The organism is Kitasatospora sp. NPDC059408, from assembly GCF_042751525.1.
GTDB lineage: Bacteria > Actinomycetota > Actinomycetes > Streptomycetales > Streptomycetaceae > Kitasatospora.
Genome location: NZ_JBHYWI010000010.1, coordinates 1 through 115,343, shown reverse-complemented (window position 1 = coordinate 115,343; position 115,343 = coordinate 1). Strand labels below are relative to the sequence as shown.

The 115,343-nt window shown below is 73.7% G+C and carries 82 protein-coding genes and 1 tRNA gene (1 of these 83 running past the window's edge); 45 read left to right on the top strand and 38 right to left on the bottom strand.

Annotation, left to right across the window (positions count from 1 at the left end):
* The 15 genes from ACFXDE_RS09730 to ACFXDE_RS09660 form a co-directional block, all read left to right on the top strand.
* Window positions 1-151, top strand: partial view of a pyridoxamine 5'-phosphate oxidase family protein gene (locus ACFXDE_RS09730; RefSeq protein WP_380492592.1) — the 3' portion only. Its footprint begins 476 nt before the window's first position; the window shows 151 of its 627 coding nt (coding positions 477-627); its start codon lies off the left edge, out of view; it ends in the stop codon at window positions 149-151.
* Window positions 148-822, top strand: a complete 675-nt coding sequence (locus ACFXDE_RS09725) for a cyclase family protein (protein ID WP_380492590.1) — start codon at window positions 148-150, stop codon at window positions 820-822. Before ACFXDE_RS09730 ends, ACFXDE_RS09725 begins: the two co-directional genes overlap by 4 nt.
* 139 nt (window positions 823-961) lie before the next feature.
* Window positions 962-1,297, top strand: coding sequence for a YciI family protein (locus ACFXDE_RS09720; RefSeq protein WP_329927846.1), 336 nt, complete (start codon window positions 962-964; stop codon window positions 1,295-1,297).
* A gap of 115 nt (window positions 1,298-1,412) precedes the next feature.
* Window positions 1,413-2,243, top strand: coding sequence for a phytanoyl-CoA dioxygenase family protein (locus ACFXDE_RS09715; protein WP_380446643.1), 831 nt, complete (start codon window positions 1,413-1,415; stop codon window positions 2,241-2,243).
* Between the two features lie 78 nt (window positions 2,244-2,321).
* The gene (locus ACFXDE_RS09710) at window positions 2,322-7,223 is read left to right on the top strand and encodes an amino acid adenylation domain-containing protein (RefSeq protein WP_380492588.1); all 4,902 of its coding nucleotides are present in this window, start codon (window positions 2,322-2,324) and stop codon (window positions 7,221-7,223) included.
* Window positions 7,220-11,416 (top strand): type I polyketide synthase, encoded by a 4,197-nt coding sequence (locus tag ACFXDE_RS09705; RefSeq protein WP_380492586.1) that lies wholly within the window; start codon window positions 7,220-7,222, stop codon window positions 11,414-11,416. The genes ACFXDE_RS09710 and ACFXDE_RS09705 overlap by 4 nt, the downstream gene beginning before the upstream one ends.
* Window positions 11,413-13,728, top strand: coding sequence for a lantibiotic dehydratase (locus tag ACFXDE_RS09700; protein WP_380492584.1), 2,316 nt, complete (start codon window positions 11,413-11,415; stop codon window positions 13,726-13,728). Before ACFXDE_RS09705 ends, ACFXDE_RS09700 begins: the two co-directional genes overlap by 4 nt.
* 97 nt (window positions 13,729-13,825) lie before the next feature.
* Window positions 13,826-14,227 (top strand): VOC family protein, encoded by a 402-nt coding sequence (locus tag ACFXDE_RS09695; protein WP_380492582.1) that lies wholly within the window; start codon window positions 13,826-13,828, stop codon window positions 14,225-14,227.
* 71 nt (window positions 14,228-14,298) lie between these two features.
* Window positions 14,299-15,657: a hypothetical protein gene (locus ACFXDE_RS09690; protein WP_380492580.1), complete on the top strand. Its 1,359-nt coding sequence runs from the start codon at window positions 14,299-14,301 to the stop codon at window positions 15,655-15,657.
* Window positions 15,658-15,697: 40 nt separating this feature from the next.
* Window positions 15,698-16,672, top strand: a complete 975-nt coding sequence (locus ACFXDE_RS09685) for a zinc-binding dehydrogenase (RefSeq protein ID WP_380492578.1) — start codon at window positions 15,698-15,700, stop codon at window positions 16,670-16,672.
* A gap of 163 nt (window positions 16,673-16,835) precedes the next feature.
* A complete protein-coding gene (locus ACFXDE_RS09680; protein ID WP_380492576.1) occupies window positions 16,836-18,800 on the top strand; it encodes an ABC transporter ATP-binding protein in 1,965 nt (654 codons plus the stop codon).
* Window positions 18,797-20,581, top strand: coding sequence for an ABC transporter ATP-binding protein (locus tag ACFXDE_RS09675; protein WP_380492574.1), 1,785 nt, complete (start codon window positions 18,797-18,799; stop codon window positions 20,579-20,581). The genes ACFXDE_RS09680 and ACFXDE_RS09675 overlap by 4 nt, the downstream gene beginning before the upstream one ends.
* A gap of 65 nt (window positions 20,582-20,646) precedes the next feature.
* On the top strand, window positions 20,647-22,119 hold the full coding sequence (locus ACFXDE_RS09670) for a M20/M25/M40 family metallo-hydrolase (protein ID WP_380492572.1): 1,473 nt from the start codon (window positions 20,647-20,649) through the stop codon (window positions 22,117-22,119).
* A gap of 174 nt (window positions 22,120-22,293) precedes the next feature.
* The gene (locus ACFXDE_RS09665; protein ID WP_359959702.1) at window positions 22,294-22,632 is read left to right on the top strand and encodes a YciI family protein; all 339 of its coding nucleotides are present in this window, start codon (window positions 22,294-22,296) and stop codon (window positions 22,630-22,632) included.
* A 2-nt stretch (window positions 22,633-22,634) separates the two neighbouring features.
* Window positions 22,635-23,879, top strand: coding sequence for an RNA polymerase sigma factor (locus tag ACFXDE_RS09660; RefSeq protein WP_380492569.1), 1,245 nt, complete (start codon window positions 22,635-22,637; stop codon window positions 23,877-23,879).
* An 84-nt stretch (window positions 23,880-23,963) separates the two neighbouring features.
* Here the strand turns inward: ACFXDE_RS09660 and ACFXDE_RS09655 are convergent, their stop codons facing one another.
* The gene (locus tag ACFXDE_RS09655) at window positions 23,964-26,747 is read right to left on the bottom strand and encodes an AAA family ATPase (protein ID WP_380492681.1); all 2,784 of its coding nucleotides are present in this window, start codon (window positions 26,745-26,747) and stop codon (window positions 23,964-23,966) included.
* A 141-nt stretch (window positions 26,748-26,888) separates the two neighbouring features.
* Here ACFXDE_RS09655 and ACFXDE_RS09650 point away from each other — a divergent pair, with 141 nt between their 5' ends.
* Complete coding sequence (locus ACFXDE_RS09650) at window positions 26,889-27,446, top strand: TetR family transcriptional regulator (RefSeq protein WP_380445430.1); 558 nt, start codon at window positions 26,889-26,891, stop codon at window positions 27,444-27,446.
* 77 nt (window positions 27,447-27,523) lie between these two features.
* Here the strand turns inward: ACFXDE_RS09650 and ACFXDE_RS09645 are convergent, their stop codons facing one another.
* The 3 genes from ACFXDE_RS09645 to ACFXDE_RS09635 all read right to left on the bottom strand — a co-directional run bounded on the left by ACFXDE_RS09645 (window position 27,524) and on the right by ACFXDE_RS09635 (window position 29,203).
* Entirely contained in the window at window positions 27,524-27,931 is a 408-nt protein-coding gene (locus tag ACFXDE_RS09645; protein WP_380445429.1) for an SgcJ/EcaC family oxidoreductase, read from the bottom strand.
* A 30-nt stretch (window positions 27,932-27,961) separates the two neighbouring features.
* Window positions 27,962-28,759, bottom strand: coding sequence for a TIGR03084 family metal-binding protein (locus tag ACFXDE_RS09640; RefSeq protein ID WP_380492567.1), 798 nt, complete (start codon window positions 28,757-28,759; stop codon window positions 27,962-27,964).
* Window positions 28,760-28,948: 189 nt separating this feature from the next.
* Window positions 28,949-29,203, bottom strand: a complete 255-nt coding sequence (locus tag ACFXDE_RS09635) for a hypothetical protein (RefSeq protein WP_380492565.1) — start codon at window positions 29,201-29,203, stop codon at window positions 28,949-28,951.
* Between the two features lie 288 nt (window positions 29,204-29,491).
* Between ACFXDE_RS09635 and ACFXDE_RS09630 the strand changes: the two genes are divergently transcribed.
* The 3 genes from ACFXDE_RS09630 to ACFXDE_RS09620 are packed head-to-tail and all read left to right on the top strand — an operon-like array spanning window position 29,492 to window position 31,370.
* The gene (locus ACFXDE_RS09630; RefSeq protein ID WP_380492563.1) at window positions 29,492-30,037 is read left to right on the top strand and encodes a hypothetical protein; all 546 of its coding nucleotides are present in this window, start codon (window positions 29,492-29,494) and stop codon (window positions 30,035-30,037) included.
* A complete protein-coding gene (locus tag ACFXDE_RS09625; protein ID WP_380492561.1) occupies window positions 30,034-30,642 on the top strand; it encodes a copper resistance protein CopC in 609 nt (202 codons plus the stop codon). Before ACFXDE_RS09630 ends, ACFXDE_RS09625 begins: the two co-directional genes overlap by 4 nt.
* A 26-nt stretch (window positions 30,643-30,668) precedes the next feature.
* Window positions 30,669-31,370 (top strand): TetR/AcrR family transcriptional regulator, encoded by a 702-nt coding sequence (locus tag ACFXDE_RS09620; RefSeq protein ID WP_380492560.1) that lies wholly within the window; start codon window positions 30,669-30,671, stop codon window positions 31,368-31,370.
* Window positions 31,371-31,424: 54 nt separating this feature from the next.
* On the opposite strand, the gene ACFXDE_RS09615 is transcribed toward ACFXDE_RS09620, so the two are convergent.
* The 3 genes from ACFXDE_RS09615 to helR all read right to left on the bottom strand — a co-directional run bounded on the left by ACFXDE_RS09615 (window position 31,425) and on the right by helR (window position 34,779).
* Entirely contained in the window at window positions 31,425-31,682 is a 258-nt protein-coding gene (locus ACFXDE_RS09615) for a hypothetical protein (RefSeq protein WP_380492679.1), read from the bottom strand.
* A gap of 49 nt (window positions 31,683-31,731) precedes the next feature.
* On the bottom strand, window positions 31,732-32,397 hold the full coding sequence (locus ACFXDE_RS09610) for a nitroreductase (protein WP_380492558.1): 666 nt from the start codon (window positions 32,395-32,397) through the stop codon (window positions 31,732-31,734).
* Between the two features lie 174 nt (window positions 32,398-32,571).
* Window positions 32,572-34,779 carry an RNA polymerase recycling motor ATPase HelR gene (gene helR / locus ACFXDE_RS09605; protein WP_380492556.1) on the bottom strand — a complete coding sequence of 736 codons (2,208 nt, stop codon included), beginning with the start codon at window positions 34,777-34,779 and terminating at the stop codon, window positions 32,572-32,574.
* A 154-nt stretch (window positions 34,780-34,933) separates the two neighbouring features.
* Between helR and ACFXDE_RS09600 the strand changes: the two genes are divergently transcribed.
* From ACFXDE_RS09600 to ACFXDE_RS09590, 3 genes are read left to right on the top strand one after another with little or no spacing between them, the layout of a single operon-like run.
* Window positions 34,934-35,968 carry an ABC transporter ATP-binding protein gene (locus ACFXDE_RS09600; RefSeq protein ID WP_380492554.1) on the top strand — a complete coding sequence of 345 codons (1,035 nt, stop codon included), beginning with the start codon at window positions 34,934-34,936 and terminating at the stop codon, window positions 35,966-35,968.
* The gene (locus ACFXDE_RS09595) at window positions 35,965-36,780 is read left to right on the top strand and encodes an ABC transporter permease (protein ID WP_380492552.1); all 816 of its coding nucleotides are present in this window, start codon (window positions 35,965-35,967) and stop codon (window positions 36,778-36,780) included. The genes ACFXDE_RS09600 and ACFXDE_RS09595 overlap by 4 nt, the downstream gene beginning before the upstream one ends.
* Window positions 36,781-36,792: 12 nt before the next feature.
* Window positions 36,793-36,969 (top strand): hypothetical protein, encoded by a 177-nt coding sequence (locus ACFXDE_RS09590; protein WP_380492550.1) that lies wholly within the window; start codon window positions 36,793-36,795, stop codon window positions 36,967-36,969.
* Between the two features lie 204 nt (window positions 36,970-37,173).
* Here the strand turns inward: ACFXDE_RS09590 and ACFXDE_RS09585 are convergent, their stop codons facing one another.
* Complete coding sequence (locus tag ACFXDE_RS09585) at window positions 37,174-37,707, bottom strand: RICIN domain-containing protein (protein ID WP_380445418.1); 534 nt, start codon at window positions 37,705-37,707, stop codon at window positions 37,174-37,176.
* A 444-nt stretch (window positions 37,708-38,151) separates the two neighbouring features.
* On the opposite strand from ACFXDE_RS09585, the gene ACFXDE_RS09580 reads away from it, so the two are divergent.
* The 5 genes from ACFXDE_RS09580 (at window position 38,152) to ACFXDE_RS09560 (ending at window position 46,059) form a co-directional block, all read left to right on the top strand.
* Window positions 38,152-40,785 (top strand): hypothetical protein, encoded by a 2,634-nt coding sequence (locus ACFXDE_RS09580; protein WP_380492548.1) that lies wholly within the window; start codon window positions 38,152-38,154, stop codon window positions 40,783-40,785.
* A 94-nt stretch (window positions 40,786-40,879) separates the two neighbouring features.
* The gene (locus ACFXDE_RS09575; RefSeq protein WP_380492546.1) at window positions 40,880-41,368 is read left to right on the top strand and encodes a hypothetical protein; all 489 of its coding nucleotides are present in this window, start codon (window positions 40,880-40,882) and stop codon (window positions 41,366-41,368) included.
* A gap of 356 nt (window positions 41,369-41,724) precedes the next feature.
* Window positions 41,725-44,451, top strand: coding sequence for a glycosyl hydrolase (locus tag ACFXDE_RS09570; RefSeq protein WP_380492544.1), 2,727 nt, complete (start codon window positions 41,725-41,727; stop codon window positions 44,449-44,451).
* A gap of 565 nt (window positions 44,452-45,016) precedes the next feature.
* Complete coding sequence (locus tag ACFXDE_RS09565; RefSeq protein ID WP_380492542.1) at window positions 45,017-45,379, top strand: ArsR/SmtB family transcription factor; 363 nt, start codon at window positions 45,017-45,019, stop codon at window positions 45,377-45,379.
* Complete coding sequence (locus ACFXDE_RS09560) at window positions 45,376-46,059, top strand: cation transporter (protein ID WP_380492540.1); 684 nt, start codon at window positions 45,376-45,378, stop codon at window positions 46,057-46,059. The genes ACFXDE_RS09565 and ACFXDE_RS09560 overlap by 4 nt, the downstream gene beginning before the upstream one ends.
* A gap of 36 nt (window positions 46,060-46,095) precedes the next feature.
* Here ACFXDE_RS09560 and ACFXDE_RS09555 read toward each other — a convergent pair whose 3' ends face one another.
* Both ACFXDE_RS09555 and ACFXDE_RS09550 read right to left on the bottom strand, forming a co-directional pair.
* Entirely contained in the window at window positions 46,096-47,688 is a 1,593-nt protein-coding gene (locus ACFXDE_RS09555; RefSeq protein WP_380492538.1) for an alpha/beta fold hydrolase, read from the bottom strand.
* 11 nt (window positions 47,689-47,699) lie between these two features.
* Window positions 47,700-49,055, bottom strand: a complete 1,356-nt coding sequence (locus ACFXDE_RS09550) for an alpha/beta fold hydrolase (RefSeq protein ID WP_380492536.1) — start codon at window positions 49,053-49,055, stop codon at window positions 47,700-47,702.
* 479 nt (window positions 49,056-49,534) lie between these two features.
* Here ACFXDE_RS09550 and ACFXDE_RS09545 point away from each other — a divergent pair, with 479 nt between their 5' ends.
* Both ACFXDE_RS09545 and ACFXDE_RS09540 read left to right on the top strand, forming a co-directional pair.
* Window positions 49,535-49,735 carry a hypothetical protein gene (locus ACFXDE_RS09545; RefSeq protein WP_380492534.1) on the top strand — a complete coding sequence of 67 codons (201 nt, stop codon included), beginning with the start codon at window positions 49,535-49,537 and terminating at the stop codon, window positions 49,733-49,735.
* Window positions 49,736-49,740: 5 nt separating this feature from the next.
* Entirely contained in the window at window positions 49,741-50,646 is a 906-nt protein-coding gene (locus ACFXDE_RS09540; RefSeq protein ID WP_380492532.1) for an alpha/beta fold hydrolase, read from the top strand.
* A gap of 69 nt (window positions 50,647-50,715) precedes the next feature.
* Here the strand turns inward: ACFXDE_RS09540 and ACFXDE_RS09535 are convergent, their stop codons facing one another.
* Entirely contained in the window at window positions 50,716-51,570 is an 855-nt protein-coding gene (locus tag ACFXDE_RS09535; RefSeq protein ID WP_380492530.1) for a helix-turn-helix transcriptional regulator, read from the bottom strand.
* A 230-nt stretch (window positions 51,571-51,800) separates the two neighbouring features.
* Here ACFXDE_RS09535 and ACFXDE_RS09530 point away from each other — a divergent pair, with 230 nt between their 5' ends.
* Window positions 51,801-52,658 carry an SDR family NAD(P)-dependent oxidoreductase gene (locus ACFXDE_RS09530; RefSeq protein ID WP_380492528.1) on the top strand — a complete coding sequence of 286 codons (858 nt, stop codon included), beginning with the start codon at window positions 51,801-51,803 and terminating at the stop codon, window positions 52,656-52,658.
* 101 nt (window positions 52,659-52,759) lie between these two features.
* Here the strand turns inward: ACFXDE_RS09530 and ACFXDE_RS09525 are convergent, their stop codons facing one another.
* The 3 genes from ACFXDE_RS09525 to ACFXDE_RS09515 form a co-directional block, all read right to left on the bottom strand.
* Window positions 52,760-53,395, bottom strand: coding sequence for an SDR family oxidoreductase (locus tag ACFXDE_RS09525; protein ID WP_380492526.1), 636 nt, complete (start codon window positions 53,393-53,395; stop codon window positions 52,760-52,762).
* 317 nt (window positions 53,396-53,712) lie between these two features.
* The gene (locus tag ACFXDE_RS09520) at window positions 53,713-54,717 is read right to left on the bottom strand and encodes an alpha/beta fold hydrolase (RefSeq protein ID WP_380492524.1); all 1,005 of its coding nucleotides are present in this window, start codon (window positions 54,715-54,717) and stop codon (window positions 53,713-53,715) included.
* 288 nt (window positions 54,718-55,005) lie between these two features.
* The gene (locus tag ACFXDE_RS09515) at window positions 55,006-55,806 is read right to left on the bottom strand and encodes an SDR family NAD(P)-dependent oxidoreductase (protein WP_380492522.1); all 801 of its coding nucleotides are present in this window, start codon (window positions 55,804-55,806) and stop codon (window positions 55,006-55,008) included.
* Between the two features lie 89 nt (window positions 55,807-55,895).
* Between ACFXDE_RS09515 and ACFXDE_RS09510 the strand changes: the two genes are divergently transcribed.
* The 4 genes from ACFXDE_RS09510 (at window position 55,896) to ACFXDE_RS09495 (ending at window position 60,131) form a co-directional block, all read left to right on the top strand.
* The gene (locus ACFXDE_RS09510) at window positions 55,896-56,480 is read left to right on the top strand and encodes a TetR/AcrR family transcriptional regulator (protein WP_380492520.1); all 585 of its coding nucleotides are present in this window, start codon (window positions 55,896-55,898) and stop codon (window positions 56,478-56,480) included.
* Window positions 56,481-56,666: 186 nt separating this feature from the next.
* On the top strand, window positions 56,667-57,083 hold the full coding sequence (locus ACFXDE_RS09505) for a hypothetical protein (RefSeq protein WP_380492518.1): 417 nt from the start codon (window positions 56,667-56,669) through the stop codon (window positions 57,081-57,083).
* Window positions 57,001-57,465: a three-helix bundle dimerization domain-containing protein gene (locus ACFXDE_RS09500; protein ID WP_380492516.1), complete on the top strand. Its 465-nt coding sequence runs from the start codon at window positions 57,001-57,003 to the stop codon at window positions 57,463-57,465. Before ACFXDE_RS09505 ends, ACFXDE_RS09500 begins: the two co-directional genes overlap by 83 nt.
* On the top strand, window positions 57,375-60,131 hold the full coding sequence (locus ACFXDE_RS09495) for a BTAD domain-containing putative transcriptional regulator (protein ID WP_380492514.1): 2,757 nt from the start codon (window positions 57,375-57,377) through the stop codon (window positions 60,129-60,131). Before ACFXDE_RS09500 ends, ACFXDE_RS09495 begins: the two co-directional genes overlap by 91 nt.
* 78 nt (window positions 60,132-60,209) lie before the next feature.
* Here ACFXDE_RS09495 and ACFXDE_RS09490 read toward each other — a convergent pair whose 3' ends face one another.
* Complete coding sequence (locus ACFXDE_RS09490; protein WP_380492512.1) at window positions 60,210-61,139, bottom strand: NADP-dependent oxidoreductase; 930 nt, start codon at window positions 61,137-61,139, stop codon at window positions 60,210-60,212.
* Window positions 61,140-61,213: 74 nt separating this feature from the next.
* Here ACFXDE_RS09490 and ACFXDE_RS09485 point away from each other — a divergent pair, with 74 nt between their 5' ends.
* Both ACFXDE_RS09485 and ACFXDE_RS09480 read left to right on the top strand, forming a co-directional pair.
* On the top strand, window positions 61,214-61,594 hold the full coding sequence (locus tag ACFXDE_RS09485) for a winged helix-turn-helix transcriptional regulator (protein WP_380492510.1): 381 nt from the start codon (window positions 61,214-61,216) through the stop codon (window positions 61,592-61,594).
* 371 nt (window positions 61,595-61,965) lie between these two features.
* Entirely contained in the window at window positions 61,966-63,072 is a 1,107-nt protein-coding gene (locus ACFXDE_RS09480; RefSeq protein WP_380492509.1) for a hypothetical protein, read from the top strand.
* A 126-nt stretch (window positions 63,073-63,198) separates the two neighbouring features.
* Here the strand turns inward: ACFXDE_RS09480 and ACFXDE_RS09475 are convergent, their stop codons facing one another.
* Window positions 63,199-63,996: a hypothetical protein gene (locus tag ACFXDE_RS09475; protein ID WP_380492507.1), complete on the bottom strand. Its 798-nt coding sequence runs from the start codon at window positions 63,994-63,996 to the stop codon at window positions 63,199-63,201.
* Between the two features lie 306 nt (window positions 63,997-64,302).
* Here ACFXDE_RS09475 and ACFXDE_RS09470 point away from each other — a divergent pair, with 306 nt between their 5' ends.
* Window positions 64,303-64,650, top strand: a complete 348-nt coding sequence (locus ACFXDE_RS09470; protein ID WP_380492505.1) for a hypothetical protein — start codon at window positions 64,303-64,305, stop codon at window positions 64,648-64,650.
* Between the two features lie 113 nt (window positions 64,651-64,763).
* Here the strand turns inward: ACFXDE_RS09470 and ACFXDE_RS09465 are convergent, their stop codons facing one another.
* Window positions 64,764-65,708 (bottom strand): cupin domain-containing protein, encoded by a 945-nt coding sequence (locus tag ACFXDE_RS09465; RefSeq protein ID WP_380492503.1) that lies wholly within the window; start codon window positions 65,706-65,708, stop codon window positions 64,764-64,766.
* Window positions 65,709-65,820: 112 nt separating this feature from the next.
* Between ACFXDE_RS09465 and ACFXDE_RS09460 the strand changes: the two genes are divergently transcribed.
* Window positions 65,821-66,675 (top strand): NmrA family NAD(P)-binding protein, encoded by an 855-nt coding sequence (locus ACFXDE_RS09460; RefSeq protein WP_380492501.1) that lies wholly within the window; start codon window positions 65,821-65,823, stop codon window positions 66,673-66,675.
* A 2-nt stretch (window positions 66,676-66,677) separates the two neighbouring features.
* Window positions 66,678-67,118: a nuclear transport factor 2 family protein gene (locus ACFXDE_RS09455; protein WP_380492678.1), complete on the top strand. Its 441-nt coding sequence runs from the start codon at window positions 66,678-66,680 to the stop codon at window positions 67,116-67,118.
* An 81-nt stretch (window positions 67,119-67,199) separates the two neighbouring features.
* Here ACFXDE_RS09455 and ACFXDE_RS09450 read toward each other — a convergent pair whose 3' ends face one another.
* Window positions 67,200-69,002: a hypothetical protein gene (locus tag ACFXDE_RS09450; protein ID WP_380492499.1), complete on the bottom strand. Its 1,803-nt coding sequence runs from the start codon at window positions 69,000-69,002 to the stop codon at window positions 67,200-67,202.
* Window positions 69,003-69,237: 235 nt separating this feature from the next.
* Window positions 69,238-69,531: a DUF1330 domain-containing protein gene (locus tag ACFXDE_RS09445; RefSeq protein WP_380492497.1), complete on the bottom strand. Its 294-nt coding sequence runs from the start codon at window positions 69,529-69,531 to the stop codon at window positions 69,238-69,240.
* 158 nt (window positions 69,532-69,689) lie between these two features.
* On the opposite strand from ACFXDE_RS09445, the gene ACFXDE_RS09440 reads away from it, so the two are divergent.
* Together ACFXDE_RS09440 and ACFXDE_RS09435 are read left to right on the top strand one after the other, a co-directional pair.
* Window positions 69,690-70,592 carry a LysR family transcriptional regulator gene (locus tag ACFXDE_RS09440; RefSeq protein WP_380492495.1) on the top strand — a complete coding sequence of 301 codons (903 nt, stop codon included), beginning with the start codon at window positions 69,690-69,692 and terminating at the stop codon, window positions 70,590-70,592.
* 198 nt (window positions 70,593-70,790) lie between these two features.
* Window positions 70,791-71,690, top strand: coding sequence for a phosphotransferase (locus tag ACFXDE_RS09435; RefSeq protein WP_380492493.1), 900 nt, complete (start codon window positions 70,791-70,793; stop codon window positions 71,688-71,690).
* A 180-nt stretch (window positions 71,691-71,870) separates the two neighbouring features.
* Here the strand turns inward: ACFXDE_RS09435 and ACFXDE_RS09430 are convergent.
* Together ACFXDE_RS09430 and ACFXDE_RS09425 are read right to left on the bottom strand one after the other, a co-directional pair.
* A tRNA-Met gene (locus tag ACFXDE_RS09430) sits at window positions 71,871-71,947 on the bottom strand.
* A gap of 113 nt (window positions 71,948-72,060) precedes the next feature.
* The gene (locus ACFXDE_RS09425; RefSeq protein ID WP_380492491.1) at window positions 72,061-74,268 is read right to left on the bottom strand and encodes a BTAD domain-containing putative transcriptional regulator; all 2,208 of its coding nucleotides are present in this window, start codon (window positions 74,266-74,268) and stop codon (window positions 72,061-72,063) included.
* Between the two features lie 321 nt (window positions 74,269-74,589).
* Between ACFXDE_RS09425 and ACFXDE_RS09420 the strand changes: the two genes are divergently transcribed.
* A complete protein-coding gene (locus ACFXDE_RS09420) occupies window positions 74,590-77,388 on the top strand; it encodes a BTAD domain-containing putative transcriptional regulator (protein WP_380492489.1) in 2,799 nt (932 codons plus the stop codon).
* A 37-nt stretch (window positions 77,389-77,425) separates the two neighbouring features.
* Here ACFXDE_RS09420 and ACFXDE_RS09415 read toward each other — a convergent pair whose 3' ends face one another.
* The 3 genes from ACFXDE_RS09415 to ACFXDE_RS09405 form a co-directional block, all read right to left on the bottom strand.
* Window positions 77,426-78,880 carry an FAD-dependent monooxygenase gene (locus ACFXDE_RS09415; RefSeq protein ID WP_380492487.1) on the bottom strand — a complete coding sequence of 485 codons (1,455 nt, stop codon included), beginning with the start codon at window positions 78,878-78,880 and terminating at the stop codon, window positions 77,426-77,428.
* Window positions 78,881-78,951: 71 nt separating this feature from the next.
* The gene (locus tag ACFXDE_RS09410) at window positions 78,952-79,557 is read right to left on the bottom strand and encodes a TetR family transcriptional regulator (RefSeq protein ID WP_380492485.1); all 606 of its coding nucleotides are present in this window, start codon (window positions 79,555-79,557) and stop codon (window positions 78,952-78,954) included.
* A gap of 121 nt (window positions 79,558-79,678) precedes the next feature.
* Window positions 79,679-80,650 carry a GlxA family transcriptional regulator gene (locus tag ACFXDE_RS09405; RefSeq protein ID WP_380492483.1) on the bottom strand — a complete coding sequence of 324 codons (972 nt, stop codon included), beginning with the start codon at window positions 80,648-80,650 and terminating at the stop codon, window positions 79,679-79,681.
* Between the two features lie 398 nt (window positions 80,651-81,048).
* Between ACFXDE_RS09405 and ACFXDE_RS09400 the strand changes: the two genes are divergently transcribed.
* On the top strand, window positions 81,049-82,095 hold the full coding sequence (locus tag ACFXDE_RS09400) for a nuclear transport factor 2 family protein (protein WP_380492482.1): 1,047 nt from the start codon (window positions 81,049-81,051) through the stop codon (window positions 82,093-82,095).
* Between the two features lie 51 nt (window positions 82,096-82,146).
* Here ACFXDE_RS09400 and ACFXDE_RS09395 read toward each other — a convergent pair whose 3' ends face one another.
* On the bottom strand, window positions 82,147-82,734 hold the full coding sequence (locus ACFXDE_RS09395; RefSeq protein WP_380492480.1) for a sigma-70 family RNA polymerase sigma factor: 588 nt from the start codon (window positions 82,732-82,734) through the stop codon (window positions 82,147-82,149).
* 207 nt (window positions 82,735-82,941) lie between these two features.
* The gene (locus ACFXDE_RS09390) at window positions 82,942-83,358 is read right to left on the bottom strand and encodes a hypothetical protein (RefSeq protein ID WP_380492478.1); all 417 of its coding nucleotides are present in this window, start codon (window positions 83,356-83,358) and stop codon (window positions 82,942-82,944) included.
* Window positions 83,359-83,640: 282 nt separating this feature from the next.
* On the opposite strand from ACFXDE_RS09390, the gene ACFXDE_RS09385 reads away from it, so the two are divergent.
* On the top strand, window positions 83,641-84,201 hold the full coding sequence (locus ACFXDE_RS09385) for a LysM peptidoglycan-binding domain-containing protein (protein ID WP_380492476.1): 561 nt from the start codon (window positions 83,641-83,643) through the stop codon (window positions 84,199-84,201).
* A gap of 34 nt (window positions 84,202-84,235) precedes the next feature.
* Here ACFXDE_RS09385 and ACFXDE_RS09380 read toward each other — a convergent pair whose 3' ends face one another.
* From ACFXDE_RS09380 to ACFXDE_RS09370, 3 genes are all read right to left on the bottom strand, one after another.
* Window positions 84,236-85,411 carry a S8 family serine peptidase gene (locus ACFXDE_RS09380; protein ID WP_380492474.1) on the bottom strand — a complete coding sequence of 392 codons (1,176 nt, stop codon included), beginning with the start codon at window positions 85,409-85,411 and terminating at the stop codon, window positions 84,236-84,238.
* Window positions 85,412-85,589: 178 nt separating this feature from the next.
* The gene (locus ACFXDE_RS09375; RefSeq protein WP_380492473.1) at window positions 85,590-88,946 is read right to left on the bottom strand and encodes a right-handed parallel beta-helix repeat-containing protein; all 3,357 of its coding nucleotides are present in this window, start codon (window positions 88,944-88,946) and stop codon (window positions 85,590-85,592) included.
* A gap of 55 nt (window positions 88,947-89,001) precedes the next feature.
* Window positions 89,002-90,459, bottom strand: coding sequence for a hypothetical protein (locus ACFXDE_RS09370; protein WP_380492471.1), 1,458 nt, complete (start codon window positions 90,457-90,459; stop codon window positions 89,002-89,004).
* Window positions 90,460-90,698: 239 nt separating this feature from the next.
* Between ACFXDE_RS09370 and ACFXDE_RS09365 the strand changes: the two genes are divergently transcribed.
* Window positions 90,699-92,969, top strand: coding sequence for a hypothetical protein (locus ACFXDE_RS09365; protein WP_380492469.1), 2,271 nt, complete (start codon window positions 90,699-90,701; stop codon window positions 92,967-92,969).
* A gap of 243 nt (window positions 92,970-93,212) precedes the next feature.
* Here ACFXDE_RS09365 and ACFXDE_RS09360 read toward each other — a convergent pair whose 3' ends face one another.
* From ACFXDE_RS09360 to eccD, 9 genes are all read right to left on the bottom strand, one after another.
* Window positions 93,213-108,695 (bottom strand): toxin glutamine deamidase domain-containing protein, encoded by a 15,483-nt coding sequence (locus tag ACFXDE_RS09360; RefSeq protein ID WP_380492465.1) that lies wholly within the window; start codon window positions 108,693-108,695, stop codon window positions 93,213-93,215.
* A gap of 11 nt (window positions 108,696-108,706) precedes the next feature.
* Window positions 108,707-109,024: a hypothetical protein gene (locus ACFXDE_RS09355; RefSeq protein WP_380492463.1), complete on the bottom strand. Its 318-nt coding sequence runs from the start codon at window positions 109,022-109,024 to the stop codon at window positions 108,707-108,709.
* Window positions 109,017-109,499 carry a YbaB/EbfC family nucleoid-associated protein gene (locus tag ACFXDE_RS09350; protein ID WP_380446680.1) on the bottom strand — a complete coding sequence of 161 codons (483 nt, stop codon included), beginning with the start codon at window positions 109,497-109,499 and terminating at the stop codon, window positions 109,017-109,019. The genes ACFXDE_RS09355 and ACFXDE_RS09350 overlap by 8 nt, the downstream gene beginning before the upstream one ends.
* A 37-nt stretch (window positions 109,500-109,536) precedes the next feature.
* Window positions 109,537-111,696, bottom strand: a complete 2,160-nt coding sequence (locus ACFXDE_RS09345; protein ID WP_380492461.1) for a hypothetical protein — start codon at window positions 111,694-111,696, stop codon at window positions 109,537-109,539.
* Window positions 111,697-111,824: 128 nt separating this feature from the next.
* Window positions 111,825-112,280, bottom strand: a complete 456-nt coding sequence (locus ACFXDE_RS09340) for a hypothetical protein (RefSeq protein WP_380492459.1) — start codon at window positions 112,278-112,280, stop codon at window positions 111,825-111,827.
* Between the two features lie 16 nt (window positions 112,281-112,296).
* Complete coding sequence (locus ACFXDE_RS09335; protein ID WP_380492457.1) at window positions 112,297-112,596, bottom strand: hypothetical protein; 300 nt, start codon at window positions 112,594-112,596, stop codon at window positions 112,297-112,299.
* An 81-nt stretch (window positions 112,597-112,677) separates the two neighbouring features.
* A complete protein-coding gene (locus tag ACFXDE_RS09330) occupies window positions 112,678-113,010 on the bottom strand; it encodes a WXG100 family type VII secretion target (RefSeq protein ID WP_380446691.1) in 333 nt (110 codons plus the stop codon).
* 105 nt (window positions 113,011-113,115) lie between these two features.
* A complete protein-coding gene (gene eccB / locus ACFXDE_RS09325) occupies window positions 113,116-114,567 on the bottom strand; it encodes a type VII secretion protein EccB (protein WP_380492455.1) in 1,452 nt (483 codons plus the stop codon).
* Between the two features lie 35 nt (window positions 114,568-114,602).
* Window positions 114,603-115,343 (bottom strand): type VII secretion integral membrane protein EccD (gene eccD, locus ACFXDE_RS09320; RefSeq protein WP_380492453.1); only part of this gene is annotated, 741 nt, incomplete at its 5' end.

Here is a 115,343-nt window from a genome sequence, read left to right as displayed (position 1 = left end):
CCCGGTGACCGGCGAGCACTCCAAGCACTGCCCGCGCCCCGGCCACCGCCCGCCCGACCCCGAATGGAAGCTCAAGCCCGAGTACGACGGGCTGCTGCCGGCGCCCCGCTCAGAACTGATCGAAGACCGGATCCAGGAGTCGAACCGATGAACCGACCGAGCCGACGGACCGTCGTCGACCTCTCCCACCCGATCGAAGCCGGCATGACCACCTACCCCGGCCTGCCCGGGCCGGTCATCTCCGACCACATGTCCCGCGCCGACTCCCGGCCCCGCTACACCCCGGGCACCGAGTTCCAGATCGGGCGGATCGAGATGGTCGCCAACACCGGCACCTACCTCGACACCCCGTTCCACCGCTACCCGGACGGCGCCGACCTCTCCGGCCTGGACCTCGCACTGCTCGCCGACGTCCCGGGCGTCCTGGTCGACGCGACCGGCGCCGGCCGGGCCGTCGGGCCCGAGCTGCTGGAGCAGCACGAGGTCGCCGGGCGGGCCGTGCTGGTGCGCACCGGCTGGGACCGGCACTGGGGGACGGAGAAGTACGGCGACCCCGAACACCCCTTCCTCACGGTCGACGCCGTGCACCGGCTGATCGCCGAGGGCGCCGCCCTGGTCGGCATCGACTCGGTCAACATCGACGACATGGCGGACCTCGACCGCCCCGCCCACACCGGCCTGCTCGGCGCCGGGATCCCGATCGTCGAGCACCTCGGCGGTCTGGACCGGCTCCCGGCGAGCGGCTTCCGCCTCCACGCCGCCCCGCCGCCGGTGGTCGGCATGGGCAGCTTCCCGATCCGCGCCTACGCCGTCCTGGACTGACCCTCGCGGGTTGTCCATCCGCCGCCGGCCCGTTCGTCGACTTCCCAGAAGGAGCCGCCGGAAGGAGCCGCCGGAGGGATCCCCGCAGTGGATCCCGGACACCGGCGGCGGCGGACGACCCCGAGCGAGGAGACGGACCATGAAGTACCTGCTGCTGATCTGCGCCGACCAGGACGCCGAGGTCACCCCCGAGGACGACGCGGGCATGGCGGTCGGCACCGCCGACTGGGTGACCGAGATGGACGGGCGCGGCGTGCGGCTGGACGGCAACCGGCTGCGCCCGGCCGGGGACGCCACCTCGGTGCGCGTGCGCGGCGGGGAGGTCGTCGTCGACGACGGCCCGTTCGCCGACGCCGAGGGCCGGATCGCCGGCTACGACGTCATCGAGTGCGCCGACCTGGACGAGGCGATCGAGGTGGCCGGCAAGCACCCGGTGGCCCGCTTCGGCACCATCGACGTCCGCCCGGTCTGGTAGCACGCCGCACCGTCCGGCCCGGCCCGGTAGCACGCCGCACCGTCCGGACCGATCCGGCCCGGCCCGGCGGCACGGCCGCGGCACGCATCCGAACCGAACGAGAAAGGCCTGAGCAATGACGCACGACACGGCCGGCACGGCCGCCGCACCGCTCGCCCCCGAACTCGTCGCGCGGTACCACCGGGACGGCTACGTGCTCCTGCCGCCCGGCTCGCTGGCCGGGGACCTCCTCGACGTGGCGCTCGACGAGCTCCCGTCGATCCTCGCCGCGGACGACCCCGGGCGGGTCCTGGAGCGCGACGGGCGGACCGTCCGCTCGGTCTACGGCCTGCACCGCACGAACCCCGCGATCGCCGCGCTCACCCGCCGGCCGGCGCTGCTCGGCGCCGTCCGCGGCCTGCTCGACGACGACGTGTACGTGCACCAGTCGAAGGTGAACATCAAGGCGCCGTTCGCCGGCGACCAGTGGGAGTGGCACCAGGACTACGTCTACTGGCTCACCGGCGACGGCATCCGCCGGCCCGACCTGGTCAACGTCGCCGTCTTCCTGGACGAGGTGACGGAGTTCAACGGGCCGCTCACCTTCGTGCCCGGCTCGCACACCGCCGGGCTGCTCGCCAGCAGCGACGCGGACGGCATGCCGCTCGGCTACGAGGACGCGCCGGCCTGGGTGGCCACGCTCACCGCCGACGAGAAGTTCCGGGTGCGCCACTCCGTCATCGAGGAACTCGCCCGCGCCAACGGGCTGGTGAGCCCCAAGGGGCCCGCCGGGTCGGTGCTGGTGTTCCACCCGAACATCCTGCACTGCTCGGCGGCGAACATCTCGCCGTTCCGCCGCTCGATGCTGATGTTCGTCTACAACAGCGTCGCCAACCGTCCCGAGGTCACCGGTCTGCGGCCGGACTTCCTCGCCGACCCGGAGCCGGTCGCGCTCCAGCCGATCTGACGATCCACCGGAAACAGGTCCTTCGAGTCACAGCGCAGTGGGGGGAACCATGCGGGACGCGCACGAGCAGGTGGCGGCATGACGGACGGGGCCCCGGTGCTCCGCGGACCACGGGTGGCCCACCGGGCGCCGTACGGGGTCCCGGGGCTGGTCCGCGACCAGCGGACGCGCACCCCGGACGCCGTCGCCTGCTCCGATCCCGGGCGGACCCTCACCTACGCCGAGCTGGACCTGCTCAGCGACGCGTGCGCGGCCGCCGTGCTGGGCGCCACCGGCGGGCGCCGGGGCCCGGTGGCCGTGCGGATGCCCCGGCAGGCCGACCTGCTGGTCGCGCTGCTCGGGGTGCTCAAGGCCGGCTGCCACTACGTACCGATCGCGGCCGACGAGCCCGCCGGGCGGGTCGCGGCCATGGTCGGCGTCGTCCGGCCGCTGTGCACGGTGGTGGCGACCGGGCACGAGGGCCTCGCCCCGGGCGGTATGCCGGCCGTCACCGTGCCGCGCACGGCGCCCGCCGGGTACGCGCCGCTGCGCGAGGCCGGGCCCGAGGACCCGGTCTACGCACTGTTCACCTCGGGCTCCACGGGCACCCCCAAGGCCGTCCTGGTCGGCGCCGCCGCCCTCGCCAACCGGATCCTGTGGATGGCCGGGCGGTTCGGCCTCGACGGGCGCGACCGCGTGCTCCAGAAGACGCCGAGCACCTTCGACGTCGCCGGGTGGGAGTTCTTCCTGCCCGTCGTCACGGGCGCCCGCTGCGTCTTCCCGCCCGCCGACGCCCACTACGACCCGCAGCTCCTCGCGCGCGCCCTGGCCGACGGGGGCATCACCGTCTGCCACTTCGTGCCGACGATGCTGGCGGCCCAGCTGCGCCTTGCGGCCGCCGAACTCCCGTCGCTGAGGCTGGTGTTCTGCAGCGGCGAGGCGCTCCCGCCGGCGCTCGCCGCACGGTTCGCGCAGTGGTCGGGCGCCGAACTGCACAACCTGTACGGGCCGACCGAGGCCGCGATCGACGTCACGCACTGGCCGGTGCCGCGCGGGCTCGCTCCGGACGGGGACGTGTTCATCGGGGCGCCGATCGACAACGTCGACCTGCGGATCGCCGGGACGGACGGCTCGCCCGCCCGCGACGGCGAGCCGGGCGAGCTGTGGATCGGCGGCGTCCAGGTGGCGCTCGGCTACGTGGGCCGGCCCGACCTCACGGAGGCGGCGTTCCCCGTCGTCGACGGCCGACGCTGGTACCGCACCGGTGACTTGGCATCCATGGACGACGGCCTGGTGCGCTACCTCGGCCGGATCGACGCGCAGCTCAAGATCCGCGGCGTCCGGATCGAGCCGGCCGAGGTCGAGGCCGCGCTCACCACGCACCCGGCGGTCGCCGCCACCGCCGTCGTCGCCCTCCGGCCCCCGGACGGCCTCGCCGCCGAACTCGTCGCCGTCGCCGTGCGGGCCGAGGGCCACGCGGACGCCGACCACGCGATCCTCGCCCACGTCGCCGAGCGGCTGCCCCGGGCCTTCGTGCCGCACGCCCTGCGCTGGGTCGACCGTCTGCCCCTCACCACCTCCGGCAAGGCCGACCGCCGGCGCATCACCGAGGAGACGGAACACTGGTGGGCCTCCAAGGCGCACGTCGAGGCCGCGGAGAGCGACGAACTCGCCTCCGCCTGGTGGGAGTCGCTCGCCGTCCCGGCCGACCAGCGGCGCGAGGACCTCGGCTTCCTGAGCCTCGGCGGGCACTCCCTCACCGCCCTCACGCTGATCGCCCGGCTCGCCGAACTGCGCAGCGTCGACCTGCCGTTGCCGCTGCTCCTGCGCGACGGCCTCACCCTGGCCGGCCTCCGCGACGCCGTGGCCACCCTGCCCCGCACCGAGCGCCCTCAGGCCGCCGAGGGCCCGGCCGACCACAGCCCGCTCACCCCGGTACAGGAACCGCTCTGGCTCCTCAACCGCGCCCTCGCCGACGACTCCGGCAACAACGTCGTCGGCACCCTGCGGATCCCCGCCAGCGTCGACGACGACGCCCTCCGCGCCGCCGCCCGGGACGTGCTCGGGCGCCACGACCTCCTGCGCGCGGCCGTCGACGTCATCGACGGCGTCCCGCGCTGGACGTACGCACCGCACGCCGAGCCGCGGTTCACCGTCCGGGAGACCGCGGGCCCGCTCGACGATCCGGTGGCGTGCGCGTTCGTCGCCGGGATCGCACGGACGGCGATCCCGCTGGACCGGCCGCCGCTGCTCACCGTCGGCCTGCTGCGCGGCACGGGCGAGGCGCTGCTCGTCCTCTCCCTGCACCACCTGGTGGCCGACCAGCACGCCCTCGAACTCGTCGCCAGGGACCTCGCCACCGCCTACACCGCCCGCGCCCGCGGCCTCGCGCCGCAGTGGCCGCCCGCACCCCGCTTCGCCGCCTTCGCCCACCGGCGGGCCGCCGCCGTCGGCTCGGACCGCTGGCACGAGGACCTCGCGTACTGGGCGGCGCTCCTGCCCGACGCCCCCGCGCGCACGCCACTCCCGTTCCGCCTCGCCGGCCCGGCCGGACCGACGCTCGACGGCCGCCGGACGGTGGCGGCGCTCGGCCCGGAGCTCACCGCCTCCGTCGACGCCCTCCTCACCCGCAGCGGGCACACCCGGGCCACGTACGTCGTGGCGTGCGTCGCGACCGTCCTCGCCGCGTGGGCGGGCGAGCGGTCCGTCGCCGTGGGCGTCCCGGTCAGCCGGCGGCTGGGCCCCGGGGAGCAGGAGCTCGTCGGGCCCGTGCTCAGCACCGTGCCGCTGTGGCTCGACGTCGAGGACCGGACCGGGCGCGACGACCTGCTCGCCCACGTGCGCGAGCGGTCGCTGGAGGCGCTCGACCACCTCGCGCCCACGTTCCAGGCCGTCGTGCACCGGCTGGGACTGCCGCCCTCGCCCCGGGACAACCCGCTGTTCCAGGTGTGGGTCAACGACCTCAGCCGGACCGGACCCGCACCCGCCTTCGCCGACGCGCCCGCGCGGTGGGTGGACGCGGCGCCGCCGTACGCGCTGTTCGACCTCAACTTCTACCTCCGGTACGACCCGGACGACGGGCTGCGGCTCGAACTCGTCGGGCGGGAGGGGCTGTTCGAGGACGCGGTGGTGGACGAGCTGCTGCGGCAGGTGGTCGGGGTCGCGGCGGCGTTCGCGGCGGACCGGGCGCCGTTCGACGGCCGTTCCGCACCGAAGGTGCACGCGCCCCAGCCGGACGCACCCGACGTCCTCACGCGGATCCGGGACGTCGCCCTGCGCCACCCCGACGCCGTCGCGCTCCACTCTCCCCAACTGGACCTGACGTACGCCGAGTTGCTGCGACGCTGCGAGGAGGTGACCGCCACCGTGACCGCCGCCGGCGTACTCCCCGGGGACGTCCTTGAGCTGCGCGCCGAGCGCACACCCGACCTCGCCGCCGCCTTCCTCGGCGCCCGGCTGGCGGGTGCGGCCGTCGCCGTCACGGACGCGCACCTGCCCACCGCCGCACTCGCCGAACGCCAGGACCTCCTGCGCCCCAAGGCTGTCCTGGCCACCGACGGCACCATCCGCCCCGGCGCCCGGGAACCGCGCCACCTGCCCGGCACCAGCCACGTCCTCTTCACCTCCGGCACGTCCGGCCGCCCGGCCGCCGTCGCCGTGCCCCCGGCCGCGCTCTCCGGCACGCTCGACTGGTACCGGCGCTCCTTCGGCCTAGGCCCGGCGGACCGGATCGCCCTGCTGGGCGCCGTCGGCCACGACCCGCTGCTGCGCGACCTCCTCGTCCCGCTGCTGGCGGGCGGCACCGTCGTCGTCCCGCCCGAGTCCGTGTTCACCGCCCCCGACCGGCTCTTCGCGCTGCTCGACGACGAGCGCGTCACCGTCCTGCACGCCACCCCGGCCCTCCTCGAACTGCTCCTCTCCGGACGCCCCCACGGCACCGCCCACCTGCCGCACCTGCGCCTGGTCGTCAGCGGCGGCGCGCCGCTCACCGCGGGCATGGTCCGCGCGCTGCGGGCCGTCACCGGCGCGCCCGTCGTGAACGCGTACGGCGCCACCGAGACGCCCCAACTCGCCTCCGTCTGGCGGCTCGACGCCGGGCAGGATCCGCTCACCGGGCTGCCGGACACGGCCGAACTGCCGGTCGGCACCGGTGCGGGGGCCGCCGAGCTCCTCGTGCTGCGCCCCGACGGCACGCCCGCCCCGGCCGGCCACGCGGGAGAGGTCGTCGTCCGCTCCCCGCACCTGGCCGCGGGCTACCTGGACGGCACCGGCCGGGGCGAGCGCTTCGACACCGCCGCCGGCACCTACCGCACGGGCGACCGCGGCCGCCGCCACCCCTCCGGCGCGGTCGTCCTGCACGGCCGGCTCGACCGCCAACTGTCCGTCGACGGCTACCGCCTGGACCCCGAACAGGTCGAGCGCGCGGCCCTCGACCACCCCGCCGTCCGGCACGCCGTCGCCGGCCTGACCACGACCGCCGCCGGGCCCGTGCTGTCGCTCACCGTCCGCACCGCGCCCGGCACCGCCGCCCCGGACCCGGCCGACCTCCGCTCGCACCTGCGCCGCCGCCTGCCGCGCTACGCCGTGCCCGCCGAGATCCTGTTCACCGACGGACCGCGCGAACGCGCCGCCAAGTCCGCCGGGGCGCCGGTCGCCGACGGCCCCGCCCGGGACGGCCGGGCCGCCGCCGAACTGGCCGCCCTCGTCCGGGAGGTCATCGGGATCGACCTCCCGCCCGCCGACAACTTCTTCGACGCCGGGCTCAACTCGATGGCCGTCGTGCGCCTCCACGCCCTGCTGGGCGAACGGCTGGCCACCGCCTTCCCGGTGACGGCGATGTTCGAGCACCCGAACCTCCTCGCGCTGGCCCGCTTCCTCTCCGGCCGCGCTCCGGCCGCGCCGCTCCGGGACGGTCCCCCCGCGCCCCGGTCGGCCCCACCGGCCGAGCAGCGGCGGCAGTTGCGCCGACGCATCCGACACGACCTCCAGGGGAACGCATGAACGACCAGAGCAGGTACGAACCCGTCGCCGTCGTCGGAATGGCCGGCCGCTTCCCCGGGGCCGTCGACCTCGGCGCGTTCTGGGCCAACCTCCGCGACGGCGTCGGCTCCATCCGCCACGCCTCCGACGAGGAACTCGCGGCGGCCGGCGTGCCGGACCGCGCGCTCGCCGACCCGCAGTACGTCAAGGCCGTCGCGACGGTGCCCGAGATCGACGGCTTCGACGCCGGGTTCTTCGGGCTCACCCCGCGCGAGGCCCGCATCTGCGACCCGCAGATCCGGCTCTTCCTGGAGTGCGCCCACGCGGCCCTGGAGGACGCCGGCTACGACCCCGAACGACTCGCCGACGTCGGCGTGTTCGGCTCCGCCGGGCGCGGCCGCTACCTCGACCAGGTGCGCCGCAGCGAGGGCCGCGCCGGCAACGGCGGCAGCGGGGGCGACGGCGTCGGCCTGTCGCTGAGCACCTGGAACTCGACGGACTCCCTCGCCCCGCTGGTCTCCTACAAGCTCGGCCTCAACGGCCCGAGCCTCGGCATCGCGACGGCCTGCGCGAGCCCGCTGGTGGCCCTGCACCTGGCCGCCGCGTCGCTGCGCGCGGGCGAGTGCGAGCTGGCCCTCGTCGGCGGGGCGGAGGTCGAACTGCCGCTGGAGCACGGCTACTGGTGGGAGCCCGGCGGCAAGATCAGCCGCGACGGGTACTGCCGGCCCTTCGACGCCCACGCGACCGGCACGGTGTTCGGCTCGGGCGCCGGCGTGGTCGCGCTCAAGCGGCTCTCCGACGCGATCGCCGACCGGGACCACATCCGCGCCGTGATCCGCGGCTCGGCCGTCAACAACGACGGCTCCGCCAAGGCCGGGTTCGCCGCACCGAGCGTCTCCGGCCAGTCGGCCGCGGTCGCCGAGGCGATGCTGACGGCCGAGGTCGGGCCCGGCGACGTCGGCCTGGTGGAGGCGCACGCCTCGGGCACCGTCCTCGGCGACCCGATCGAAGTGGCCGCGCTCACCTCGGCCTACCGGTACCTCGGCGCCACGGGCAGCGGCGCCACGGTCCTCACCTCCGTCAAGGGCAACATCGGGCACCTCGGCCACGCGTCGGGGATCGCCTCGCTGATCAAGGTCGTGCTGACGCTGGAGCACGGGAGCGTCCCGCGTACCCTCGGCTTCCGCACCGCGAACCCCGAACTCGGCATCGACGACTCGCCGTTCGAGCTGCCGACCGCCGCGGTGCCGTGGGAGCGCCGGGCCGGGCGGCCCCGGGTGGCGGCCGTCAACACGTACGGGGTGGGCGGCACCAACGCGCACGTCGTGCTGGAGGAGGCGCCGGTGCGTCCGGCACCCGCGGCCACGACGGAACGTCCGCGGATCGTCGTCTGGTCGGCGCGCACGCCCGAGGCGGCGGAGCGCTACCGGACCCGGCTCGCCGGTCATTTCACGTCCGCCGCACCGGACTTCGCCGCGAGCGTCGCGACCCTCCAGCAGGGCCGCACGACGCACCCGTACCGCGGCGCGGTGGTCGCCACGGGCGCCCGCGAGGCGGCCGACCTGCTGGCAGCGGCGAGCGGCCCCGCCACCGGCCCCTCGGGCAGCCGCATCGCGCTGCTCTTCCCCGGCATGGGCAGCCAGCACCCGGGCATGGCCCTCGACCTCCACGACCGCTCCCCCGCCTACGCCCGCGCCTTCGACGCCTGCCTCGACCTCTTCGAGGCCGAGGGCGTGCCGCTGCGCGGCCTGTGGCGGGAGGCCGACGCCGGGCGGATCGCCGACCCGGACGTCGCCCAGCCGCTGCTGTTCGCCGTCGAGCACGCGCTGGCGCAGGCCTGGCACGCGTGGGGCGTGCGGCCGGGCGCCGTCCTGGGGCACAGCCTCGGCGAACTCGCCGCGGCCGCAGCCGCGGGGGTGCTGACCGCCGAGGACGCCGTGCGGGCCGTCGTCGCCCGCTCGCGGGCGCTCGCCGCCACACCGCCCGGCGCCATGCTCGCCGTCGCGGCGGCGGAGGCGGACGTCGCTCCGCTGCTGCCGGACGACGTGCACGTGGCGGTCGTCAACGGCCCGCGCATGGTGGTGGTCGCCGGTCCGGTGGACGCCGTGGCGCGGGCGGGCGCCGAGCTGCGGGAGGCCGGGATGAACGTCCGCCCGGTCCCGTTCAGCCGCGCCTCCCACGTGCCCCTCGCGGCCCCGGCGGCGGAGGCCTTCGAGGAGTCCCTGCGGGGGCTGCGGTTCTCCGCGCCCGCCCTCGACCTGTACTCCTCGGCGACCGGCGGGCTCGTGAGCGACGCCGAGGCCACCGATCCGGCCTTCTGGGCCGGGCAGTTGGTGCGACCGGTGCGGTTCGCGGACGCGGTGGCGGCGCTCGCCGGCACCGACAGGCGGCAGTTGCTGATCGAGTGCGGCCCCGGCCGCACGCTCACCTCGGCCCTGCGCCAGCACCCCGCCGTGGACGCCGCACGCCACCGGGTGCTGCCGACCCTGGCCCAGCGCAGGACCGAGCCGCTCGCCGACGTGCAGTCGGCGCTCACCGCGGTCGCCGCCGTGTGGACGGAGGGGCACGCGATCGACTGGACGGCCGTCGAGGACCTGTCGGACGCGGGCCGCGTGCCCGTACCCGGCTACCCGTACGAACGGCAGCGGTACTGGGTCGACGTGGCGGCCGAGGAGGAAGCCCAGCAGACTCCGGCCGACTCCCCCTTCACGCTGCCCAGTTGGCGCGAACTCCCCCGCCCGGCACACCACCCCGAACCGGTCGCCCGCACCGCCGTCGCCGCCCTCCCCGCCGACGAGCCGGCCGCCCGCCGGGTCACCGCCGCGCTGCGCGAGGCCGGGCTACGGGTCGTCCCGCTCACGCCGGGTGCCGATTACGAGGACCGCGAGGTCGGCTTCGTCGTCCGCGAGGGCGAACCCCAGGACCTCGCCCGCGCGTTCCGCACCCTGCGCGAGCGCGGCGTGACGCCCGGCCTGCTGGTCCACGCCGGGAGCCTCGGCCGGCCCGAAGGCCGCGACCTGGCCGAGCAGTTGGCGGCCGGCCACACCGCCGCCACCGAACTGCTGCGCCAGGCCGCCGAGAGCGGGGCACCCGAACTCGTCGTCCTCACCGAACACGCCGTGGACGTCAGCGGCCACGACCGGCTGCGCCCGGGCCACGCCGCGCTCACCGCGCTCGCCGGGGAGGCCGGGGTCCGTCTGATCGACCTCGGCGGGTCCGTGCCCGACCGCGAGCTCGCCGCCGAACTCCGCGCGAGCGGCGAAGGCGTGGTAGCACTCCGCGGCACCCGCCGCTGGGTCCCCACCGAGCACCCGCTCGCCGTCACCCCGGCCGAGGGCCCCGCCCTCCGGCCCGCCGGCACCTACCTGATCACCGGCGGCACCGGCCGCCTCGGCGTCCGGGTGGCCCGCGGTCTGGCCGCGACCGGACTGCACCCGACGCTCGTCCTCGTCGGCCTGAAGGCGGCCGAACGGCCCGAACTGCTCGCCGAGTTGGCGTCCCTGGGCGCGACCGTCGAGTCGGCCGCGTGCGACGTCACCGACCACGCGGCGCTCACCGCCCTCCTCGACGACGTCACCGGCCGCCACGGCCCCGTCCACGGCGTCCTCCACCTGGCCGGCCCGGCCCCCGACGCGGCCGAGCCGGATGCCTTCGGGCCCCGGGCGTTCGGCCTCGCGGCCCTCGCCCGCGCCTTCGCCGGCCGCCCCGCGCTCGACCTGTTCGCGACCGTCACACGGAGCCGCCCCGACGCCGCCGACGCCGTCCTCACCGCCCTCGCGGCCACCAGCGCCCCGCCAGCGGCCCGCACGCTCGTCGTCTCCACGCCCCGACCCACCGACGCGGCGCTCCTCCTGGAGCTGTTGCAGGCACACACGCCGACTCATGTGACGATCCGTCACATTCCCGACCAGGCAAGCCAGGAAGGCCAAGAAGGCCGGAAAGCCGAGCCGGCCCCCGCTCCCCCCGTGGCCCTCCCGACCGAACGGGACGCCACCACCGCCCGCCTGCGCGAGCTGTGGACGGGCCTGCTGGGCTGGCCCGAGATCGCCGACGGCGCGGACTTCTTCGACATCGGCGGCAACTCCCTCACCGCGGTCGAGCTGGTCTCCCACATCCACGACGAGTTCGGCGTGGACCTCGGCATCGCCGCCCTCTTCGACTACCCCACCCTGGACGCCCTCGCGGCCCAGATCGAACGGAAGAAGTCAGTATGACCGGGTCCGACGGGCATCACCTCGTCCCGCTGAGAGCCACCGGCTGGTCCGTGTGGCGCGACGTCGTCCTGCGCAGCACCGGCTTCCCCGCCGACACCGTGCGGCCGCTCACGGACCCGGCGCTCGCGGCCGCGGCGGACGCCGACGACGCGGACGCCTACCGCGCCGAGTACGCGCGGGCCTCCGAGCGCCTGTCCGCCGCCGTGCGCGGGGCGTCGACGACGCCGCGCTTCCGGGAGGCCGTCGCCTGGCAGAACCCGAAGCTGCTGAAGCTGTGCCTGGACAAGCTCGCCGCCGGCGAGCCGCGCAACGTCCGGGGGCGCAACCACGAGCTGGCGGTGGCGGGTTACCTCCAGCGGTACGCGCTGAAGAACGACACCATCGGCTTCGTCGGCCCGGTCGGCTGGGCCCGGTGGACGGACGGCGGCGCGCCGCTCGCGTCGCGCGTCGGCCCGGACTTCCTGTCCCGGCGCACGGTCTACTTCGAGATCTGGGCGGTGGACGCCGTCGCCCGGGCCCTCTCGGACGACCCGCGCGTCCGCCCGTGGCTGGCGCCGCGCCGGTTCGCCGCGCACCACCTCGCGGGCGCCACGCTCCTCGCGCCCGGCCGTCCGCCCGTGCACCTCACGGAGGCCGAGGCGGAGTTGCTCGCACTCGTCGACGGGGTCCGCTCGCTCCCCGAGCTCGCGGACGAGCTGGCGTGGTCCGAGTTCCCCGAACTGGGCGATCCGGCCGCCCTCCTGGCCACCGTCGAGGACCTCGTCGCCCGCCAGCTGCTCCGGCACGACGTCGTCGGCGCGATCGAGGCCCACCCCGAGCGCTCGCTCGTCGCCCGTCTGGAGCGGATCGCCGACCCGGAGGCCAGGGCGTACGCGCTGGGCGTCGCGGCCCGGTTCACCGCCGCCCGGGACGCGGTCTCGGCCGCGGCGGGCGACGACGCCGCGCTGGAGGCCGCGATGGCCGCCCTCGGCGCGTGCTTCGAGGAGATCACGGGCGTCGCCGGCGAGCGCCGCGCGGGCCAGACGTACGCCGGGCGGACGCTCGTCTACGAGGACACCGTCCGCGACGTCCGGGTCGACCTCGGCCCCGTCCTGCGCGACGCCCTGGCCGGGCCGCTCGCGCTGCTGCTGGACAGCGGGCGGTGGCTGGTCGCGGAGGTGGGCCAGGAGTTCGACCGCTACCTGACCGACATCTACGAGCGCAGGGTCGCGCAGCACGGCGACCCTGAGGTGCCGCTGGCGGCGATCCTGAGCCTGGCGACGCCGCAGCTGTACTTCAACATCCGCGGCCTGTCGAAGCCGGCCCGCCGCGCGGTCGACGAGTTCCAGCGCCGCTGGGCGGACGTGCTGCGGCTGCCCCCGGACGCGAAGCGCGTCGAGCTGCGCAGCGAGGACATCGCCGGGCGGGTGGCCGAGCTGTTCCCCGCGCGCCCGCTGCCGTGGCCGACGGCGGTGCACCACTCGCCGGACTTCATGCTGGCCGCCGCGGACGAGGAGGCGGTCGGGCGCGGGGAGTTCCTGCTCGTGCTCGGCGAACTGCACCTGTCGTTCAACACGATGGAGAGCCGGGTCTTCGTCGAGCAGCACGACGACCCGCCGTCGATGCTGGCGGCGGCCGAGGCGGACATGCGCGGGAGCCGGATCTACGGGATCATGAACCGGGACGTGCCGGGCGTGAGTTCGCGGGTGTCGCCGCCGTCGGCGCTGCTGTCGCCCGAGTACACGTACTGGACGATGCACCCCGAGGCCGTGACCCCGCCGGGCCCGATCATGCCGGCCGCCGCGCTGTTCGTGCGCCGGGAGAGCGAGCGGCTCATCGTCCGCTCGCGCGCCGGGTCGTTCGCGGCGCCGCTGGCGCACGTGGTGGGCGAGCCGCTCGCGGCGGCGGCGATCAACGCGTTCAAGCCGGTCGCCAAGGCGCGCCACAACCCGCGCATCACCGTCGACCGCATGGTGGTGGCCCGGGAGTCGTGGAGCTTCCCGGCGGGCGAGCTCGCCTGGGCCGCGGTGAAGTCCGAGCCCGAGCGCTTCCGGGCCGCCCGCCGCTGGCGGCTCGAACAGGGCCTGCCCGAGCGGGCGTTCTACAAGGTCCCGGTGGAGGACAAGCCCGCGTTCGTCGACTTCACCAGCCTGGTGCTGGTGAACATCCTGGCCAAGGCGGTGCGCCGCTCGGTGGAGGAGGAGAACGGCTCCGTCACGCTCACCGAGATGCTGCCGGACGCGGACGGGCTGTGGCTCCGGGACGCGGAGGGGGCGCGGTACACCTCGGAGTTCCGCATCCTCGCCGTCGACGCAGCCGCGCGCGATCTGTAGCCGGCGGGGTGTCCATCCGGGCCGCCCCCGTTCGTCGAGGGGGTGGCCCGCCCGGACGGGCACCCGTACCACGCACAAGAGACCCGAGGAGCACCACATGATCAAGGCCCTGAACGAGATCGAGGTCATCACCCTCTTCGTGGAGGACCTCGCCGCCACGAAGAAGTTCTACCTCGACGTCTTCGGCCTGGAGGTGGTCTACGAGGACGGCGAGTCCGCCGCCCTGAAGATGCGCAACCTGATGATCAACCTGCTGGAGGTCGGCGAGGCGCACGGCCTGGTCGCGCCGGCCCCGGTCGGCGGCCCGGAGACCGGCGCCCGCGCGCTGCTCACGATCAACGTCACCGACGCCGAGGCCGTCTGCGCCGAGCTGGCCGAGCACGGCGTGGACCTCCTCAACGGGCCGGTGGACCAGCCGTGGGGCCGGCGGACGGCGACCTTCGCCGACCCGGCCGGGAACGTCTGGGAGATCGCCCAGGAGCTGTCCCCGGCGGCGTAGCGCCTCAACGCCGCGCCCCAACGCCGCAGTCCAGCAGCCGACTTCTCAGATCACCGGAGAGGACCCAGTAGATGTCGAAAGTCGTCGAGCTCATCGTCCCCAACAGTGCCGAGTACCACCTGCGCAACCCCGCCCTGAACCTCACCGGTGAGGAGCGCGAGCGGGTGGTGCGCTTCAGCGGCACGTACGAGTGCGAGCACTCGGTCTTCTGGAGCCCCAACCCCCGGGTCCTGGTGCTCCCGCTCGGCTGGAACCGGCAGTGGTTCGACGACATCCACCGGACGCTGGGCCTGGACCCGGCGCCGGTGGTGTCGCCGGCCAGGCGCACCGGGCTGCTGGTGGAGGACTTCCTCAAGGACGGCGACGCGCAGGCGCGGCTGCGCGGGCTGCTGGAGCCGTACGACGCGGTGAAGCTCCAGATCGTCGGTCCGACCGACGAGACGTACCTGCTGGCGGCGCTGGTGCGCGGCTGGGGCAAGTCCGTGGAGCTGGACCACGTCGGCGAGGACTCCTACTGGGCGAGCCTCTACCTGGACTCCAAGATCAGCCCACTGGACCTGGCCCGCGAGCTTCCGGGCATCAATGTCGCCCCGGGCATGGTCGCGGGCAACTGGGTCGAGCTGCGCGGCGGCCTCAAGGCGATGACGGCCCGGTACGGCAAGGTGATCGCCCGGACGCTCTTCGGCGTGGCCGGCGACGGCTCCGGCGTCGTCCGCGACGAGCCGGGCGCCGTCGAGGAGTTCCTGGACAACGCGGGCCGGGACTCGTTCTTCGCCTTCCCGATCCTGATCCAGCGCTTCCAGGAGCACGCCGAGGGCGTCGGCTGCCCGGCCGCGGACATCCTGATCGGCGAGGACGGCGTCGAGGACGTCGTGTGGTGCGCGCTGACGGTCGAGCACGGCTACTCCTTCCGCAGCGTGGACGTCGGCGTCGGCGCGCTGCCGCCGGAGTGGGGCGAGCGGCTCACCCAGGCCGCGCACGAGGTCGGCGCGGCCGCGCACAAGCTGGGCTACCGCGGCTGGATGTGCATCGACTGCGTGGCCGGGGACGACGACCGGCTGTACATCACCGAGATCAACGCCCGGCGCAGCGGCTCGCTGCACGCGGGCGGCCTGCTGCGGCTGTGGGGCGCGGAGAAGGAGCTGACGCTCTCCGCGCACTTCATGCTGCAGGTCGCCGAGGGCACGACGTACGAGGACCACATCCGGCCGGTGTTCGAGAAGCTCTGGGCGGACGGGGTGCGGGCGTACCCGACGAGCGTGCGGGCGCTGCCCTGGCCGGACCCGATCGTCGCGGTCATCGCGGCGGCGCCGACGGCGGCGGAGGCCCAGGCGATCGTCGCCGGGATCAAGGAGGGGATCGACGCGCGGACGGCCGCGGCCGGCCTGACCGCCGCCGCCGACTCCGCCTACGGGCCGGGCAGAGCGTGAGACCGCGGGCGGGTCGCCCGCCGTACAGGGGGAGATTCTCGTGAGGCTCGGTCGTGAGGTGCACCTGGGGTCCCGGCCCGCGGGTCGCTTCCCGCGGGCCGGGGACACCAGGGTGGTCGAGGTCCCGGTCCCGGAACCGGGCCCCGGCCAGGTCGTCGTCCGCAACCTGTTCATGTCGGTCGATCCCGGGCTGGTCCTGCGGATGAACGACCTGAGCACGCTCGACATCCCCGACTTCGCGGTCGGGGCGCCGATGTGGTGCGACGCGATCGGCGAGGTGGTCGACACCGCCGACGAACGGCTGAGCCCCGGGGACATCGTCTGGCACCGGTTCGGCTTCCGCGACTACGCGGTCGCGGAGGCCGGCGAGTTCCGCCGGGTCGACCCGGACGCCTACCCCTCGCTCACCCACCACCTGTGCTTCGGGCTGACGGCCTACGTCGGCACCGAGGTGGCGCAGATCCGGCCGGGCGACACGTTCTTCGTGTCCAGCGCGGCCGGTGGGGTGGGCAGCATGGCGGGCCAGCTGGCCCGGCTGCGAGGGGCGACCCGGGTGATCGGCTCGGCGGGCACGCCGGAGAAGGTCCGCTACCTCAGGGAGAGCCTCGGCTTCGACGACGCCTTCGACTACCACGAGGGCGTGCGGCCGCGGCTGCCGGAGCTGGACGTGTACTACGACAACGTCGGCGGCGCCCACCTGGAGGCGGCGATCGACGCGATGCGCCCGCGCGGGCGGATCGTCATGGGCGGGCGCAACGAGGAGATCCGCACCGGATCCGCGGAGGGCCCGCGCAACATGATGGCCGTGATCGGCAAGCGGCTCGAACTCCTCGGCTACTACACCTTCGACCACCCCGAGCTGTTCCCGGTCTTCGACGAGCGCTTCCCGAAGTGGGTGCGCTCGGGGGAGATCGTCGTCGCCGAGACGGTCGTCGACGGCCTGGAGAACGGCGTGAGCGCCGCCGTCAACCTGATGCACGGCGCGTACGTCGGGAAGGTCGTGCTCCGCATCTGACGGGACGGGCGGCCCGCCGGACGGACGCGGTCCGTCCATCCGGCGGGGCCCGGTTCGTCGCAGTGGCAGCAACGGCCAAGGGGGTGGCGGCCGAGACACCCCACCGGAGACACGGAGGAGCGATGGCGAAGGTTCTGGAACGCGGCGCCGGGGAGCGTACGCGGTGAGCGCCCCGCAGACCGGGGGCGCGGAGGGCACGGCGGCCCGCCTGGTGCGCGAGCGGCTGGAGATCTCGGCGCTGACCCGCCGTGCGGGCGCCGGGCTGATCGCCCTCGACGTGCTCGTCAACGTGCTGCTGGGCGCGCTGCCGGTGGTGTTCGTGGTCGCGACGGCGGTATTGCTCGGCAAGGTGCCGGCGGCGATGGCCGGCGGCCTGGACTCCCCCGCGTGGGACTCGCTGCTCGGCGCGTTCTTCGTGGCCGCGGCGGCCTTCATCGGGCAGCAGGTCGTCGCACCCGTCCGCGAGTCGGTCGGCGAGCTGGTGGCCCGGCGGATCGACGGCGAGGTGATCGACGACGTGATCGCCGCCGCCACCGGCACGACGAGCGTGGGCCCGCTGGAGGACCCGCAGGTCGTGGAGGACCTGCGCACCGCCGCCCGCGAGCTGGAGACCTGGGTGCAGAGCCCGGGCCAGGCCTGCGCCGGCCAGCTCGCGCTGATCGGCCGCTACACCCAACTCGCCGGCTACGCCGGGGTGGTGGGCGCCGTCTTCTCCTGGCTCGCCGCGGCCGGGCTGGTCGTCGCCGTGCTGCTGTTCCGCTACGGGCTGCGCGGCGGGCTGCGCAAGTACGCCGACGTCCGCTTCGAACTCGACGGCGCCGAGCTGAAGAACGACTACCTGCGCGAGCTCGCGATCGCCTCGGGCGCCGCCAAGGAGATCCGCGTCTTCGGCCTGAACGGCTGGCTGCGCGGCTTCTGGGGCTCCTCCTACCGGGAGTGGCTGGTGCCGCTGTGGGCCGCCCGGCGCCGCATCTACCTGTGGCCGTTCGTCTGGTTCACCGCCTGGGGCATGGCGGTGACCGCGACCGTGATGGCCCTCGTGGGGCGCGGCGCGGCCGGTCCCGGCGCCGACCTCACCCTCACCGACTTCGCCCTGGTCGTCACGGCGGCGCTCAGCGCGCTCACCCTCGGCGAGTTCTACCGCGAGTCCGACCTGCCGACGGCCGTCGGCATGCACGCCTACGGCGCCACCAAGAGCTTCCTGGGCCGCCTCGCGGCGGAGGAGCCCGCCCGGGCCGCGGCCGTCGAGGTGCCGGAGCCCGCGCACACCATCACCTTCGAGGACGTCTCCTTCCACTACCCCGGCGAGGACCGGGTGATCCTCGACGGCCTGGACCTCACGCTCACCGTCGGGCGGTGCACCGCGCTCGTCGGCCTCAACGGCGCCGGCAAGACGACGCTCGTCAAGCTCCTCGCCCGCCTCTACGAGCCCACGTCCGGGACCATCAAGCTGGACGGCGTCGACATCCGCAGCTACCCCGTCGAGGCCTGGCGGGCCAAACTCGGCGTCATCTTCCAGGACTTCGCCCGCTACGAGGTCTCCGCCGCCGACAACGTCGCCTTCGGGTCCGTCGCGCACCGCGACGACCGCGCCGGTGTGGAGGCCGTCATCGACGCCGTCGGCCTGCGCGAGGCCCTCGACGGGCTGCCGCGCGGCCTCGACACCCCGCTCGCCCGCCACCTCGACGGCGGCGGCGACCTCTCCGGCGGGCAGTGGCAGCGCGTCGCCCTCGCCCGCGCCCTGTTCGCGCTACGGCACGGCTCGCCGGTCCTGGTCCTCGACGAGCCCACCGCGAGCCTGGACGTCCGCGCCGAGGCCGGGTTCTTCCGGGAGTTCACCGAACTCTCCCGCGGGGCCACCACGCTGCTGATCTCGCACCGCTTCTCCACCGTCCGCCAGGCCGACCACATCGTCGTGCTGGAGGGCGGCCGGGTCGCCGAGCAGGGAAGCCACGACGAACTCCTCGCCGCCGAGGGCCGCTACGCCCGGCTCTTCCGCCTCCAGGCCGACCGCTTCACCGACGCGGACACCTCCGATGCGGACACCTCCGACGCGGACACCTCCGGGGAAGTCACCTCCGACGACGAGACCACCGAGAGCACCGAAGCAGCCGGGAGCGCACGATGAAGGAGACCCTGTCCGGCACCTGGCGGCTGCTCTCGATCGCCTGGAAGGTCGACTGGCGCAAGACCGTCACCGCGACCGTGCTGATGATGGCCGGCGCCGTCGCCGCCCCCCTGCTCGCCGCCTTCCTCGGCCTCATGACCGACGCCGTCGTCCAGGGCCACGGCGGCACCGCGGGCGGGTACGGGATCGTCGTCGCGATCCTCGCCGTTGTCACGCTGTCCTTCGGCAACTTCGCCCACGTCGCCTACTTCGAACTCGCCGAACTCGCCGAACAGCACTTCGTCGAGGACCTGATCACCCTCTCCAACGGCTCCGAGGGCATCGAGCACCACGAACGCTCCGACTACGCCGACCTCGTGACCGTCCTCCAGCCCGAGAGCCGGCGCTTCCCGAACGCCTTCCAGGCCCTGTTCAGCCTGTTCGGGCTGATCCTCGCCGTGGTCTTCACCGCCGTCCTGCTCGCCCGGCTCAACCCGCTGCTCCTGCTGCTGCCGCTGGCCGCCGTCCCGCCGCTGATCGCCGGCCGCAAGGCCGAGGCCGTCACCGACCGCGCCAGGACCGCCACCGCCGAGCCCACCCGCATCGCGCTCAACCTCTTCCGGCTCTCCGCCAACGCCCGCTTCGCCGGCGAGCTGCGGGTCTTCCGGATGAGCGACGAACTGCGCCGCCGCCACGCCGAACTGTGGGACACCACCAGCCGCGGCCTGTGGCGCGCCAACACCCGCGCCGCCGCCGTCCGCGCCGGCGGGCAGACCGTCTTCGGCCTCGCCTACATGGGCGCCATGATCCTGGTGATCCGCGAGGCGATCTCCGGGCGCCACGGCGTCGGCGACGTCGTCCTCGTCATCTCGCTCGCCACCCAGGTCAACCGGCAGGTCGCCTCGGCCGTCAACCTCCTCGGCGACCTCCAGCGGATGACCGGCACCCTGCGCCGCATGGACACGATGCGCGACGTCGTCACCCGGGCCGACGCCCCCGCCGCACGGCAGGCACCCCCGGAGCGCTTCACCCGCGGCATCCGGCTGGACGACGTCGACTTCGCCTACCCCGGCACCGACGCCCCGGCCCTGTCCGGCGTCTCGCTCGCCCTGCCGGCCGGCTCCACCGTCGCCGTCATCGGCGAGAACGGCGCCGGCAAGAGCACCCTCGTCAAACTCCTGTGCGGCCTCTACCGCCCCACCCGCGGCCGCATCCTGCTCGACGGCACCGACCTGCGCGACCTGCCCACCGAGCAGTGGCGCGAGCGGATCGCCGCCGGCTTCCAGGACTTCGTCCGCTTCGAGCTGCCCGCCCGCCACACCGTCGGCGTCGGCGACCTGCCCCGGCTCGACGACGACGCGGCCGTCCGCGAGGCCCTCGAAAAGGCCCACGCCACCGACGTCGTCGGCCAGCTGTCCGACGGCCTCGACACCCAGCTCGGCACCAGCTGGACCGAGGGCGCCGAACTCTCCGGCGGCCAGTGGCAGAAGCTCGCCCTCGGCCGGGCCCTGATGCGCGAGGCCCCGCTGCTCCTCGTCCTGGACGAACCCACCTCCGCGCTCGACCCCGAGGCCGAGCACCACCTCTTCGAGCGCTACGCGACCCAGGCCCGCACCCTCGGCGCGTCCACCGGCGCGATCACGCTGCTCGTCTCGCACCGGTTCTCCACCGTGCGCATGGCGGACCTGATCGTCGTCGTCCGCGACGGCCGCGTCGTCGAGACCGGCGACCACGCCACCCTCATGAAGGCCGACGGCCTGTACGCGGAACTCTTCGAACTCCAGGCGCTCGCCTACAAGTAGCCGATCGCGAACGAGCCGGCGCGCCTGGCGACCTCTCCCACACACCCGTTCCCAGGAGGAACCCCTTGCGAAGATGGACCGCCCTGTTCACCACCCTCTTGACGGCGATAGCCCTCGCGGGCGCGGCCACGCCCGCGAGCGCCGACGACGGCGACTCTCCCGACCTCGCCCTCACCAGGGGCGTCACGACCAACGGCATCATGACCCACGTCCGCGCCCTCCAGCGCATCGCCGACCACAACGACGGCCTGCGCGCCTCCGGCACCGACGGGTACGACGCCGCCGCCGACTACGTGGAGCGCACCCTGCGCCACTCCGGCTACGACGTCCAGGAGCAGCAGTTCACCATCCCGTACTACCGGGAACTGAGCCCCGCCGCACTCACCGAAGTCTCTCCCAACGCCGTCACCATCAAGGCCGACACGTTCGTCTACTCGGGCAGCGCGGACGTGACGGGCACCGTGGTACCGACGACCAACGTGGTCGTCCCGCCGACGCCCCAGCCGAGTTCGGCCTCCGGCTGCGCCCCCGGGGACTTCCCCCCGGTGCCGGCCGGGGCCGTCCGGATCGCACTGATCCAGCGCGGCGGCTGCGGCTTCGCGCCGAAGACGGCCAACGCGCAGGCGGCCGGCTACAAGGCCGTGATGATGTTCAACGAGGGCCAGCCGGGCCGTGACGGCGCGCTGACCGGAACGATCGGCGGGCCCACGGGCATCCCGGTGGTCGGCCTCGACTACGCCGGCGGCCTCGCCCTCTACCAGGCGGCCACGTCGAGCACCGGCGCGACCGTCCACCTCGTGACGAACACCGAGCAGAATCCCAACGCCGAGACCCGCAACATCATCGCGGAGACGCGCGGCGGCGACCCGAACCACGTCGTGCTCGTGCACGCCGAGCTCGACGCCCTGCCCAGCGGCCCCGGGATCAACGAGAACGGCACCGGCGTGGCGACGGCCCTGGAGATCGCGCGGCAGCTCGCGCGCCTGCACGTGCCGCCGCACTACAAGGTCCGGTTCGCGTTCTTCGGCGCCGAGGAGACCCGCGCCTTCCGCGACGCCACCGGCGCAGTCGGGCTCCAGGGCTCGCTCCACTACGTCGACACGATCGGCCCGGCCGAGGTGGCCAAGATCTTCGCCGCCGTTCACCTGGACTCGATCGGCTCGCCGAACTACACCCGCTACGTCTTCGACGGCAGCGGACCCGCCGGGTCGGACAAGATCACGAAGCTGTTCACCGACGCGTTCGCCGCGCGCGGCCTGGCCACCGATCCGCACCCGCCCACCACGTTCGACGGCGACTCCGACTACGGGCCGCTGATGAACGCGGGCGTCCCGACCAGCGGCCTGTTCGGCGGCGCGGCCGAGGTCAAGACCCCGGACCAGGCCAAGAAGTACGGCGGCACCGCGGGCCAGGAGAACGACCCGTGCTTCCACCAGGCCTGCGACACGATCAAGAACGTCAACCGCACCGCGGTCGGCGACTTCGGCGCCGCGGCCTGGACGGTGGTGCGCGAGCTCGCCGCCAAGGGCCTGAGCTGAGAAGTGTCCCGCGCTGTCCGGCCACGTGATTGTCCAGAACCGCTCCCCCTGTTCGTCGTGGGAGTGCGGTGACGGACGGTCCGTTCCGGCCGCCCGGTGCGATCACCGGGCGGCCGGTGCCGGTCCCGCCCTAGAATTCGGTTGCCGCGCGTCCGTCAACTGAGAGTTGGGGTTATGAAGTTCATGCTCTTCGTCTGCGTCGACAAGGCCGCCTACGAGGGCGAGCCGCAGAAGCCGGTCGAGCCCGACGAGCCGATGCCCTGGGCCGACGAGCTCGACGCGGCCGGCATCCGCCTGCACGGTGACGAGCTGAGCCCCTACCACGCCGCCACCACCGTCCGCCTGCGCGGCGGCGAGGTCGTGCTCGGCGACGGCCCGTTCGCGGAGACCAAGGAGGTCATCGCGGGCTACGACATCATCGACTGCGCCGACCTCGAAGAGGCCGTCAAGATCGCCGCCCGCCATCCCGTGGCCGAGTACGGCGTGATCGAGATCCGCCCCTTCCGCGGCTGAGCGTGAACGTCGAGTCCGCCGTCGCGACCACCTTCCGGGCCGAATGGGCCCGGGTGGTCGCGACGCTGATCCGCACCACCGGCGACTGGGACCTCGCCGAGGAGTGCGCCCAGGAGGCCTTCGCCCAGGCGCTCGCCCGCTGGCCGCAGGACGGCGTGCCCGCCCGCCCCGGCGCCTGGATCGTCACCACCGCGCGCAACCGCGCCATCGACCGGCTGCGCCGCCGCAAGGTCGAGGCCGTCAAGCTCCAGCAGATCGCCTTCGACCTGCGCCACGACGAGGAACGGGCCCCCGCCGAGCCCAACGACATCACCGACGACCGCCTGCGGCTCATGTTCACCTGCTGCCACCCGGCGCTGCCGCTCGTCTCCCGCGTCGCCCTCACCCTGCGCACCCTCGCCGGCCTCACCACCGCCGAGATCGCCCGCGCCTGCCTGGTCTCCGAACAGACCATGGCCAAACGCCTCGTGCGCGGCAAGGAGAAGATCCGCCACTCCGGCATCCCCTACCAGGTGCCCGGCAAGGAACTCCTCCCGCAGCGGCTGCCCGGCGTCCTCGCCGTGCTCTACCTGCTCTTCAACGAGGGCTACGCCGCCTCCACCGGCGCCGACCTGCTCCGACCGGACCTGTGCGGCGAGGCGATCCGGCTCGTCCGCCTCCTCGCCCGCCTGATGCCCGACCAGCCCGAGGTGCTCGGCCTCGGCGCGCTCATGCTGCTCCACCACGCCCGCCGGGACGCCCGGGTGAACCCCGACGGCGAGCTCGTGCCCCTCGCCGACCAGGACCGCTCGCGCTGGCACCGCGCGGAGATCGACGAGGGCGTCGCCCTGCTGGAGTCGGCCCTGGACCTCGGCGAGGTCGGCCACTACCAGCTCCAGGCCACCATCGCCGCCTGCCACGCGACCGCCCCCTCCGAGGCGGACACCGACTGGTCCGCGATCGCCCACCTCTACGCCCGCCTCGCGGGCCTCGCCGCGTCCCCCGTCGTCGAGCTCAACCGCGCGGTGGCCGTCGCGATGGCCGAGGGCCCGGCGGCCGGCCTGGCCCTGGTCGACGAGCTCGCCGCCGGCCGCGAACTCAGCGGCTACCACCTGCTGCCGGCCGTCCGCGCCGACCTCCTGCGCCGCCTCGAACGCTGGGACGAGGCCGCCCACGCCTACCGCCTCGCCCTCGACCTGGCCACCACCGACACCGAGCGCAAGTACCTGGCCCGCCGCATCGAGGAGGTCGCCGCCTGCACGGGCTGACGTCACGGTCCGGCGAGGCGGCCGCCAAGCCGGCGCGTCGCGGTCACGGTGCGGCGAGGCGGCCGCCGCCTGCGCCGGCTGCGGTCACGGTGTGGCGAGGTGGCCGTCCAGCCTGGTCAGCGCGTCCCGCAGCGCCGCCCTCGTCGTGATGCCCAGCTTGGGGAACGCGCGGTAGAGGTGCGCGCCGACGGTGCGGGGTGACAGCCGCATCTGCTCGCCGATCTCCTTGTTCGTCAGGCCCCCGGCGGCCAGGTCCGCCACTCGGCGCTCCTGCCACGTGAGCGCCACCGTCGCGGCGGGCACGGCCGGCGGCCGGGGGACGGCCCCGGCCGCCCGCAGTTCGGCCTGCGCCCGCGCGGCCCAGCCGCCGGCGCCGAGCCGGTCGAGCGCTTCGGCCGCCGGGGCGAGGAACTCGCGGGCCGCCGCGCCGCCCTGGGTGCGGCGCACCCGGATCCCGTGGGCCAGCCGGATCCGGGCCAGCTCGAACGGGAACCGCTCGGCGGCCGGGTGGGCGGCGGCGCGCGCGTACATCGCGGCCGCCTCCCCGTCGTCGTCGGCCGTCATCGCCAGGGCGCCGTAGGTGATCAGCGCCAGGCGCGGCGAGATCCCGGGCAGGCCGGCGTCCCGCGCGGCGAGGGCGTGGTCGCGGGCCTGCTCGGCGCGCCCGGTGTGCAGGGCCGCCTCGACGAGGTCGAGCAGGGTCCGCGACGCCTGGTAGGCGTAGGGCCGGAACGCCCCGGGGGCCGTGATGCCGATCGCGTAGAGGAACGCGGTCTCGAAGTCGCCGGCGCTCAGCGCGGTGGTCGCGCCGACGGAGTCGGCGATCTGGGTGAGGAACCCGACGCCGCGCGGTCGGGCCCACGCGTCGACGGCGGCCTGCAGGTCCCGCGCCTCGTCCGCCCGACCGCGCACGGCGGCCAGCTGGGCCAGGTAGGCGCGCGTCTGGTGGGCGAACAGTCCGTGGCCGCGCTCGACCGCGAGGGCCAGCGCCCGGCGCCCGGTGCGCTCGGCCGCCTCCCAGTGACCGACCGCCAGCTGGTCGAGCATGATCAGGTGCAGCATGACGATGCCGCTGGACGTGGCGCCGGTCTCCAGCTCACGGTCCACCACGCGCTCCAGGTGGGGGCGCAGCGGCGTCAGGAGGTCGAGGTGGTAGGCCGACACGGCCAGCCGCGTGACGTCCCAGGGGTCCTGGTCGGCCAGGCCGGCCGCGGCCCGTTCGATCGGTCCGGCCCAGCCCGCGCCGTGGCGGACGACGTCGCTCCAGGTGCTGCCGTACATCCGGGCGCGCTCGGTGGCGAGGTCGCCGAGGGAGGCGAGCACCGCGTGGGTGCGCTCCCAGGCGGCGTGGCCGCCGGCGTACTGGCTGACCGCGAGCAGGAGGCTGACCAGGCGGTGGAGCACCTCGTCGTCGGGCCGGCCCGGCGTCTCGTCGCGCAGCTTCTTCACCGCGGCCAGGACCTGACGGTGGGTGGAGCGCACGTCGCCGTCCTGGTAGAGCGCCAGGTAGGCGTTGGCGAGGACGGCGGCCGGGTTCTCGTCCGGCCCGCCGGCCGATGCGGCGAGGGCGAGGCTGCGGGCCTGGCCGAGCCGGTCGGCCTGCCCGGCGACGAACGCCGCGTCGCCGAGCCGCCGGGAGCGGTCGGCGCCGTGCTCACTCAGCTCGGCGGCGCGGGTCAGCCAGGACACCGCCATGAGCGCGCCGCCGCGCCGGGTCGCCGAGCGGGCCGCGGTCTCCAGGGCGGCGGCGACGTCCTCGTCGGGGTCGACGGTGGCCGCGGCCAGGTGCGTGGCGCACCGCTCCACGTTCTCCCGGTGGACGTGCGCCAGCACCCGGTGGGCGGCGCGGCGCTGGTCGGGGGTGGACAGCTGCACGATGCTCGACCGGACGAGGGGGTGGCGGAAGGCTGGTTCGCCGGTGGCCGGTTCGACGACCAGCAGGCCGCACGCGAGCGCCTCGTCGACGCCGCGCATGCGGTAGCGCGCGGCCGGGGTGGGGCCGTCGCCCGCCCTGGCCGTCGCGCCGTCGAGGGCACCCGTCAGCAGCTCGGCCCGGACGGAGTCGCCGAGGCGCGCGATGCGGGCGGCGTAGACGTCCTGGATCCGCCGGGGCAGCGGCACGGCGTGCAGGCCGAGCAGGTCCTCCGGCACGCCGGCGGCGGGGGCCGCCGCGCGGGCGGCCAGGTGGGCGGGCAGCTCCAGCAGGGCCAGCGGGTTGCCGCGGGCCTGGTCCAGCACGAGGCCGCGCAGCCGCGCGTCCAGCTCCGGGTGGTGGCGGGCCAGCAGGCACGCGGCGTCGTCGGCGGCGAGCGCGGTGACGGGCGCCTCGGGCAGCGCGGCCGTGTCGAAGCGGGAGGCGGTGTCGCTGCGGACGGCCACCAGGAGCTTCACGCCGGGGCTGCCGCTCAGCCGGCGGCCGACGAACCCGCACACGTCGGCGCTGGCGTCGTCCAGCCACTGGCCGTCGTCGAGGACCAGCAGCACCGGTCTGCGCGAGGCCGCCGCCGACAGCAGGTTGAGCACCGCGATGCCGAGGGCCATGACCGAGGGCGGCGGGCCGTCCATCCCGCCGAACGCGGCGTCGAGCGCCGTCCGCGCGGCGGCGTCCAGCCGTGTGCCGGCCGGCCGTCCGGCGCCAGGGAGCAGCGGGTAGAGCAGCTGGTGCAGTCCGGCGTACGGCAGTTCGGCCTCCGCCTCGACCCCGGTGGCGCGGACCACCAGCTGACCGTCCCCGGCGGCGAGCCGCCCCGCCAGGTCGAGCAGCGCGCTCTTGCCGACGCCCGCCTCGCCCCTGAGCAGCAGCGCCCGCCCATCGGTGGCCCGCACGAACGCGGCCAGCCGGGCCCGCTCGCCGTCCCGACCGACCATCACCATGCCCGGTTCCACGCCCGGTTCCCTCCCCAACCCCCCGTGGTCGTTGCCCGCAGCCGTATTCAACTGGACGGTTAGTTGATTACATTAGTGCCGAGGTGGACCTGTCAAGTAACCGGTTAGTTAGGAGCAGGGTGCATGGAGCGCGACGCGGAGGCGACCAAGCGCAGACTCATCGCGGCCGGCCGGGCCGAGTTCGCCGCGTACGGGCTGCACGGCGCCCGCGTCGACCGCATCGCCGCGGCCGCGCAGAGCAACAAGGCGCAGATCTACCACTACTTCGGGAACAAGTCCGGGCTGTTCGACGCCGTCTGGAGCGAGCTGGTCGAACTGATCGTGGTGGGCGTGCCCCTCGACGTGGACGACCTCCCCGGGTTCGCGGCCGGGCTGAGCGACCTCTACGAGGAGCACCCGGACATGCCCCGGATCATCACCTGGCAGCGCCTCGAACACGGGGACGCGCTCAACGACCTCGGGGTCGCCGAGGTCCGCGCCAGGAGCGCGGCCATCGCCGACGCCCAGGCCAGGGGCCTGGTCTCGACCCGCTTCGAGCCGCAGGTGCTGTTCGCCCTGCTCGTCCACCTCGCGATGCTGTGGGCGGCGGCCAACCCCGAGGTGCTCACGGTCATCGACCTGGCCGGCCGCGAGCAGCGCCGGGAGATGGTCCGCCGCATCGCCACCGCGATGGTGGAGTAGCGGCTCCGCGGCCGCGCGCAAAAACACCGAGACGGTCCGCCGACTTTCCGTCAGCGGACCGTCCTGTTCGGGTGTGGCTAGCCCGCGTGGATCGGGGTGTTCTGGTACCCGGCGACGCGCCACTCCCCGCCGGACTGGCGGGACAGCATCCACGTCGCACGGATCGCACGCTCGCGGGCGACCTCCGTCTCCCCCGGGGCGAGGACGCCGCCCTGGGTGACGACGAGGGCGAAGTCGGGCCCGTGGAACTTGGCGGCCAGCGGGTCGCCGGTCACCCGGGTGCCCTTGAACGGGCCCGCGTAGGCCTGGGCCATGAACGTGCGGATGGCCTCGCGGCCCTGCAGGAAGACGTCCCCGGCGAGGATCAGGTGGGCGTCCTCGGTGAAGAGGTCGGCGAAGGCGTCGTGGTCGTGTCCGGCCCACGCGGCGACGATGCGCTGCGGGACCTCGACGGCGGCGGCCTGGTCGGAGGTGAGCTCGGGCATATCGGTTCTCCTCGTCGTGGGTGTGGGGCTCTACCGCTTGGCGAACTGCCCGGGGGTGCGGCCGGACCCGGCCGGGCCGCGGTAGGCCTGGGCGATCTCCAGCCACGCCTGCGCGTCGGCGCCGGTGGCGGTCACCGCCAGGTCGTCGGGGTGGCGGCGGCGGGTGACCAGCAGGCAGAAGTCCTCGGCGGGCCCGCTCACCCGGTCCGTCGCGTCGACCGGGCCGTACGCCCAGAGCGCGCCGGAGGGCGCCGTGATCTCGAACCGGAACTCCTTCTCCGGCGTCGGCAGCTTCCGCGCCTGGTAGCCGAAGTCCCAGACCCGGACGGCGAATTCGACCAGCGGCCGGAGCCGGTCCGTGCGCGGGCGGTCCACGCCGAGCGCGTCCGCGATGTCCTGCCCGTGCCCGAACAGCTCCATCATCCCGGCCGCCGCCAGCACCGGGGCCGGGATCGGCCGCACCAGCCACGGCACCAGCTCGCCGGCCGGCACCTCCGCCAACGCCTTCTCCGCCACCGCCCGTTCGGCCTGCCACAGCGCGTACAGCCGGTCCGGCGGCTCCGCCAGGTAGGGCAGCAGCGCGGTCTGCACCGCCCCGTCGAAGTCCCCGCCGATCCGCGACACGATCGCCCGGAACGCGTCCGGCGCCGCGGCCGCGGTCCCGGCCATCTTGAAGGTCGCCGCCAGGTGGGCCACCTGGTGGGCGATCGTCCACCCGGGCGCCGGCGTCGGCAGCCCCCACTGCTCCTCGTCCAGGTCCGCGACGAGTCGGTCGATCTCGCCGCCCTCGGCGCCCAGCGCCGCGATCACGTCCTGCGGGTCCGCCATCCTGTGTCCGTCCGTCCTGGTCTCGTCACCGGGGCGCCGGCCATCCGACGAACCGCCGGAGCCGCGCCGCACCGACCGTGCGATCAACGAACTTCAGTATGTCCCCGCCGAGTTGCCCCGCCTTCTCCGATCGTGCGGTGCCCACCGGCAGCCGCACGACCGCCATCGTGGAGCATGTGTGACGACTGATCAGAAGACGAAGTAGCTCGCGCCGAACGTCGTCGCCGACCGGCCCGGGTCCACCTCGGCCGTCACCGGGCCCTGACAGTTCGCCGCCGCGTGGACCAGGACGATGGACGTGGTGTGGTTCTGGATCGAGATCGGCGACCAGGTCGCGTAGCAACCCCGCTGCGGGTTCTGGTGGGGGATGCCGTTCACCACCAGGAGGCCGGTCGCGGCCTCGGCCGGGACGGCGAGGGCGAGGGCACCGGCGGCGGCCAGCACGACAGCTCCAACTAGACGACGACGCATGGCAGTTCTCCCTTCTCCGGGCCCGCATCCGGCAGCGGTGCCCGCTGTACGGAATGCTGTCCGCCCGGGCTCGGGTACCGCAATCCCCCGGAGCGGTGGCCGTGCTGCCGGACGCCCCCGGGGAGCCCCCGCGCGCCAAGTGCGCAAGCTCGAAGACGGGTGCGAATCCAGGCATTTGGCAAGGTGGTCTACCGGCGTGGCGCAGGCCCCGCCGCACGACGGAAACCCCGCCCCTACGCATCCGCCCCACCGGGAGGACCCATGAGGACGAAAGTGGTCCAGCACCACCGGGCCCTGCTCAACCTGTTCCTGATCGTCGTCATCGGCCACTGGACGGAACACCTCGTCCAGGCCTACCAGATCTGGGGCCTCGGCCGGCCCGTTCCGAAGGCCCGGGGGGTCCTCGGGGAGTTCTACCCGTGGCTGATCACTTCGGAGTGGCTGCACTACGGCTACGCGATCGTCATGCTGATCGGACTGTTCGTCCTGCGTCCCGGTTTCGTCGGACGGGCGCGCACGTGGTGGAACATCTCCCTGGGCATCCAGTTCTGGCACCACATCGAGCACCTGCTGCTGCTCCTCCAGGCCCAGACCGGCCACTTCCTCTTCGGCCGCGCCGCACCGACGAGCATCCTCCAACTCGTCTTCCCCCGAGTCGAGTTGCACCTCTTCTACAACACGATCGTGTTCATCCCGATGGTCGTGGCGATGTACCTCCACCTGCGGCCCAGCCCGGAGGAGGCGCACGAGATGACGTGCAGCTGCCACGCCGTCGAGCACCGGCCGCTGGCCCCGACGGGCGCATGACGCTCGCGCAGCCCCTGCGGAAGACGGCCAAGCCCCGCAAGCCGCCCGCCACCCGTGCGTTCCAGCGGCGGATGGCGGCGGGCCTCGCCGTCCTGGTGGTGCTGCTCCTGGCCGTCGCCTGGCTGAGCTCCTCGAAGCCGTTCCGGCTCACCGCGGCGACGCCCGCCGACGGCGCCACCGTGGACGCCCCGCCCGCCGAGGTGGTGCTGGCGTTCAGCGACGAGCTCCGCACGAAGTCCGTCTTCGTCCGGGTGACCGCCGCCGACGGCACCGCCGTCGACAGCGGCAATCCGAGGCCGGACGGGCAGCGCGTGGTCACGCCCGTCACGATCTCCCGGCCGGGCGCCTACGTCGTCACCTACCGGCTCGCCCTCACCACGGGCAAGGAGACCTCGGGCGTCACCGGCTTCTCCGTCGGCGCCCCCGCCACCGGGCCGCAGGGCGACACCGGGACCGCGTCCGGCCACTCGCACGACATCGACGGCGTCTGGAACGCCGCGCTGCTCGTCGTCGACGCGGTCCTGCTGCCGGCCGCCGTCCTGCTGATGATCCGCCGGCCCCGGGTGCGCCGCCGCGCCCGCCCGGACCCCACCTCAGACCCCTGAGGACGACCCCTGGAGACCACACACCGATGAGCCCCCGCCGCCGCGATCCCGCCGCCCGTCCGGCCCTGCTCGACATCGCCGCCCGGCTCCTCACCGAGGAGGGTCCGAAGGCGCTGTCGGCCCGGCGGATCGCCGCCGAGGCGGGGAGTTCGACGATGGCCCTCTACACGCACTTCGGCGGAATGAACGGCCTGGTGCGCGCGACCGTCCACGAGGGGTTCGCCCGGCTGCAGCGGCACTTCGACCGGGTCCACCGCACGGCGGACCCGGTCGCCGACCTCGCCGTCCTCGGCTTCGCCTACCGCTGCAACGCGCTCGACAACCCTCACCTGTACGGGGTGATGTTCGGCGGGGCGCTGCTGGGCGGGTTCTCGGTCGGCGAGGAGGACCGCCGGCACGGCCGCTACACGCTGACGGGCGTGGTGGAGAGCGCCGCCCGCTGCATCGAGGCGGGCCGGTTCCGGGCGACGGACCCCGGGCTCGTCGCCCACCAGATGTGGTCCGCCGTGCACGGGCTGGTCACCCTCGAACTGGGCGGCTACCTCCTCGCCCCGTGGAACGCCGAGAGCTGTCTGCTCGCCCAGCTGACGGCGCTGATGGTCGGCGTCGGCGACAGCCCGTCGGACGCCGCGGCCTCGATGGCCTCCGCACTGCTGCGGATGCCGACCGAGGTCGCGGCGCACGACGACAACCGGTCCGCGGCCGATCCGGCCGACCTCAGCAGCTAGGACCCCGGCTGGGCGCGACTCCCCGGAGCCGACCCGGAGCGGCCCCGGAGCGGTTCACAGGCCGGTCTGGAGCTTCTCGATCCGCTCGAAGAAGAACTCGTGCTTGAGGAAGGAGACGTCGTACTCGTGGCCCGGGTAGGGCGGGACGAGTTGGGCGGCCTGGATCAGCCGCCAGCCGTCCTTGAGCGCATCGAGTCCGGTGCCGTAGGGCGGCTCCGCGCCGTCTCCCGTGGTCGGGGAGGTGCGGCCGGTGCCGTCGTACCGCGACCAGCCGACCACCTCCGAGTCCAAGGCGGAGGTGAGCAGGTACATCACCAGCAAACCCTCAGGGCCTGTCCTGTCGATCTCGGCCGTCCAGCGGTCACACTCCGATGAAGCTCACCGTTTCCGTCATGTCCGCCCGCCCGGTGCGCAGTTGCGGCACGCCCTCCTTCTCGAACCCCACTGAGACGCCGCAGAACAGCACGAGTCCGTCATCGGCTCCGACTGCCTGGCCGACAGTCTCCCGGTACACCGTCCACATCACTTGGGGGCAGCTGTGCAGCCCCTCGGCCCTCAACAACAGCATGACCGTCTGCAGGTACATCCCCGCGTCAGCCCACTGTCCGGGCCCCATCGTCCGGTCGAGGTAGCAGAACAGGACAGCCGGCGCCCCGAACGCCTCCGAGTTCAAGGTGGCGATCTTCCTGGGCCGGTCCGGGTCGTCGCGCTCGATCCCCAGCGCTTCGTACCGCTGGGCGGCGGCAGCAGCAAAGCGGTCCAGATACGGCGAGGCCAGCCCGTCCGGGTACATCGGGTACTCACGCTCGTCGCCGGGGTCCCCCACCAGTGCCCTGGCTGTCGCGGCCCGCTTGAGTTCCGCCAAGGGTTCGCCGGTCACGACGTACAGATGCCACGGCTGGAGGTTCCCGCTGGACGGAGCCCGCGTCGCTGCGGTCAGCACTCGTTCGAGTACCTCCATGGGCACGGGCTCATCGCTGAACGCCCGCACGGCCCGGCGACTGTCCACGGCCTCATACACATCCACGTCCTCGCGTCCTCTCGTTCAACCAAGCCCCTCCACCGTATTCAGCGGTCGGTACCGAGCATCGCCGGGGGTTGGGAGACGTCCCGACGATCAGTCCAGTCGTTGATAGGACTGTCGGAGACAGAGGTGACTTGACGGATGCTCAGTAGGAGCGGCCGGAGCCGCTTCTGCCGGTTACAGGCGGCTCGTGAGCACCACCAGTCGCTGCGTGGCCCGCGTCATCGCGACGTAGCGGTCGACGGCGCCCTCGATCCCTTCCCCGAAGGCCTCCGGGTCGACGAGGACGACCAGGTCGAACTCCAGCCCCTTCGACAGCTCCGGCGTCAACGACCGCACCCGCGGCCGCTCCTCGAACGAGGGATCCCCGATGACGCACGCGACGCCCTCGGCGTGCTCGGCCAGCCAGCCGTCCAGGACGGACTCCAGCTCCCCGACTCCCCCGTGCGTGACGGGAATCCCGCTGCTGCGGATGGACGTCGGCACGTTGGCGTCCGGCAGCACTGCCCGGATCACCGGCTCGGCCTCGGTCATGACCTCCTCCGGCGTCCGGTAGTTGACGCCGAGCGAGGCCACCTCGATTCGGTCGAGCCCGGCGCGCTCCAGCCGCTCGCGCCACGGCTCGGTGAAGCCGTGCCGGGCCTGGGCGCGGTCGCCGACGATGGTGAAGCTGCGGGACGGGCAGCGCAGGAGCAGCATCTGCCACTCGGCGTCGGTGAGTTCCTGCGCCTCGTCGACGACGATGTGGGCGAACGGGCCGGCGTAGGGCTCCGGGTCGGCGACGGGCCCGGCGGCGTCGACGTCGACGAGGCTGTCGCGCAGGTCCTGCCCGCGCAGCATGGTGACGGCGCCCTCGCCGTCCTCGTCGGCTTCGAGGATGTGGTCGATGACGTCGGCCATGCGCGCGCGTTCGGCGGCGAGCGCGGCCTCGTGACGGCGCCGGCGGCCGGCGGCCTCGCGGTCGCCGAGGCGCCGGCGGGCGGCGTCGAGGAGCGGCAGGTCGGAGACCGTCCAGGCCTGGGCGTCGGCGCGCTGGAGCTTCCTGACGTCCTCCGGGGCGAGCCAGGGCGCGCAGAGGCGCAGGTAGGCGGGGACCGTCCAGAGGTCGCCGACGAGGTCGGTGGCGTCGAGCATGGGCCACGCCCGGTTGAGGGTGGTGACCAGGTCCTTGTTCTGGCGCAGCGAGCGGCGGAACATCGCCGGGGAGAAGCCGCCGTCGCCCTCGTCGTCGTCCGTGGCATCCATCTTGTCGAGGAGGATCGTGACGAGCTCCTCCCAGATCTGCTCGCGCGCCTCGTTGTGCGGGGTGCCGGGCTCGGGCGCCGCGAAGGCCTCGGCCCAGTCCGCGGCGCTCAGCCAGAGGTCGTCCCAGTAGGTCTCGACGGTCATGCCCTCGGCGGGCGGCTCCTCGTAGATCGCGACGGCCTTCTCGACGGCCTTGACCAGGTCCGCCGAGGACTTGAGGCGGGCGACCTCCGGGTCCGGCTCGGTCCCGGCCGAGGCGCCCTCGGGCACGAGGTCGCGCAGGGTGCACGTCCGCACGCCCTCCTCCCCGAGGCTGGGGAGCACGTCGGAGACGTACGCCAGGTACGGCTGGTGCGGGCCGACGAAGAGCACGCCGCCGCGCCGGTGCCCGAGGCGCGGGTCCGAGTACAGCAGGTAGGCGGAGCGGTGCAGGGCGACGACGGTCTTGCCGGTGCCCGGGCCGCCGTCGACGACGAGGGCACCGCGCGAGCCGGCGCGGATGATGGCGTCCTGGTCGGCCTGGATGGTGGCGAGCACGTCGCGCATGCGCTCCGAACGGTTGCTGCCGAGGCTCGCGATGAACGCGGACTGGTCGTCGAGCGCGGCGCGCCCTTCGAGGCCGTCCGCGGTGAACACCTCGTCCCAGTAGTCGGCGATCCGCCCGCGCGTCCAGCGGTAGCGGCGACGGCTGGCCAGGCCCATCGGGTTGGCGTGGGTGGCGGCGAAGAACGGTTCGGCGGCCGGGGCGCGCCAGTCGAGCAGCAGGCGGCGGCCGGTGCTGTCGGTCAGGCCGAGGCGCCCGATGTACACGGGCTCGCCGTCGTCGGCACCGACGACGTGCCCGAGGCACAGGTCCGCGCCGAAGCGGCGCAGGGCGCGGAGCCGGCCGGTGAGCCGGTGCACCTCGGTGTCCCGGTCCAGCGCGCCCCGGCCGAGGCCGCCCGGCGCGCGGCGCACCGCTTCCAGGCCCTCGGAGAGTTCGGCGATCGTCTGTTCCAGGCTCTCCGCGATGGCGGCGAAGTGCGCCTCGTCGCGGGCGATCAGGGCCGGGTCGGCCTTGGCGGCGAGACGCTCGGGAAGGTCGAAAACGCCGCTGGACAGGGGGTAGGTGGCATCGGTGGAGGACAAACGCGCACGCACTTCGTGAATCTCCCGTTTCCGCAGTTCTCGGCGTTGAGGCGGTAAGTCTGCGGGAGGAGGGGGGCCTTGCCGCAAGGCCCCCCTTGCGCTATACGTTGAGAGTGGCAAGAGGTGGGTGTTCGTGCCCGCCTGCCCGTAACCGCTTTGGTTGAGCATGGGTACTTCGACCGGCACCGGCGATCCCGTCATCACCGTCTCCGGCCTCCGCATGCGCTACGACTCCTTCGAAGCCGTGCGCGGCATCGATCTGGAGGTCCGACGCGGCGAGGTGTTCGCGTTCCTCGGCCCGAACGGCGCCGGGAAGACCACGACCGTCGAGATCCTCGAAGGCTACCGCCGCCGCACCGCCGGCGAGGTGACCGTCCTCGGCGAGGACCCGGCGCACGCCGGGCCGCCGTGGCGGGCCCGGATCGGCGTCGTCCTCCAGGAGTCGCGCCCCGAGCGGGACCTCACCGTCGCCGAGTGCCTCCGGCTCTACGCCGGCTACTACCCGTCACCGCGCGGGATCGACGAGACGATGGAGCTGGTCGGCCTCGCCGACCAGGCCGACGCCACCGCGACCCGCCTCTCCGGCGGGCAGCGACGCCGCCTGGACGTGGCGCTCTCGCTCATCGGCGACCCCGAACTCCTGTTCCTGGACGAGCCCACCACCGGCTTCGACCCCTCCGCCCGGCGGGCCGCCTGGGACATGATCGCCGGACTCCGCTCACTGGGCGTGACGGTCTTCCTGACCACCCACTTCATGGACGAGGCCGAGCACCTCGCCGACCACGTCATGGTGATCTCCGAGGGCCGGATCGTCGCCGCGGGCCCGCCCGGCACCCTCGGCGGACGCCAGCGGGCCGCCGCCGAGATCACCTTCACCCTGCCGCCGGGGACCTCCGCGGCCGCGCTGCCCGGCGCCGTACGGGACGCCGTCGTGCACGGCGCCGGGCACGACGCCGTGACCGCCCACGCGGACGGCACCGGCGGCTCCGACCACATGGTGTTGCGCTCCACCCGTCCGCTCGCCGTCCTCGGACCGCTGATCGCCTGGGCCGAGGCCGACGGCCACGACCTGCCCGACCTGGAGGTCCGCCGCCCGAGCCTCGAAGACGTCTACCTGGCGCTCACCGAACGCGGGACGGACGCACCGCCCGTCGAACCCCCGGACTCCCCGGATGCGCCACGGCATACGGAGGCCGCATGATGACCGCCGCCCACGCCCGCAGCTCGGCGCGCGACGTCTTACGCCTCGCCCTGCACCAATTCCCTTACGACCTGCGTGCGTTCCTCCGCAACCCGCAGTCGCGGTTCTTCACGCTCGCGCTCCCGGTGCTCTTCCTGATCATCTTCGCCTCGGTGTTCGGCCGCCAGAACAACACCGTCAAGGTCTCCGGCGGCACCATCGACACCTCGGTCTACTACGTCCCGGGCATCATCACCCTCGGGATCATCGCCGCGTCCTTCGTCAACCTGGTCATCTCGGTGACCGCCCAGCGCGAGTCCGGCGTCCTCAAACGCCGCCGCGCCACCCCCGTCCCCGCCGCCGCCGTCATCGCCGGCCGGACGCTCACCGCCATCGTCGTGTCGATCGGCATCACCGTCCTGCTGCTGGTCATCGGCTGGGCCGCGTACGGCGCCCACGTGCCCGCCCGGACCGCACCCGCCCTCGCGGTGGCCGTCATCGTCGGCACCGTCTCGTTCTGCTGCCTCGGCTACGCGCTGACGTCCGTCATCCGCAACGAGGACGCCGCCCAGCCCATCACCCAGGCCATCATGCTGCCGCTGTATTTCATCTCCGGCGTCTTCATCGCGACCTCGATCCTCCCCCACTGGCTGACCGTCGTCGGCGACGTCTTCCCCGTCCACCACCTCGTCGAGGCGCTGCTCACCGCCTACAACCCGCACACCACGGGCGCGGGCTTCGCCGGCACCGACCTGCTGATCGTCGCCGCATGGGGAGCCGCCGGCCTCGTCGTGGCACTGCGCCGCTTCAGCTGGCTGCCGCGCGGCACGTGAGGAGCACCACCCATGCCGACCGAAACCCAGACGCGGAGGGGCCGTTGCCCCACCCACGGAACGGTCGAGGCCACCAGGGACCTACCGAGGATCACCTTCCCGTGGGTCGTCAACTGGATCCGCCGCACCCTGGCCGAACGCCACCCGTTCCGCTGCCCCGAATGCGGCGCCCCCGTCCAGGTGCCATAGCCGTCGCCGTACGTGACTGTGCCCCGGCCACTCGAACCCGTTGTCACAGTGCCCACTAACTCGCTCTGACGTGGCACAACTCCTGCTCTGACGTGGCACAACTCCTGGAAGACCACCCGCGTCTGCTGACGCTCCGCCGGCAGCCTGCCGACGGCCCGCCGGTCCGGTACCGGCGGGCCGTCGGCACGTGCCGGATCGGGCGGGTCAGGAGATCCGCCAGAGCTGGTTCACCTGGCCCGGGCCGTAGCAGTCCCACAGCTGGGTCTTGCCGTGGTTGTAGTAGATCTCCTCGTAGGCGCCGTCCAGACAGCGGCCGTTGGTCTGGACGGTCAGGTTGTAGACGAGGGGGTCGTTGGTCGCCCGGGTGAACTTCCACAGCTGGTTGCTCTGTCCCACGCCGTAGCAGTCCCAGAGCTGCATCTTGGTCCCGTTGCCGCCGATGTCCTGCCAGGCCGCGTCGAGGCACCGGCCGCTCTCCGCGTTGACCAGCTCGTAGTAGGCGCCCTGCGGACTGTCCATCCAGACCATGGTCCAGCGCTGGTAGGCGCTGTTGGGGTCGCAGTCCACCAGGAAGACGCCGATCCCGTTCCCGGTGCCGCTGGGGTCCAGACAGCGGCCGTTGAACACGTTCTTGAGCAGCACGCCGCTCGACAAGGCATGGGCGGACGGCGCGGCAGCCACGAGCGTGGCCGTGGCGAACGCCGCGGTGGCGACCGCAGTGGTGAGTACCTTCCTCATCGTTCCTCCTGCTCCTCGTTCCTCGCTCTCCGGACCGGCCCCGTGACCGGTCGCTCCCAGCGTCGGCGGACCGGATTGCCGCCGGATCGGCGTTCGATTGCCGCCCTGGCGGGAACGCGGGAAGGCGGGCAGACGGGAGCCGACCTGTCCGTCCGTCACCCGGGAGACGACCCCGCGCCTCACCAGCGCCGCGATCGGCCGCGCAACACAGTGGCGACCGGAAGGGCGCGGACAGGGCGGGCAAACCGTGATCCGCGTCACGCCCACGCGGTCCGATTTCCCTGTGTGCACGGAATGCCGCAGGCCGGTCCACCTGCGGTTTCCTGCGCAGGCCACGGCGGTTCATTCACTGAATAACGGTTCCTGCAACAAGTCTGGGAAAAGCCTGAGCGGTTGCTGAGAATGGCGCGTCCCCACGCACCTCCTCCTCCCCGGGAGCCGCGCATGCCCTCATTGCGTACCCGCTGGAGCAGACGGCGAATAGCCATCGCCACTGCCCTGCCCGTCCTGCTCATCGCCGCCACCGCGGCGAGCGGCCTGGACCTCGACCGCTACCTCGACTTCGACCACGACCGGGCCGCCGCCTGCGGCGCGGCGCACGATCCGGACGCCGACCGGGACGCCGACCGGGACGCGGACAAGGACACCGGCAAGGACGCCGACGCCGATCCGGACGCCCGGCCCGGCCACTGCGGCATGGCCGGTGAGAGCGCCGACATCCTCGCCGCCTCCGCCCAGGCGAACGTCGCCCGTACCGCGCCCGGCACCTCGGTGAGCTCCGAGGCCGTGACCGCCGCCGCGAAGGACGCCGCCGCCATGCCGGTGACCGGTGCCGCCGTGGCCTGGCAGCAGAAGAACGACCTGCCGTACCAGTCGCAGAACTCCGCCTACGCGCAGGGCCCTTGGTGGGCCGGTCACGACGTGGTCTCCGGGCGCGCGACCGCGCTGGCCGCCGACGGCGCCACGGTCTACCTCGGCACCGCCGGCGGCGGCGTCTGGAAGACCACCGACCAGGGCCAGACCTGGACCCCGCTGTTCGACGACCAGCCGAGCCTCGCCATCGGCGCGGTGGCCGTCAACCCGGCCGACCACTCGGTGTGGGTCGGCACCGGCGAGGGCAACTCCAACTCGGACGGCGTCGGCGGCACCGGCCTGTACCGCTCCACCGACGGCGGACAGACCTGGACCCAGGCCGGCACCGGGCTCACCAACAGCCTCGTGACGCACATCGAGTTCGCCGGCAGCAAGGTCTACGCCGCCACCAACCAGGGCCTCATCCGCCACGACGCCGCCACCACGGACGGCGCCTGGGAGACGGTCCTCAAGCCGGACCCGAACCCCGGCAACTCGCCCTACCGCACCTCCTGGATCACCGACGTCCGCGTGCAGCCGAACAGCAACGGCCAGAGCCTGGTCGCCGTCCTCGGCTGGCGCGGCGGCACCAAGGCCGACGACCTCGGCTACAACGGCGTCTACTACTCCACCGCGAACGGCGACTCCGGCACCTGGAACAAGGCCACCGTCTCGGGCGACCTGACCCAGGCGCAGGTCGGCCGCACCACCCTCGGCTTCACCTCCGACGGCGGCAAGCTCTTCGCCGTCGTCGAGGACCCGACCACGGTGGCGCTGGCGGGTGTCTACGTGTCCGGCACCGGTGACCCGAACGGCCCGTGGACCAGGCTCGCGGACGGCGCCGCGCTCAAGAACGCGGGCGCCACCGCCGGAACCGTCGGCGGCCAGGCGTGGTACGACCAGTACCTCGTCGTCGACCCGGCGGACGACACCCACCTGTACGTCGGCCTGGAGGACCTCTACGAGACCTCCGACTCCGGCTCCACCTGGACGGCCATCGGCCCGTACTGGTGGAACAACACCTACAGCTGCTTCAGCTACGACCCGAGCCAGTTCAGCTGCCCCAACACCACCCACCCCGACCACCACGCCGCCGTCGTCGCCCCCGACGGGACCACGTACTTCGGCAGCGACGGCGGCGTCTGGTCCCGGCCCTCCGCCACCCGCGCCCAGGTCGGCGGCTTCAACGACCTCAACGCGGGCCTGCGCACCCTCCAGTACTACGGCGGCCAGACCGGGAAGAACACCGCCGGCACCGGCGACATCTTCTGGGGCGGCCTCCAGGACAACGGCTACTCGGTCTCCGTCCCGGGCGACCCGGCGATGTACGAGCCCAAGGGCGGCGACGGCTTCAACGTGATCGTCGCCCCGCAGGACGGCCGCTACAGCGTCGCCGAGTACACCAACCTGGCCCTCGCCAAGACGCTCGACGGCGGCCACACCTGGTACAACATCAGCCCCAACTGCACCAACTTCAAGCCGACGTCGACGACCACGCCGTGCGAGAAGGACGGCCGCTTCGTCGCCCCGTTCGGCGCGGACGTCGCCAACGTCCAGCACTGGGTGGCCGGCGGCCGCTACGTGTGGGACAACCAGGGCAAGGGCTGGTCCACCGCCTGCACCGGCGCGGCCTGCGACTGGCAGCCGGTCTTCGACCTCGGCGCCGGCAACGCCGCCACCGCCGTGACCGCCGACGGCGCCGTGACGTACGCCGGCTGGTGCGGCACCGGCAACGGCTGCAACCCCGGCGGCGGCTCGCCGTTCGTCTCCGGCATCGCCACCAACTACGGCGGCACCTGGCACCAGGTCCAGGCGCCCAACCTGCCCAACCGCGTGGTCACCGCGATCTCCGCCGACCAGGCCGACGCCGCGCACGTCGTCGCCGTCTACGGCTCCTACAGCCGGCACTGGATCGACGGCGCCGGCACCGGCCACGTCTTCGAGTCCCACGACGGTGGCGCCACCTGGACGGACATCAGCGGCAACCTGCCCGACGCACCGGTCAACGCCGTCAAGATCGCCCTGGGCTCGCTGATCGTCGGCACCGACAACGGCGTCCTCACCGCCTCGCCGACCGCCCCCTCCACCTGGTACCGGCTGGGCACCGGACTGCCCAACACCCCGGTCGGCGACCTCGCCGTCGCTCCGGACAGCTCGTACCTGCTCGTCTCCACCCACGGACGCGGCGCGTGGACCTGGACCCTGCCCCCGCAGCCCACGACGTGACCCACCCCGCTCCTCCGGCGCCCGGTGCCACGCGGCACCGGGCGCCCGCCCACCGCTCCACACCCGTCAGTACGCCAGTAAGGAGGATCCCGGCATGCGCAAGCGCCTGATCCTGGGAACCGCGGCCGGCCTCCTCGCCCTCGCCGCCGGTGCCACCACATTCGCGCTGCTCTCCGACGACGACCGCCCCGCCGCACACGGCCCCGCCTGGACCACACCCGCAGCCGCCGGCCGGCCGGCCACCGCTCCGGCGCCCGGTAGCGGCACGAGCACCGGCACACCGGTCGCAGCGCCGTCGGCCGGCCCCACCGAGACGCCCGCACCCAACGGCGCCCCTGTCGGAACACCGGGCCCGTCCCACCCCGTCGCAACCCCGACCTTCGCCCGGGGCGCCACCCGCAACCCGGCCAAGTCCTCTCCGGCACCCGCCGCCACCCCGAGCCACGACTCCGACAACCCGGTCGACGCCGAACCCGACCGCTTCGCCCCCGGCCCCGGGCCGACGAACCAGCCCGGCCCCACGGGTGCCGGCCAGCCGACGCCGGTCCCGGGCCGGACGCTTCCGTTCCCCGCCACCCGCTGAACGAACGGGACCGCGGCCCTCACTTCATCGAGGCCGCGGTCCCGTCGCACCACACGACCGACGACGACCGCTCCGGCCGCCGACGGGTCGTCCCGCCAACAACCGCTGACGCTCCGTTGAGCGCACTGCAGAGCTGCCGCTGACCGCTCCAACCCCGCCTTCCCGCCTCGGCTTCCCGCCCGGGCGCGGAAAGGCGGGGCTTTTCTGTTGTCCTTCAACTTTCTTAACTGATTTGGTTTTAAGCATTCGTTATGCCCACTCCCTTCACTCTGGCCCCGTGAGCCGCAAAGCTTCGGTCTGATTCCGCCGGGGCAGCGCGACCGCGCGACCCGGCCGCATGGGGAGGACCCACCATCGTGCCCAACAGGCAACGCCGACGGCTGCTGCTGCCCGCCGTCACGCTCACCGCGCTCGGACTGACCACCACCCAGGCCCTCGCCGCGCCCGGCACGTCCGACCCCCGCCCGCACCAGGCGCAGCACCTCGACGAGGTCGGCCAGAAGCACGCCGCGAAGGTCAAGGGCACCAGCCCCAGCACCGGCACCGCCAAGCACACCTTCTCCGCCAAGGCCGACACCCCGGGCGGGGGCGACGGCGGCGCGGACGAGGCCGAGAACTCCGCCGAGGGCACCGCGCAGTACACCGAGGCCCGCACCGCCCCCGGCGTCGTCGCACCGGGCGCGTACGGCGCGGCCTGGGCGCAGCTGAAGTCGATGCCGCACACCGACGGCTCGTGGAAGCACGTCACCGACAAGCCGTACAACGAGGACGACCCGCGCTACCGGGACGCCAACTCCAACTCCAGCGGCGGCGCCGGGTACACCACCGGCCGGATCACCGGCATCGCGGCCGACGACGACGGCTACGTCTACGCGGGCGGTGCCGACGGCGGGGTGTTCCGTTCCCGGACGGGCGGCGGACAGTGGGAGCCGATCGCGGACAAGCTGCCGTCGCTGTCGACGGGCACGCTGAACCTCGACGAGGGCGGCCGGCTCTGGTACGCCACCGGCGAGTCCAACACCGGCGCCACCTCCTACGTCGGCACCGGTGTGTACGTGCTGTCCGACCCCAAGCACGGCAAGTTCCAGCCCGGCAACCGGGTCGGCGGCGCCGAGCTGGAGTCCACCATCATCCACGCGCTGCGCTTCGGCGGCGACAAGGTGTGGGCGGCGACCAGCCGGGGTGTGTGGAGCCACTCCGCCACCGACCTCTCCGGCCCGTGGACGCAGGAGTTCGCGCCCAACCCCGAGTACCTGCCCGGGGGTTCGAAGGCGGCCGACCCGAGTGCGCCGTACAAGAACATCGCCAACGACATCGCGATCGACCCCAAGGACCCGTCCAAGGTGATCCTGGCCGTCGGCTGGCGCGGCGGCGACACCTACAACGGCTTCTACAGCAAGGCCGCGGACGGCAGTTGGCAGCGCGTCGCCTCCCTCGGCGACCTGCCCACCGACGCGGCGAACGTCGGCAACGTCACGTTCGCCCGTTCCGCGGACGGCTCGCGCTACTACGCCATCGACCAGTCCCCGGACGTCATGGCGCACAACCCCGACACCGGGCTCAAGGGCATCTACGTCTCCAAGTCCGGTTCGCCGTCCGGCCCGTGGAAGCTGATCGCGGACAAGGACAAGATCAAGAACTCGGGCTCCGCCCTCCAGGGCGCCGGCTACCAGCCGGGCATCCAGTCCTGGTACAACCAGTTCCTCCAGGTCGACCCGGCCAACCCGGACCACGTCTACGCGGGTCTGGAGGAGGTGCTGGAGACGAAGGACGGCGGCACCAGCTGGTCCGTTCCCGGCCCGTACTGGAACTTCACCTTCCCGTGCTGGAGCATCGACCCCACCAAGGTGACCGGCGACTGCTCGCCCACCACCCACTCCGACCAGCACGCCGTCGCCATCGGCACCTACCACGGCAAGGCGAGCGTGTACGTCGGCAACGACGGCGGCATCTACACCCGGCCGGTCAACGGCGCGGCCGACGCCTCCGGCCACGCCACGGACTGGAAGTCCCTGGCCGACGGCACCATCGACACCCTGCAGTACTACTCGGTCGGCGTCGGCAAGGACCCGGCGGACCGCACCGGCAAGGGCGTCATCGTCAGCGGCGGCCTCCAGGACAACGGCGAATCGATCCTGCGCGCCCACGACAAGGTGATGGGCTCCAACTTCGGCGGCGACGGTGCCGACACCCTGGTCGACCCGGCCAACGGCTGCAACATCGCCCAGGAGTACGTCTACCTCGACATGTGGGTCACCCAGAACTGCGCCGTCAACGACGGCTCCGGCAACGCCGACCCGAGCAAGGCCACGTCCTACGAGGTCGCCCCGCCCGACAAGGCCACCAGCTCCGCCCGCTTCATCGCCCCGCTCGCCGCCGACCCCAAGGACGTCAACACCTGGATCGCCGGCGGTCAGCACATCTGGGTGCAGCACAAGGGCTACGCGATCCGCAGCGGCAGCGAGTGGACCAGCGCCTACGACCTCGGCGCAGGGCACTTCGCCACCGCCGTCGCGACCGTCAACGGCACCGTGTACGCGGGCTGGTGCGGCCCCTGCAACAACCAGGGCTTCAGCCGCGGCATCGCGGTCGGCAAGACCGACGGCACCGGGTGGCACCAGCTCAACCTGCCGGTCGACGGCACCCTGCCCAACCGGTACATCTCCTCCTTCGCCGTCGACGAGAACGACGCGCAGCACGTGTTCGTCGCCATGAACGGCTTCTCGCGGACCTGGACCGAGGGCCCCGGCGCCGGCAACGGCCACCTCTTCGAGACCCACGACGGCGGCGCCACCTGGACCGACGTCTCGGCCAACCTGCCCGACGTCCCGGCCACCTCGGTCAAGCTCCTGCCGAACGGCGGGCTGGCGCTGGGCAGCGACCTCGCCGCCTTCTACCGCGCACCGGGCGAGACCAACTTCTCGGTGCTCGGCAAGAACCTGCCCACCACCTCGGTCCAGCAGCTCAAGACCGGCCCGGACGGCCGCCTCTACGCCGCCACCTTCGGCCGCGGCATCTGGTCGATCAACCCGACCGCGCTGTACGAGGACGACAACAGCCAGGGCGACGACAACCGGAACTGACCACGACACGCGCAACCACCGGTGCCCGGCCGCTCTCCCGAGCGCGCCGGGCACCGGCATAGTCGGAACCTCCCGACCCGCGCGCACGTCCGACCGCGGCCAGTACGAGACCGGAGACCACCGCCCGTGAAGAGAACCGCCGCCGTCCCGGCAGCCGCCCTGCTCCTCGCCCTCACCGCGACCGCCTGCGGATCCAGTGGTGCCGCCTCACCCGCCCGAAGCGCGGCCCCGGCCACTCAGCAGCCGGCCCCGGCAACGGGAAGCACCAGCGCTCCGCCCACTCTCGCCCCCGCCGAACCGACGCCGGCACCAGCGTCGCCCTCGACGGGTGCGGCAACGACCTCCCCACCACCCCCCAAGGGCAGCACCGCAGCCCCGACCCGAACGGCCTCGCAAGAGCCCGCGCCCGCAGGCAGCCACGCGTCCGTCACAACGGCGCCGAACCCCGCTCCCCCTCCGGCCCTGCCGCCGAACAACGGGGAGAACCCGGTCGACCTCCAGCACCGCCCCGGCGGCGGGCCCTCCCGCCCCACAGGCTGATCCGAGGTAGCGATAGCATCGCCGCATGGCGATGACATCACCACCATCCGCCGGGCGGGACGCGCTCGCACCGGCCGCGGCCCTGTTCCGCTCCCTCGGCGACCCGGCCCGCCTGGCGATCGTCCAACGGCTCACGGCCGGCGAAGCCCGGGTGGTCGATCTGGTCGAGCAGCTCGGCCTGGCCCAGTCCACCGTCTCCAAGCACCTGGCCTGCCTGCGCGACTGCGGCCTGGTCGACTCCCGTCCGGTCGGCCGGGCCTCGGTGTTCAGCCTGACCCAACCCTCCCTGATCGGCCTGCTCGCCGCGGCGGAGACCGTGCTGGCCGAGACCGGCGACGCCGTCGCGCTCTGCCCCGTCTACGGCGCCCGCGAGGAGGACGACCGGTGACCGCCGAGGCCGAGCCGGGCGCCTGCCGCTGCGGGCCCGGCTGCACGGACGCCTGCTGCCGCCCGCCGGTCGAGAAGAGCGCCGCCTGGCACGAGGCGGCGCGCAAGGCGAAGCTCCTGTCGTGGCTCTCCCTCGGCTACATGGCGGCCGAGGGCACCGTCGCACTCGTCGCGGCGGTCCTGGCCGGCTCGGTCGCCCTGCTCGGCTTCGGCCTCGACTCCGTCGTCGAAGGCCTGGCCTCCGTCATCGTCGTCTGGCGGTTCAGCGGCACCCGGACGTTGTCGGAGACCTCCGAGGCCCGCGCGCAGAAGGCCGTCGCGGTGACGTTCTTCCTCCTGGCCCCCTACATCGCCTACGACGCCATCACCACGCTGGCCGCCGGCGAGAAGCCGTCCACCAGCTGGCTCGGCATCGGCCTGTCCGTCACCTCCCTGATCGTCATGCCGCTGCTAGGCCGGGCCAAGCGCCGCCTCGGGACCATCCTCGACTCGGCCGCCACCAGCGGCGAAGGCACCCAGAACCTCCTGTGCGCCTGCCTCGCCGCCGCCGTCCTGGCCGGCCTGCTCGCCAACGCCCTGTTCGGCCTGTGGTGGCTCGACCCCGCGATCGGCCTGCTCGTCGCCGGCCTCGCCGTCCGCGAGGGCATCGACGCCTGGCGCGGCGAGGAGTGCGGCTGCTGACACCACCGCCGACGCCCGCCAGGCGGCTGGTCGGCCTTATGGCGCGATCTCGAAGTCAGGCGGCCGCAGGCACACGAGGCATTCCGTCTTCGGCGCGGTAGGAGTGTCGAAGAACGAGCGGGTGATCTCCTGCGCGCACGCCGAGTCGGCGAAGACCACGTGGGCGACGTAGGGGACGGTGACCTCGGTGGACCGGCTCAGCGTGCGGGCGGCGTACGGCCCGTTGCTCGCTGCGGTCTGGGCGTCGAACCCGCCCGACAGGACGAGCGTCGGGATGTCGCTGTGCGTCACGTCCCGGACCGACTGCGGTGCGGCGGGGACGTCCCAGGCGCGGCAGTCGTCGTGGAGCCAGGCGAGCCCCGGGGCGTTGGCCAGCACCGAGTCGGGGAACGACGGGAACGCGCGTCGCCCGCCCTCGATGACGTCCGCCTCGCTCTCGAACGGTGTCCACTCGCTGCAGAAGACGCCGTAGGCGAGCCCGTGGGAGAGCCGGCCGAAGGCCGCCGGGCTGAGCTTCCCGCCGGCCCACTGCTCGGCCACGCGTTGCGGGTTGCCGTGGGCCAGCTCGTCGATGGAGCGCGGCACGCCTGCCGCCAGGTGGCTGGCGGCGGTCAGCCAGGTCACCAGGACGCCGCCGTCCAGCACGACCTCCACCGGACCGGGGTGGCCCGGGACGGTGACGGTGGTGGTGGCCGGCCGGGCTTCGAGCTCGACGACGAGGCGTTCGAAGGTGGCCTTCAGGTCCGGGTAGCGGTCGTTGCAGGCACGTTGCTTCGCGCAGGCGTCGAACAGGCCGTCGAATCCCTCCTGTGCGGCCTTCCACGTCACCGCCCCGCCGGCCAGGGACGGCGGCAGGATGCCGTCGATGCCGACCGACCGGATGCCCCGCGGGTGCAGGCGCATGTAGAGCAGGGCCAGGTCGGAGCCGTACGAGATGCCGAACACGTTCCACTGCTCGATGCACAGCGCTTCGCGCAGGTCGGCGTAGTCGGCGGCGCTCTCGGTGCTGTTGTACGCGCCGAGGTCGGCCCCGCGGCCCGCGAGCCCGTCGCGGCAGGCGCGGGTCGCGTCGACGTGCAGGCGCCCGGTGGACGGCGCGCCGTAGACGAGGCCGAGGGAGTCCGCGTTGAACTGGTCGATGTTCGCGCAGGTGAGCGCCGGGTCGGCCGAGTAGGTGCCCCGCTGGGACATGAAGATGACGTCGCGGTCGCGGTTCAGGCCGCCGTTGAGTGCCAGGGGGATCTCGGAGACCGCGTCGTCGCCGGGCCCGCCGGCGAGCCACACGATCGGGTCGGGTGCCGGTCTGCTCGTGGCCGCCGGGATGATCGCGACTCCGAGGGTGATCGTCCGCCCGTCGTGGCGGGAGCGGTGCTCGGGCACCGTGAGCGTTCCGCAGCGGGCCTTCTCCAGCTCGGGGATCGGGTCCGCCGTCCTGGGGCAGGGGCCCGGCTCGAAGTGGGCGCGCCCGGCCGTCCGGGCGACCGTGCCGAGCGGCGGTACGGCAGCGGGCTCGGCGCGGGTGGGTGCGGCCCGGGCGGGCAGCGCGGCGAGGCCGACGGCGAGGACACCGGCCGTGGCTACGGCCAGCGTGGCCCGCAGCCGTCGCGCGGTGCGACGGCGGTGGGGCACGGGAGTTGACATCATGCGGCTTCCGTTTCGGGGGTGATGGTGAACGGCGCGGGCGCGAGGTCTGCCACGCAGGCGGTGTCCGGCGCCGTCGGATGCGCCAGGAAGGAGGTCAGGACGCTCTGCGCGCAGCACGACTGGGGAACCACCCAGTGGCCGATGCCCGGGATCCGCACGACGGTCGAGCGGGACAGCGTGCGGGCCGCGTACCGGCCCCAGCTCGCCCCGGTCTTGGAGTCGAAGGTGCCGGAGATGACGAGCGCGGGAACGTCGCTGACGGTGGCCACCCGCTGGACGGCGGTGCGGTCCGGGACGTTCCAGACCCGGCACACGTCGTACTGGAAGGGCAACTGCGGCGCCTGGGCCAGGACGGCGTCCGGCCACCCGGGGAAGTTGCGGCGCCCGGCCGCCAACACGTCGGCCCGCGAGTAGCCCGGCACCCACTCGCCGCAGGCCACCGACTCCTTCAGCCCGTAGGCGAATTCGCCGATGACGGGCGTCGCGCCCGCGGCGCGGGCCCGCGCGAAGCGCTCGGGATTGCCGTGGGCGAGTTCGTCGAGAGCGGCGGGCAGGTCGGCGAACGGGACGGCCTTGGCGACCAGCAGGTCCACCAGGCTGCCTCCGTCGAGGACGACCGTCACCGGGTTTCCGCCCCCAGGGGGCTGCGCCGTGAGTGTCAGGGGGTGTTCCTCCAGCCGCCGGACCTGCTCGGTGACGGTCCCGGGGAGGTCGGGATAGCGGTTCTTGCAGGCGGGCTGGGCCTCACAGGCCGCGAAGACCTCGTCGAGCCCTTCCCGGAAGCTGTCCCAGGTCCACGGCAGGTTCACGACCGGCGGGGGTGCGACCGAGTCGATCGCCACCGAGCGGATCCCCTCGGGGTACAGGCGCAGGTAGGTGAGGGCGAGGTTGGTGCCGTAGGAGTACCCGTAGACGTTCCACCGGTCGATGCCCAGCGCGGCACGCAGGTCGGCGAAGTCCGCTGCGTTCTCGGTGGTGTTGTAGGCGGCGAGTTCGGCTCCGCCGGCGGTCAGGCGGTCCCGGCACTCCTTCGTCGCCCGGACCAGGAGCTCCCCGGTGGAGGGCGCGTTGAAGGGCAACCCGACGGCGCCCGCGTAGAACCGGTCGATCTCCGGGCAGGCGAGGTTCGGCTCCGAATGGAGGGTGCCGCGCTGGGCCATGACGATCAGCTCGCGGTCCCGGTTCACGCCGGCGCCGATCAGGAACGGGATGTTCCCGAACGCGTCGCCGCCGGGGCCGCCCTCCATGAACACCACCGGGTCGCCGGCCGGCGTCGCGGACGCCGCCGGGATGATCGCGACGGCCAGCCGGACGGTCCGTCCGTGCCGGTGGCCGGCCCTGTTCTCGGGCACCTCCAGTACCCCGCACCGCCCGGGGACCGGCTCGGGCGTCTCCGGGCAGGGCCCGGGCACGAACCGCGCCGAAGCTCCTGACAGGGGCTCACGGACCGGTGGTGACACGGCGCTGCTGGGTGTCGGGCCGAGCGCCCCCACGAGGGCCAGCCCGGCCGCGACGAGCGCCACCCCGGTGGGAGACCCCGGGGAACGCCCCTGCGCGTACCTGCGCCGCACCCGCCTCCGCACGGACCTGCCGATCCCGCGAACGGTCGGCAGGCAGCCCTGACCGACGCCCTGTTCCACCATGTGCTGCCTTTCGCCGTCGTCCCCGGCCGCCCGTCGGGACCGACGCCGGGTGACTCCGCCCGCCGCCGGGAGGTCGGTGCGGGCGCTGTGTAAGCCAGCCTGCGTTCGTGGGGAGACGTCCACCATTCACGGGCTCCACTCGGAGCAGCGCGGCACCACCCCGCGGTCCGTCCTGCCGGGGCGACGCGGTGGACGCCGCCATCGGCTTCAAGCCCTTTCCGGAGGCGATCGCCGAGGTCGTCGGCCGGCTCGTCTCGGGCGATGGCAAGAGGACAGGAACCAGTCCGTTCATCCGGAACTCCGCGAGCTATTCACTATTTTACCAGAAAGCAACGGAAAGTCATATCCGCTCGGGATATGGAAAGTTGGCACCTCGTTCGCTACGTTGACACCCATGAATACGAGCACTGAATTAATTGTCGGCTCCGGTGAATTGCGACTGTGGACCGAACGGGCCGGCAACTCGAACGACCCAGCAGTCCTGCTGGTGATGGGGACCGCCGCATCAGGCATCGGATGGCCGGACGAGCTGGTTGATGTGCTGGTCGCCGGCGGGCGCCAGGTCATCCGCTACGACCACCGGGACACCGGCCGTTCCACCTGCGTGGACTTCGCCACCCACCCCTACACGCTGGCGGACATGGCCGCCGATGCAACGGCCGTGCTCGACGGCCACGGGGTGGCCGCCGCGCACATCGTCGGGGCGTCCCTGGGCGGCGCGATCGGCCAATGGCTGGCCGTGCACCGCCCTGAACGCGTACTGACCCTGACCGCGATGATGACCGGCCCGATGGGCCACAGCGCGGGCCCGGCCTGGGCGCGCGCCATGGCCGGCCAGGCACCCGATCCCAGCGACCTACCGCCGCCCACAGCACGCTTCCTGGCGCACCTCGCCCAACGCGCCACTCTTCCGCAGGGGACTCGCGAGGAGTACGTCACAGCGAACCTGGAGACGTGGCGAGTACTCAACGGCGGCGTCCTTCCCTTCGACGAGCCTGCCGCTCGCCGCTTCGTGGAAGCCTCCTTCGACCGGACCGGCAACCACAGTGGGGCCCTCAACCACGATCTGGCCGGGCGTCGCATGACCGAGGACCGCCTTGCTCCGCTGTCCTCGATCAAGGCCCCGGCCCTGGTCGTGCACGGCACGGAAGATCCCCTGCGCCCGCTGCCGCACGGCCGTGCCCTCGCCGAGGAAATCCCTCACTCCCGATTCCAACCGATTCCCGGCATGGGGCACACACTGTTCTCTCCCGGACTTCCCCAGCAAATCGGCGAAATCATTCGCGAGCACACCGCGTAGAAAGCGGAACGTCGAGCGGGTGAGCGGCCGGGCAAGCTGCCGAGGGCCCGCGCGTGAAGGTGGCCTTGTTCAGCCGGCCGGGAAGCTGTCGGTACCGAGGACGTTCAGCAGCGCCAGTTTCTCGTGGCTGTCGGTGCCGGGCGTCGCGGTGAAGACGAGCAGGGACTGGGACTGGTCCGGGTCCTGAAGGGTCTGGCAGTACAGGTCGAGGCGCCCGACACTCGGGTGGACGAAGCGTTTGGCGTCGCTCCACCTCAGGCCGACCTCCTGGCGGTCCCACAGCGCCGCGAACTCCCCGCTCTCGCGCACCAGGCTCGCCACGAGGCGGGCGGCGGGCGACCGGGGTCCCTCCCGGGTGGCCGCGGCCCGCAGGAGTGCGACGTTCACTCGGCTGTTGAGCTCGTGGTCGTCGGGGAGGTAGCGCTCGCGGGCGGTCGGATCGGTGAACCAGCGGTAGGGGGCGCTGCGGGCGGCTCCGGCGTAGTGGGTCTGCTCCCCGAGCAGGGCCACGGCGGGGGGCGTCTGCAGCAGGGTCTCGCCGAGCGGGCCCATGACCTGGGCCGGGGTGTCCTGCAGCCGGTCCAGGACGCGCATCAGTCCTGGGCCCACGTGCTCGCCGCGCAGCTGCCGCTGCGGGGCGCCGTGTCCGCACAGCAGGAACAGGTGATCGCGTTCCTCGGGGGTGAGACGCAGGCCGCGGGCGATGGCCGCCGCCATCTGCTGGGACGGCTGCGGCCCGCTGCCGCGTTCCAGGCGGGCGTAGTAGTCGCAGGACATGTCGCACAGTTCGGCCACTTCTTCCCGGCGCAGCCCGCGGGTGCGCCGGCGCGGTCCGCGGCGCAGTCCCACGTCCTCGGGTTGCAAGGCCTCCCGCCGGACCCGCAGGAAGGCACCCAACGAGGTGCGGTCCACCGTCTGCTCCACCAGGCACTCCCAGGGTCGAGCGCTCCCCCGGCGTCGGTCGAGAGCTGCCGTACGCCCATCCTGGCAGCCGCGCGCCCGCTCAGCCACTGACTGCCGATCAGTGGCTGGGCTCGTCCTTCATCCGTGCTGCCGGCTGCCGTCCACTGGAGGAGGTGAACGATCCGACGGCGTTCCGCCACGAGCGGACCCACGGTGACCGGCACCGCGACGACCGAGACGGGAGAGGGCTCATGAGCAAGTGGACGGCTGCCGACCTGCCGGACCTGACCGGAAGGACCGTGCTCGTCACCGGCGCGGGCAGCGGCATCGGGTTGATCGCGGCCCGCGAGTTCGGGCGCGTCGGCGCGCACGTCGTGCTGGGGGTGCGCAGCCCGGACAAGGGCCGCCGGGCGGTTGCCGGGATGCCCGGCGAGTTCGAGGTCCGGCACCTGGACGTCGCCGACCTGGGATCGGTGCGGTCCTTCGCCCAGGCGTGGAGCGGCGATCTGGACATCCTCGTCAACAACGCGGGTGTCATGGACGTCCCGGCGGCGCGGACCGCCGACGGTCTCGACGTGCAGACCGCGACGAACTACACCGGCCCGTTCGTCCTGACCAATCTGCTCCTGCCGCACCTGACCGACCGCGTCGTCAGCGTGACCAGCCAACTGCACCGGCAGTCCAAGCTGAACGTGGACGACTTCGACTGGCGCTCGCGCCGGTACCATCCGATGAACGCCTACCGGGACTCCAAGCTCGCCCTCGTGCTGTTCTCGCTGGAACTGCAGCGGCGACTGACCGCGTCCGGCAGCCGGGTGAAGTCGGTGCTCGCCCACCCCGGCATCGCCACGACGACCCTGGCCGCCCACTCCTCGGCCAACGTCGTCAACCGCCTCGGGTTCCTGCTCAACGATCCCGAACACGGTGCCCTCCCCACGCTGTACGCCGCGACCCAGGACGTGCCCGGCAACGCCTACGTCGGCCCGGACGGCCTCGGCAGCATCAAGGGCCACCCCACCGTGCGCAAGCCCGGCAGGGCCGGCCTGGACGGAACCACGGCCAGGGCCCTGTGGCAGGCGACCGCCGCACTGACGGGAATCGAGCGGTGAACTGCCTGGACCCAAGCCGACGCGGTCCGTCTCCAATGCCCGGGCGTCCGTGCCGGGCCGGAGCGTCCGCGGCTCTGCCGGGTCGCGCGGGCCGGCCGGATTCAGAGCGTCTGGACGAGGCCGCCGTCGATGACGAAGTCGCTCCCGGTGACGTTGCCCGCCCGGTCGCCGGCCAGCAGCAGGACGAGGTCTGCGACCTCCTGCGGGAGGCTGAAGCGGCCGGTCGCGGATTGCGCGGCGGCACTCCGGGCGATGTCCTCCGGGCTTCCACCGGACGCTTTCGCGACCGTCGCCGCGACGCCGTCGTCGCCGAGCCACAGCGACGTGGACACCGGCCCGGGGCTGACCGTGTTGACGCGCACCCCGCGCGGACCGACCTCCTTGGAGAGGGCCTTGCAGAAGTTGGTGACCGTCAGCGCCTGGATCCAGTCGTCGTCGGTGACGGACGCGAACCCGGCCAGGCGGGGGTGTACGGCGCCGACGTTGTTGACGAGGATGTCCAGTCCACCGAACCGGGAGACCGCTTCTTCGACCACGGACGCGGGGCCGTCCGCGGTGGTGAGATCGGCGGAGACCGGATGCACCCGCGGGGCGAGGTCCGTCAACGGACCGGTGATGCCGCGCGCCACCGCGACCACGTTCACGCCCTCGGCGGCGAGTGCCTGCGTCACGGCGAGGCCGATTCCCTTGCTGGCGCCGGTGACGACGGCGACCTTGCCCGAGAGACGCAGGTCCATCACGGACTCCTCAGGTGGTGGAACGGCAGTGCGGCCTGTGGTGCGACCGCGCCGTTCACGGCGGCGAGGCGCCGGTGGGCCGACGCTTCGTCGTCAGGCCGAACGGCTGGGGCATCGGCAGGACCGGAAACCGGTCCCGGACCGCAGCGGGGTCAGGACCGCTCAACCGCGTCCTCGAACTCTCCGGACATTGCGGCTCCTCGCTGTGTGCCCGGACCGCGCTTCTCGGCCAGGATTCCAGAGAGTCCCGGCTGCCGCCTCCCGGCCGCGGTCTTCGAGATTGAAGGTCGACCAGGGCCGGGCCCTCTCGGCACTCGCTAGTGGATCATCCCCTGGGCGACGCTGTCAGGCAGGGCGGCGAGCCAGGCGGTCAGGATTCGGTTGATCTCGGCGGGTCGTTCCTGCTGGATCCAATGGCCGCAGCCGGCGAGCACGTGTGAGGCGACCAGGCCGGGCAGGGTGGCGGGGAACGCCTCGATCGCATCGGCCAGCCACGTGGTGGAGGCGTCCAGGCCGCCGCCGACGAACAGGGACGGCTGGGTGATCGGGGCGCCGTCGAAGGCGGCCAGGTCCTCCCAGTCCTGGTCCATGTTCCGGTAGCGGTTCAGTGCGCCGGTCAGGCCGGTCCGCTCGAACTCCCCTGCGTAGACGTCGAGATCGGCCTCGTCGAGCCACGCAGGCAGCGGGCCCGTCGGGAATCGGTCGCGCAGCGTCCCGTCCTTCGCGACGAAGTGCGGGTCCAGCGCGTGGGGTGCGGGCATGGTGTCGGCGGACAGTGCCGCGTAGAACCCGGCGAGCCAGCCGCGCACGTCGGGCTCGATCTCGTCCTCGGCCCGCCCCGGCTCCTGGAAGTAGGAGACGTAGAACTCCTCGTCCCCGCCCAGCCGCCCGAAGACCTCACTCGGCCGAGGGCCGCCGCGTGGGACGTAGGGCACGCTAAGCAAGCCCACCGCCCGGAAGAGGTCCGGCCGCGCCAGGGCCGAGTTCGCCGCGATGGTGGCGCCCCAGTCGTGCCCGACGATCACCGCGGACCGCTCGCCCAGGGCCTCCACCACCGCCGCGTTGTCCTCGACCAGGTCGAGCATCCGGTACGCGGTCGAAGCCTCGGGCCTGGACGAGCGACCGTACCCTCGGACGTCGATCGCGACCGCCCGGTATCCGGCGGCGGCCAAGGCCGGCAGCTGGTGACGCCAGGAGTACCAGGATTCCGGGAAGCCGTGCACGAGGAGCACCAGCGGCCCGTCACCCTGTTCCACCAGGTGGATCCGGCCCGCCGGAGCGGAGACCAGACGGTGTGTGAGTTCCGGTGCCTGTCGCGACATGAATCCTCCGAGGTCGTCGATCCGCGGGCACCGAACCGGCGCCGCAGCTCGAACCGATCCTGTCGTGCGTGCCGCGGCCGCAGCCAGCATTGTTGCCGGTTCAGCAAATCCCGCCGGCGCCCGCGGACCAGGCCGGAGCCCCTGGCCGGTCCGACGGTCGCGCGGCATCAGCCGGATGTCCTCCGGGGTCCCACCCATGGGGACGGGCCCGACGATGGGCCCGCCACCCGGTCCGCTGTCAGGTCGCTCCTCGACGACGGACTCCGCGCGCCTCGTCGCGCCTCCGCGCTACGCCCCTGCGGCCGTCATGCGGCCGACGGCCCTGATGACCTGCCGCCGGGGAGCCAGCCGGGCGAGGGAGGCCATGACGCGGTTCATGCGCCCGGCGATGACGCTCGGCGGCGGGTTCCGCCGGTCCAGGGCGGCCAGGGCGGCGCGGACCACGTCGACGGGTGCGGCGAGCCTCGTGCCGCCGGCGGCCCGGTCGGTGCCGACGACCTCGAAGAACTCGGTGCGGGTCGCGCCCGGGGACAGCGCCAGCACCCGCAGCCCGGTGCCGCGCGACTCCTCCCAGAGCGCCTCCGTGAGGCTCAGCACGAACGCCTTGGTCGCGCCGTAGAGCGCCATCCGCGGGTTGGGCTGGTAGGCGGCCATGCTCGCCACGTTGACCAGGACCCCTCGGCCCGCCGTCCGCAACCGTTCGATGAAGGCGCGGCTGATGTCGGCCACCGCCGTCACGTCGACGGCGATTTCCTGCCGCATTCGGGCCGGGTCGGCCTCGTGGAAGAGGCCGAAGGTGCCGAATCCGGCGTTGTTGATCACGCTGGTGACGTGCAGGCCGAGTTGGTCCACCTGCCCTACCAGCCTCTGCCCGGGGTCTGCCTCGGCCAGGTCCACCGCCAGGACGTGGACCCGGACGCGGTGGCGGTCGCGCAGTTCGCCGGCCAGGGCCTCCAGGCGGTCCCTGCGGCGGGCGACCAGCACCAGGTCGGAGCCGCGGGCGGCGAGCTGGCGGGCGAATTCGGCACCGAGACCGGCGCTGGCGCCGGTGATCAGCGTGGTCTGGCCGTGGTAGTCGACGGCTGTCATGACAACTCCCTTGCGTGCAGTAACTGCCTAGCTGGCAGTTAATGCCAGAAGGGCAGCTACTGTCCAGAGGCGGGGTAGTCTGGGTTCCCATGACGACCTTGTGGGACCGATCGCGGCAGGCCGCCGTCCAGGAGATCCTCGACACGGCGGTCCGGCTGTTCGCCGAACAGGGCTACGAGCAGACGACGATCGCGCAGATCGCCCGCGAGGCGGGCGTCTCGCAGCGCTCCCTGTTCCGCTACTTCGGCACCAAGGAGGACCTGGTCTGCGGCGACCAGGACGCGCTCGGCGAGCTCCTGAAGCGGACCGTCGAGCAACAGCCCGCCACCGTGTCCGCCTGGGACGCCCTGCGAGCCGGGTTCGAGACCGTCCTCACCGCCAACCACACCCCCGAGCGAGTACTCGAACTGTCCCGTCTGATCTTCAACACCCCGTCCCTGCGCGCCCGTTACATCGAGAAGCGGCTGAACTGGCAGACCCAGCTCGTCCCGGTCGTCCAGGCGCGCCTGGGCACCGCCCCCGGCCAGGGGCCCGACCCGCGCGCCAAGGCGATCGTCGCGACGGTCTTCGCCTGCGTCGACACGGCGAGCGAGCTCTGGGCCGAACACGAAGGCCGGCTCGACCTGACCGACCTCTACGACCAGTGCCTCACCGCGGTCAGGGGCGACGGCTGAGGCACCCGCCCGGCAAGCGGCACAGCCGCTAGTGTCATGTACGGGCCACTCAAGTCCTTCTTCTCGGTCAAAAATCGGGCGAGACGCGCACGCGGCCCGGTACCGGCGGGCGATCCGCTCCGGGCAACCGGAGAATGCCGGATACCGGGGGCCGGGTGTCGGACGGATCCGAAGGGGCGTGAGCCGGTGCAGACGGTGGCGGTTGAGGACTGGGCGGCCGACTGGGCACGGCGGGCCAGGGAGCTGGCGAGCGGGCGAATCGTGGCCGGGCTCCTGATCGACCTCATCGCCGATCCGCGGCAGCACCTCGCCCGGACGGCGACGTTCCCGGTGACGGCCGCGGCCGTGGCCCTGCGCGTCGAACCCGACCTCCTGCGCACGGCCCTCCAGGACCTGGCCGACGCGGGCCTGCTCGAACTGGACTGCCACGGGACGGCAGGGGCCGCGGGCGAGTTCGCCGTCGTGACCCTCACCTCCCCGACACCGCTGCGCGCACCGAAGCGCTCACGCCACGACGCCGGTGACACGGCCCCCGAACCCCACGGCCGCCCCTGGCCCTCCGACGACGCACTCGGCCCGCCCGAGCGGACGGGGCGGCCGTGACCTGGTCCTCGCCCGAGGACAAGGAGGCGGTGCGACGGGTGGCAGCCAGGCTCAAGATCTCTCACCCCTGGGCCGCCCCGGCCACCGTGGACGCCCTCTCGCAAGTGCCTACGCCGAACTGCGCGACGCCACGGCCCGGGCGTTCGTCCCGGTCCTGACGGAGCGCCGCGCCACTCGTGGCGTCCGCATTCCCTGGGAACGGCTGCCGCGGCTCCCTGCTTCGTTCCGTTCCGGAGCGATGAGTAAGGTGCAGGCCGGGGGCCGAGGACGGACTGAGAGCACAGGTGTGGCGTGCGCATTCTCCTGCTGGGGCCCGCGGAACTGCGGACCGCCGAGGGCGAGCCCGTCCATGTCGGCGGGGGCCGGCGGCGGGCCGTGCTGACGGCGCTCGCCCTGGAGGCGAACCGGGTCGTTCCGGTCGAGCGGCTGCTCGACCTCGCGTGGGACCACGACCCGCCGTCCACCGCGCGAGCCGCCCTCCAGGGGCACGTCGCCCGGCTGCGCACGCTCCTCCCCGACGGCCTCCGGCTCGACACCCGCGCTCCCGGCTACGTCCTGCACGCCGACCCTGACCTGATCGACGCCCACCGGCTCGCCCGGCTCCTCGACGAGGCCCGCGCGCACGCCCCTGACGCCGCCGGGGACGCGACGGCCGTGCCACTGCTGCGCGAGGCGCTCGCACTCTGGCGCGGGCCCGCCCTGGCCGACTGCGGCTCGGAGGCGGTCCGTGGGCTCGCCGCCGGACGGTTGGAGACGCTGCGGGTCGAGGCGTTGGAGGAGCTCGCCGAGCGGTCGCTGCGGGCCGGCCGGGGACGGTCGGTGACGGCCGAGCTGACCGCCGCCCTGACCGGGCACCCGCTGCGCGAGTCGCTCATCCGCCTCGCCGTGCTCTGCCTCCACCAGGAGGGACGGTCCGCCGAGGCCGTCGCCGTGTACGGGGAGGCCCGGCGCCGACTCGCCGAGGAGGCTGGCATCGACCCCGGCCCGGCGCTGCGCGAGGCACTGGCGCAGGTGCGGTCCCTCCCTTCCGAGGTGTGCGCCCCCACCGTTGTCCGCTTGCCACGCGAGCCCGGCCGGTTCGTCGGCCGCGAGGCCGAACTCGCCCGGCTCAGCGAGCACTTCGGGGGCGACGGCGGACCCCGCTCGCCGGTGCTCGTCACCGGCCCAGCCGGGGTCGGCAAGACGGCACTCGTCCTGCGCTGGGCCCACCGGCACACCGCCGCCTTCCCCGACGGGCGCGTCGCCGTCAACCTGCGCGGCTTCGACGAGACCGAGCCGCTGCGCCCGGAGGAGGCGCTCGCGGAGCTGCTACGCGCTCTCGGCGCCGACGAGGGCGCGATCCCCGCCACCGAGGAGGAGGCCGGCGCCGCGTACCGACGTCTGCTGGCCGGCCGCCGGGTGCTGATCCTCCTGGAGAACGCCCGGGACGCAGAACAGGTGCGCCCGCTGCTCCCGGGCGAGCCCGGCTGCGCCGTCGTGGTGACGAGCCGGCACCGGCTCACCGAACTCGTCGTGGGCGAGGGCGCCAGCGCCCTTCCGCTCGCGTCGCTGGACGCCGACGACGGGTTCGGCGTCCTCGCCGGGGTCGCGGGCCTGCCCCGGCTGGAGGCGGAGCGGGAGGCGGCGCAGCGGGTGGTCGAGCTGTGCGAGGGCCTGCCGCTGGCGCTGCGGATCGCGGGTTCGCGGTTGGCGACCCGGCCGCACTGGCGGGTCGCGACGCTGGCCGGGGAGCTCGCGGACGAGCGTTCCCGGCTGGCCGCGCTCGCCACCCAGGGCGCGTTGAGCGTCGCGGCGGCGCTGGAGCTGACGGTCCGGACGCTGCCCGCGCCGGCGGCGGAGCTGTTCCGGCTGCTCGGTGTGCACCCGGGGCAGCAGGTCGACACCACGGCGGCGGCCGCGCTGGCCGGCACCGGCCCGCGGGCGGCGGCCGGGGCGCTGGAGCTGCTGCACCTGGCGCACCTGGTGGTGGAGGTGGTGCCGGGCCGGTTCGAGCGTCACGACCTCGTACGGCTGTACGCACGGCAGGCGGCCGAGGAGTTGCCGCCCGCGACCCGCGACGCTGCGCTGGCGCGGCTGTTCGACCACTACCTCGCCGCGACGGCGGCCGGCCTGGTCCTGGCCCGGCCGGACGCCCGGCACCACCGACCGGACGAGCAACCATCGGGCGGCACGCCGGAGTTCGCCGCTTCCGCGGACGCGCTGGCGTGGTTCCGGGCCGAGGAGCCGGCCGTCCGGGGCCTGATCGCGCTCGCGTGCCAGTGGGGCCGGCACGAACACGCCTGCCGGATGGTCGAGAACGCCGGCTACCTCTACCTCGACGCGGGCCTGTTCCGCGCCTGGGAGGAGGCCGCCCGGCACGCGCTCACCGCCGCCGAGGCCGCCGGCACCGCCGGGGCCTGGCCGCACCTGTACTCCAACCACAGCATGTCGCTGGGCTGGCTCGGCCGGCGCCGGGAGGCCCTGGAGCAGTCCGCGCGGGCGGTGGCCGTCGCGGACCCGGAGAGCCGCCCGGTGCTCCGGCACCGCTACCTCAGCATGCGGACCAGCTTCATGAGCGACCACGGCGGGCCCGGGGACGTCCTGGACGGATTCGCGGAGACGGTCGCCGAGGCCCGGGCCGCGGGTGACGACCGGTCGCTGTCCCAGGCCCTCAACAACCTCGCCGACGCCCTCCGGCTGGCCGGGCGGGCGGCCGACGCCCTCGCCCCGATCGAGGAGTCGCTGGCCCTGCTCGCGGGCCGGGAGGCGGACCCGTACCTGGTGATCTCGACCAAGACCCACGCCCAGGTGCTGCGCGAACTCGGCCGCCCCGACGAGGCGGTGGCACAGATCCACCGGGCGCTGGAACTCGGCCGGGCCCAGGGCAACCACGCCCACGCGGAGTTCGACTTCGCCGATGTCATGGGCCAGGTGCTGTACGACCACGGGCGCACGGCCGAGGCCCGCCGGCACTGGGAGCGGGCGCTCGAACTCGCCACCGAGCAGGGGCGGATGACCAAGCAGGTGGAGCGGGTGCGGGCGCAGCTGGCGCAGTGCGGGCCGTCGTAGGCTCTGCCCCTCGGGCTCCCGGGGAGTCGCCAGCCACTCATCAGGGGAGCCTCGCTCACGCGAGGCCCCACGACGGGATCAGACGGTGAGCACGAGCTTGCCCTGGAGGTGACCTGCGTCCAGCAGCCGGTGCGCGTCGACGACGCGCTCGAACGGGAACGTCTCCTGCACGTGCACCCGGAGCCCGCCCTGTTCGACGAGTTCGACGAGACCTCGCAGGGCGACCGGATCGGGGTCGACCGCGATGCCGCTGAAGCGCAGGCCGGCCGCCTCGTACCTGGCGGCGAGCTCCGCATCGGCCTCGGCGACCGCCGTCACCAGGTGACCGCCCGGGCGGAGCACTTCGAGCGACCGCTCGACGGTGTCGCCGCCGATCGTGTCGAACACGACGTCGATGTCGCGGACCGCCCGAGTGAAGTCGACCGCCGTGTAGTCGATCACCTCGTCGGCGCCCAACCCCTCGACGAACGTCCGCTTGCTCCCGCCGGCGGTCGCGATCACGTGCGCGCCGAGCGCTTTCGCGATCTGGACGGCGACGTGGCCGACCCCGCCACCGCCGCCGTGGACCAGGACGCGGTCCCCCTCCGTCACGCCGCCCAGGTCCACGAGGCCCTGCCACGCCGTCAGCCCGACGACCGGCAGCGCCGCCGCCTCGACGTGCGAGAGCGACGCCGGCTTGCGTGCCAGGTGCAACGCCGGCGCCGACACCACCTCGGCGTACGCGCTCGCCGCCCGTGGGAACAACGGCATCCCGAACACCTCGTCGCCGGGCCTGAACCGCCACGTCTGCGGCGCCTCCTCGACCACGCCGCTGATGTCCCAGCCGAGGACGAACGGCGGCCGGCCGAGCAGCGGGAACTCGTCGGCGCGCAGGCGCGCCTCCAACGGGTTCAGCCCGATCGCCTTGACGCGGACGAGAACCTCGGTCGGGAGGGGGCGGGGCTCGGGCACGTCCACGATGGTGAGCACCTCGGGACCGCCGAGCGTCTGCTGGGTGATTGCTCGCATGACTCTCCTGGCTTCGTAGGGGGAGGGAATCCAGGCTAGGTTTCCGATAGGAACCGGCAGGTACCTTTGGCGCCATGAGCGGTTTCGGTCCCGGCGATCCCTTTCTCTCCGACTGTCCGGCGCGTCTGGTGGTCGAGCTCATCGCCGACAAGTGGACCGTGGTCGTGCTCTACGGCCTCAGCAAGGGCCCGGTCCGCCACGGCGAGCTCATCAAGCTGATCGGCGGCATCTCCCGCAAGGTGCTCACCCAGACGCTCCGCCGGCTCGAAGCGCACGGACTCGTCCGCCGCCACGCCTACGCCGAGGTGCCACCCCGCGTCGAATACGAGCTCACCCCGCTCGGGGCGACGCTGATCGACCCGATCCACGTCCTGACCGAGTGGGCGAGGGCGAACGGCGACGCAGTGCTCGACGCGCTCGACGCCGACCCCGAGCCGGTCACCCCTGGCGAGTGAGGCCCTGCCAGGGCACCGAACATCCTCCCGGCCGCTTCCAGGTATCGCCCGGGGCCGACGGCCGTGAACCGATCGGGCCCGGCGGGCCGTGCAACCTGGCGGACACCGTCACCCGGGGAGAGAAACGTGACCACTACGGCGACACCGAGGCAACCAGCCCTGGTCTGCTGCGCGGCAGCTCTCGGGCTCGTCGTGACGGGACTCCTCGCGGTGTGCGTCCCGCCGCCCCCGCCCGTGCCCGCGCCGCCGACGCCGGTCGGGGTGGCAGGACCCGCCGCGGCCGACGACCCGGCCCGGGTTCCGTCGGGGCCGGCCCGCACCGGGGTCCGGCAGGTCCTGGAGACCGCTGCGGACGTCGACGGGGGCCTCCGGTGAGCGGGAACGGGACCGCCCGCCCGAAGCCCCCCGGCGTGCAACTCCCCTGGATCGCCGAGGAACCGGTCCCGCCCCGGCCCACGGCCGCCGAGCGGCTTCGCACCGCCGTCGACCTCGTCGCCGCACGCCTGCCGCTGAACCTGCGCCGCCTCGGCGACCGTTCGCGCTGGGACGCGCGCCGGGTGGCGATGGCGGCATCGATGGCCACCGGCGTCGTCCTCCTGATCGCCGCCCCCTTCCTCAAGCCCGGCGCCACCGCCGGGGACCCGGCCGCGGCCGCCGCACCGACCGGCAGTTCGCCCTTCGGCACACACGGCCGGGCGCACCCGCCGACGTCCTCCCCCACCGATCCGGCCGCCTCGACGGACCCGGCGGCGTCGCCCAGCCCGTCCGCCACACCGGTGGAGAGCCCGTCGGCCACGCCGTCCACCACCGACACGCACCCGCCGTCGCCGACGGCCGTGCCCGCCCGGTCCAGCGCCGCGACCACGCCGTCGGCCGCCGCAGCCGCGCCCGCCCCGGCGGCGCCCACCTCGGCGGCACCGCCCGCACCACCCGCGTCGCCCGTGCCACCCGCTCCGCAGCCCGCCGGCTTCCGGGCCGTCGCCGGGCCCGGCTGCTCCGGCCCGGGCGCGCGCTACCAGGAGGTCGGCGCGTTCCACCAGGGCACGGACGGCTGGGTGACCGTCAACAGTGGCGGCTACACCGGCGACTCCTGCAACGGGCAGTACGACGCGGTGCCGATGTCCGGCGACCGCGCGAAGGACGACAACAGCACGTACGCGCTGTGGACCTTCGACGTCGGCGCGAGCGCGGCCGGCTGCGCCGTCTCCGTGTACGTGCCGGACTCGACGTCGGTCCAGCAGGTCGGCGGCGCCCCCGCGTACTACACGGTGGCCGGCGCGTCCGGCGCCGACCTCGGCTCGTTCACCGTCGACCAGGTCGGCCGGCACGGCAGTTGGGTGGACGCGGGCACCTTCCGCCCCCAGGGCGGCCCGCTGGTCGTCCGCCTCCACAACCGCGGCCAGGACTGGACGGGCTCCGGCCAGCCCACCCACGCCCACCTCGCAGCGGCCGCGCTCCGGGTGAGCTGCCAGGGGTGATGGTTTCGCAGTAGGGCACAGTCCTGCCGGCCGAGACCGCCCGCAAGCCGGGGCGGGACGCGGCGATGTCGACAGCACCCTTGCCGCAGCAGGCCCCGTGCATTCGCGGCGATCCGACACGATGACTCACACGTGGCAGTGCAGGCCGACCAGGAGGGTGTCGCCCGGGAGGTCTACGAGGTAGCGGTCGACGTGCTGCTGACCGTCCGGCAGCTCGGGCCGGTGCGGACAGTCATCCCGGTGACGGCAGGCACCGTGCGCGACCGGTCCGCCGTCCTCGTACCACCAGCCGCCCAGCGAGAGCACGTTGCGTCGGGGCAGGGCCCCGGCCGCCCGGCCTTCGACGAACCGCTCCCGGGGTTTCTGTCCGACCTGGACGACCGGGTCGGGGAGGAAGAGGAAGTTCGAGGAGTACCGCGCGGTGGAGAGCCCGGCCCGGTGTTCTTCGAAGGCTCGCAGCAGGGGCTGGGACCAGTAGTCCGCCGCGGCCTGCTCACGGGAGTAGGCGCAGCCCTCGGTCACATGGCGGCCGTAGTAGACGTCATAGGGCTGGGCGGCGGGCAACGCGGCCGCCGACCGGTGCCAGTGCAGCCAGACCGCGTCCGCCAGTTGCCGGGCCTCCTCGGTGGAGGCCCCGAAGTCCAGCAGCTCGCGCGGCCCTCCGGCGCACCAGCCCGCGTCGTTGACCGGCGACTCGACGTAGCCTCCCCAGCGGCTGGGACGAGGAGCGACCAGCCGAGGATCCGTCTCATGGCCCGGCAGCACGTTGAACGCGCGGCCGACGATCCGCCAGGAGTCCCAGATGCGGTTCTCCTCCCGGCCCGGGGCATCGAGGTAGAAGGGCTCCATCGCCTCGGCGACTGCCTCCTCGACCCGCTCGGCCGCCTCCGCTGGGAGACACAGGGTGATGCTCGTACCTGCCACCGCGGCATCAGACCACGTCGTGATCGGCGCCGGCAACCGGGATTCTCCGCCCGGCAGTTGGTGACGCGGCGGGGGCTCGGCTGTGGATGGCAGGTGAAAGCTGGAGGGTCTGGAGCTGCTGGACGCCGGTGATCTGCTGTCGGAGAAGCGAGAGCACCTCAGGCCCTGCCCTGGGCGTCGCGGACCGCGCATGCAAGGATGTCGCCGTGCTGATCCGAAGGAGCAATGCCGCGTAGGCGGCCGAAGGGGCTGCGCGCTTCGCAGTGGCAGCCCGGACGAGGTGCGCCGGTTCGCCGCATCCGCGGCGTGTCCGGGCTGACCCGTGCCGCCATCCGACGGTTGGAGCACGAGCGGTTGTGGACCGGCGCCGTGGCCGGTGCTCTCGCTGAATGCCGGCGGTATCTGAGCCAGTCCGGACGTGTCCTGCCAGAGCCCGAGACGGGCTGCGACGAGTGCAACCCGATACTCGCGCGCGACCTCCCGCAAGCGGTGCTGGTGTGGCTTCCCGTGGGCGCCGGAGTCGATCTCGGTCGACTGGTCGCACGTCTTGACGCCGAATTCGATCGCCGAACCGTGCTGCGCCCCGAGCGATTGATGTCCGACAGCCCCTGGGGCGTGGAGGGCTCGTGGCGGAGCCGACTCCTCGATGGTTGAGCCCGAGTCGCGAGGCCCAGCCGGTGGCCCGCATCCAGCTCGACCTTCGCAGGCTCCAACCTGGGTAATCGAGCCCCCGGAGCAGGGGGCGCCGAGCACGTCGAACGACCGGCTCAGTGGATGTTGGCGCCGCTCGGCTGGAGTTCCCTGTCGCGCGTCGTCTCCCGTTGTCGCCAGGCGCCGGGTGGTTCGCCGTGGTGGCGGCGGAAGGCGGCCGCGAAGGCGTAGGGCGAGCCGTAGCCGACGTTGCGGGCGATGCTCGCCAGGCCGAGTTCGCCCGTGCGCAGGTGGTCGCGCGCCAGGGCCATGCGCCAGTCGGTCAGGTACTGCATGGGGGTCTGGCCCAGCGCGTCGTGGAAGGTGCGGGCGAAGGCGGCCCGGGACAGGCCGCTGATCGCGGCGAGTTCGGGGACGGACCAGGGGTGGGCGGCGTCCTCGTGCATGGCCTGGAGGGCGGCGCTCAGGCGGGGGTCGGCGGAGGCCCGGTACCAGCGGGGCGCGGTCGGGCTACGGCGGAAGTCGCTGCGGATGGCGAGCACCAGGAGGACGTCGAGGAGCCGGTCGAGCACGGTGGCCTGCCCCGGTTCGGAGCCGGCCAGTTCGTGGGAGAGCAGGGCGATCACGTCCCGCAGCGGATCGCCGACGGCCGCTTGCAGCGTCAGGACCCGGGGAAGTGCCTCCAGCAGCCCGTTGCCGATGTCGCCGGAGAACCGGTAGGCGCCGCAGAGGAACACGGTCGACCCGGGCGTGTCCGCCTCCCCGTCGTGGGCGTGCCGGGCCCGGAACTCGTCCGGTTCGAGGCAGTCGGTGCCGGGCTCGTGGCCGATGTAGTGGTCCGTGCCGCCGCGTACGAGCGTCACCTCGCCGGGCACGAGTTCCACCGCGCGCCCAGGGTCGTGGGCGTCGAACCACAGCCATCCCCGACCGCGGACGACGGTGTGCACGGACAGCTGGATCGTGCCGGCCAGCCGCAGCCCCCACGGGGGCTCGGCGACCGTCCGGGCGAAGACCGCGCCGCCGGCGCGTGCCCGCGCCAGGTGATCACGCAGTAGGTCCACCCGATCAGTATCGGCAGAGCGATCGCCGAGGGCAACGATCGGAGCGTTTGACGTAAAAGAACGAGCGATTCACACATTGATCCGCTCACCGGCTCGCTCTCACGATGGATCCATGACTGGATCACCGCAGACCACGCTCGTTCTCGGCGGAACCGGCCGCACCGGCTCGCTCCTGGCGAAGCGGCTCGCCGATCGGGGGCGGGACGCCCGCACCGCCGCCCGCCACGGCGCCGACGTCCTGTTCGACTGGGACCGCCCGGCCACCCACGCCGACGCCCTGCGCGGCATCGACAGCCTCTACCTCGTCACGCCCGTTATGCGGGCGACGTACGCCGCCCAGGTCGCGGCCTTCCTCGACCTCGCCGAAGCCACCGGCGTGCACCACGTCACCTACCTGAGCACCTACGGCGCCGACGACGCCCCACCGCAGATCGACATCAAGGCCGTCGAAACCGACCTCGCCGCCCGCACGGGCATCACCCACGCCATCCTGCGCCCCGCCTGGGTGATGCAGAACTTCACCGACACCCATCTGCCCGTCGCCGACGGGGCGATCACGGTCCCCACCGGCAGCGGCACCGAGGCCTTCGTCGACGCGGCCGACATCGCCGCCGTCGCGGCCGAGACGCTGCTCGCCCCCGACGTCCATGCCGGCGCCCGGTACGCGCCCACCGGACCGCAGGCCCTCACGGTCGGCGAAGTCGCCGACATCATCACCGCCGTGACCGGACAGCCCGTCACACACCACGACCTCGACCCCGAGGCCTGGATCGGCGGCGCCGTCGCCGCCGGAGTCGTCCCCGCCGACTACGCCGTGATGCTCCGCTGGCTGACCGACAGCATCATCGCCGGCAACGGGTCCACGCCCAACGAGGACGTCGAGCAGGTCACCGGCCGGAAGCCGACCTCCTTCCGGGAGTTCGCGCGGCGCAACGCCCACGCCTGGGCCGCACGGACGGGTGCGTGACCATGTCCATCGACGACCTTGAGGACTTCGCGGCACTGGACCCGTTCTTCCGGATCATCCGCGAAGGCCTCGCGGGCCTGGTCGACGGCGATCACTTCTTCGACCTCCTGGCCGAGGACGTCGTCGTCGAGTACGTGGTCTCCGTCCCCGGCTACCCGCGGCGCGTCCAGGGCCGCCGGGCGGTCGCCGACCTGTACCGCGGCTACGGCGACGCGATGGTCCTGACCGGCGCGGACGAACTGGCCGTCCACCGGGACCCGGACGCCTCCGTGGTCGTCCTGGAGTACGCCGTGCACGGGCGCGCCATGCGCACCGGGCGCCTTTACGACAACCACTTCGTCTCGGTGATCACCGTCAAGGACCGCGAGGTGACGCACTGGCGCGACTACCTCGACCCCGTCGCCGTCTTCCGTGCCCTCGGATGGCCGGCCGATCCCCACTGACGGGGTGAGCCGCGGGGGCGTACGGATGCTGCCGGCCGTCCGGGTGTGACGGTGCGGCCGACCGCTCGGGGCCGCGGGCTTCTACCGGGCCTGCTCGGCCTCCCTGCGGCGGCGCGTACCGATCATGCCGAAGCCTCCGCCGAGCACCAGCAGGGCTCCCGCACCCTCGACGAGCATGCTCGTCGCGTCACCTCCGCCGGTGGACGCCAGGGGCTGGCCGTTGCGGGTGGTTCCCTCGGCTGTGGCCGCCGGGGCGGCGGCGACGGGCGTGGTGGTGGCGGCGGTCGTGGTGGTGGCGGTGGTGGTGGTACCGGTGGGCGTCGACTGACCCCGCGTCGGGTCCGCGGTCGGCAGGGTGGTGCCCGTTGCCGGGGCGGTTGACGGGGCGCTCGACGTGGCCGTCGTCGTCGGCTGGGCGGTCGGGCCGGCCGTCGGACCGGCCGTCGGGCCGGCCTCCGGGGTGCAGTCCGCGGTGGGTGCCGCCGTCGGCGAGGTGTGCTGCTTCGAGGGGGACGCGGCCGGGCTGGTAGGCCTGGGCGTCCCGTGCCTCGGCCGGTCCGCCGTCGGGCTCTGCGACCGGGCGTCCGCCGTCGGGCCGTCGGACGGATCGCCGGACGGGTCACCGTCGTCCGCCGCCTCGGCGGAGGCGGTCGCCGCGGCGCGCCGGGCCTCCTTCATTCCCGCCGTCTCCTCGCCGCCCTCCGTCGGCTTGGCCGTCTCCGCGCGGCGAGCCGTCAGGCGGGTCCCCGGCGTCGGGCTCACCCCGGGCACCGGCGACTCGCCGTCGTCCGCGGGCTTGGCGGTGGCGGTGAGCCCGGTCGAGGGCTTCGAGCCGGGGCAGTGCGAAACGCCGCCGGCCGGCCCGGACGGCACCGAATCGGCGTGGTACCCCGCCACGATCCTCGTGAACTCGTACGGCTCCTGCTGGATCCCGCCGCAAACCGAGGCGGCGTCCTTGGTGAACGCGCCGGCGCAGGGCCGGTCCCGGTTGACGGCCCAGTAGGTGAAGCGGGCGAGGTGGTGGGAGGCGGCGAAGTCCCGCATGGCGCGGAAGTCCGCCGGGCTGACGACCTCGTCCGGGCTGTCGGAGCGCCCGTTGATGGACGACAGGCCGGAGTGCCGCCACGCGGTGTCCTGGTCGTAGCCGTACGCGCGGACGAGGGTCTGCTGGAGGCCGGTGACGGCGGAGACGGTCACGTCGACCATCGTGCCCGGGTGGTTGTCGAAGTCGAACGGCATCACCACCCAACCGTCCACCTGCACACCGGCCTTGGCCGCCCGCGCGATCAGGTCGGCGCCGGAGGCGTCGGGGCCGTTCAACTCGGCACTGAAGGTGACGAAGACCCGCAGGCCGGGGTTCTTCGCCTTGACCGCGCCGAGCGCGTCCACCACCCGCTGGCGGGCGTCGGCGTGGCTCAGCTCGGTGTCCTCGATGTCGATGTCGATCGCCTTGAGCTGGTAGGCGTCGATCACCTTCTGGTAAGCGGCGGTGAGTTGGGCGGAGTCCGCACACTTCTCGCCGAGCTTGGCGCCGTCCCAGCCTCCGAAGGAGGCCACGACGTCGCCGCCCGCCGCGCGGATCGCCCTGATCTTCGCCTCGTCCTGGCCGCCGCTCAGCGGGCGCTGCCCGTCCCACTTCGGATCGCAGCCCTCGCCGGCGAGCAGGAAGGCGAGGGTGAACTGCTTGAGCCCGGTCGCCTTCATCACGTCGACCGGGTCCTGGGCGTCACCCCAACCCAGGTACTCGTAGGCGGCGTTGAGGCCGATCGGATCGACGGTGGCGGCCGGGGCGCCGTTCTGCGCGACGATCAGGACGCCACCGGCCGCGATCGCGGTGGCGGCTGCGGCGATCCGACGACGACGGCTGAGCCGGTGCTTGGGCATGACGGGGGCGCTCCTGAACTGGGACGGAACCGGGGGACGGCCGCGAGGAATCCGACGCGAGGCGCACACCGCGGACGGCAACCGGCACCCGCCCCGGGTTCCGCCACCGCCCACGGGGAGGTCCTCGCCGAGGGATACGGCGCACCACCCCCGGCCGGTTCACCACCGGCTCTCGCCGGGTAGCGCGGTGAGCCGCCGACGATGAATGCTCAGCGATGGCTGAGTGGCCGGCCGGTCAGTCGATGCCTTCGACTATGCGGAAGTCGCGCTCGAAGCCGTCGGGGAGGGCCACCAGCGCCTTCTGGTACGCCTCGCTCTCGTATGCCGCGACAGCCTCTTCAAAGCCGTCGAACTCGACCAGAACGACGCGTTGCGTGATTCCGGCCTCGTGGGCGACGACTCGACCGCCGCGGGACAGGACGCGCCCGCCGCCGGCCCGGACAGCGGGACCGGCCAGCCCGTTGTAGGCAGTCAGCATCTCAGGGTCGGAGATGGCGGGGTAGACGCTGACCCAGTAGCCCTTGGCCATGGAAACCTCCCGTGTTCGGACGGACACGTCCGACTTCGAATTGACACTCGGATCGATCGATCCCGGCATGCGCAGGTTAGGACGTGATGAGCGGCCGAGGGAAAGACCGGTACGGGATAGAGTCAGAACGGATCGTTATCAATCGGCAGGGAGGGCACGTGGCGCCGGATACCGTGAGCCTGCGCTACTTCCTGGTGCTGGCGCAGGAGTTGAACTTCACCCGCGCGGCCGCACGGATCGGTATCGCACAGCCCGCACTCAGCGCCCGGATGCGCCGGTTGGAGGCGGAACTCGGTACGGCCCTGCTGGTCCGCGACACGCGCAGCGTCGTATTGACCACGGCCGGTGCGGCTTTGGCGGAGTCCGCGCCGCCCGCGCTGGCGGCGCTGGACCGGGCGTGGGACACCGCCCGGAGCGCGGCGGCCGGTGAACTGGGCACGCTGCGCATCGGATACAGCCTCAGCGCCGGCGCCGAGACGGCACCGGCCCTGGTGGACAGGCTGATGCGCGGCAACAGCGGACTCGAGGTCGGCGCGGTCCCGATGGCGACGCCGGAGATCTCCCCCGCGGTCGCCGACGGCCGCATCGAAGCCGGGATCACCCGCGGTGAACAACCGGGTCGTGGCGTGCGCCGGTTCCTGCTGCGGCGTGCGCGCATCGGGGTCCAGCTGGCGCAGCACCATCCGCTGGCCGAGCACCCGGAGATCGAGATCGCCGACGCGGCCGCGTATCCGCTGCGACTCCCGGACCCTGCGGCCAACCCCGTGGTCCACGATCAGCTGTCCGCCGTGTTCCGGGACACCCGACCACACCCCCGATTCCACACGCCCGCAGTCTCTTTCGACATGTCTCAGCACGACCTGCGCGACGGGGTCACCCTCGCCCCGGCCGGAGAAGCCGCGGCCACGGCACAACCGGCCGGTCTCACCTGGCGACCGCTGCGGGGCGCGCCCAGCCTGACGTTCCACCTGGTCCTCCCCCGCGAACAGTCGCCACTGCACCGCCGCATCCGTACCGTCGCCAAAACCTTGGCGCACGAGCTGGGCTGGCTTCCGGACTGACGCGCAAGAAGTCAAGCGGGTCCAGCGAAGGTGAGCCCGGAAGCTGCGGGATGATCTTGGTGGGTCGGCAGTTGCAGTCCGGCGGGAGCGTCCTCGGCCGGGTCGATTCGATCGGTCCAGCGAGAACGTGGGAGATCGGACCCTGGATCTTCCCGAGGGTAAGGCCGGCTCCGCCTCCCTCAAGTACCGTAACTTCGCATGATCGAATCCGAGATTGAGATCAGCGAGGATCTGGTCCGCGACCTGTTGCGGGAACAGCATGCGGACCTGGCCGACCTACCCATCCGCGAGGTGGCGGGCGGCTGGGGCAACCAGATGTGGCGCCTCGGGGACACGTTGGCCGTCCGGATGCAGCGCATGGACAAGCTCCCCGATCTGCAGCTCAAGGAACGCCGCTGGCTGCCGGTGCTGGCCCCGCGCCTGCCGCTTCCGATCCCGATCCCGGTGCGAGACGGGGTACCGTCCGAGCGCTTCCCCAAGGTCTGGACCGTCATGACCTGGGTGGAAGGCACGCCGCTGGACCACGGCTCGATCACCTGCGGCGACCACGCCGCCGACACGCTGGCGGCCTTCCTCAAGGCGCTGCATGCGGAGGCGCCCGCCGACGCGCCGGCCGCCTCGGACTTCGGCGCTCACCCCAGGGAGTGCACGGACGGCTTCGAGGGCTTCCTGCGGGCCGTGGAGCTCGGCGGCTTCGCCGAGGACGACATCCGGGCCGTGTGGGACGACGCGGTGGCGGCTCCCGAGTGGGACGGCCCGCGCGTGTGGGTGCACGGCGACCTGCATCCCGCGAACGTCGTCGTTGCGGACGGGACGTTGGCGGGCGTCGTCGACTTCGGCGCGGTCTTCGCCGGCGACCCGGCGTGGGACCTTGCGGCCGCCTGGCTGCTGCTCCCCGCGGGCGGTGCCTCACGGTTCTTCGACGGCTACGCGCAGGCAGACGACGCGGCGGTACGACGGGCGCGCGGGCTGGCCGCGATGAAGAGCCTGTTCCTGATGCTGATGGGCCAGAACGGGGACCGAGGCCTGCCGGGCGGCAAGCCGCAGTGGGGGCCGGCAGGCCGGTCGGCACTTGATCGTGTCCTGAAGGGCCTTTGACGTCGGCATGGATCAACCGGCTCTGCCCGAGCCGGCACTCGTCTCCAGTCGCGTTGAGCTTGTCCGGGGAAGCCGGGCGCCGCAGTTCGCGCTGTCAGGGCCGAGGGGGCGGACTACCGACGGGGCTGTGAAATCGACTCAGGCCCGGTGCGCAGTGGCGCACCGGGCCTGGGCCTTGAGTGGTAGCGGGGACAGGATTTGAACCTGCGACCTCTGGGTTATGAGCCCAGCGAGCTACCGAGCTGCTCCACCCCGCGTCGGTGAACCCGACTGTACGGCACATCGGGTGTGCGGTCGAATCGCTTTCCTCGCCGCGGCCTCCGAGACCCCGATCAACCGCGGGCGCGCTGTGTGCCGGCGAGAGCGCGGATCAGCCGGACTCGGGTGGCCCGCCGGGCCTCGCCCCCGGTGTCCGGGCATCCGCCGCGACGGCCACACGGACCTCGGCGGGCTTCGCGTGCACCACCTCGGGGGCGGCGCGCAGCAGGTCGGCCAGCAGGCGGTCCAGCGGATCGGGCTCCGCGTGGTCGGGCCACGGCTCGGGGGTCGGCGCCGGGCGGATCCCGGCCAGGGTTCGGCTCAGCCTGTCCACGAGGACCCCCGGCCCGGTGCACGTCTCGCGTTCGGCCGTGGCGCGTTCCGAGACCTGGCGGGTCAGTTCACCGACCAGTCTCCGGGCCAGCTCCAGCTCCTGCTCGGCGGTTTCGAACGCCCTCGCCGAGATGCTCTGCGGCGGGATGGCATCCGCGAGCGGCGCCAGCGCGGCCGTGGCGGCGTCGACGGTGTGGTCGAGCAGGCGGCGGACGGCAGCGGCGCGGTCGGCGGCGGGGAGCTCGGCCGCGAGTTCGGCGGCGTAGAGGCGGGCGAGGCGGTCGCTGCGGAAGCGGCCGGGGGAGGCTTCCTGGACGAGGTGGGCCGCGTCGAGCTCGGCGAGGAGTTCCCGGGCCCGCGCGCGGGTGACGTCGGCGAGGGCGGCCCCGGCCGCGCTGTCGAGGGCGCCGCCGGGGTGGAGGCCGGAGAGGGCGAACAGGCGGCGGGCTTCGGCGGGCAGGGCGCGGACGGTCCGGCCGAGTGCGGCGGCGATGCCGAGGGCGCCGCCGGTGGCGAGGGCGGCGAGGCCGGTGCGCTCGTCGGACATCTCGTGCACGACGTCGCCGAGGACCCAGCCCGGGCGGGAGGCGAGTCGGGCGCCGGCGACCCGCAGGGCGAGCGGCAGCCGGTCGCACAGGGCGGCCAGGCGGCGGGCGGCGGCGGGGTCGGCGGCGACGCGTTCGGCGCCGACGACGCGGCCGAGGAGTTCGACGGCCTCGTCCTCCGGCAGGCCGCCGACGGGCAACGGGATGGCGGCCTCGCTGACCACGAGGTCGGTCAGCCGGGAGCGGCTGGTGATGACGACCACGGGCTCGGGCGCGCAGGGCAGGAGCGGCTCGACCTGTTCCGCGGAGCGGGCACCGTCGAGGACGAGCAGGAGCCGGCGACCCTCGGTCAGCTTGCGCAGCAGCGCGCCCGCGCGGCCGGGGTCGGCGGGGCGTTCGGCGGCCGGAACACCGAGCCGGGCGAGGACGACGTCGAGGGCCTCGGCGGTGGTGAGGGGCTCCTCCTCGCCGAAGCCGCGGAGGTCGACGTGGACGCGGCCGTCGGGGAACCGGTCGGCGCGGGCGTGCGCCCAGTGCAGGACGAGGCTGGTCTTGCCGGCGCCGGCGACGCCGGTGACGAGCACCGGGCGGCCGTCGGCGCGGCGGGCCGCTTCGTCGAGGCGCCGCAGTTCCACGGCGCGGCCGACGAGGCCGGTGCCGGTGCGCGGCAGCGCGGCACCGGGCGCCGGGGCGGGCGGGGCCGCGGAAGCAGACGCACGGACCGCCGGAACGGCCACGGCGTCGGCAGCCTGCCGCAGGAGGTGGCCCGGTGCCAGCCCCCGGCTCGCGAGCCGCTCGTGGAACCGCGCCAACGCGAGGCGCGCGTCGGCGGGCCGGCCGGCCTGGTGGAGGCAGCGGATGAGCAGGGCCGCGGCGGGTTCGCGCAGCGGGTCGGCCGCGACGGCGGCCTGGAGGTCGTCGAGGGCGTCGGCACCGCGGCCGACGGTCAGCAGCCGCTCGGCGAGCCGCTCGACGGCGAGCGCGCGGGCGGTGTCGAGCCGCCGGCCGGCGGTCTCGGTCAGGACGCGCGACCCGCAGTCGCTGAGGGCGGGCCCGTCCCAGAGGTCCAGGGCCTCGCGCAGCAGCGCGATGGACCGCTCGGTGTCGGCGGCGTCCTCGGCGGCGGCGCTGAGCCGTTCGAAGCGCTTGGCGTCGACGAGGTCGGGCTCGCCGACGAGGACGTAGCCCTGAGCCCTGGTCAGGAGGGTCAGGCCCTCGCAGAGGCTGCGGCGGACGGCGGACACGTGCCCCTGGAGGGCAGCGCGCGCGGTGGGCGGCGGCGCGCCCTCCCACACGGTGTCGAGCAGCCGGTCCACCGTGACGTGGCCGTTGAGCTCGCTGGCAAGCAACGAGAGCACGGCGCGCCGACGGGCACCCGTCAGGCCGACGGGGCGCCCCTGCGGACAGTGGACTTCGACGCGGCCCAGCAGCCGGACGCGCACACCCAACTCCCTGAGTACCCGAGGACGGACGGAACGGCCTGAGGATACGAAGTGGTTCGATCTTCGTCCAAGTGCCCGAATCCATTGGTTAAGTAATACAACTACCGTGCACAGAAAGAGATTTGGAGCACTCCGACGGCCAATGGTCAACACTCAAGGTTCGCCCGGAGTTCACCTTGGGCTCATCGTGCCCACGGCATCTCCGCCGCTCCGCAGGGTGGCCATCGCCCCATATCGACGCGCGTAGACTCACATGCTGGACAGGATGATTGAATGACCGCCCCGGCTCCTCCGCCGGGACGCGGCGGACATGGGGAGCGCATGCGCATTCGGCTGCTCGGGCCCACCGAGCTGAGGGCCGCGGACGGCCGCACGGTGCCGGTCGCCGGGGCCAAGCGCCGCGCGGTGCTGGCCCTGCTGGCGCTGGAGCTGGGCCGGTGCGTCCGGATCGAGCGGTTCTACGGCCTGCTGTGGGACGACGAGCCCCCGATCCAGGCGAAGGCCGCGCTCCAGGGGCACATCGCCGCGCTGCGCAAGCACCTGCACGGCACGCCCCTGACCCTGCACACCCAGGCGCCCGGCTACCTCCTCGACGGCGACCGCGAGTGCGTCGACATCCACCGCTTCACCACGCTCACCACCCGCGCCGCCGACGAACCCGACGACGAAGCCGCGGCCGCCCTGCTCGGGCAGGCCCTCGCCCTCTGGGACGGGCCAGCCCTCGCCGACCTGCCCGCCACCGAGCAACGGCACGGCCTCGCCAACCAGTTGGACCGCGCCCGCGAGCAGGCCCTGCACGACTGGACGGAACGCCTCCTGCGCACCGGCCGGGGTGCCGCCGCCCTCCCGTCGCTCGAACGGCACCTGCACACCGACTGGCTCCAGGAGCCCACCGTCGCCCTGCTCGTGCGCTGCCTGCACCAGGCCGGGCGCCCGGCCGAGGCCCTGCGCCTCTACCACCGCGCCCGCGCCGGCCTCGCGGCCGAGCTGGGCATGTGGCCGGGCACCGCCCTCCAGGCGGCCCTCGCCGTCGTCCTGGCCGACGAGCGCGCCACTGCGGACACCGGCACCTCCGAGAATCCGCCGGCCGCCCCGGCACGGCCCACCGCCGCCACCCCCCGGTCCACCACCGGCTCGCTCCCCCGCCGGACCGCCGGCTTCGTCGGCCGCGACGCCGAACTGCGCTGGCTCGACCAGGCCTGCGGCCCCGGCCGTCCCGACCACGCGCTCGCCGTCGTCGTCGGCGCGGCCGGCGCCGGCAAGACCGCGACCGCCGTCCGCTGGGCCCACACCGCCGCCGGCGGCTTCCGCGACGGACACCTCCACTGCGACCTGCGCGGCTTCGACCCCGCCCGCCCCAGCGAACCCGCCGAGGTGCTCGGCCGGTTCCTGCGCGCCCTCGGACTCGCCGAGGCCGAGATCCCCGAGGACCACGCCCGACGCGGCGCCCTCTACCGCGCGCTCACCGCCGAGCGCGAACTGCTGGTGCTCCTCGACAACGTCCGCAGCGCCGAGGACGTCACCGAACTCCTGCCCGCAGGGCCTCGCAGCGCCACCGTCGTCACCAGCCGGCACACCCTGGAGGACCTGGTCGTCACCGAGGGCGCCGCCCTGCTGCGCCTCGAACCCCTGCCCCAGACCGACGCCCTCGCACTGCTCTCCCAGGTGCTCGGCGTGGAGCGCCTCGCCGCCGAACCCGTCGCCGCCCGACGGCTGGCCGGGCTCTGCGACCACCTGCCGCTCGCCCTGCGGATCGCCGCCGCCCGCCTCGCCGCCCAGCCCGCCTGGAGCGTCGCCGACCTCGTCGCCGAGGCCGAGGACGAGCGCACCCGGCTGCCCGCACTCGACGCCCAGGGCGGCGTCAGCGTGCGCTCCGCCCTCAACCTGACGCTGCGCCGCCTGCCCCCGACCGCCGCCCGGCTCGTCGCCCTGCTGGCCGTCCACCCCGGGCCGGAGATCGACGTGCCCGCCGCCGCCGCACTGCTGGAGGCCCGCCCGGCCGAGGTCCGCGGCGCCCTCGGCGAACTCGCCGCCCACCACCTGCTCACCGAGACCGCCCCCGGCCGCTACGGCCGCCACGACCTCGTCCGGCTCTACGGCCGCGAGCTGCTCGACGGCGACCCGCCCGCCCGGCGCCACGCCGCCCTCGTCCGGCTGCTCGACTACTACCTCACCGCCGCGATGGCCGGTGCGAGCCGGCTCCAGCCGCACCTCACCGAGTTCGAACAGCCGGTCGCGTTCCCGCCGCCCGACCTGCCCCACCTGCCGGACGTCCGCACCGCCCTCGACTGGTTCCGCACCGAGGAGCCCACCGTCCGCGCCCTCGTCGCCGCCGGCGCCCGGGCCGGCGAGGGCGACCGCTCGTGGCGGCTCGCCTTCCTCGCCAACTGCCTCTACTTCGGCGCCGGACGGCTCACCGACCGCCTCGACTGCCTGCGGCACGGCCTCACCGCCGCCACCCGCACCGGCGACCCGGTCGCCACCGCCCTCGTCGAGGCCGCCACCGCACGGGCGCTCAGCGGAAAGCGGCGGCCCGTCGAGGCCCTCGCCCTCGCCCGCCGCGCCGCCGACCGCGCCCGGCACCACGACGGTCCGGCCCAGATCTACACGATGGCCGTGCTGGCCGCCGCCCTCGCCGACCACGGCGACCTCGCCGAGGCCCGCGAACTCTCCGACGCCGCCGTGCGCCGGCTGGACGACCTGGGCCTCCACGAGGCCGGCGCCGCCGTCCTCGCCAACGCGGCCACGCTCGCCGCACTCGTCGGCGACGGACCGGCGGCGCTGCGCCACGCCCACGAGGCCCAGCGGCTGCTGGCCGCACACCCGCACGCCACCTTCCACCTCTTCGCGCTCGCCGACGAGGCCGAAGCCCTGCGGCTCCTCGGCCGCCACGACGAGTCGGAACGGGCCTGGCAGGAGGCCGCCGAACGCTGCCGGGCCAGCGGGGCGCTGCACCTGGCGGCCGCGGTCGAGCAGCGGTACGCGGACTTCCTCCTGAGCGTCGGACGCGCCCGGGAGGCGGCCGAACACCTGGGCCGGGCAGAGGAGTTCTGCGCGGAGTCCGGCGACACCCGGGGCGCCGCCGAACTCGCGGCGCGGATCTCCGCGATCGGAGCCTGAGGGCACGGAACGCAACCGGCCCCGCCGGGCGTGCTGTTCAGGCCGCCCTGAACCAGACACCCAGCGCTTCGTGCAGGCCATCGTTCGTGGTGCCCTGCCAGGCGACGTAGCAGTCGGGCCGGAGAAGCAGTGCGGTATCGAGGTCCGGGACCGTCACGGTGTCGACGTGCGACGCCCAAACGCCCGCGTCGAGGGTGCCGGTGGGGTCCAGGAGGAGCGGGCGGCCGGTGCGGGTGAGTTCGCGCAGGCCCGGCAGGTCCGGCGCCCACCGGCCCACCAGCGGTCCGGTTGCCGACCCCATGTCGTAGGTGATGTCCGCGCCGGACAGCAGGTTCGCGACGTGCTGCCGGGTCGCGGGCTGGGCGAGCAGCTCGCCGAACAGTTCACGCAACGCCGTCACATCGGCGCCCGGGCGCATCAGTTGCGACTGCGCCTGCGTGTGCATGGCGACCCGCCGCGCCACCGGGGACCGCTCCAGCTCGTAGGTGTCCAGCAGCCCCTCCGGCGCGCGGCCGCGCAATTCCGCGGCCAGCTTCCAACCGAGGTTGACCGCATCCTGCAGGCCCAGATTCAGCCCCGGGCCACCGATCGCCGAGTGCACGTGTGCGGCGTCACCGAGCAGGAACACCCGGCCCGCGCGGTACTGCGACGCGATCCGGGTGTTGCCGCCGAACAGCCGCCGCATCATGTGCGGTCCCGCTCCGGTCGGCGGGTGGAGCGGCAGGTCCGCGCCGAGCACCCGGCAGGCACTGACCCGGAGTTCGTCGAGTGAAGCCTCGCCCTCGGCCGGCTGGTCCCACTCCGTCGTGCTGATCAGCGGAGCGCCGGCCGGGAACGGTGCCCAGGTGATCAGGCCGCGCTCGGTGCGCAGGTGCCGAAACGGCGGTATGACACCGAAATCGGGGACGACCAGGCCGCCATCGGCACCGACCATCTCCGAGGGCACGCTCACGTGTCCGGTACGAGACACCGAGTCATCCGCGGTCACGCCGGGGAACCCGATGCCGGTGAGCCTGCGGACCGTACTGTGTCCGCCATCGGCTCCGACCAGGAACGCCGCCTCCATCGACTCCCGCCCGCGCAGCTCGACCGTCACCGAGTCCTCGCCCTGCGTCAGGCCGGTGACCTCGTGACCGCGGCGGACCTCGACGCCCAGTTCGGCCGCGCGCTCGGCGAGCATCTGCTCCACCCTGCGCTGCGGCACCATCAACGTGTAGAGCGGGTTGTCCGGCAGGTCCTTCAGGTCGAGCGGGAACGCGCCGAACACGAACCCGGGCGCCGGCTCGGGGGTGGCACCGGGTGCGGTCAGCCGCTCGTACAATCCACGCCGGTCGAGCATCCGGACGACCTGGCCGACCAGGCCGTTCGCGCGCTGCTCGCCGGACGGTTCGGTGAGGCGTTCCAGGACGAGCGGACGCGCGCCGGCCAGGGCGAGTTCGCAGGCCAGCATCAGACCGTTCGGTCCGGCGCCAGCGATGATGACGTCGATCATGGGCAGAGTCCTTTTCCGGGCAGGGGACATCGGCCCGACCGGCCGCCGGGCTTTCCGTCCGCAACGGATTGCTAGGGAGTCGGCAGACCCGCCGCGATTCGGGCGAGGGCATCCGTGAGCAAGTGCTCAACCGGTACCGGCGGATCCGTGCGGAGGTGGTGTGCCATGGCGGTGTTGGTCGCGGCCATGACTGCGGACGCGACAAGGTGCGGGTACAGGTCCTGTTCCAGGTCGGTACCGGTGCGGTGGGCGATGGCCGCGGCGATCTCGGCCTCGGCCATGGCCCCGGCCCGCAGCATCTCGCCTTGCAGGGCCGGTTCGGCGACCATCATGCGCACGCCTGCCGTCCACTTCCGCGCGTCCGGAACCGGGTGAGCGACCGCTGCGCCGTCCGGTTCGAACTGCGGCAGCACAGCCCGGGTGATCGCGTCCCACAGCGGCTCTGCCGGGCCCTCGCGCAGCGCTTCCGCGATGCGCAGGCAACGGTCGAGGTGGCGCGCGACGATCGCCTCGCCCTTGCTGGAGAAGTAGTTGTTGAACGTGCGCGGCGAGACACCGGCGGCCTCGGCGATGTCCTCCACCTTGACGTTGTCGAGCCCTCGCTCGACGACCAGCCGTAGTGCCGCCCAACTGAGCGCGGCGCGCGTCTCGGCCTTCTTCCGTTCTCGCAGCCCCATGGAACGACGGTAGCAAAGATTGCGTGCCACGCACATATGCGTGGCACGCAATATTTGGCCGCCGGCGCCGACCTGCTGTCCGCTTCGTGGCCGCAACCGGCGGCCTGCCCGGAAGGACGGGTCAACGACCAGCTACAGCAGCTGAGTTGAACGTCTCGCGGTAGGTGCTTGGCGGTACCCCGACGTGCGCCTTGAACAGGGTCCGGAAGTTGGCCGGCGTGCCCAGGCCGCAGCGCCGTGCGACGGCTTCGACCGTCAGGTCGCTCGATTCCAAGAGTTCCCGTGCGAGGCCGAGCCTTGCGTCGAGCAGCCAACTCATCGGCGGCCGGCCGGTGTCGGAGTGGAAGCGACGGATGAGCGTGCGGCGGGACATGCCGGCCCGGCGCGCCAACTGGTCGACGGTGAGCGGCTGGTGCAGGTGGCGCAGGGCCCACTCGTACACCGGCATCGTCGCGCCGGAGGCGTCCGGGGCCACCGGCAGGTCGGCGAACTGGGTCTGGCCGCCGGTGCGGTGGGGGGCGGTGACCAGCAGCCGGGCCCGCTGGTTCGCGAGGCGGGCGCCGTAATCGCGGCGGATGAGGTGCAAGGACAGGTCGAGGCCCGCGGCGACTCCGCCCGAGGTCAGCACCTGGCCTTCATCGATGTACAGCTCGTGCGGTTGCACCGTCACCTGCGGGTGCCGCCTGGCCAGCTCTGCGGCGTAGCGCCAGTGTGTGGTGGCCCGGCGGCCGTCGAGCAGGCCGGCGGCGGCCAGGGCGAATGCTCCCGAGCAGATGGACACCATCCGGCTGCCGCGGGCGGCCGCCTGTGCGAGCGCGGCGGTGACCGCGGCGGAAGGCGGGTCGGGTTCCAGGTACCCGGGGACGATCACGGTGTCCGCGGGCCGGAGGGCGTTCAGCCCGTCGGCGACGGACAGCGCCGGGCCGCCGTTCATCGGCACCAGGCCGGGCCGTTCCGTGCACACCGTCATCGAGTACGGCCCGTCCGGCCAGCTTCCGAAGACCTGCAACGGAATCCCGACGTCGAGGGCGAGGACGTTGTCGAGCGCGACCACGACCACGTGGTGCTTGCCGCCGGAGGTGTGAACTCCCATGGCACGATTCTATCGCTGCATGGCACTCGTGCCACTGACGGCCTCACCCTGCGCGCGCCTACGGTCATTTCATGACCACGAGAAGCCCTCTCCTGCCGTCACTGCCGGGCGTGGTGGTTGTGGACAGGTCCGGCGAGGACGCATCAGTGCGGTCTGCCGACTCAGGGCCGTCCCGGCGGCCCGGCTCCCGCGACCGAGTACACCAATGGTCGAGATCATCGGCGCCGAGCACGGCAAGTACCGCAACGTCTGGCCACCGGCGACGGAGGAACTCATCAAGCAGGTCCAGGAGACCGCCTGGACCCGCACGGTGTGATCCGCCACCGGCCAGGCGTCGCGCCGACACCCAAGCGGCTCCGCCCGGAGCCGCGCGCCACCGCACACGAAAGAGAGCTGCCGTGACCACCGACGCACCCCTGCCCGTCTTCGAACGGCTCGGCCTCCCGGACACGGACCTGTCCCGGGACGCCTACGCCTACGTGGAGAGGGCCACGCCCGACTTCGTCTTCTTCCACAGCGTCCGCAGCTACGTCTTCGCCCGCGCCCATGCCCGGCACCAGAATCTGCGCGCGGGTGCCGATTACGACGACGAACTGCTGTTCCTCAGCTGCGTCCTGCACGACATCGGGCTGAGCGAGGAGGGCAACGGCGACCAGCGTTTCGAGGTCGACGGTGCCGACACCGCGGCGGCGTTCCTCCGCGAACGCGGCGTCGAGGAACGGCGCATCACCATCGCCTGGGACGCCATCGCGCTGCACACCTCCGATGGCATCGCCGCGCGCAAGGGCGCAGAGGTGCGACTGGCCCAGGAGGGCATCGGCACCGACATCCTCGGAGTCCGGCGCGAGAGCCTTCCGGCCGGCCTCGCCGACGACGTGCACGCCCTCCTCCCCCGCATGGACCTGGGCTACGCGCTGAGCGACGCGATCGTCGACCAGGCCAAGTCCAGGCCGCAGAAGGCATCTCCGTTGACGTTCCCGGGAGCACTGCTGCGCCACCACCTGCCCCATGGCGCCCAGCCCACGTGGTACGACCTGCTCGCCGGCGCGGGCTGGGGGGACAAGCCCGTCGGTGCCGTCGCCCGGCGCCGTGCGGAGACGCCCGAGCAAGTGGGGGCCCTGTTCACGGAGTACCTGGAGGCGGGTGACATCGAGGGCCTGGTGTCGCTGTACGAGCCGCGCGCGCACTTCGTCCCCGCCCCCGGAACCCACCTGGTGGGCACCGAGGCCATCCGGACGGCCCTGCAACAGCTGATCGACAGCGGCGCCCGCCTCAAGCTCCAACTGCGCGAGATCCGGCAGGTGGACGACATCGCCCTGGTGTCGAACACCGCCACCCTGACGGGCGCCGGCCCCGAGCCGGTGATCTCCACGACGACGGAGATCCTCCGGCGCCGGCCGGACGGCGGCTGGGCCCACGTCGTGGACGACCCCTTCTTCAACTGACCGTCCACGCCCGCGCCATCAGGTGACAGCAGAACCGATCGCGCCAGAGGCTCACACCGCGATGCCCATGCCCCTCGCCTCCAGTATCGGCCGCAGCGCACGCACCGCGTAGAAGCTGCGGGACTTCACCGTCCCCACCGCGACGCCGAGCACCTGCGCGGCCTCCACCATCGAGCGGCCCTTCAGGTGCAGTTCCACCAGCACGTCCCGGTGGTGCGGCTGGAGCTCCGCCAGGGCCGAGGCCATGTCCCGGGCGGCGAGCAGTTCGTCGTACGGGTCGTGGGTGCCGGCGTGCTCCTCTGGTGACTCGTCGGCCACCTCCTGTACGCGCGCGGTGGCCATCCGGAAGTGGTCGATCGCGATCCGGCGGGCCACCGTGAACAGCCACGGCCGGCTCTGCTCCAGGCCCCGCTGGATCGCGGCCGGGTTCTGCCAGGCGCGCAGCAGGGTCTCCTGCAGGATGTCCTCGGCCTTGCCGCGGTCACCGCTGGTGACTCTCAGCAGGGCCCGCATCAGGTACGGACCGTGCAGGCGGTACAGCTCCGCCAGGGTGTCCTGGTCGAGGGTCGCACGCCCCCGGGAGGGCTGGTCGGTGCCCTGCGGGGCGCCTTCGGGGGAAGCGGCGGCTTCCACGGCCACGGCGTCTGTCCTTCGCTCCGGTGCTACGGCATCGGCGAGGAGCGGCGGGATCCTTGCGCTGGTGCGGTCCCCGGGGCCTCGCCCTGACGGGAAAACCGTCCCAGCCGCCGCCAACGTCCGGCCAACGATCCGCCAACGGGTCCCGGCGGACGGCCGTTGGCGGGCGTTGGCGCACGTTGGCGGGCGTTGGCCGTGCGTCCTCTTCCGTCAGCGGCGGGCGGCGAGGGCCGCCGTGAGGCGCTGGACGCCGTCCTCCCCGAAGCGCTGCACGAGGACCGCGACCCAGCCCGCGAGCTCGGTCCGCTCACGCTCGGTCCAGGCGGCCGCCGACGGGTGTTCGTCCGTCACCAGGGCCCGGGCCAGCAGCAGGTGCGCGGCCGTCGGCACCGGCCAGGGCCGCCCGGCCAGCCCCTGGACGGCCAGCCGCCGGGCCACCGCCACGACGTCCCGGGCCGCCGCCGCGGGCACCTGCCACCCGTACGGGGCCGCCGCCGGCCCGGGGACGTCCTCGACGGCCTCGGCCAGCCAGGAGGCGATCAGCCGCCGCGCCGTCTCCTCGTCCTCCCGCCGTCCGCTCCCCGTGACGGCCGGCCTGCCGTCGCCGCGGTCCACCGTCGTCGCCATCGGAGTCCACCTCACCCGTGCTCGCGCCTCGTTGCTCTACGTCCGTGTAGTTGAACGGATAACATGCTCGCGATTGTTCAGCTCCGCGTCGCCCCGCAGGTGGGAACCGTTGGACGGTACCGACCTCGGGGACCATCGGTACGCAAACGTCTCCGGGCGGCGGTCGGGTCCGGGGATCTCGTTCGGGTGAAATCCCGCGTGCAGGACCGTTTCTGCTGACCTCGGCCGTCACACCGCCGTGCCACTCTGACGGCGCAATCCCCTCCCCCGAAAGGAACATCCATGGGTGACACGCTGCGCGTGGGCGACGAACTCGGTCTCGGCCACTCCCTCCAGGGCGGTGCCTACACCCTGACGCTGCAGCACGACGGCAATCTGGTCCTCTCCGAGCCGGGCGCCGTCGTCTGGGCCTCCGACACCGACGACAAGGGCGTCCAGCGGGCCGTGCTCCAGGACGACGGCAACTTCGTGCTCTACGACGGCGACGGCGCGGTGTGGGCCACCGACACCAACGGCCGGGACGCCGACCGGCTGGTGGTACAGGCCGACCGCAACGTGGTGCTGTACGGCAAGGACGGCGGCGCGCTGTGGGCGTCGGACACCGGAACCGACAACCCCGTCGCCGCTCCGGAGCCGGCGGCCGCGGCACCGGTCGCCGAGGCCGTGACCCCGCCCCCGGCCATCCCCGCGGCGCGCACCTACACGGTCGAGCCCGGCGACACCCTGTGGGCCGTCGCCGAGCGCTTCTACGGCGACGGTGACCGCTACCGCGACATCGCCACCGCCAGCGGCATCGACGACCCGGACCTGATCGACGTCGGCCAGGTGCTGACGATCCCGTAGGCGGGCCGGAACGCCGGCCGGTCGGCGGCGGGTCTCACACCCCGCCGCGGCGGCGGCCCAGGCGGACGGTCAGGCCGCCGAAGCCCACCAGCACCATCACGCCCGCGCTGCCGGCCGCGACCGCCAACGCCCGCCAGGTGCCCGAGCGGTCCGGGCCCGGGGTGACCACCACCGGGTCGGCGGCCGCGGCGGTCCGGTGGGCGGCCGCGGGCCAGGAGGCGGTCACGGCCGCCACCGGGTCGACGGTGCCGTAGCCCACCCCGGCGTCCGGGAGGCGGGTGCCCGGGCGGTAGGCGGTCGTCTCCAGACGGCGCACGAGTTGCTCCGGCGTCAGGTCCGGCCGCAGCGCCAGCACCAGCGCCGCCGTACCGGCCACGTAGGCGGTGGCGCAGCCCGGTCCTGAGGCCGTGAACAGGCCGCCGCCGGGCCCGGTGCCGGTGACGCCCTCGCCGGGTGCGGCCAGGTCCACGCGTCCGTCCAGGGTGCCGCCGGCCGGCCCGCCGGGACCGGTCGACGCCACCGCGAGCACGCCCGGGTAGGAGGCCGGGAACACCGCGGCACTGCTGCCGCCCCGCGCGTCCGGGGCGACGGGCGCGACGACCAGCGAACCGTGCGCCGCCGCGTACGTGACCGCCTCGCTCAGGGCGTCGCTCGCCCCGGGGACGGGCACCACCACCGCGACAACCCTGGCGCCCTTGTCGACCGCCGCGCGGATCCCGGACGCCAGCAGGTCCGGGGTCGTCGACCCGGCGTCGTCGGTGACCGCCACCGCCAGCACGTGGGCGTCCGGCGCGAGCCCGGAGGCACCGCCGTCGACGGTGCTGCGCCCGGCCACCAGCCCGGCCGCGAAGGTGCCGTGGCCGACGCAGTCGCGGCCCGCGTCGCCGGGGCCGTAGAGCCGCGGCCCGAGCTGCAACCGCCCGGCCAGGGCGGGCGATCCGGCGTCGACCCCCGATCCGACGACGGCGACCGTCACCCCGGCACCGCGGCTCATCGGCCAGGCCTCCTCCGGCCGCAGCGCCCTCTGCGACCAACTCGGTGCGTCGGCGGGCCGGTCGGAGGGCTTGAGGCACCCGTTGCGCTGGACGTCCTGCCGGGTCTGCGTCAGCGGGGGCGGGTCCGCCCCGGGCGTGGGCGCCGCCACCGCCGGAGGGGCGGCGGCCAGCAGCGCGCCGGCGAACGCGGCCCCGGCCCACCGCCGCCCGCTCACGCCGCGCCACCCGAGGAGTCCCGCGGACCGACGGCCCGCGCCCATCGACGGAGACCCGCGCCGAGGCCGGCCGGCCGACCCGACGACGACGCCGACGACCCCGCACCCGACCAACCGCCGACCGCACCTCCGCGCCCGGCCGGCGCCCCGGGCAGCACGCCCCCCGTCCGCCGCCGCCTCACACCGCACTTCCCGTCCGGGCCGGCGCGACGTCCTGCGGCAGCAGCAGGCTGAGGTCGGCGAGATCGGCGACGTCGAGGCGGCTGAGGCGGCCGGCCTGGCGGGTGATCATGCCCTCCAGGGTCTGGCGGGCCGTGCGGCCGTTGCCGAAGGTGCGGTCGCGCGGCATCGAGGCGAACGTCCCGGTGAGGGCGGCCACCGTCTCCGGGGCGAGCACGTAGCCGGCCTTCTCGGCGTGGAGGCCGACGATGGTGACGAGTTCGTCGTCCGTGTAGTGCTCGAACTCGACCTGGCGGGAGAAGCGGGAGGCGAGGCCGGGGTTGGAGGCGAGGAACCCGCGCATCTCGTCCTCGTAGCCGGCGACGATGACCACCACCTCGTCGCGGTGGTCCTCCATCAGCTTCATCAGCGTGTCGACGGCCTCCTGCCCGAAGTCGTTGCCGGCCCCGCCGCGCGGGGTCAGCGTGTAGGCCTCGTCGACGAACAGGACGCCACCGCGGGCGCGTTCGAAGGCCTCGCGGGTGAGCTGGGCGGTGTGGCCGACGTAGCGGCCGACGAGGTCGGCGCGGGCGGTCTCGACGAGCTGGCCGCCCGGCAGGACGCCGAGCTCGGCGAGCAGGCGGCCGTAGAGGCGGGCGACGGTGGTCTTGCCGGTGCCGGGCGGGCCGGCGAAGACGAGGTGGTGGCTGATCGCGGCGGTGGGCAGGCCCGCCTCCTCGCGGCGGCGGACCTGGGTGATGAGGTTGACGAGGTCCTCGACCTGCTCCTTGGCGGCGGGCAGGCCGACCATGGCCCGCAGTTCGTCGAGGATCACGGTGCTGTCCGCGGCCTCGGCCACACCGGCCGCCTCGACGCCGGTGTCGGCCGCGACGAGCAGAGCGAGGTCCTCGTCGGCGATCTCGGGCTGCCGGGCGAGCCGGGTGGCCTGCCGGTCGACCATCTCCTCGAAGACCTTGCGGGCCGACCGGCCGTTGCCGAAGTCCGGTCCCTTGGGCATCCGTTCGAAGAGCGTGGTGAGCGCTTCCCCGGTGCCGTCGGCGAGTTGGTAGCCGTGGCCGGTGGCCGCCTTCTGAACGATGGTGACGAGCTCGTCGACCGCGTAGTTGGCGAACTCCACGGTGCGGCTGAAGCGGGAGGCGAGGCCGGGGTTGGAGGCGAGGAAGTCGGTCATCTCGGCGGAGTAGCCGGCGACGATCACCACGATGTCGTCCCGGTGGTCCTCCATCAGCTTCACGAGGGTGTCGATGGCCTCCCGCCCGAAGTCGGGGCCGTTGCCGCCGGCCCCGGCGGAGAGCGTGTAGGCCTCGTCGATGAACAGGACGCCGCCGAGCGCCTCGTTGAACACCTCGGTGGTCTTGAGCGCCGTGCCGCCGACGATGGCCGCGACGAGGTCGGCGCGCGCGACCTCGGTCAGGTGGCCGCTGCGCAGGACGCCGAGTTCGGCCAGGATGCTGCCGTAGAGGCGGGCGACGGTGGTCTTGCCGGTGCCCGGGGGCCCGGCGAAGATCAGGTGGCGGCTCATCGGGAGGGCGGGCATGCCGGCGAGTTCGCGGCGGCGGGCCAGCCGGTTGAGGTTCACCAGCGTGGCGACCTGCTCCTTCACCGCCGCGAGACCGACGAGGTTCTCCAGGACCTCCAGCGGCCCCTGTGCGGCGGACGCGGGCGCCGGCGCGCCCTCCTCGGCCCGGACGGGCTCGCCCGGAGCGGCGGCCACCCCGGCCGCCCGCGACACACCGGCGTCGGCGCTCGCCGAGCCGTGCGCGTCGGGGTGGCCGTTCTCGCGGCTCTGCAGGTTCTCCACGGACAGGCGGGTGCTGGGAGTGGTCTGCCGCAGGCCGGAGCCGCGGTTGCCGGTGGCGGTGCAGCCGGTCGCGCGGACGGCGTCGGTGGAGTCGACGCGGATGCCGTCGGCCGAGTTGTCGACCGCCTCCAACCTGGTCAGGGCCGCGCGGGCGCCGGCCCCGATCCGGATGCCGTGGCGGCCGTTGGCGCGGGCCCGGACACGGGTGCAGGTGAGGTCGCCGCCGTCGTCGACGGCGAGGCCGTCCTCGGTGGACTCGGCCACGTCGCAGTCGCGCAGGGTGGCGACGCCGCCCGCGCCGACGTGCACGCCGACGCCTCCGGTGCCGCGCACGGTGGTGCCGCCGACGAAGGTGTTGGCGCCGTCGGCGATCATGACCCCGGTGCGGCCGGCGGCGAGCACGGTGGAGTCCTCCAGGCGGCCGCGGCCGTCCCGGACCGCCTCGACGCCGTTGCCGCGCGCGGAGGTGACGGTGATCCGGCGCAGCAGGGGGTTGGCGCCCTCGGCGATCCGCACGCCGCTGCCGCCGGCGTCGCTGACCTCCAGGCGCACGAGTTCTGCGGCGCTCTCGCCGCCGAGGTCGACGCCGGTGTCGCCGCAGTCGCGCACGGCGAGCCCGGTGAAGGCCGGTCCCGCGCAGTCGTCGACGCGGACGCCGACGCCCTCGGCGCCGGTCACCTCGCAGTCCTCGAAGGTGCCGCGGGCGCGGCCGGTGACGTGGATGCCGTGGCCGCGGGTGCGCACCGCGCGGCAGCGGCGCAGCAGCGGGTCGGTGCCGTTGCCGAGCACGATGCCGTGGCCGGTGGTGGCGGTGACGGTGCAGTCCTCCAGGAGCACGCGGGCGGCGGAGCCGACGTAGACGCCGAGGGCGGCGTCTCGGACGGTGGTGCGCAGCACGCGGGTGGTGCTGTGCTCCTCCAGGGCGATCGCGGGCTTGTCGGTGGTGGAGATCTCGCAGTCCTCGATGCTGCCGCGGGCCTCGCCGTTGGCGCAGATGCCGTTGCCGCGGGCGTCGCGCATGACGCAGTTGCGGACGACGGGGTTGGCGCCCTCGCCGATCACGAGGGCGGAGGTGCCGAGGTGTTCGATGACGGTGTCCTCGATGACGCTGGCGCCGGTGGAGGTCTCGACGATGCCGGCGCCGGCCGAGTTGACGATGCGGCAGCCGCGCATGGCGAGAGCGCCCTGCTGGCGGGTGAGGACGGCGGTCCAGGAGTTGCCGACGACCTCGCAGTCCTGGAGGGCGGCCTGGCCGCGGGGGACGTCGACGGCGGGCAGTTCGTCGTCCTGGCCGTGCAGGACGAGGCCGGTGAGCTGGACGGCCTCGGCGACGACCTGGACGACGCAGCCGCGCCGCGGGGTCACCCGGACGGTGCCGCGGACGTCCTCGGCGGCGATGGTGACCATCTTGGTGATCACCAGGTTCTCCTCGTACCGCCCGGGGCGGACGGAGATGACGGCTCCGGCGCGGGCGGCCTCCAGGGCCTCGCCGATCGTGCGGTAGGTGCCGCCGGCCCCCTGCTCCTGGCACACCGTCAGCACATGGCGCGACATGGCTCGCCTTCCCTTTCGTCTGCTTGCTTCGTGCCCTGCGGGCGGGTCGTGCGGGTCATCCGGTGCAGTCGGCCTTCACGGTGGAGGCGGCGAGGTGGGCGCCGGCGGTGCCGCCCCAGTCGATGCCGCGGGTGTGCAGCATGACGGCGATCCGGCCGCCGCCGAGCTGGTAGGTGCCGGCGCTGACCCACTGGCCTTGGTGCTGCGGCTGGTTGATCGAGAACGAGCCGATCGTGCCGCTGCCGGGGCTGGTGCCGTTCTGCACGGTGTAGTAGGCGGGGGCGCCGCCGACCGCCTTGATGTCGCCGTTGTTCGGGATGTAGACGGAGATGCGGCAGCTGCCGCTGGTGACGGGGCTCGCGAAGAACGTCCAGACCACCGAGTTGCCGTCGTCCTTGCTGCGGTCGCCGGACATGGGGACGGACGTGTAGTCGCCGCCGCAGTCGGTGCCACCGTCGTGGTTGGTGACCCAGTCGCGGGAGCCGGCCGAGTGGCCGTTCTCGCTGTAGCCGGTGCTCGACGAGGCGCAGCCCGGTCCGGCGTAGCCGGTGTAGGACGGCGGGGCGGGCGGAGCCGGCGGGGGCACGGCCGCGGGCGGCTGCTGGGGTTGCTGCGGCGGCTGTGGGGCGGACGGTTGAGCGGGGGGCTGGACGGGGGCGGGCTGTGCCGGGGCCTGCGGCGCGGTGCCGGGCTGGGCACCGGCGGCGGGGCGGTCGGCGGCGCCGTTCCCGGCGCGGACGGCGGGGGCCGGGCCGCCGGCCTGGGCGATCGGTGCGCCCGCGACGGCAGCGGCGGCCGGGGCGGGCGGGGCGGGCTGCTGGTCGGGCGTCCCGGGGGCGGGCGTGCCCGGGGCGGGGGTCGCGGCCGGGTCGGTCGGCGCCCCGCTCGGGCTCGCGGGCCCGCTGGTCGGGGAGGCCGTGGCGGCGGGGGTGCCGGGCGGGGTGCCGGGCGCGTCGGGCTCCGGCGCGGGCGCGTCGGGGCGGCTCGTTCCGGTGCCGCCGAGCTGCTCGACGGCGTCGGTGCCGACCTCGCCCCGGCCCATCACGAGCGGGAGGCCCATCAGTACGACGCCGACGGCGGCCGCGGCGACGGCCGGGCGGGGCACCCGTCGGCGGCCGGCGCGCTCCCCTGCCGGTTCGAGCGCGCCGGCCTCGTCGGTCGAGGCGGGCGCGGCCGGCGCGGCGGGCTCCGCAGGCGCGGTGGAGCTGGTGCCGGTCCCGGTGGCGGCCGGGCCGGCGGCATGGGGGGCGACCGAGGCGAGTGTCCTCGCCGCCCGGGCGGGGGCCTGCGCGATGGCGCGCTTGAGCGCGACCAGGCGGGCGGCGGCGGGAACACCGGGTCGGCCAGCCGCCGCAGGGGCGGGCAGCGCAGCGGAGGCAGGGGCAGGAGCGGGCTGGGCCACCGGCGCCGCAGCGCTCGTGCCCTCCGCCCCGCCCTCGTCCATCCCCCAGGCCACCGCCGGCAGCCGGTACCCGGTCGATGCGCCGCCGTTCGTTTCCTGGCTCGTGCCCACCACAGCTCCCTGGCTCCCGTCGGGTTCCCGTTGTCCCGTGTCCCGTTCCCGCGAGGCGCCGACGCCGTGCCGCCGGAGCCTCCGCCACGGTGCACGGACGGAGCCCGGCCCACGGTTCACCCCGGGAGCCGGAACTTTCGCCCGTTCACGGCCGCCCTCCCGCCGGGCCGCTGAACCGCCGGGCCACGGCGGGGCGTTCACCCTGTCGAGGTTTTTCAGGCCCCGACCGAGGAGAGTCCATGTCCCACGACCGTGCCGGCCGGCGCGCCGCGCTGCGCGCAGCCGTCGCCGTCTCCGCCTTCGCCGGACTGGCCGCCGCCTGGGCGGCACCGGCCGCCCTCGCCGCCGCCCCGCGTCCCGCCGCCCCCGGGAGCTCCGCGCCGGATGCACCGGACGCACCGGCCGCGGGCGGGACGGACTGGCTGCACGTCGCCAACGGCCGCCTGGTGTACGGGCACGACGCGCAGGGCAACCGGGTCCCCGACTTCTCGTACGCCGGCTACCGCAACGGCGCCCAGCCGCTGCCGACCGCGAAGGTCGCCGTCACGCTGGACCCGGCCCCCTCCGGCGACGACGCCGACCGGATCCAGCAGGCGCTCGACAAGGTCGCCGCGATGCCGGCCGGCCCGGACGGGCTGCGCGGCGCCGTGATGCTGTCGGCGGGCACGTTCCGGGTCGGCAAGGCGCTGCGGATCAAGGCGTCCGGCGTGGTGCTGCGCGGCGCGGGCAGCGGGAGCAGCGGGACGAAGCTGGTCGCCTCGGGCGAGCCCCGGCCGCTGGTCGAGCTCGCCGGCGAGGGCGCGCCGCAGAAGAGCGGCGCCGAGCACGCCGTCACCGACGACTACGTCCCGGTGGGCGCGACGACGCTGACGCTGGACTCGGCGGCGGGCCTGAAGGCGGGCCAGCAGATCGTCGTCCAGCGCCCGCAGGAGGACGCGTGGATCAAGGCCGTCGGCATGGACAGCATCCCGCCGCGCCCGGACGGCACGCCGTCCAAGCCGTGGACCCCCAACGACGGCCTGCAGTTCCAGCGCACCGTCACCGCGGTCGACGGCAACAGGGTCACGCTCGACATCCCGCTGACCAACGCCCTGGAGAAGCAGTACACCCACGCCAAGGTGTGGGCCTACGACTTCCCGGGCCGGATCTCGCAGGTCGGCGTGGAGGGCTTCAGCGCCGACGGCTCGGCCTTCACGTCCGCCCCCGGCTACGACGAGCACGGCTACTTCGCGAGCCGCTTCGTGGACTTCGCCGCCGTGCAGGACGCCTGGGCGCGCGACATCGCCGCCGACCGGTTCGGCGCGGGCGTCGGCTCGATCGGCGCCACCGCGTCCCGCGTCACCGTCGCCGACACCAGCGCGACCGGCATGGAGCACGCCGTCCCGCAGCGCGCGCCGTTCGCCCAGCCCGGCGCGTACAGCATCGACGGCCAGCAGAGCCTCGTCGTCAACTGCAAGGTGAGCGGCAGCAACGTCCACGCGTGGCTGACCGGGGCCCGGGTGGCCGGGCCCAACGTGTTCTCGCACTGCACCTCGGACAACACCGGCGGGTTCCGCCTGGACGCGGGCCCGCACCAGCGCTGGGCCACCGGCACCCTGTACGACGACATCACGATGCTCCACTCGCGCGGCCCGAGCGACGACCTCGCGCTGACCAACCGCGCCAACGCGGGCTCCGGCCAGGGCTGGGCCGGCGCCAACCAGGTCATGTGGAACGCCGACGTCGGCTACTACGGCGTGGAGAACCCGCCCACCGCGCACAACTGGGCCTTCGGCACCCGGGGCACGCCGGTCGAGGGCCGCCAGACCGGCGTCCTCGTCTCCACCGGCACCCCCGTGCAGCCCGAGAGCCTGTACGCCCAGCAGGTCGCCGAGCGCGGCGGCGCCGCCCCCGCGCCTGCCCCCGACCCGGCACCCACCGGCGGCCCGGCCACGGCCCCGCCCGGCACCCCGGCGCCGAAGCCGAGCACGACCGCCAAGGCGACGGCCCCCGCGGCAGTCGGGCCCGCACCGGCCGCCTCGCCCACCGGTACGGCGACGGCGACCGGTTCGGCCACGGCCGCGCCGTCCGCCCCCCCACAGCAGCGCCGCGGCCGCGGCAGCCGGGCCCTCCGGCAGCAGCCTGGCCGCGACCGGCTCCGAGGGCCTGTCCACCATGCTGACGGTCGCCGGCGGCACCATGATCGCGGGCGGCGTCGCCCTCGGCCTGGCCCGCGAACGCCGCCGCGGACGCCACTCCGGCTGACCCCTCCCCGAGACGGCGAACGGCCCCCGGCCGGTGAACTCCTCACCGCCCGGGGGCCGTTAGCCGTGCACAGCCTCAACTGCCCTGGCCGACCTCCCACACCGGCTCCTGACCCGCCTCCGGCGGTGCCAGCAGCTGCGCCACCGCCCGCTCCTGCACCTCCGGCGCGAGCTCCCCGGGCCCCTCGCCCGCCGCGACCCGCTCCCGGACGTGCGCGAGCAGCCCCGGCTCGGGGGCGAGCCCGTAGCGGTGCAGGTAGTAGGTGACGGTGTCGGTCCAGATCCACCGGCCGTCGCAGCGGAAGTTCATCGGGACGCTGCCGGGGCGCTCCGGGGCGAGCACGTCGTCCATCAGCATGGGGGTCATCAGCACCGGGGCCGCCGCGTCCAGGTAGCCGACCAGCGCGTCGCGCTCGGCGGCGTCCCCGATCACCGGGTGGTCACCGGCGAACTCCGGCCCGGTCAGCGGGTCGACGGTGTCGAAGACCGCCGCGACGGCGAACTCCTGCGTCATGTGCTCAGCTCCTGGAAGATCTGGTCGGCCAGCCCGGCGTCCGGGCGGGTCTGGCGGAACGGTACCGCACCGCGGATGTCACCGTTCTCGGCGAAATCCTTGGTGTCGTCGACCGGGAAGTAGTTCTCCGGGCGGGGTGCCGAGTCCCCGCCGGGCGGGAGGTAGGGGCCGAGCCTGTGCACGACCGGGACGGACGTTCCGTCGGCGGGCTTCTCGAACCGGTACCAGTTGGCCCCGGTGCTGATCCCGGGCCGGCCGGCGCTCGTCATGCCCACCTTGTCCGCCACCACCAGGTACCCGCGCGCCGACTCGTCGACCGTGCCGGTCTGGTCCACCTTCGGCACGAACCAGACCGTGCCGTCGCCGGCGTAGCCCGGTGCCGTGATCGTGGGGTCCTTCTCCCACAGGGCCTTCATCACCTGAGCGGCGTAGCTGGCGGAGACCCCGTACCCGAGGCGGCAGGCCACGAACTGGACCGGTTTCGCGCCGTCCCACTCGCCCGCGGTCTTCTGGGCGATCAGCAGGTCCGCCACGACCCCGGGCAGGACGGGCTCGCCCCGGTAGACCGGGACACCGTCATCGGTGTGCATGGACACGGCGAGGAAGCGCGTGTCGTTCGGGAAGAGGGCGATGGCGGCCTGCATCTGCATCCGTGCGTGGAGGCCGGACGGCCCGCTGAGGGTGAGGACGGTCCGCCCCTCGTCGGCGGGCGCGTCGGGCCCCTCGTCCAGGCGCAGCTCGTGCCCGCTCGGTGTCGTCGGCGTGCCGGGCGTACCGGGCGTGTGCGGCGTCCCCGGTGTGCCCGGGGTGCCGGAGAAGTACGAGCCGCTCCCGAAGCGCGGGGTACGGGGCGTGCCGGGAGCCTGGGTGTTCCAGGCCTTGGCGACCGCGTCCGACGTGACACGTGCGTGCGAATCCGGCTCCTTGAGCGCTTCGACGAGTTTGATCAGCCGCAGGCGCTCGGCCGGCTCGACCTTCGCGTTCTGGTCGGCGCCCTTCACCTTCCGTACGTAGCCGTCCAGGTGTTCCTTCTCCACGACCGTCCCGGCCTTCAGGCCGAGCCCTTCGCGCACCACGTCGGTGACCCGGCGCATGGTCGTGAGCCCGGAGACCTTGAGCATGCCCGCGCCGCCGTGGATGTCGGCGGCCAACCGCGCGACGTGCCACGTCCGCAGGCCGATCTCCTTCTGCTCCTTCTCGCTCGTGAACAGGAAGGCCTTGGCCGCGGCGGCCGGCTTGTCCGCGTTCGGGACACCGATCGTCACGCCCAGGGCCCACAGGTCCTTGTGGTTGTCCAGCCCGCGCTCACCGCTGAGCTGCGCCAGGTGCGCCCGCAACTCGGCGTCGGTCGCGCGGACGGCTGCCGACCTCGGCGTCCCCGGCCGGGTCGGCGAGGCGAACGTCGTGGACGACGAGGCCTCCAGCGCGTCGATGTGCAGCTCGCCCTTCCTGCCGAGCCGGCGCTGGATGATCGTGTGCTTGGCACCCGGGACGCCCAGGACCTCGTCCTCCTGGATCTGGACCGAGAAGGCCGAGATGTCCTTGCCCGCGCCGTCCCCCTTGAGGTTCATGGTCACCATCGTCTTCTGGAGGCCCGGGAAGGTCTTCCGGCCGTTCATGAACTTCTCCGCGGTGGCGTACCTGCGGCTGGCGCTGGAGAAGTCCTTGTTGACGATCTCCGAACCGCGGTAGACCGGGGAGAATCCGGTGAACTTCTTGAACGAGATGGACGCGGTGCCCCGGTAGACGCGGCCGTCGGCCCCGGGCAGCAGGTCCAGCGCCTCCCTCAGCATCCGGATGTGCTCGCGCATCTCCGCCTTGAGGCCCGGCAGGACGTCCGTCCTGACGAGCGCCATCATCTGCCTGTAGTGCGCCGCCTCGTCCGCCTTCGAGGCGAAGGACCGCCGCCCGACGAGGTGGCTGATCGCCGGGTGGCCCGCGAGGACCTGGGGGAACTCGGTGCCCCGCAACACGTGCTCGATCTGGATCAGCAGGACCCGGTCGAGCGAGCCGCCGGGCCTCATCATCACGTTGATCAGTGGGAACGCAGGACCGGTGTACGCCGCCAGGGCGTAGAAATGGGCCGGGGTGAGCGACTCCAGCACCTCCTGCGGAGTCTTCCCGTTGGTCGCGAGCCACCGCTTGACGCGCTCGACGTCATCGGTGTCGTAGCCCGAGGTGTCCTGCTGCCCGGCCAGCAGCTCGAAGATCCGCCGACGGCCGTTCAGCGTGTTCACGTGGAACTCGCCGGGTTCCCCGAAGCCCCCGCCGGGCAGCGTCGCCCGCACCTTCGCCGCGTAGACCTGCTCGTGCGGCAGCATGTTCTCCTTGTCGCCGAGGAGGCGGCGCACCTCCTTGAGCCCGATCCCCGGGAGGTTGCGGTACATCCCCTCGGCGGACTTCAGGGCCTTCGGGTTCAGCGGCACGGTCGCGCCGGAGGCCTCGACGCCCTTGAGGATCTCGTACACCGAGTGGTCGCCGACCGGCAGCATCCAGCCGAACAGGGCCTTGACCATGTCGTCGGCGTGCGACGCGTCGATGTCGAGCAGCTTGAACGCCGTCATCATCTTGGCCGCGGTCGCCGAGACGCCGGCGACCGCCCGCATGCCCAGCTCCCCGTTGACCGTCGCGTACCAGGAGGAGTCGTGGTCCAGCTGGTGGACCGCCTCGCCGGTGCGCCAGCTGAGCGGCGTGTCCGGCCCGATCTCCCCCGGCCGCAGCGGGTCGCCCTCGTACTCGACCAGCTTGATCACCCGGCTCTCGCCGGTCTCCGGGTCGGGCTCGACGTACACGCCGAGCACCCCGTCCTCCGCGCGGACGCGCTCCAGGTCGTACTCGCCGCTGCTCAGCACGTGCAGGGACTCGGCCGGCACCTCCTCCGGCCGGATCCCGACCAGCTCCCAGGCCAGCGGGTTGACCTTGAGGAACTCCATCTCCCGTCGGCTCAGCTGGAGCCCGAGGTTTTCGAGCTCGTGGGCCGTCGGAGCGGGGACCTCGTTCCCGGGGCGCGGCCTGCGGGCCCTGATGCTGGTCACGAAGTCGACGCCGTCGGAGAACCAGGTCTTCGACTGGGCCAGCACGGTGCCCGTCGCGAAGACGTCCCGCTCGAACATGGTGGCCAGTTTGGGATTGGCCCGCTGGAGGGTGTCGTGGAGCGTCTTGCGCAGCGGGCTGTCCAGGTACTCCCGGGTCTTCTTGAGCTCCGCCACGTTCAGGCCGAGCTCCTGCGCGCGCTCCCAGTCCTTGCGGTCGACGATGTCGTTGAGCAGCGACTTGAGGCTCATCGCGGAGTCCTTGAAGTAGGCCCCGTTGAAGAAGGCCGTCATCACCTCGCGCAGGTTGCCGCTCCGGACGAGCGTGTCGAACTGGTCCTCGGTGAGGGCCGTGCCGACCTGCCCCGCGGACGTCGGGTCGTCCTTGAGCATCGGCGCGAGGTGCTCCGCCGCCGACGCCTCGGGGAACGCCTTCCCGATCACGTCCCGCAACCTGCCCAGCGCGGCACCCGCCGCGGCCTTCGCCTCGGGCAGGTCGTAGCAGTGCGTGCCGAGCTTCTTCTCGAACTCGCGGGTCGCCTCGGCGTACTCCGGCGCGCCGTAGAGCATCCGTCTGGGACCGAAGGGTGTCGCGCCCGGCATCTCGTGCGCGGCGTCCGGGCCGGACGACCAGTGCAGGCCCTCCGGCAGCGAGCCCTCGGACGCGGACGGGTCGGATGGCAGGTGCGCGCCCAACTCCTCGACGTGGGGCTCGTGGTGCTGCTGGTCGCCGGGCACCTCCTCCGGCAGCGAGACCTTGAGCCACGTGCCGCCCGGCACGACGACCGGCCGGCCGTCGGGGCCGAAACCGACGGCCTTGGCCACGACCAGGTGGCCGGGCCCCTCCGCCTCCACGGTGAACGGCCCGGTGGGCTTCGGCACGAACCACAGCCTGCCCTCGGGGACGTACGCCTCCAGCGGACCTGCCACCTTGCCGCGCAGCGCCCGCATCACCTCGCGCGCGTAGGACGAGGCGCCGCCGGTGCCGAACTCGCAGGCGGGGAACTGCAGCGGCTTGCCCTCCGGCCAGATCCCGCGCCGGCGCAGCTCCACCAGCACGTCCGCGAGCTCCTCCGGAGTGACCCGCCGCCCGTGCCAGGTCGGGGCGCCGTCGGCGTGCTCCGAGTGGAAGGCGACGGAGAAGAAGCGCGGGTCCTTCGGGAAGCGCGAGACGGCGGCGCCGGTCTCGCGCAGCTGCGCGGCCGGACTGTCGGGATCGGCCAACCAGCGCACGTCGGAGCCCGCGTGGGCGTCGACGAGCGCGTCGACGATCTCGTGCACGCGCTCGGGCCGGTGGTCCGCCACGTCCGCGGGGAGCGGGTCGGGGTGGTCCTCGGGCCGGGGCTCGGACGCCAGGTGCCCGGTGGGCGGCTGGTGGTGGGTCTCCAGTGGCTGCGGGGCGCTGTGGCGGCCGGCGTCGTCGAAGCTCACCAGGTGGACGGCGCCGTCGTGGTCGGCGAGCAGCAGGTCGATCGGGGTCATGAGGCGGTCCGCCGTCTGGCGCACGACCGCCAGCGGGTCGTCGCCCAGCGAGCCGTGGTCCGCCTTCAGCACGAGCCGGAACGAGCCCATGTCCAGGTCGAAGAGCTTCGGCATCAGCTTCTCCGCCAGCCCGTCGGCGGTCAGCGGCCCGCCGCCCTCGGCTAGCTCGTGGACGTCGAACGGCGTCGGGGTCTTGCCGTCGGCCGGGGCCTCGTACGTCACCGACTCCCAAGCGACCTTCCCTGCCGCCGAGTCGGGGACCGGCACGGGCGCCGGCTCCTCGTGCACGGCTCCCCGGAAGTCCTTCAGCGCGTCGTCGTCGAGCAGGTCGGTCGTGACCGGGCGCAGCTTGGCGCGGATGGCGTCCTCGGTGAGCGGCTGCCCGTCCGCGAGCACCTCGCCGATCGCGTCGGCGGTCGTCCGCAGGTGCTCCGTCGTCAGGTGCTTCGTCGTCAGGTTCTCGGCGCCGGCGCCGTGCAGGTGGTGCGCGTAGCCCGCGACGGCCGTGGCGGTCGTCTGGCCCGGGAACTTCGCGTGCGCGAGGTCGGACAGCTCGTGGACCGTCCGGAGCAACCGCACCCCCGACTCGTCCAGCGCCGGCACGCCGTCGCCGTACAGCGAGCGGCCGAGCCGGACCAGGTCGAGCACCTGGTGGTGGCGGACGGCCTCGTCCCCGGGGCTCGTGCCGCCGGGCAGGCCGAGGGCGTCGGCGACCTGGGTGACCACGTGCTCGCCCGGCCCGGCGGCCGTGTTGAACAGGTCGCCGGCGGATCCCGCGGCCAGCCGGTCGAACCTGGCCATGCCCTCGACCAGGTGGTCGGCGATCTCGTGCGCGGTGTAGCCGCCGAGGAACAGCTCGAAGGAGTTGGTCAGGACGGCGGGCCGGAAGCCCTGTTCGAGCAGGAACTTCTGCATCAGCACGCTGACGTTCACCCAGCTGTTGGCGTCGGTGAACGGCTGGATCATCTGCAGCGACCTGGTCACCCGGGCGATCGCGACCAGCTTGGCGCGGTCGTCGCCGGCCGCCGCCACCTCGGCGTAGTAGTGGTCGAGCGCGGCCTGGACGTGGTCGGGCGCGGTGCCGTGCGGGTAGTTGATCGAGATCATGCCCTCGCGGGCCTGGCCGCGGGTGAACAGCACCAGCGGCTGCTTCTCCTCGCGCGCCACCGGGCCGGCGGTGAAGTCGGCGACGAGCTTGTGGCCGCCGATCCGCGCGTCGGCCAGGTCGGACGCCATGGACGTCCGGCCGGTGCCGCGCATCGTCGTGAACGTGCCGTCCTTGGTACCGGACCATACCGTCGCGACGTTCGAGCCGTGGCCCTCGACGAGGTGACGGGTCGCGAGGTCGTGCAGCTCGTCGTAGGCGCGGGCGTCGATCCGCGACCAGTCGCGGCCGCCGGGCGAGCCGTCCAGCACCTCGCGGTACAGCTCCGTCATGCCCCGGCGGAAGCCCGGGTACTTGGTCGCGTCCATGTGGTCGGCGGCGTCGCCGGAGGAGTGCGAGAGCGCGGCGGCGTGGACGTTGGGGTCGATGAACAGGCGCCACCAGGAGGACTCGGGCAGCACGTCCGACAGGTTCGGGCCGGGGTGCGGGGCGCCCTGCGCGGGCGGCTCGGGGAGTTCGGGGAGTTCGGGGAGTTCGGGGGTCGCAGCGGTCTCGATGACGGCGCTCTGCGGCTCGCGGACCGGGCCGTCCTCGACGAGGGTGGGGCGGCCGGACTTCACCGTCCCCGGCTTCGGGGCGCCCTCCGGCAGCGGGGTGTGCCCCGGGTCGAGCCCGATCGGCGGGGGGTCGGTCACGAGCGACCGGAAGATGTCCTCCTCCACGGAGGGCGCCTTGGGACGCGGCACGGGCTCGGGCTCGGGCTCGGGCTTCGGCTTCGGGGCGGGTTCCGGCTTCGGCGCAGACGCCGGTTCCGGCTTCGGCGCGGGCGCCGCCGGGTGCTTCGGCAGCGCGGTGCCGTTCGGGCTGTGCTCGCTGAACGCCAGGTAGTGGTCGCTCATCACCTTGGCGTCGGTGGTCTCCCGCTCCGGGATGTCCACCGTGATCGGGATGACGCCCCTCTCGACCACCTCCTTGTCGCCCTTGAAGAACACGACCTCGACCTCCGCGAAACCGTCGTAGCGCGCCATCGGCGTGTTGAACTTCGCGTGCGAGACGACCTGCCCCGAGTCTCCGAGCGCCAGACCCTCCCGGCTGCGGTGCGAGCCGCCGACGACCGCCTGGAACGTGCCCTCGGCCGCTCCGAGGTCCGCCTTCACACCGCCCTGCACCTGACCGCCCCAGAGCGACCAGTCGAGCCTCGTCCTCGTCGAGCTGGTGGAGGTCGCGTTGGACGGGCTGAGTTCGACCTTGCCGTCGGTGCGGTCGTACTCCAGCTGCAGGACCTTCAGGTTGACCTTCACGCCGCCGTCCGACACCAGCGGCCGGCGCCCGGGCGAGGGCGTGCCGATCTCCTCGCCGCGGGTGGCCGATCCGAAGTGGCTGGCGAGCTTGGCGTGGTCGGCGGTGTTGCGGGCGAGGTCCTCCATCCGGTCCCAGGTGCGGGAGCCGAAGAACTCGCGGCCGCGCAGCCGCAGGATGTCCTGCACGCCGCCGGCGTCGCCGAGCCAGCGCATGACGTCGATGTCGCGCAGGCCCTCGCTCCAGACCCGGGCCGGCGGCGCCTTGACCGTGGTCTCGACCGGCGGTTCGGTGGGCGCCAGGGAAGGGGCGGGCGCGGTGCGGTGCTCGGGCGCCTCGAACGCGGTGGGCTTGGGAGCCTTGGACGGGCGCCCCTCCCCCGCCTCGACCGCCGCCTCGAAGCCGACCTTCGCGGTGTCGACGCCGTGGATCGTCGTGCCGAGCTTCCTCACCCCGCGCCAGGCCTGCCCCGCGGCCGACTTGAGGTGGTCGAAGGCCGTCCCGGGCACGTGGTCCCCGCCGGGCGGCACGAGCCGGTTCGGGTCGCCGAGGGACAGCAACGGGCGGCGCTCCATGCGGAAGTACAGCGTCGCCTCGCCGGTGTAGCTGCTGCCGGCGAGCTTGGTCTTGGTCGCGGCGCCGGCGGTGCTGCGCTGCGCCTGGACGTCGAGCTGGTCGTGCCCCCAGGAGTGGGTGACCGAGCCGCCCGCCGTGACGGCCGGGCCGATCGGCAGCGGGTTGCTCGTTCCCTGGACGGAGACGGTGACGGTGTTGCCGGTGCCGGCGCCGTAGCTGGTGACGCCGTCCGAGCTGGCGACGGTCTTCTGCACCTGGGTGCCGGTGTTGAACTCCGTCTGGGCCGTCTCTCCGGTGTGCTCAAGCCGGGAGACGGCGGCGGTGATCCGCACCGTGCCGCGGCCGTGTTTCACCACGATCTCGTGGCCGGCCATCATCGACTTGAGCTGCGGCTGGAGCTTGGTGACGTCGAGTTCGGCGAGGATCTTCTCCTTCATCCCGGGCCAGTCGGAGCCGAGCACCCCGGCGCCGCGCCGGTCGATGCCGGCCACGGCGGACTCGCCGACCGACCACGGCTTCGCCCCCTCCTCGCCGCTGCTCGGGCGCAGCGGGTGGACGTCGGTGACGACGTCGGAGGAGCCGAGGCGGTGGGTCTTCTCGATGCGGGCGGGCGGGTCGAGCGGCTTCCTCGGCGGCGCGGGCTCGGTGGCGCCGTGCAGGGGGGCGTCGCGCAGCGGGACGGCGACGGTGGTCCGCACGGGCACGGTGAGGTCCGGCGCGGTGACCTTCTGACCGAGCTTCCTCGACTCGATGTGGACGGTGAACTCGGCGGTGCCGCTGAACAGTCCGGCCGGCTCGACGGTCTTGCCCTTGCTGACGGTGGCACCCGTGGTGTCCACGGCGGAGCCGTGCACGAAGTCGTTGCGGCGGGCGAGGTTGAGGCCGAGGTCGACGTAGGGCAGCTTGAAGCGGAACGGGGCCGAGAAGACGTCGCGGACGCGCCGGTCCTTGCTGACGCCGGTCGTCACCCGGGTCTGGGTGCCCAGCTCGAACTCGAACTTCTCGACCGTGTCGGTGTGCCGGAAGTCCTTGCCGAGCCCGGCCCTGACGGTGACGGTGGTGTCCCAGCCGTGGATGGAGACGTGCTCGGTGAGCTGCCCGCCGCGGGACAGCTTGGACAGCTGCGGCTTGAGGGCGATCGGGTCGAACCGGCCCTTGATCTTCGTCAGGACGTCGTCCGGCACGGAGCCGAACTCGCGCTTCAGGGCACGCTCGATGCCGTCCAGGACGGCGGTGTCGCCGTTGCCGAAGCTGTGCACGACGTCGGAGGCGCTCAGCGCGCCGCGGTCGGTGATCCGGCGCGGCGGGTCGTGCGGCTCGGCGGGGCCCTCGTGGACGACCGGGGTGCCGGCGCCGGGGCCGGTGAAGTGCGCGTGCCCGTCCGGGCCGACGGTGTGCCGGCCGGTCTCCTTGGCGTCGAGGCTGACCTCGGCCCGGATCGGGACGGTGACCGTGTGCTCCTCGCCGTCCACGGTCAGCTTGACCTCGACGCCGATCCCGGCGTCGTAGACCTCCTGCGGGCGGGCGTACTTGCCGTTCGCGTAGACCTTGTGCGAGGTGCCGTCGCGCCAGCCGTCGCGGTCGCGGACCTGGCGGGAGTACCCGCCGCCGACGTCCATGGACGTCTTGCCGGGCAGCGCTGCGGTGCCACCGGCCGAGCCCTGCCCGGACTTGGTGTCCGAGATCAGCTTGCGGCCGGACGTGAAGGAGGTGCTCTCGTCGACCGGGTTGAGCTCGGCCTTGGCGTTGGGCCGCTTGTAGTCCAGCTCGGTGACGTGGGCGACGGCGGAGACCTTGACGCCGTGCCTGAGCAGCGCGGCGGCCGTCTGCTCGGGGAGCTCCAGCCGGGTGCCGCGGGTCATCGCGGTCAGGTGGGAGGCGACCATCGGGTGGCTGAAGAGCTGCCGGACGTCGTGCCTGACGTCCTTCCAGGCGCTGCCGAGCACCTCCTGGCCGAGCTGCTCGACCTCGCGGTGCAGCGGCTCGACGGTGGGCAGGTCGCGCACGGTGGCGGTGTCGCCGAAGCCGCCGCCGGTGCCGTCGGGGCGCCGCCAGACGTCGTCGGGCGGGCTGGGGACGGTGCTGCCGGGCTCGAAGGTCTTCGGCCGGTGGGGCTGCGGGGCCTCGGTGGCGACGAAGAGGGTGGGGTCGCCGGTGCCGGTGTCCTCGACCTTGCGGGCCTCGGCCTCCTCGATCAGGGAGCGGAAGTCGACGGAGGTCGTCGCGGTGCCGCCGGCCTTCCCGAGCGGCGAGTCCCTCTCGAACGTCAGAATGAGTTCGGCCCGGCCGTCGTAGACCACGCCAGGGCCCTTGGTCTTGGTGGTGAGCAGGACCTCCTGGCTGCTGCCGGAGATCCGCACCCGGTCCTTGATGAGCTGGAGGCCGCCGCCGCTCGTGCCGCTCGACTTGTCGACCGCGCTGCCGGAGACCACGCCGGGCAGTGGGAGCTGCAGGCCGTGGCCGGCGCCCTCCTGCTCGGTGCGCACGCGCTGGACGCCGGTGCCGACGTTGAACTCGGTCTGCGGCGTGTTCCCCTGCTGCCACATGGCCTTGACGGAGGCGGTGATCTCCACCGAGCCGGTCACGAGGCCGGTCTTGTCGACCACCTCGATGCGGGTGGGCTCGCCGGACATCATGCTCTTGAGGTCCTGCTGGAGCCGGGTCGTGTCGAGCTCGGCGGTCAGCTTCTCGCGCAGCGCGGGCCACAGCCCGCCGAGCACCTCCTCGGCGGTCTTCTCGACGCCGTCGAGGACCTCCTGCATCGGGTGGTCGGAGTCCGGCCGGCCGTGCCGGTGGGTGGAGACGTCGAGCACGATGTCGGAGCCGCCCAGGCGCCGCCCCTCCACCACGCGCGGGGGCGGGGCGAAGAGCTTGTCCTTGGCCTGCGGCACGGGCGCGCCGTGGGCGTCCAGGGTGTCGCGGACCGGGATGCCGACGGTGGCACCGATGTCCAGCCGCCGCACGCGCTCGCCGGGCTCGGCGGGCACCGGCTCGCCGTGGTGAGTGAGTTCGGTGAAGTCGACGGCCAGGTGGAGCTTCCCGGCGAACAGGGCGCCCGGCTCCACGGTCTTGCCGCGGGCGATCGACCGGCCGACCTCGATCGAGCTGCCGCCCTTCACCGAGTCGTGCTGGTAGCCGAAGATCTCGGTGACGTCGGCCCTGCCGGCCTTGAACTTGCCCTGGAGGGAGGCGTTGAAGCGGTCCAGGGTGTCGTCCTGGAGACCGACGGAGGCGTGCCGGTCCGAGCCGTTCTCGAACTCGACGCCCTTCGCGGTCTCCTGGTGGACCAGACCGTCCACGTCCACCCGGACGGAGATCTTGCCCTTCCAGCCGTTGGTGTCGAACGGCGCCTCCCACACGTCGCCCCGGGAGAGGGCGGTCAGGCGGGGGCGCAGCGCGGCCGGGTCGAAGAAGTCCTTCGCGAGCGTGTGGGCGGCAGGCAGGTCGTTCTTGAAGGCGGACTCGAAGAGCTTGACGATCTCCTCGTGGACGGCGGTGTCCCCGTGGTGCAGGCCGACGACGAGGTCGGAGGCCGAGAGCCTGCGGTGGTTGGTGATCCGGGCCGGGGGCAGGCGCAGCTCGTCGGGGCCGAGCGGCTTCGCCGGCGTGAACGCGGGGTCGTCGTAGGGGTGGTCGTGGCTGCCGCCGGACTCGGTGGAGAACACGGACATGGCGAGCACCGACGCCGGCGGGGAGGTCGGCGGCCCGGGGTTGTGGAGTGGGTCGTGGTCCGCCTCGGTGATGACGATGCTGGGGACGTCCGGGCGGTGCGGGGCGGTCTCGGCGGGCTTGGGGGTGGGGGTTTCCTTGGGAGCAGGGGTTTCAGCGGGTACGGGCTTCGGCTTGGACTCGGGCTTCGGCCGGTCGCCGCCGCCGCCGCTGACGGTGGGCACGCTGTGCGGGACGGGCGGCAGCACCGGGCCGTCGTGCTCGACCGGCCGCTTGGACGCGGGGCCGTCCACCGGCGGCGCCGGCACGGGCGGGCGGCTGCCGTCGTAGTGGTTGGTGCCGTTGTAGTACACCGTCACCTGGTGGCCGTCCTGCGGCCCGTACCGCAGGTACTCGGTGTGGCCGCCGAGGCCGTCCGGGCCGAGGATGCGCAGGCGCAGGCCGAGGGCGTCGGCCAGCAGCGGCGGGAAGGCCTCGCCGTAGCCGCGCCACCAGGAGCCCTCCCAGTTCTCGACGGCGTCCTTCAGTCCCGCGAACTCCTCGGGCGACAGCGGCGCGTCGGAGATGGTCCGGTGCCAGACCTGGAGGTCGGCGAGGCCGGCGTCGGAGAGGTCGTGCAGGCCGATCTGCTCCGGGCGGCCGAGCAGGTACTCGAACTGCTCCCGGGAGCCGACGGCGCCGTCGGCGAGGTTCCAGCCGACCTCCTCCTCGACCCGGTGGCGGTCGTCGCCCTGCGCCACCCGCTCGTCGACGTACTGACGGCGCAGGTCGTACGGGTCGGCGGCCGGCTCCTGGCCGTGGTCGCGCAGGTACGTCTCGGCGGCCTTCTGCTCGTCCGGGTTCTTGAACTTCCACTTCACGGTCTGTTCGGCGTGCGCCGTCGCCGCCGCCAAATCGCCACCCGGGCCCGCGAGTTCCTTCGCGAGCGCGGTCACGTAGCGGTCGCGCAGCAGCGACGCCGGAACGACCTCGTGGGTGCCGACGTCCGCGACGCCGAGGTCCAGCAGGCCGTTGAGGAGCTCGGGGCGGCTCCGCCCGGCCAGTTCCTCGCCCAGGTCCTTGGTGGCGGTCTTGCGGTAGCCGCGGACGACCTCGGGCGGCAGCGTCCCGGGTCCCTGCTTGGCGAGGTGGTCGGAGACCGCCCGCTTCATCGCGCCCGGCGTCATCCGGAGCTCGGGGCCGCTGACGGCAACCGAGTTGAGCAGGCACAGGCCGTCGCCGGCCACCGGGACGCGCTCGCGGGGCGGCGCGAAGGCCGGTTCCGGGCGGGCGGGTTCGGTGCCGGCGTGCGAGGGACCGTCCGTGCCAGTGAAGGCGTCCGCGGGGGTCGGGTGGGCGAGGCGCTCGTCCACGTGGTCGGCGGCGCTGTTGAACGGGCCGTCGCCGCGCAGCGGCCGGCCGTCGGCGTCGTGCGCGATCGCCCAGACCCGGGTGACGTCCTTCGGCAGCGGGTGGTCACCCGGGGAGTGCAGTCCCTGCTGGGCGTCGACCCACACCAGGCCGTCGCCGGGGACGTTGACGAGGTTCCAGGCGTGGCCCCGGCCGTCCCCGGTCCAGGCGAGGACGATCGCCGCCGAGCCGGGCCCGCCCGCGGCCACCCGCAGGGCCACCTCGTCGAGCCCGGCCTCGCCGAGGCCGACGTACTCGGCGGCCTGCCCGGTCCAGTGCTGGAGGTCGCCCGCCGCGCCGGGGTGGGGCTCGGACAGGCCGGGGGCGACCTGCGGTTCGCCGCGGAAGGTGGAGTGGAAGGCCATCGCGGCCGCCACGCAGTTGACGTCCCCGAGCAGGCTGCCGTCGCCGTCGCGGGGGTTGATCAGCTCGACGAACTCCTGCGGGTGGGCGAACTTCTTCGGGCCGTCCGGCCCGGTCACGGCCTGCTCCAGGGCCTGCCGGGCCGCCGGGCCGGGCGTGGTGTGGCCGCCGTCGGAGAACTCGTGCAGGAAGGAGTCCAGCGCACGCGGGACGGGGGCCTCCGCCGGCCGCGGGCGCTTGGCCGGCGGCTCCGGCGGGACCGGGAGGTCGGTGCCGTCGTGGCCGCCCTCGTACTCGTCCCGGCCGCGCCGGCGCGACGGCGGCTGCGGCGGGTCGGCGGGCCCGTGGTCCGGGCCGCCGCCGGTCGTGCGCGGCGGCCTCGGGCGCTCGGGGGCCGCCTCGGGCGTGCCGGCGGCGACGGCGTGCTTGGTCTCGTCGGACCCGCCCACCGTCTTGCCCGGCCGGGCCGGGCCCACCGGCTCGTCGACGAGGGTCGTGCCGCTCCAACTGCTGTCCGTTCGGACGGGCTTGGGGCGCTCCGAGGACTTGGTGCCGCTCTCGGTCCGCACGGGGGCCGGGCGGTCGGCCTTCCCGCCGCCGGTACCGCCCGTGTCCTGCTTGCCCTTCGCCGTGGTGGTGGCGCCGCCGCCCGACGTGGTCGGCACGGGCTTGGGCGCCGGGTCGGCGAACAGCGTCTCGAAGTCCGCGTGCCCGAAGGCCTTGGCGAACAGTGCCGCGTACTCGACGTCCGGTGCCCCGCCCAGCCCCCGGGAGTAGGCGAGGACGTGGCCCGCGTTGACCACCTCGTCCGTCGGCCCGCGCCGGGGCACCGGGAAGGGCGCGGCGTGTCCGGCGAGGTTGCTCGCCAGGGAGAAGAGGGTCAGCGGGTGGTAGGCCGGGTAGTAGGCGCCCTTGCCGTCGTCGATCGCCTTGACCTGCAGGTGCTCGACGTAGGCGGCCCACTTGTGCCCGATCCCGGTCAGGTGGAGGGCGTGGTGCACGCCCTTGCCGACCAGGCCCATCGCCATGCCCGCGCCGAAGGTGTTGAAGCCGGTCGTGAACTGGTGCTTGTCGTCGAAGATCAGGTTGTAGAGGCCCTCGGAGAGGTTGCCCTGCGCCCCCTCCACCAACTGCTCGCCGAGCATGGCGCCGAGCCGGTAGAGCCTGTTCCCCTCGCCGAGGTGGGCGGCCAGGTTCGGCAGGTGGTCGGCGAGCGCGGAGATGCCGTGCTCGCCGAGGTCCGACCCGCCGTGGTCCAGGAGGCTGCGCAGCACGGTGCTCAGCGAGTCGTTCGCGGCGCCGTGCTTGGTCCAGCCGGCGACGAACGCCTCGGCGTACTCCTTGCCCAGGCTCCTGGCCGCGTCCTTGCCCAGCACGCCGCCGAGGTGCGTCTCGAAGCTGCCCGCGACGTTCTCGCCGAACTTCTCGGCGATCGAGCCGGCGCCCGCCTTGCCGAACCCCTCCTTGAGGAAGGGTTCGAGGTGCCACATCTCCTTGCCGATCGACTTCGCGAAGGCCTTCGCCTCCGCATCGCCCAGCACCTTGCCGGCCGTCCCCGAGGCGGCCTCGCCGACGCCCTTGCCAGCGCCCTTGCCGACACCGCTGCCGGCCCCCTCGCCGAGACCGTCGCCGACGCCCTTGCCGAGCCCCTTCCCGATCCCCTTGCCCCCGCCCTCGCCCAGGCCCTCCCCGACGCCCTTGCCGATCGCCTTGGCTCCGGCCTTCTCCAGGTCGGCGAGCGCCGTGCTGCCCACGTGCTTGGTCGCCGTGTCCAGGAGGTGCTTGAGTGCCTCCTTGTCGCCGTTCTTGAGGACGGATTCGAGCTCCTTGGCCAGGAGCGACCCCCCGCTCTTGCCGACCAGGCTGCCGATCAGCTTGCCGAGGCCCATCCCGAACACGCTGACCGGACCGGAGATGAGGCCGCCGACGAAGCCGTTCAGCAGGCTCTGCTTGAAGGCGTCCACGTCGTAGGTGTGCCGGTCGCCGTCGGCCATCTGGATGCCCTGGATGATCGAGTCCATCAGCATGCCCTTCACGACGCCCGAGAAGGTGTGCATCAGGATCGTCTTGATCAGGTACTTCAGCAGCAGTTGCAGCGCTTCGCGCGTGAAGAAGTACTTGAGCGACAGCCCGGCGAAGTCCGCACCGAAGGTGAAGGGCGCCCAGAACGTCGCCAGCGCGATCTCGAACAGCAGGTCCGCGAGCTGGGCGATCGCCATCCACTTGGTGTACTCGACCTGGTTGGCGACGTCGCCCGCGCAGTCCGCGAGCGCCTTGGCGGTGTCGGCCGCCGCCGAGACGTAGTCGTCGCCGCCCCCGACGCCGATGAACTGGTTCATCGCCACGCTGAACTGCCGGGCGGCCTCGCCCTCGAACTCCTGCCGGGCCTTGACCGCCACCGTCGCGATCAGCCGGCGCAGATCGGGCAGGTCCTTCGCCAACTGCTCGTACGCGTCGCGGATCTCCCGCAGGTCGCCCTCGTTGGCCGCGGGCCAGGGCGAGCCCGAGACCACGCCGAAGAAGCCGGCGAGCTTCGGGCCGGGGTCGATCGACGAGTACGACAAGGGTGGTTCTCCTACAGGCTCTTGATGATGTCGTTCGCGGTGTCCTCCGCGTAGTCGAGCTCCGCGACCAGGTTGATCCCGCTGTCGCCGGCCTTCGCGACGACCTCGCCGATCTTCTGGACCAGGTCGTCCAGGTCCTTGGTGGCCTGGTCCACCTGCTGGTGGTACTGCTTGCCGATGTCGTCGTCGCCGCCGACCTTCTTGTTGGCGGAGTTGATGGTCCTGACCTCGTCCGAGATCTTGTCGATCAGCGTCTTCAGGTCCCCGAACTCCGCGAAGCGGCGCTTCAGGTCCTGGGTCTTGGCGAAGACGTCGTCGGGGCTACTCACGGAACTCCTCCTGCCGCCCGGCCCGGCGGCGCTCCGCCTCCGCGTCCTCGCCGTACCCGGGCCGCATCGCCCGCAGCGGTTCCAGCAGCCGGTCCAGGTCGCTGCCGCCGCTCATCGACATCCGCAGCATGTCGCCGACGCCCTCGAAGCCCTTGATCGCCTCGATCACCTGCTCGCCCATCTTCGCGCGGGCCTCGTTGAGCAGGTCGGTCAGCAGGCCGCCAAGCTGCGCGGGGGCCATCTCCTGGTAGCCGGTGGTGTGGAAGGTCAGCGCGAGGACCTGGCCCTGCGGGCCGACCGTGGCGGTGACCATCCGGTCCTTGGAGGTGACCGTCGCGGAGGACTTGGCGAGGTCGGCCTGGACGGCTTCGGCCTTGGCCGTCTGGACGCGCAGGGCCTCCATGGCCTCTTCGAGCTCCGCGCTCATCGAGCCGAACAGGCCGTCGGGGCCGAAGGGGTCGGCGGTGGCGGGCATGGTGGGTCCTTTCACGATCGTGTTCGGGACGGGCAGGTCAGCGGCCGATGACGCCACTGACGGCGGTGCTCTCGGTGCCCCACACCTCTTCGTCCTCCGCCAGCCACGTCGTGCGCTGGCGGTCCTTGTCCTTCTGGTTGGGCGCGCCGGCACCGGCGCCCGCACCGGGCGGCATCATCGGCGGCATGCCGCCGGTGGTGGACATGCCCTTGCCGGTCAGCGCGGCCCGTTCGGCCTCGGCGGCCGCCTTGGCCGCCGCGGCCTTCTCCGCCTCGGCGGCGGCCTCCGCCGCCGTCCGGGCCTGGAGCGTGTTCGGATCGCCGCCGCCGGCCAGCGACTTGGCGCTCATGCCGCTGCGGCCGCCGGGCAGCAGGCCGGAGCCGGGGAAGGCTCCGCCGGCTCCGCTCGTGCCGCCGCCCGAGTCGCCGAAGGACAGCCCGAGGGGGTGGTAGGCGCTCGGGCTGAAGTCGCTGCCGGGGAGCAGCCCGTCGCCGCCGCCGAAACCTGTGTCGAAGGCGTGGCGCTGGTCGGCCATCAGCTGGGAGACCTCGGAGACCGGCTTGCCGTCCGGGCCGAGCAGGGTGCCGTCGGAGTCGATCCGGGAGCCGGGCTGGACGACGACCGGGTTGCCGTTGCCGTCGAGGACGGGCTTGCCGTCCGGGCCGATCACCCGGCCCTGGCCGTCGACGGTCGAGCCCGGCGGCACCTTCATGTGGTCGCCCGGGCCGGTGCCGACGGTCGCGCCGTCGGGCACGGTGATCGGCTTGCCGTCCGGGCCGAGGACGGGCCGGCCGTCCGGGCCGATCACCTGGTGGGTCGTCGGGTCGACGTGGCTGCCCGGCGGCACGGTGACCGGGTTGCCGTTGGCGTCGTAGATCTGCTTGCCGTTCTTGTCCAGCACGGGAACGCCGGAGCCGCCGTCGCCGAGCGAGGGCAGGCCGCCCGCGCCGCCGTGGTCCCCGAGCCCGCCGATCCCGCCGGGCCCGGTGGTGAGGCTGGGGCTGCCGCCGGGGCCCTTCAGGCCGTCCGGGCCGAGTCCGTTCGGACCGAGTCCGTTCGGGCCACCGCCGGTGAGGCTCTTGAGGTTGTCGTTCATCCCCTTGCTCATGTCACTCAGCGACTTGTTCACGTTGTTGTTCATGTCGCTGAGGTTCTTGTTGATGTCCGAGAGGGGGTCCGTCTTCGAGGGGTCGTCCGTCGGCGGCGGGTTGTAGGGCGTGTGCATCGACGGTGCCTTGACGCCCCCGGACAGGGCCTTGATCGCGGGGACGTACGCGCCGTCGAGGGTGGCGGCGGCCTCCTTGGCGGCCTTGTCCAGGAAGTCGGCGACGTTCTTGAGCCAGACCTCCTTGGCCCGCTGCTCGGCCTTCTTCCAGAAGTCGTCGCCGCTCGGATCGCCCCAGGCCGTCGTGACCTGGAAGGTCGGCGCGGTGTACTGCGCCGGGGCGTCGGGAGAGGTCGTGGCCATGATGCCGGGCGTGACGGTGACGTTCGCCGTCGACATCCCCTCCATCAGCGCGTCGAAGAGCGGGTTGACCGGCCAGGCGTCGCGGCTGTTGCGGTAGTTGTCCTGGCCGTACCACATGCCGAGGACCGCTTTGCCGATCGCCTCGCGGGCCGTCTGGAGGTAGCTGTACACGTGCTGGTCGTGCAGTTCCTTGGCGAGGTCCTGCAGTTCCCCGCCGAACATGGTCAGCATGGTCTTGAACGCCCCGGCCGCGCTGCCCTGCCAGTCGGCGCCCGGCGCCGCGATGTCGCCCGCCCAGCCGTTGACCGTCGGTGCCCACGTCTGCAGGAGCTGCTCGGCGCCCTGGAGCGTCGAGACGGCGGTGTCGAAGCTCCAGACGCTCATGGTGTCGTTCTCGGCCGGCGAGTGGGCGAGCGGCATCAGGACGTTGTAGCCCTGGCGGACCCACTTCCCGAGGTCGGTCGAATCCCCTTGGAACAACGGCCAGTTGAGGGTGCAGCCGATGACGTAGCTGTACTGCCCGCCCGCGCCGTCGCTGTAGTTGTACGACCACCAGCAGTCGTAGCCCTCGTTGCCGCCGGTCTGCTTGAAGTAGTCCAGGGTCTCGCACTTGTGGCTGGCGATCCACTGGACCTTGTCGTCGCCGGTGACGGCACTGCGCTGGGTGAAGGTGGTCTGGGCGGAGCTCGCGAAGACCGTCAGCATGTCTTCCCAGGTCTTGTCGGCCATGCGGGGTCACAGCTCCAGGGTCGTCGGGGCGCGGGGCGGGCCGGCGGGAGGGGTTCCGGTCCGCCCCGCGGGTCGGGGGTTACGGCGCTGGCGCCGTCCGGGAGGGGTCCGGTGCGGGAGGGGCCGGGTCAGACCTTGAGGCCGCCGCCACCGAGGATGTCCTGCACCAGGTACATCATCTGAGCGGCGGACAGGGCGTCGTCGGCGCCGTTCTTCAGGTCCCGCTCGGCCCTCGACAGGTCGTCGATCATCTTCTGGACCTGGTCCTCCAGCGACTTGAACTGGTTCTCCAGGGACTGGCAGTACTTGGTGAAGTTCGACTCGATCTGCTTGACACTCGGCAGCACCGTCCCGCCGCCGGCGAGGAGGCTCGCGTAGTCGCCGGAGAACTGCCCGCCGCCGATCCCCAGGACGAACTGCTGGAGCGCCACCCGCGTGGGGTGGGTCCGCAGGTCCTGCAGCATCGTGGCCAGCTTGGTCTGCGCGAAGTCGAGCAGGTAGGAGTCGGTGACCTTGAAGGTGTTGCCGTCGTCCTCCCCGCCCGGCTTCTTCTTCGGGTCGTCGGCCGGCTTGTCGTCGGACACCGCGGCTCACCCGGTCCTAGTAGCCGAAGTTGGAGCCGGCGCGCTTGTCCGAGTCCCGGATCAGGCCGTGGACCTCGTCCAGGGCCGCGGCGGCCTTCGCGACGTCGTCCGTCATGGCCGCGTCCGCGGCCGACAGGACGTCGGAGTAGGCCTTGCCGCCGTCGGCGTAGTCGCCGTGCAGCTCGTGGCCGAGGCCCTGGGTGAGGAAGGTGCGGGTCTGCTCCATCATCTCGTGCATCATCTGGCTCTGCTGGCGCAGCATCGCGGCAGCCTCGTCGATCTGCTGGTGGTGGAGTTCGATCCGGTCGTCTGCCATCGTTCGTTCCCTTCGGTCAGCGGTGGTGGCGGCCGTCGTCCGGCCGGTGGGTGCGCCGGCGGTGTCCTCCGCCGGCCGGGGTCAGCTCAGGCCCTTGACGATGTCCTCGCCGGCGCCGAGGCCGGAGACGATGTGGACGGCCTCCTGGCCCGAGCCCTGGATCAGGCCGGAACCGCTGGTGAGCAGCTCGTGGAAGGCCTTGTACTGCTCGCGCACCTTGTCGTACTTGGCCTGCCAGTCCTGCATCTTCTCGACGAAGACGGTGCTCGCGGCGGCCTGGAAGTGTGCGTTGACCTCCTCGACGATCGCGGTGATCTGGCGCTGGGTCTCCTGCATGTGCTGGTCCTGCGCCTCGACGGTGGTCAGCACCTGCTGGACTACTGCCGGATCGTTGAGCATGTTGTTGCCGGCCATGCGTCGTCCCTTCTCGGGTGGGGCGCCGGTCGGTCGCCGGCGGCTCGGGGTTGGGGCGGTCGTGCGCGGCCCGGCATGATGAACGGGCGCGCAGGGTCTTCCGGTTCAGCTCCCGCAGGGGTTCGCGGGGGCCTGTGCTGCGGGAACGCCGCCCGCGGCGAGGGCGGCCGGGTCCAGGCCGGGCCCGGTGGGCAGCAGGCCGAGCAGGCGGGTCGGGACGGCCGCCGGGACGGCCTTGACGTAGCCGAGCTGCTTGGCCGCGGCGGGCGAGGGCAGCGGGTACTTCACGCCCGCGTCGGTGACCAGGTAGAGGGTCGCGCCGGCCCCGCCCGCGGTCACGGCCCTGGCGAGCGCGCCGCCGCCCGGGCGGACGGCGATCCGGTCGGCGCCGCCGCAGGCCGGGGCGACCCCCGGCTGGGCGGCCGGGGGCTGTCCGGCGACGGCGGCGGCGTCCGCGAGGTCGATCGTCACGGCGCCCGCACCGGCCGCGGGGTGCAGCTCGGCGCAGGGCGCCTGCCCCTCCCCGGTCTGAGCCAACTGCGGCGGACGGGCGGGCAGTTCGGCGCCCGACCAGGCGGCCGCGGTGGCGGCGGGCGCCTGGTGGGCCGCGAGGTCGGCCGGGCCGACCGGCCCGGGGGTGACGGGCGCGCCGCCGTAGGCGTCCTGCTGCGTGCGCGGGTCGCCCTGGACGAGCCGGAACAGCGTCTCCCCGAGCGGCACCAGTCCGTCCGCGGCGAGCAGGTAGTGCTCGCCGCCGGGGCCCGCGAAGAGCTGGCCGGTCCGGGTGGCGCGGCCCGCCAGCGCCGGGCCGGGCGCTCCCCGGCCGGGCAGGTCGGGCGCCTTGAGGTCGGGCCCGACCGGCAGGGCGTCGAGGAAGCCGGGCGGCACCGGGTACGGGGTCGCGGTGGCGTAGCCGAGCGCCCGCAGCCCGCCGTCGGCGGCGTCGATCCGCAACCGGTGGCCGCGCCACAGCAGTTGGGGCGCGCCGTCGGGCCCGGTCACCAGCACGGCCTGGTCGTCGCCGAGCGCCCGGCCGGCGTGGCGCAGGCCGATCGACAGCGCCAGCTGCGCCGCGCCCTTGCCGCCCTGGGCCGCCGGGAGGGCGCAGGCCGACCAGTCCGCCGGGCCGAGGTCGTGGTCGGCCGGGAGACCGTCCGGGGCGCCGACGATGCCGACGACGGCTCCGCGCGGGACGCCGTCCAGGGAGGCCGCGCTGACCTGCTCCAGCCGGAACTGGTCGCCCGCGAGCAGCCGGGCACTGGCCTGGTTGAGCACCGGGCGCAGCTGCCCGCCCGCGTACAGGTAGCGGACGCCGCTCTCCTTGACCACGACGAGGGTGCCCGGCTTCTGCCAGCTCGTCGCGCCACCGGGTTTGACGAGGCCGTACACCCCGACGCCGACACCGACGAGCAGCCCGACGGCGAGCCCGATGACGGCGCCGCGGGTGGTCCTGGCGACGGGTGTGTCGGGTGCGTCCGGCTCGCCCCGGAACATCCCGGAGGAGACCCGGCTCATCACGAACAGGTGGGCCTGCACCTGGTCGCGTCTGGACTGCATGGGAGTTCCTTAGGAGGGTCGGTGGGGCGGGCCGGTCAGCCGGCGACGGCCCGGAGCATGTGGTAGAAGCCGAGCGTCTGCAGCGCGAGCGGCAGCAGTGCGAACGCGGCGAGCGAGTGCAGCAGGTCGGCGGCGCGGCCCCAGTAGGGCAGCAGACGGCGGCCGGGGACGGTCCACGCGACGACCAGCAGGACCGCGGCGACGACCAGCAGCCCGGCGAGCAGCGCCAGCCGGCCCTGCCAGGTGCTCTGGAAGCCGAGGCGTCCGGTCAGCAGCACCAGCCCGTACAGGCCGGGCAGCACGACGCCCAGACGCTGCCAGAGGCTCCCGATCTCGCGGGCGTGCAGCAGGAGCAGGACCGACAGGTCGGCGGCGGTGGCGGCCGGTCCCCAGCCGTCGGCGCCCGTCAGGAGGGTGAGGCAGACGGTGCAGGCGAGGCCGATGCTCGCGAGGAAGCCGGTCAGGTAGCCGTCGGCGACGTCGCCGCGGGCGAGGACGTCCTCGGCCGGGAACGGCTCGATGTCCTCCTGCAGCTCCTCGGCGTTGCGGGGCAGCGCGGGCAGCCGGAGCCCGGCGAGCTTGAAGGCGAGGCCGGGCACGAATCCGCCGAACAGCACGGCGGCACAGGCCAGGACGGCGGCCGAGTGCTCCGGCGGCACGTCGTGAACGGCCATCGCACCGGCGCCGAGGGCGACCACCGACACGAACAGCGCCGAGACGAAGAGCCGGGGCGACGCGCCGACGACGCCCCGCGCCAGCACGCGCGCCCCCGCCCC

Coding starts and splice junctions, on each gene's coding strand:
- ACFXDE_RS09450 (WP_380492499.1), bottom strand. CDS start 69,002: ATGCCCAAGCACCGGCTCAGCCGTCGTCGTCGGATCGCCGCAGCCGCC.
- ACFXDE_RS09595 (WP_380492552.1), top strand. CDS start 35,965: ATGATGACCGCCGCCCACGCCCGCAGCTCGGCGCGCGACGTCTTACGC.
- ACFXDE_RS09620 (WP_380492560.1), top strand. CDS start 30,669: ATGAGCCCCCGCCGCCGCGATCCCGCCGCCCGTCCGGCCCTGCTCGAC.
- ACFXDE_RS09405 (WP_380492483.1), bottom strand. CDS start 80,650: ATGGGAGTTCACACCTCCGGCGGCAAGCACCACGTGGTCGTGGTCGCG.
- ACFXDE_RS09665 (WP_359959702.1), top strand. CDS start 22,294: ATGAAGTTCATGCTCTTCGTCTGCGTCGACAAGGCCGCCTACGAGGGC.
- ACFXDE_RS09520 (WP_380492524.1), bottom strand. CDS start 54,717: ATGTCGCGACAGGCACCGGAACTCACACACCGTCTGGTCTCCGCTCCG.
- ACFXDE_RS09640 (WP_380492567.1), bottom strand. CDS start 28,759: ATGGCGGACCCGCAGGACGTGATCGCGGCGCTGGGCGCCGAGGGCGGC.
- ACFXDE_RS09410 (WP_380492485.1), bottom strand. CDS start 79,557: ATGGGGCTGCGAGAACGGAAGAAGGCCGAGACGCGCGCCGCGCTCAGT.
- ACFXDE_RS09435 (WP_380492493.1), top strand. CDS start 70,791: ATGATCGAATCCGAGATTGAGATCAGCGAGGATCTGGTCCGCGACCTG.
- ACFXDE_RS09455 (WP_380492678.1), top strand. CDS start 66,678: ATGTCCATCGACGACCTTGAGGACTTCGCGGCACTGGACCCGTTCTTC.
- ACFXDE_RS09725 (WP_380492590.1), top strand. CDS start 148: ATGAACCGACCGAGCCGACGGACCGTCGTCGACCTCTCCCACCCGATC.
- ACFXDE_RS09510 (WP_380492520.1), top strand. CDS start 55,896: ATGACGACCTTGTGGGACCGATCGCGGCAGGCCGCCGTCCAGGAGATC.
- ACFXDE_RS09445 (WP_380492497.1), bottom strand. CDS start 69,531: ATGGCCAAGGGCTACTGGGTCAGCGTCTACCCCGCCATCTCCGACCCT.
- ACFXDE_RS09345 (WP_380492461.1), bottom strand. CDS start 111,696: ATGGCCGACAAGACCTGGGAAGACATGCTGACGGTCTTCGCGAGCTCC.
- ACFXDE_RS09615 (WP_380492679.1), bottom strand. CDS start 31,682: ATGTACCTGCTCACCTCCGCCTTGGACTCGGAGGTGGTCGGCTGGTCG.
- ACFXDE_RS09715 (WP_380446643.1), top strand. CDS start 1,413: ATGACGCACGACACGGCCGGCACGGCCGCCGCACCGCTCGCCCCCGAA.
- ACFXDE_RS09385 (WP_380492476.1), top strand. CDS start 83,641: ATGGGTGACACGCTGCGCGTGGGCGACGAACTCGGTCTCGGCCACTCC.
- ACFXDE_RS09710 (WP_380492588.1), top strand. CDS start 2,322: ATGACGGACGGGGCCCCGGTGCTCCGCGGACCACGGGTGGCCCACCGG.
- ACFXDE_RS09540 (WP_380492532.1), top strand. CDS start 49,741: ATGAATACGAGCACTGAATTAATTGTCGGCTCCGGTGAATTGCGACTG.
- ACFXDE_RS09530 (WP_380492528.1), top strand. CDS start 51,801: ATGAGCAAGTGGACGGCTGCCGACCTGCCGGACCTGACCGGAAGGACC.
- ACFXDE_RS09415 (WP_380492487.1), bottom strand. CDS start 78,880: ATGATCGACGTCATCATCGCTGGCGCCGGACCGAACGGTCTGATGCTG.
- ACFXDE_RS09695 (WP_380492582.1), top strand. CDS start 13,826: ATGATCAAGGCCCTGAACGAGATCGAGGTCATCACCCTCTTCGTGGAG.
- ACFXDE_RS09575 (WP_380492546.1), top strand. CDS start 40,880: ATGCGCAAGCGCCTGATCCTGGGAACCGCGGCCGGCCTCCTCGCCCTC.
- ACFXDE_RS09700 (WP_380492584.1), top strand. CDS start 11,413: ATGACCGGGTCCGACGGGCATCACCTCGTCCCGCTGAGAGCCACCGGC.
- ACFXDE_RS09720 (WP_329927846.1), top strand. CDS start 962: ATGAAGTACCTGCTGCTGATCTGCGCCGACCAGGACGCCGAGGTCACC.
- ACFXDE_RS09515 (WP_380492522.1), bottom strand. CDS start 55,806: ATGACAGCCGTCGACTACCACGGCCAGACCACGCTGATCACCGGCGCC.
- ACFXDE_RS09565 (WP_380492542.1), top strand. CDS start 45,017: ATGGCGATGACATCACCACCATCCGCCGGGCGGGACGCGCTCGCACCG.
- ACFXDE_RS09590 (WP_380492550.1), top strand. CDS start 36,793: ATGCCGACCGAAACCCAGACGCGGAGGGGCCGTTGCCCCACCCACGGA.
- ACFXDE_RS09390 (WP_380492478.1), bottom strand. CDS start 83,358: ATGGCGACGACGGTGGACCGCGGCGACGGCAGGCCGGCCGTCACGGGG.
- eccB (WP_380492455.1), bottom strand. CDS start 114,567: ATGCAGTCCAGACGCGACCAGGTGCAGGCCCACCTGTTCGTGATGAGC.
- ACFXDE_RS09485 (WP_380492510.1), top strand. CDS start 61,214: ATGAGCGGTTTCGGTCCCGGCGATCCCTTTCTCTCCGACTGTCCGGCG.
- ACFXDE_RS09490 (WP_380492512.1), bottom strand. CDS start 61,139: ATGCGAGCAATCACCCAGCAGACGCTCGGCGGTCCCGAGGTGCTCACC.
- ACFXDE_RS09650 (WP_380445430.1), top strand. CDS start 26,889: ATGGAGCGCGACGCGGAGGCGACCAAGCGCAGACTCATCGCGGCCGGC.
- ACFXDE_RS09625 (WP_380492561.1), top strand. CDS start 30,034: ATGACGCTCGCGCAGCCCCTGCGGAAGACGGCCAAGCCCCGCAAGCCG.
- ACFXDE_RS09655 (WP_380492681.1), bottom strand. CDS start 26,747: ATGGTCGGTCGGGACGGCGAGCGGGCCCGGCTGGCCGCGTTCGTGCGG.
- ACFXDE_RS09580 (WP_380492548.1), top strand. CDS start 38,152: ATGCCCTCATTGCGTACCCGCTGGAGCAGACGGCGAATAGCCATCGCC.
- ACFXDE_RS09525 (WP_380492526.1), bottom strand. CDS start 53,395: ATGGACCTGCGTCTCTCGGGCAAGGTCGCCGTCGTCACCGGCGCCAGC.
- ACFXDE_RS09585 (WP_380445418.1), bottom strand. CDS start 37,707: ATGAGGAAGGTACTCACCACTGCGGTCGCCACCGCGGCGTTCGCCACG.
- ACFXDE_RS09675 (WP_380492574.1), top strand. CDS start 18,797: ATGAAGGAGACCCTGTCCGGCACCTGGCGGCTGCTCTCGATCGCCTGG.
- ACFXDE_RS09420 (WP_380492489.1), top strand. CDS start 74,590: ATGCGCATTCGGCTGCTCGGGCCCACCGAGCTGAGGGCCGCGGACGGC.
- ACFXDE_RS09600 (WP_380492554.1), top strand. CDS start 34,934: ATGGGTACTTCGACCGGCACCGGCGATCCCGTCATCACCGTCTCCGGC.
- ACFXDE_RS09335 (WP_380492457.1), bottom strand. CDS start 112,596: ATGGCAGACGACCGGATCGAACTCCACCACCAGCAGATCGACGAGGCT.
- ACFXDE_RS09690 (WP_380492580.1), top strand. CDS start 14,299: ATGTCGAAAGTCGTCGAGCTCATCGTCCCCAACAGTGCCGAGTACCAC.
- ACFXDE_RS09350 (WP_380446680.1), bottom strand. CDS start 109,499: ATGCCCGCCACCGCCGACCCCTTCGGCCCCGACGGCCTGTTCGGCTCG.
- ACFXDE_RS09365 (WP_380492469.1), top strand. CDS start 90,699: ATGTCCCACGACCGTGCCGGCCGGCGCGCCGCGCTGCGCGCAGCCGTC.
- ACFXDE_RS09375 (WP_380492473.1), bottom strand. CDS start 88,946: ATGTCGCGCCATGTGCTGACGGTGTGCCAGGAGCAGGGGGCCGGCGGC.
- ACFXDE_RS09645 (WP_380445429.1), bottom strand. CDS start 27,931: ATGCCCGAGCTCACCTCCGACCAGGCCGCCGCCGTCGAGGTCCCGCAG.
- ACFXDE_RS09330 (WP_380446691.1), bottom strand. CDS start 113,010: ATGGCCGGCAACAACATGCTCAACGATCCGGCAGTAGTCCAGCAGGTG.
- ACFXDE_RS09630 (WP_380492563.1), top strand. CDS start 29,492: ATGAGGACGAAAGTGGTCCAGCACCACCGGGCCCTGCTCAACCTGTTC.
- ACFXDE_RS09460 (WP_380492501.1), top strand. CDS start 65,821: ATGACTGGATCACCGCAGACCACGCTCGTTCTCGGCGGAACCGGCCGC.
- ACFXDE_RS09705 (WP_380492586.1), top strand. CDS start 7,220: ATGAACGACCAGAGCAGGTACGAACCCGTCGCCGTCGTCGGAATGGCC.